This window comes from Sulfobacillus sp. hq2 (assembly GCF_002903155.1).
Lineage (GTDB): Bacteria > Bacillota > Sulfobacillia > Sulfobacillales > Sulfobacillaceae > Sulfobacillus > Sulfobacillus thermotolerans.
Map to the genome: position 1 here is coordinate 1 of NZ_NWUL01000029.1, position 115,343 is coordinate 115,343.

The 115,343-nt window shown below is 52.2% G+C and carries 107 protein-coding genes (1 of these 107 running past the window's edge); 29 read left to right on the forward strand and 78 right to left on the reverse strand.

What is annotated here, in order from left to right:
- Positions 1 to 176: 176 nt before the first annotated feature.
- The 3 genes from CO251_RS04980 to CO251_RS17600 all read right to left on the reverse strand — a co-directional run bounded on the left by CO251_RS04980 (position 177) and on the right by CO251_RS17600 (position 2,672).
- Positions 177 to 1,580: an APC family permease gene (locus tag CO251_RS04980; protein WP_158246186.1), complete on the reverse strand. Its 1,404-nt coding sequence runs from the start codon at positions 1,578 to 1,580 to the stop codon at positions 177 to 179.
- 76 nt (positions 1,581 to 1,656) lie between these two features.
- Positions 1,657 to 2,085 (reverse strand): Fur family transcriptional regulator, encoded by a 429-nt coding sequence (locus tag CO251_RS04985; protein ID WP_158246187.1) that lies wholly within the window; start codon positions 2,083 to 2,085, stop codon positions 1,657 to 1,659.
- Positions 2,086 to 2,231: 146 nt separating this feature from the next.
- Positions 2,232 to 2,672 carry a hypothetical protein gene (locus CO251_RS17600; protein ID WP_207654618.1) on the reverse strand — a complete coding sequence of 147 codons (441 nt, stop codon included), beginning with the start codon at positions 2,670 to 2,672 and terminating at the stop codon, positions 2,232 to 2,234.
- Positions 2,673 to 2,858: 186 nt separating this feature from the next.
- Between CO251_RS17600 and gpmA the strand changes: the two genes are divergently transcribed.
- Complete coding sequence (gene gpmA / locus CO251_RS04995; RefSeq protein ID WP_103374710.1) at positions 2,859 to 3,548, forward strand: 2,3-diphosphoglycerate-dependent phosphoglycerate mutase; 690 nt, start codon at positions 2,859 to 2,861, stop codon at positions 3,546 to 3,548.
- A 157-nt stretch (positions 3,549 to 3,705) separates the two neighbouring features.
- On the opposite strand, the gene hydA is transcribed toward gpmA, so the two are convergent.
- The 7 genes from hydA to CO251_RS05030 form a co-directional block, all read right to left on the reverse strand.
- Positions 3,706 to 5,097: a dihydropyrimidinase gene (hydA, locus tag CO251_RS05000; RefSeq protein ID WP_103374711.1), complete on the reverse strand. Its 1,392-nt coding sequence runs from the start codon at positions 5,095 to 5,097 to the stop codon at positions 3,706 to 3,708.
- 38 nt (positions 5,098 to 5,135) lie between these two features.
- A complete protein-coding gene (preA, locus tag CO251_RS05005; protein WP_103374712.1) occupies positions 5,136 to 6,386 on the reverse strand; it encodes an NAD-dependent dihydropyrimidine dehydrogenase subunit PreA in 1,251 nt (416 codons plus the stop codon).
- 2 nt (positions 6,387 to 6,388) lie between these two features.
- Positions 6,389 to 7,735, reverse strand: coding sequence for an FAD-dependent oxidoreductase (locus tag CO251_RS05010; protein ID WP_242968324.1), 1,347 nt, complete (start codon positions 7,733 to 7,735; stop codon positions 6,389 to 6,391).
- 33 nt (positions 7,736 to 7,768) lie between these two features.
- Positions 7,769 to 8,656, reverse strand: a complete 888-nt coding sequence (locus tag CO251_RS05015; protein ID WP_103374713.1) for a nitrilase-related carbon-nitrogen hydrolase — start codon at positions 8,654 to 8,656, stop codon at positions 7,769 to 7,771.
- Positions 8,657 to 8,701: 45 nt separating this feature from the next.
- Positions 8,702 to 10,168 (reverse strand): NCS1 family nucleobase:cation symporter-1, encoded by a 1,467-nt coding sequence (locus CO251_RS05020; RefSeq protein WP_103374714.1) that lies wholly within the window; start codon positions 10,166 to 10,168, stop codon positions 8,702 to 8,704.
- 382 nt (positions 10,169 to 10,550) lie between these two features.
- Positions 10,551 to 11,876 (reverse strand): aspartate aminotransferase family protein, encoded by a 1,326-nt coding sequence (locus tag CO251_RS05025; protein WP_103374715.1) that lies wholly within the window; start codon positions 11,874 to 11,876, stop codon positions 10,551 to 10,553.
- 54 nt (positions 11,877 to 11,930) lie between these two features.
- Positions 11,931 to 13,388 (reverse strand): CoA-acylating methylmalonate-semialdehyde dehydrogenase, encoded by a 1,458-nt coding sequence (locus CO251_RS05030; RefSeq protein WP_103374716.1) that lies wholly within the window; start codon positions 13,386 to 13,388, stop codon positions 11,931 to 11,933.
- A 158-nt stretch (positions 13,389 to 13,546) separates the two neighbouring features.
- Between CO251_RS05030 and CO251_RS05035 the strand changes: the two genes are divergently transcribed.
- Positions 13,547 to 15,097: a PucR family transcriptional regulator ligand-binding domain-containing protein gene (locus CO251_RS05035; protein ID WP_158246188.1), complete on the forward strand. Its 1,551-nt coding sequence runs from the start codon at positions 13,547 to 13,549 to the stop codon at positions 15,095 to 15,097.
- 44 nt (positions 15,098 to 15,141) lie between these two features.
- On the opposite strand, the gene CO251_RS05040 is transcribed toward CO251_RS05035, so the two are convergent.
- Both CO251_RS05040 and CO251_RS05045 read right to left on the reverse strand, forming a co-directional pair.
- Positions 15,142 to 16,311, reverse strand: coding sequence for an MFS transporter (locus tag CO251_RS05040; protein ID WP_242968325.1), 1,170 nt, complete (start codon positions 16,309 to 16,311; stop codon positions 15,142 to 15,144).
- A gap of 371 nt (positions 16,312 to 16,682) precedes the next feature.
- A complete protein-coding gene (locus tag CO251_RS05045; RefSeq protein ID WP_103374719.1) occupies positions 16,683 to 17,531 on the reverse strand; it encodes a hypothetical protein in 849 nt (282 codons plus the stop codon).
- Between the two features lie 384 nt (positions 17,532 to 17,915).
- Here CO251_RS05045 and CO251_RS05050 point away from each other — a divergent pair, with 384 nt between their 5' ends.
- From CO251_RS05050 to CO251_RS05060, 3 genes are all read left to right on the forward strand, one after another.
- Positions 17,916 to 19,094 (forward strand): MFS transporter, encoded by a 1,179-nt coding sequence (locus tag CO251_RS05050; protein ID WP_103374720.1) that lies wholly within the window; start codon positions 17,916 to 17,918, stop codon positions 19,092 to 19,094.
- 112 nt (positions 19,095 to 19,206) lie between these two features.
- Entirely contained in the window at positions 19,207 to 20,802 is a 1,596-nt protein-coding gene (locus tag CO251_RS05055) for an acyl-CoA synthetase (RefSeq protein WP_103374721.1), read from the forward strand.
- Between the two features lie 52 nt (positions 20,803 to 20,854).
- Positions 20,855 to 21,844 carry an oxidoreductase gene (locus tag CO251_RS05060; protein ID WP_103374722.1) on the forward strand — a complete coding sequence of 330 codons (990 nt, stop codon included), beginning with the start codon at positions 20,855 to 20,857 and terminating at the stop codon, positions 21,842 to 21,844.
- Positions 21,845 to 21,899: 55 nt separating this feature from the next.
- Here CO251_RS05060 and CO251_RS05065 read toward each other — a convergent pair whose 3' ends face one another.
- The 5 genes from CO251_RS05065 to CO251_RS05090 form a co-directional block, all read right to left on the reverse strand.
- Entirely contained in the window at positions 21,900 to 22,319 is a 420-nt protein-coding gene (locus tag CO251_RS05065) for a universal stress protein (protein ID WP_103374723.1), read from the reverse strand.
- A gap of 150 nt (positions 22,320 to 22,469) precedes the next feature.
- Entirely contained in the window at positions 22,470 to 23,204 is a 735-nt protein-coding gene (locus CO251_RS05070; RefSeq protein ID WP_158246189.1) for an SDR family NAD(P)-dependent oxidoreductase, read from the reverse strand.
- Between the two features lie 38 nt (positions 23,205 to 23,242).
- A complete protein-coding gene (pgk, locus tag CO251_RS05075; RefSeq protein ID WP_103374725.1) occupies positions 23,243 to 24,433 on the reverse strand; it encodes a phosphoglycerate kinase in 1,191 nt (396 codons plus the stop codon).
- Positions 24,430 to 25,443 (reverse strand): type I glyceraldehyde-3-phosphate dehydrogenase, encoded by a 1,014-nt coding sequence (gene gap / locus CO251_RS05080; protein WP_103374726.1) that lies wholly within the window; start codon positions 25,441 to 25,443, stop codon positions 24,430 to 24,432. The genes pgk and gap overlap by 4 nt, the downstream gene beginning before the upstream one ends.
- A gap of 214 nt (positions 25,444 to 25,657) precedes the next feature.
- Positions 25,658 to 28,063: a glucan 1,4-alpha-glucosidase gene (locus CO251_RS05090; protein ID WP_158246190.1), complete on the reverse strand. Its 2,406-nt coding sequence runs from the start codon at positions 28,061 to 28,063 to the stop codon at positions 25,658 to 25,660.
- 498 nt (positions 28,064 to 28,561) lie between these two features.
- Here CO251_RS05090 and CO251_RS05095 point away from each other — a divergent pair, with 498 nt between their 5' ends.
- Entirely contained in the window at positions 28,562 to 29,113 is a 552-nt protein-coding gene (locus tag CO251_RS05095) for a DUF1269 domain-containing protein (RefSeq protein ID WP_242968327.1), read from the forward strand.
- Between the two features lie 52 nt (positions 29,114 to 29,165).
- Here CO251_RS05095 and CO251_RS05100 read toward each other — a convergent pair whose 3' ends face one another.
- Entirely contained in the window at positions 29,166 to 29,891 is a 726-nt protein-coding gene (locus CO251_RS05100) for a uracil-DNA glycosylase (RefSeq protein WP_304465934.1), read from the reverse strand.
- A gap of 86 nt (positions 29,892 to 29,977) precedes the next feature.
- On the opposite strand from CO251_RS05100, the gene CO251_RS05105 reads away from it, so the two are divergent.
- Together CO251_RS05105 and CO251_RS05110 are read left to right on the forward strand one after the other, a co-directional pair.
- Entirely contained in the window at positions 29,978 to 30,742 is a 765-nt protein-coding gene (locus CO251_RS05105) for a TatD family hydrolase (RefSeq protein ID WP_158246191.1), read from the forward strand.
- A gap of 21 nt (positions 30,743 to 30,763) precedes the next feature.
- Positions 30,764 to 31,354, forward strand: a complete 591-nt coding sequence (locus CO251_RS05110) for a DNA-3-methyladenine glycosylase I (protein ID WP_103374730.1) — start codon at positions 30,764 to 30,766, stop codon at positions 31,352 to 31,354.
- Here the strand turns inward: CO251_RS05110 and CO251_RS05115 are convergent.
- Complete coding sequence (locus tag CO251_RS05115; RefSeq protein WP_103374731.1) at positions 31,344 to 32,789, reverse strand: NAD-dependent succinate-semialdehyde dehydrogenase; 1,446 nt, start codon at positions 32,787 to 32,789, stop codon at positions 31,344 to 31,346. The genes CO251_RS05110 and CO251_RS05115 overlap by 11 nt on opposite strands.
- 143 nt (positions 32,790 to 32,932) lie before the next feature.
- On the opposite strand from CO251_RS05115, the gene CO251_RS18025 reads away from it, so the two are divergent.
- On the forward strand, positions 32,933 to 33,172 hold the full coding sequence (locus CO251_RS18025) for a hypothetical protein (RefSeq protein WP_207654619.1): 240 nt from the start codon (positions 32,933 to 32,935) through the stop codon (positions 33,170 to 33,172).
- A 631-nt stretch (positions 33,173 to 33,803) separates the two neighbouring features.
- Here CO251_RS18025 and CO251_RS17355 read toward each other — a convergent pair.
- Positions 33,804 to 33,962 carry a hypothetical protein gene (locus tag CO251_RS17355; protein WP_158246192.1) on the reverse strand — a complete coding sequence of 53 codons (159 nt, stop codon included), beginning with the start codon at positions 33,960 to 33,962 and terminating at the stop codon, positions 33,804 to 33,806.
- A 489-nt stretch (positions 33,963 to 34,451) separates the two neighbouring features.
- On the opposite strand from CO251_RS17355, the gene CO251_RS05125 reads away from it, so the two are divergent.
- Together CO251_RS05125 and CO251_RS05130 are read left to right on the forward strand one after the other, a co-directional pair.
- On the forward strand, positions 34,452 to 34,901 hold the full coding sequence (locus CO251_RS05125) for an amidase domain-containing protein (RefSeq protein ID WP_146038989.1): 450 nt from the start codon (positions 34,452 to 34,454) through the stop codon (positions 34,899 to 34,901).
- A gap of 35 nt (positions 34,902 to 34,936) precedes the next feature.
- Positions 34,937 to 35,536 carry a hypothetical protein gene (locus CO251_RS05130; protein WP_146038990.1) on the forward strand — a complete coding sequence of 200 codons (600 nt, stop codon included), beginning with the start codon at positions 34,937 to 34,939 and terminating at the stop codon, positions 35,534 to 35,536.
- A 546-nt stretch (positions 35,537 to 36,082) separates the two neighbouring features.
- On the opposite strand, the gene CO251_RS17705 is transcribed toward CO251_RS05130, so the two are convergent.
- Positions 36,083 to 36,316, reverse strand: coding sequence for a hypothetical protein (locus CO251_RS17705; RefSeq protein WP_242968328.1), 234 nt, complete (start codon positions 36,314 to 36,316; stop codon positions 36,083 to 36,085).
- A 749-nt stretch (positions 36,317 to 37,065) separates the two neighbouring features.
- Between CO251_RS17705 and CO251_RS05140 the strand changes: the two genes are divergently transcribed.
- Positions 37,066 to 38,043 carry a hypothetical protein gene (locus CO251_RS05140; protein WP_103374735.1) on the forward strand — a complete coding sequence of 326 codons (978 nt, stop codon included), beginning with the start codon at positions 37,066 to 37,068 and terminating at the stop codon, positions 38,041 to 38,043.
- Here CO251_RS05140 and CO251_RS05145 read toward each other — a convergent pair.
- The 8 genes from CO251_RS05145 to CO251_RS05180 all read right to left on the reverse strand — a co-directional run bounded on the left by CO251_RS05145 (position 38,040) and on the right by CO251_RS05180 (position 45,851).
- Positions 38,040 to 38,744 (reverse strand): ABC transporter ATP-binding protein, encoded by a 705-nt coding sequence (locus tag CO251_RS05145; protein WP_103374736.1) that lies wholly within the window; start codon positions 38,742 to 38,744, stop codon positions 38,040 to 38,042. The two genes, CO251_RS05140 and CO251_RS05145, sit on opposite strands and share 4 nt — an antisense overlap.
- A 26-nt stretch (positions 38,745 to 38,770) precedes the next feature.
- Positions 38,771 to 39,505 (reverse strand): ABC transporter ATP-binding protein, encoded by a 735-nt coding sequence (locus CO251_RS05150; protein WP_103374737.1) that lies wholly within the window; start codon positions 39,503 to 39,505, stop codon positions 38,771 to 38,773.
- A complete protein-coding gene (locus CO251_RS05155) occupies positions 39,495 to 40,439 on the reverse strand; it encodes a branched-chain amino acid ABC transporter permease (RefSeq protein ID WP_207654620.1) in 945 nt (314 codons plus the stop codon). The genes CO251_RS05150 and CO251_RS05155 overlap by 11 nt, the downstream gene beginning before the upstream one ends.
- Positions 40,432 to 41,307 carry a branched-chain amino acid ABC transporter permease gene (locus tag CO251_RS05160; protein WP_103374738.1) on the reverse strand — a complete coding sequence of 292 codons (876 nt, stop codon included), beginning with the start codon at positions 41,305 to 41,307 and terminating at the stop codon, positions 40,432 to 40,434. Before CO251_RS05160 ends, CO251_RS05155 begins: the two co-directional genes overlap by 8 nt.
- Positions 41,308 to 41,359: 52 nt before the next feature.
- The gene (locus CO251_RS05165; protein WP_103374739.1) at positions 41,360 to 42,592 is read right to left on the reverse strand and encodes an ABC transporter substrate-binding protein; all 1,233 of its coding nucleotides are present in this window, start codon (positions 42,590 to 42,592) and stop codon (positions 41,360 to 41,362) included.
- A 192-nt stretch (positions 42,593 to 42,784) separates the two neighbouring features.
- Positions 42,785 to 44,245: an NADP-dependent glyceraldehyde-3-phosphate dehydrogenase gene (locus CO251_RS05170; RefSeq protein ID WP_103374740.1), complete on the reverse strand. Its 1,461-nt coding sequence runs from the start codon at positions 44,243 to 44,245 to the stop codon at positions 42,785 to 42,787.
- A gap of 395 nt (positions 44,246 to 44,640) precedes the next feature.
- Complete coding sequence (locus tag CO251_RS05175) at positions 44,641 to 45,117, reverse strand: universal stress protein (protein ID WP_158246193.1); 477 nt, start codon at positions 45,115 to 45,117, stop codon at positions 44,641 to 44,643.
- Positions 45,118 to 45,209: 92 nt separating this feature from the next.
- On the reverse strand, positions 45,210 to 45,851 hold the full coding sequence (locus tag CO251_RS05180; protein WP_103374742.1) for a pyridoxamine 5'-phosphate oxidase family protein: 642 nt from the start codon (positions 45,849 to 45,851) through the stop codon (positions 45,210 to 45,212).
- A gap of 382 nt (positions 45,852 to 46,233) precedes the next feature.
- On the opposite strand from CO251_RS05180, the gene CO251_RS05185 reads away from it, so the two are divergent.
- Positions 46,234 to 48,288, forward strand: a complete 2,055-nt coding sequence (locus CO251_RS05185; RefSeq protein WP_103374743.1) for a S9 family peptidase — start codon at positions 46,234 to 46,236, stop codon at positions 48,286 to 48,288.
- 54 nt (positions 48,289 to 48,342) lie between these two features.
- Here CO251_RS05185 and CO251_RS05190 read toward each other — a convergent pair whose 3' ends face one another.
- The gene (locus tag CO251_RS05190; RefSeq protein ID WP_103374744.1) at positions 48,343 to 49,365 is read right to left on the reverse strand and encodes an ADP-ribosylglycohydrolase family protein; all 1,023 of its coding nucleotides are present in this window, start codon (positions 49,363 to 49,365) and stop codon (positions 48,343 to 48,345) included.
- 241 nt (positions 49,366 to 49,606) lie between these two features.
- Here CO251_RS05190 and CO251_RS05195 point away from each other — a divergent pair, with 241 nt between their 5' ends.
- Both CO251_RS05195 and sat read left to right on the forward strand, forming a co-directional pair.
- On the forward strand, positions 49,607 to 50,290 hold the full coding sequence (locus CO251_RS05195) for a phosphoadenylyl-sulfate reductase (protein WP_242968330.1): 684 nt from the start codon (positions 49,607 to 49,609) through the stop codon (positions 50,288 to 50,290).
- The gene (gene sat, locus CO251_RS05200; protein ID WP_158246194.1) at positions 50,287 to 51,366 is read left to right on the forward strand and encodes a sulfate adenylyltransferase; all 1,080 of its coding nucleotides are present in this window, start codon (positions 50,287 to 50,289) and stop codon (positions 51,364 to 51,366) included. Before CO251_RS05195 ends, sat begins: the two co-directional genes overlap by 4 nt.
- A 138-nt stretch (positions 51,367 to 51,504) precedes the next feature.
- Here the strand turns inward: sat and CO251_RS05205 are convergent, their stop codons facing one another.
- The 6 genes from CO251_RS05205 to CO251_RS05230 form a co-directional block, all read right to left on the reverse strand.
- On the reverse strand, positions 51,505 to 52,584 hold the full coding sequence (locus CO251_RS05205; protein WP_103374746.1) for a class II aldolase/adducin family protein: 1,080 nt from the start codon (positions 52,582 to 52,584) through the stop codon (positions 51,505 to 51,507).
- A 117-nt stretch (positions 52,585 to 52,701) separates the two neighbouring features.
- Positions 52,702 to 53,805, reverse strand: coding sequence for a prolipoprotein diacylglyceryl transferase (locus CO251_RS05210; protein WP_242968332.1), 1,104 nt, complete (start codon positions 53,803 to 53,805; stop codon positions 52,702 to 52,704).
- Positions 53,806 to 53,979: 174 nt separating this feature from the next.
- Positions 53,980 to 54,561: an LUD domain-containing protein gene (locus tag CO251_RS05215; protein WP_158246195.1), complete on the reverse strand. Its 582-nt coding sequence runs from the start codon at positions 54,559 to 54,561 to the stop codon at positions 53,980 to 53,982.
- Positions 54,554 to 55,975 carry a lactate utilization protein B gene (locus CO251_RS05220; RefSeq protein ID WP_103374748.1) on the reverse strand — a complete coding sequence of 474 codons (1,422 nt, stop codon included), beginning with the start codon at positions 55,973 to 55,975 and terminating at the stop codon, positions 54,554 to 54,556. Before CO251_RS05220 ends, CO251_RS05215 begins: the two co-directional genes overlap by 8 nt.
- A 4-nt stretch (positions 55,976 to 55,979) precedes the next feature.
- On the reverse strand, positions 55,980 to 56,774 hold the full coding sequence (locus tag CO251_RS05225; protein ID WP_103374749.1) for a (Fe-S)-binding protein: 795 nt from the start codon (positions 56,772 to 56,774) through the stop codon (positions 55,980 to 55,982).
- A 54-nt stretch (positions 56,775 to 56,828) separates the two neighbouring features.
- Positions 56,829 to 57,683, reverse strand: coding sequence for a fumarylacetoacetate hydrolase family protein (locus tag CO251_RS05230; RefSeq protein ID WP_103374750.1), 855 nt, complete (start codon positions 57,681 to 57,683; stop codon positions 56,829 to 56,831).
- 265 nt (positions 57,684 to 57,948) lie between these two features.
- Between CO251_RS05230 and CO251_RS05235 the strand changes: the two genes are divergently transcribed.
- Positions 57,949 to 59,025: a tartrate dehydrogenase gene (locus CO251_RS05235; RefSeq protein WP_103374751.1), complete on the forward strand. Its 1,077-nt coding sequence runs from the start codon at positions 57,949 to 57,951 to the stop codon at positions 59,023 to 59,025.
- Here CO251_RS05235 and CO251_RS05240 read toward each other — a convergent pair.
- The 6 genes from CO251_RS05240 to CO251_RS05265 form a co-directional block, all read right to left on the reverse strand.
- The gene (locus CO251_RS05240) at positions 59,020 to 60,303 is read right to left on the reverse strand and encodes an MFS transporter (protein WP_103374752.1); all 1,284 of its coding nucleotides are present in this window, start codon (positions 60,301 to 60,303) and stop codon (positions 59,020 to 59,022) included. The two genes, CO251_RS05235 and CO251_RS05240, sit on opposite strands and share 6 nt — an antisense overlap.
- 89 nt (positions 60,304 to 60,392) lie before the next feature.
- Positions 60,393 to 61,295, reverse strand: a complete 903-nt coding sequence (locus CO251_RS05245) for a nucleoside hydrolase (protein ID WP_158246196.1) — start codon at positions 61,293 to 61,295, stop codon at positions 60,393 to 60,395.
- Positions 61,296 to 61,379: 84 nt separating this feature from the next.
- A complete protein-coding gene (locus CO251_RS05250; RefSeq protein WP_103374754.1) occupies positions 61,380 to 61,814 on the reverse strand; it encodes a CBS domain-containing protein in 435 nt (144 codons plus the stop codon).
- Positions 61,815 to 61,891: 77 nt separating this feature from the next.
- A complete protein-coding gene (locus CO251_RS05255) occupies positions 61,892 to 63,430 on the reverse strand; it encodes a hypothetical protein (RefSeq protein WP_103374755.1) in 1,539 nt (512 codons plus the stop codon).
- A 181-nt stretch (positions 63,431 to 63,611) separates the two neighbouring features.
- Complete coding sequence (locus CO251_RS05260; protein WP_103374756.1) at positions 63,612 to 64,286, reverse strand: hypothetical protein; 675 nt, start codon at positions 64,284 to 64,286, stop codon at positions 63,612 to 63,614.
- Between the two features lie 193 nt (positions 64,287 to 64,479).
- Entirely contained in the window at positions 64,480 to 65,046 is a 567-nt protein-coding gene (locus CO251_RS05265) for an NADPH-dependent FMN reductase (RefSeq protein WP_242968341.1), read from the reverse strand.
- A 393-nt stretch (positions 65,047 to 65,439) separates the two neighbouring features.
- Between CO251_RS05265 and CO251_RS05270 the strand changes: the two genes are divergently transcribed.
- Entirely contained in the window at positions 65,440 to 66,861 is a 1,422-nt protein-coding gene (locus CO251_RS05270) for an APC family permease (RefSeq protein WP_103374758.1), read from the forward strand.
- On the opposite strand, the gene CO251_RS05275 is transcribed toward CO251_RS05270, so the two are convergent.
- From CO251_RS05275 to CO251_RS05305, 7 genes are read right to left on the reverse strand one after another with little or no spacing between them, the layout of a single operon-like run.
- On the reverse strand, positions 66,748 to 67,281 hold the full coding sequence (locus CO251_RS05275) for an NADH-quinone oxidoreductase subunit B family protein (protein ID WP_103374759.1): 534 nt from the start codon (positions 67,279 to 67,281) through the stop codon (positions 66,748 to 66,750). The genes CO251_RS05270 and CO251_RS05275 overlap by 114 nt on opposite strands.
- Positions 67,282 to 67,304: 23 nt before the next feature.
- Positions 67,305 to 68,774, reverse strand: coding sequence for an NADH-quinone oxidoreductase subunit C (locus CO251_RS05280; protein ID WP_103374760.1), 1,470 nt, complete (start codon positions 68,772 to 68,774; stop codon positions 67,305 to 67,307).
- The gene (locus CO251_RS05285) at positions 68,749 to 70,086 is read right to left on the reverse strand and encodes a proton-conducting transporter membrane subunit (RefSeq protein WP_103374761.1); all 1,338 of its coding nucleotides are present in this window, start codon (positions 70,084 to 70,086) and stop codon (positions 68,749 to 68,751) included. The genes CO251_RS05280 and CO251_RS05285 overlap by 26 nt, the downstream gene beginning before the upstream one ends.
- Before the next feature lie 4 nt (positions 70,087 to 70,090).
- A complete protein-coding gene (locus CO251_RS05290) occupies positions 70,091 to 70,714 on the reverse strand; it encodes a hypothetical protein (RefSeq protein ID WP_103374762.1) in 624 nt (207 codons plus the stop codon).
- Position 70,715: 1 nt separating this feature from the next.
- Positions 70,716 to 71,630, reverse strand: a complete 915-nt coding sequence (locus CO251_RS05295) for a respiratory chain complex I subunit 1 family protein (RefSeq protein WP_103374763.1) — start codon at positions 71,628 to 71,630, stop codon at positions 70,716 to 70,718.
- 15 nt (positions 71,631 to 71,645) lie between these two features.
- Complete coding sequence (locus CO251_RS05300; RefSeq protein WP_103374764.1) at positions 71,646 to 73,532, reverse strand: proton-conducting transporter membrane subunit; 1,887 nt, start codon at positions 73,530 to 73,532, stop codon at positions 71,646 to 71,648.
- Between the two features lie 52 nt (positions 73,533 to 73,584).
- Entirely contained in the window at positions 73,585 to 73,893 is a 309-nt protein-coding gene (locus CO251_RS05305) for a helix-turn-helix transcriptional regulator (protein ID WP_173677071.1), read from the reverse strand.
- A 150-nt stretch (positions 73,894 to 74,043) separates the two neighbouring features.
- Between CO251_RS05305 and CO251_RS05310 the strand changes: the two genes are divergently transcribed.
- Positions 74,044 to 75,387, forward strand: coding sequence for an MFS transporter (locus CO251_RS05310; protein ID WP_103374766.1), 1,344 nt, complete (start codon positions 74,044 to 74,046; stop codon positions 75,385 to 75,387).
- Between the two features lie 287 nt (positions 75,388 to 75,674).
- Here CO251_RS05310 and CO251_RS05315 read toward each other — a convergent pair whose 3' ends face one another.
- The 5 genes from CO251_RS05315 to CO251_RS05335 all read right to left on the reverse strand — a co-directional run bounded on the left by CO251_RS05315 (position 75,675) and on the right by CO251_RS05335 (position 80,458).
- Positions 75,675 to 75,998, reverse strand: a complete 324-nt coding sequence (locus CO251_RS05315) for a hypothetical protein (RefSeq protein WP_146038991.1) — start codon at positions 75,996 to 75,998, stop codon at positions 75,675 to 75,677.
- 59 nt (positions 75,999 to 76,057) lie between these two features.
- Positions 76,058 to 77,119 (reverse strand): glycoside hydrolase family 76 protein, encoded by a 1,062-nt coding sequence (locus tag CO251_RS05320; RefSeq protein WP_103374768.1) that lies wholly within the window; start codon positions 77,117 to 77,119, stop codon positions 76,058 to 76,060.
- 167 nt (positions 77,120 to 77,286) lie between these two features.
- Positions 77,287 to 78,108: a carbohydrate ABC transporter permease gene (locus tag CO251_RS05325; RefSeq protein ID WP_173677069.1), complete on the reverse strand. Its 822-nt coding sequence runs from the start codon at positions 78,106 to 78,108 to the stop codon at positions 77,287 to 77,289.
- Entirely contained in the window at positions 78,108 to 79,103 is a 996-nt protein-coding gene (locus CO251_RS05330) for a carbohydrate ABC transporter permease (RefSeq protein WP_173677070.1), read from the reverse strand. Before CO251_RS05330 ends, CO251_RS05325 begins: the two co-directional genes overlap by 1 nt.
- A 62-nt stretch (positions 79,104 to 79,165) precedes the next feature.
- A complete protein-coding gene (locus CO251_RS05335; RefSeq protein WP_103374770.1) occupies positions 79,166 to 80,458 on the reverse strand; it encodes an ABC transporter substrate-binding protein in 1,293 nt (430 codons plus the stop codon).
- A gap of 226 nt (positions 80,459 to 80,684) precedes the next feature.
- Here CO251_RS05335 and CO251_RS05340 point away from each other — a divergent pair, with 226 nt between their 5' ends.
- The 3 genes from CO251_RS05340 (at position 80,685) to CO251_RS05350 (ending at position 83,170) form a co-directional block, all read left to right on the forward strand.
- The gene (locus CO251_RS05340) at positions 80,685 to 81,932 is read left to right on the forward strand and encodes an ROK family transcriptional regulator (RefSeq protein ID WP_103374771.1); all 1,248 of its coding nucleotides are present in this window, start codon (positions 80,685 to 80,687) and stop codon (positions 81,930 to 81,932) included.
- A 108-nt stretch (positions 81,933 to 82,040) separates the two neighbouring features.
- The gene (locus tag CO251_RS05345) at positions 82,041 to 82,256 is read left to right on the forward strand and encodes a hypothetical protein (RefSeq protein ID WP_103374772.1); all 216 of its coding nucleotides are present in this window, start codon (positions 82,041 to 82,043) and stop codon (positions 82,254 to 82,256) included.
- A gap of 374 nt (positions 82,257 to 82,630) precedes the next feature.
- Positions 82,631 to 83,170 carry a sigma factor-like helix-turn-helix DNA-binding protein gene (locus CO251_RS05350; protein ID WP_103374773.1) on the forward strand — a complete coding sequence of 180 codons (540 nt, stop codon included), beginning with the start codon at positions 82,631 to 82,633 and terminating at the stop codon, positions 83,168 to 83,170.
- Between the two features lie 9 nt (positions 83,171 to 83,179).
- Here CO251_RS05350 and CO251_RS05355 read toward each other — a convergent pair whose 3' ends face one another.
- The 14 genes from CO251_RS05355 to CO251_RS05420 form a co-directional block, all read right to left on the reverse strand.
- Positions 83,180 to 83,704: a response regulator transcription factor gene (locus CO251_RS05355; RefSeq protein ID WP_103374774.1), complete on the reverse strand. Its 525-nt coding sequence runs from the start codon at positions 83,702 to 83,704 to the stop codon at positions 83,180 to 83,182.
- A 15-nt stretch (positions 83,705 to 83,719) separates the two neighbouring features.
- Complete coding sequence (locus tag CO251_RS05360) at positions 83,720 to 85,075, reverse strand: homing endonuclease associated repeat-containing protein (RefSeq protein WP_158246197.1); 1,356 nt, start codon at positions 85,073 to 85,075, stop codon at positions 83,720 to 83,722.
- A gap of 81 nt (positions 85,076 to 85,156) precedes the next feature.
- Positions 85,157 to 85,348, reverse strand: a complete 192-nt coding sequence (locus CO251_RS05365) for a hypothetical protein (RefSeq protein WP_103374776.1) — start codon at positions 85,346 to 85,348, stop codon at positions 85,157 to 85,159.
- Positions 85,349 to 85,372: 24 nt separating this feature from the next.
- Positions 85,373 to 85,942 carry a hypothetical protein gene (locus tag CO251_RS05370; protein WP_103374777.1) on the reverse strand — a complete coding sequence of 190 codons (570 nt, stop codon included), beginning with the start codon at positions 85,940 to 85,942 and terminating at the stop codon, positions 85,373 to 85,375.
- Positions 85,939 to 87,855, reverse strand: a complete 1,917-nt coding sequence (locus CO251_RS05375; RefSeq protein ID WP_103374778.1) for a cbb3-type cytochrome c oxidase subunit I — start codon at positions 87,853 to 87,855, stop codon at positions 85,939 to 85,941. Before CO251_RS05375 ends, CO251_RS05370 begins: the two co-directional genes overlap by 4 nt.
- Positions 87,856 to 87,907: 52 nt before the next feature.
- Positions 87,908 to 88,735: a cytochrome c oxidase subunit II gene (locus CO251_RS05380; protein ID WP_242968334.1), complete on the reverse strand. Its 828-nt coding sequence runs from the start codon at positions 88,733 to 88,735 to the stop codon at positions 87,908 to 87,910.
- A 24-nt stretch (positions 88,736 to 88,759) separates the two neighbouring features.
- The gene (locus CO251_RS05385; protein ID WP_103374780.1) at positions 88,760 to 89,398 is read right to left on the reverse strand and encodes a hypothetical protein; all 639 of its coding nucleotides are present in this window, start codon (positions 89,396 to 89,398) and stop codon (positions 88,760 to 88,762) included.
- A 390-nt stretch (positions 89,399 to 89,788) separates the two neighbouring features.
- On the reverse strand, positions 89,789 to 90,742 hold the full coding sequence (locus tag CO251_RS05390; RefSeq protein WP_103374781.1) for a radical SAM protein: 954 nt from the start codon (positions 90,740 to 90,742) through the stop codon (positions 89,789 to 89,791).
- Complete coding sequence (locus tag CO251_RS05395) at positions 90,726 to 91,862, reverse strand: radical SAM protein (protein ID WP_103374782.1); 1,137 nt, start codon at positions 91,860 to 91,862, stop codon at positions 90,726 to 90,728. Before CO251_RS05395 ends, CO251_RS05390 begins: the two co-directional genes overlap by 17 nt.
- Complete coding sequence (locus CO251_RS05400) at positions 91,859 to 92,941, reverse strand: lipoate--protein ligase family protein (protein WP_103374783.1); 1,083 nt, start codon at positions 92,939 to 92,941, stop codon at positions 91,859 to 91,861. Before CO251_RS05400 ends, CO251_RS05395 begins: the two co-directional genes overlap by 4 nt.
- Positions 92,941 to 93,351: a glycine cleavage system protein H gene (locus CO251_RS05405; protein ID WP_103374784.1), complete on the reverse strand. Its 411-nt coding sequence runs from the start codon at positions 93,349 to 93,351 to the stop codon at positions 92,941 to 92,943. Before CO251_RS05405 ends, CO251_RS05400 begins: the two co-directional genes overlap by 1 nt.
- 61 nt (positions 93,352 to 93,412) lie before the next feature.
- Complete coding sequence (locus CO251_RS05410; protein WP_103374785.1) at positions 93,413 to 94,390, reverse strand: lipoate--protein ligase family protein; 978 nt, start codon at positions 94,388 to 94,390, stop codon at positions 93,413 to 93,415.
- A gap of 165 nt (positions 94,391 to 94,555) precedes the next feature.
- On the reverse strand, positions 94,556 to 95,035 hold the full coding sequence (locus CO251_RS05415) for a hypothetical protein (RefSeq protein ID WP_103374786.1): 480 nt from the start codon (positions 95,033 to 95,035) through the stop codon (positions 94,556 to 94,558).
- Positions 95,036 to 95,228: 193 nt separating this feature from the next.
- Positions 95,229 to 95,480, reverse strand: a complete 252-nt coding sequence (locus tag CO251_RS05420; RefSeq protein ID WP_103374787.1) for a hypothetical protein — start codon at positions 95,478 to 95,480, stop codon at positions 95,229 to 95,231.
- 269 nt (positions 95,481 to 95,749) lie between these two features.
- Between CO251_RS05420 and CO251_RS05425 the strand changes: the two genes are divergently transcribed.
- The 4 genes from CO251_RS05425 to CO251_RS05440 all read left to right on the forward strand — a co-directional run bounded on the left by CO251_RS05425 (position 95,750) and on the right by CO251_RS05440 (position 99,202).
- Positions 95,750 to 96,931, forward strand: coding sequence for an NAD(P)/FAD-dependent oxidoreductase (locus tag CO251_RS05425; protein WP_103374788.1), 1,182 nt, complete (start codon positions 95,750 to 95,752; stop codon positions 96,929 to 96,931).
- Positions 96,932 to 97,372: 441 nt separating this feature from the next.
- Positions 97,373 to 98,011: a cytochrome b N-terminal domain-containing protein gene (locus tag CO251_RS05430; RefSeq protein WP_103374789.1), complete on the forward strand. Its 639-nt coding sequence runs from the start codon at positions 97,373 to 97,375 to the stop codon at positions 98,009 to 98,011.
- Positions 98,008 to 98,967 (forward strand): cytochrome B6, encoded by a 960-nt coding sequence (locus CO251_RS05435; protein ID WP_103374790.1) that lies wholly within the window; start codon positions 98,008 to 98,010, stop codon positions 98,965 to 98,967. Before CO251_RS05430 ends, CO251_RS05435 begins: the two co-directional genes overlap by 4 nt.
- Complete coding sequence (locus CO251_RS05440; protein WP_103374791.1) at positions 98,954 to 99,202, forward strand: hypothetical protein; 249 nt, start codon at positions 98,954 to 98,956, stop codon at positions 99,200 to 99,202. The genes CO251_RS05435 and CO251_RS05440 overlap by 14 nt, the downstream gene beginning before the upstream one ends.
- A gap of 144 nt (positions 99,203 to 99,346) precedes the next feature.
- Here the strand turns inward: CO251_RS05440 and CO251_RS05445 are convergent, their stop codons facing one another.
- Positions 99,347 to 102,868, reverse strand: coding sequence for an AAA family ATPase (locus tag CO251_RS05445; protein ID WP_103374792.1), 3,522 nt, complete (start codon positions 102,866 to 102,868; stop codon positions 99,347 to 99,349).
- Positions 102,865 to 104,112 (reverse strand): DNA repair exonuclease, encoded by a 1,248-nt coding sequence (locus CO251_RS05450; RefSeq protein WP_103374793.1) that lies wholly within the window; start codon positions 104,110 to 104,112, stop codon positions 102,865 to 102,867. The genes CO251_RS05445 and CO251_RS05450 overlap by 4 nt, the downstream gene beginning before the upstream one ends.
- A 139-nt stretch (positions 104,113 to 104,251) precedes the next feature.
- Between CO251_RS05450 and CO251_RS05455 the strand changes: the two genes are divergently transcribed.
- Positions 104,252 to 104,821 carry a TetR/AcrR family transcriptional regulator gene (locus CO251_RS05455; protein ID WP_103374794.1) on the forward strand — a complete coding sequence of 190 codons (570 nt, stop codon included), beginning with the start codon at positions 104,252 to 104,254 and terminating at the stop codon, positions 104,819 to 104,821.
- A 31-nt stretch (positions 104,822 to 104,852) separates the two neighbouring features.
- Here CO251_RS05455 and CO251_RS05460 read toward each other — a convergent pair whose 3' ends face one another.
- The 6 genes from CO251_RS05460 to paaA form a co-directional block, all read right to left on the reverse strand.
- Positions 104,853 to 106,055 carry a thiolase family protein gene (locus CO251_RS05460; RefSeq protein ID WP_103374795.1) on the reverse strand — a complete coding sequence of 401 codons (1,203 nt, stop codon included), beginning with the start codon at positions 106,053 to 106,055 and terminating at the stop codon, positions 104,853 to 104,855.
- A gap of 30 nt (positions 106,056 to 106,085) precedes the next feature.
- Entirely contained in the window at positions 106,086 to 107,576 is a 1,491-nt protein-coding gene (locus CO251_RS05465; RefSeq protein ID WP_304465935.1) for an aldehyde dehydrogenase family protein, read from the reverse strand.
- A gap of 45 nt (positions 107,577 to 107,621) precedes the next feature.
- On the reverse strand, positions 107,622 to 108,947 hold the full coding sequence (locus CO251_RS05470; RefSeq protein ID WP_103374796.1) for a phenylacetate--CoA ligase family protein: 1,326 nt from the start codon (positions 108,945 to 108,947) through the stop codon (positions 107,622 to 107,624).
- A gap of 311 nt (positions 108,948 to 109,258) precedes the next feature.
- Positions 109,259 to 110,008, reverse strand: a complete 750-nt coding sequence (gene paaC, locus CO251_RS05475; RefSeq protein ID WP_242968335.1) for a 1,2-phenylacetyl-CoA epoxidase subunit PaaC — start codon at positions 110,006 to 110,008, stop codon at positions 109,259 to 109,261.
- Between the two features lie 23 nt (positions 110,009 to 110,031).
- A complete protein-coding gene (locus CO251_RS05480) occupies positions 110,032 to 110,388 on the reverse strand; it encodes a phenylacetic acid degradation protein (protein ID WP_103374798.1) in 357 nt (118 codons plus the stop codon).
- 36 nt (positions 110,389 to 110,424) lie between these two features.
- Positions 110,425 to 111,363, reverse strand: a complete 939-nt coding sequence (gene paaA / locus CO251_RS05485; protein WP_242968337.1) for a 1,2-phenylacetyl-CoA epoxidase subunit PaaA — start codon at positions 111,361 to 111,363, stop codon at positions 110,425 to 110,427.
- Between the two features lie 335 nt (positions 111,364 to 111,698).
- On the opposite strand from paaA, the gene CO251_RS05490 reads away from it, so the two are divergent.
- From CO251_RS05490 to fabG, 3 genes are read left to right on the forward strand one after another with little or no spacing between them, the layout of a single operon-like run.
- Positions 111,699 to 112,103, forward strand: coding sequence for a hotdog fold thioesterase (locus CO251_RS05490; RefSeq protein WP_103374799.1), 405 nt, complete (start codon positions 111,699 to 111,701; stop codon positions 112,101 to 112,103).
- Positions 112,104 to 112,565, forward strand: a complete 462-nt coding sequence (locus tag CO251_RS05495; RefSeq protein WP_103374800.1) for a MaoC/PaaZ C-terminal domain-containing protein — start codon at positions 112,104 to 112,106, stop codon at positions 112,563 to 112,565. It begins immediately after the preceding gene.
- Entirely contained in the window at positions 112,562 to 113,326 is a 765-nt protein-coding gene (gene fabG, locus CO251_RS05500) for a 3-oxoacyl-ACP reductase FabG (protein ID WP_103374801.1), read from the forward strand. The genes CO251_RS05495 and fabG overlap by 4 nt, the downstream gene beginning before the upstream one ends.
- A 41-nt stretch (positions 113,327 to 113,367) precedes the next feature.
- Here the strand turns inward: fabG and CO251_RS05505 are convergent, their stop codons facing one another.
- Together CO251_RS05505 and CO251_RS05510 are read right to left on the reverse strand one after the other, a co-directional pair.
- Positions 113,368 to 114,666, reverse strand: a complete 1,299-nt coding sequence (locus CO251_RS05505) for an MFS transporter (RefSeq protein WP_103374802.1) — start codon at positions 114,664 to 114,666, stop codon at positions 113,368 to 113,370.
- 79 nt (positions 114,667 to 114,745) lie between these two features.
- A protein-coding gene (locus CO251_RS05510) for a GntR family transcriptional regulator (RefSeq protein ID WP_103374803.1) crosses the window boundary here: on the reverse strand, positions 114,746 to 115,343 show its 3' portion. 122 nt of this gene lie beyond the right edge of the window; only the last 598 of its 720 coding nucleotides appear in the window; the start codon falls outside the window, past its right edge; its stop codon occupies positions 114,746 to 114,748.

Consider the following 115,343-nt stretch of genomic DNA (forward strand, 5'->3'; position numbering starts at 1 on the left):
CATTCATGACGATATAGTTTTCAAGGACCGACGCCGCCCGCTGAAGCGGGGGGCTCACTGTCCTCGCGGACAGCTTTGATATAATAACACCTGAGGTGAGTTCTGTCTAGCCATATTAGAAAACTTTTTGTTTAACCATTGTACCCCACGGATTTCGACATTATACGGTGCCGCCGTTAGAGATCCTCGCCGTCTTCTATGGTTAATTCACGTGTTTCGGGATTAAATACGTGATATCCGCGCCAACGGCCTTCAAAGCGCCAAAATGTAAAAATTATGCCTCCCGCCAGCATAATGGCAACCAATGCATCGATAGAGCGACCAATAGCGGCGGGGCCGTAAATCAAGAAAATGCTAATGACCACCGCAAACCACGTCGTCGTCACATAAGAAATGATCTGAAGGCCTCTGTGTTGGTGCGTAATGCCATGTAGACCATGGTGATGAATACGCGTTAAAAACACCGCCGCACTAAGACTGTCAAAGAGAAACTCCAAAATCAGAAAGAAACCCGCCGTACTGAGCACTAAATTGAACACAGACGCAAGCGATGCCACCAGTAACTGCAATGACACAATCGTCCATCCCAACACGAGAGGGACCACAATCGTCCACGTCGGCGACTGTGCAGAGTTTTTCGTCACAAAAAATCGGGGGAGTATTCGGTCCCGAGCCATTGCATACAACGCCTTACTCAAAATAAACGTTGTAAGCCATAAAGAGCCGGCGGTTGAAGCCACAATGGGCACAATGGCCCAACGGAATTGATGAGGCGATAACGCTTGCGCCCATGCAATCAACACATCGGGATTCTTAACCAGCTGGGCTAGTGACACGGAATGTAGCATTAAAGGGAAAATCGTTAAATAAAAAGCTAACACCATGAAAGCTCCTACCACGCCGCCCATTCCCGGGGTTTTCTGCGGGTAATCAGCTTCTTCCGCCGCATAGCTATCAATTTCCCAACCATCCACTATAGTCGCGCCTACAACCATCGCAATAACAAAACCGTGCCATGATGGCGTCACATGATTTCCCGGAAGCGCACGCCAATGAAGTACTCCCGCTATGGCAAATATGATGATAGCGATGAATTCTAAAACCATAAATATTTTGGTCAATTGCGCAACGGTTTTACTCCCCCTCAATAACAACCCAGCGGACAATCCGATCCACGCCCCGCTCACGATAATCACCAACCACGACGGAGGGGCTGTGACTCCAACTAAGGCGAGAGACTCCTCTGCTGCTGGAATAATAATGGGAGGAATGGACCAAAAATAGGCCATCATCAGAATCCATGATTGATATCGCGAGATACCAAAACCTAAAATCCTACGAGACCAATGATAGGAAGCTCCGGTATTAGGATAGTGTTGATTCAACATCCGAAACAGCCATGAACTTAGAATAAAAGGTGTGGCAATCGCCAAGACAGCCCAAATAATATCAGCGCCAGCCAGGCTAAGCATAATGGAGCCGGCAGCCGCCACACTAAATAAGGGTGCGACACTCGCAACGGATAGTCCCGAAAGATCCGACAGGCTTAACAAAACCGGTTTTTTACCTAATGGTTGCACACTGATCCTGGCCTTCCCGATAAGTTATCAAGAAAGGTTCCTTGATAACTCCGTTTTTATTTGCAAGGGATGCTTTTTATTTTGTGGCCGATTGGCATGATTGGCATAAGCCCCATGCGGTAATTTGAACACCTTGAATATCGCGGCTGGTAACGGAGGCTTTTAGCATGCGATGAACTCCGTGCATTACGTCATCCGTAATGTGTTCAATCGCATGGCAACGCTGACACACCCAATGCGCGTGCGCTTTTACCGTGGCCTCGATTACGCGAGATCCGTCGGGCAAGTGCATTTCACTGGCCAGGCCCACTTCTACAAAGGCCTGAACCACCCGGTAAACCGTCGAGAGTTCAATAGAAGGCACTGTTGCTTTGACAGTACGCCAGAGGGATTCAATAGTATAGTGACCCACCGATTGGGATAAGGTGTCCATAACGATGGTACGAGGTAACGTTGCGCGCAATCCGTGTTGATGAAGGCGATTTTCTATAGTATTTTGTTCCATGTTGCAAATCATAGGCAATAATAAAGGGTGTGTCAACCATGATTATCCAACACACCCCTCCATTTCCCATTTGAAATGCTCTTTTCCTCGAACAGACAAGCCACGCGGACGGATTTGAACGAAGGACAATAGAATGCGATCCGATATTAATGCCGCAACGAAGCGGATTGCCGCGGGTGATGATGGTGGTGATGCGAACGCCCTTTCTTCTCAGAAACGGCAGGAACGGCCTTGCGACTAACCTCTTTAGAGGACTCTAACGCCTTCACTCGCCATTCTCCTTCTGCTCGTTGCAAAACCTGCTTGCACCAGTTAAGCAAGCGCCAGCCATTTGCATTCTGATTGGTGCGAGGCGGGATACCCCAACCAATATGAGTACGCCCACCATGTCCATGAATCCGTTCCACATGCTCGATGGTCTGAAATATCGTGACGGTGGGCCAGCGTGATTGCCATTCCATGACGGCATGCCCGGAGGGAAGAACCACTCCAATGGCCACAATTCCTGTACCACTCACGCCACTGACATCTTCGTGCCGGTAGAGATAGAAAGGTTGCACCAAAGGACGCTGCCGGGATACACGCATAGCTTCCACTGCCTTTCTCGCAACTTTTTGTTACCAGTATATGGGCGGCGCTGTCAATGGTGCAAAAATCACGGGGCGTAGAGGTTTGCCTAGAAAAAGTATACACTGTTGGCGGAGACTCTCTTAGCAAACGCAACACCGTCCCGACACCGCCGTACGGGACATCGAGAAAGGACGATGCACAATATGGCAACCCTGGTGGTCATTCGGCATGGCCAAAGTCAATGGAATTTAGAAAATCGCTTCACCGGATGGACCGATGTCGACCTCTCTACTCAGGGAATCGAAGAGGCGCGCCGCGCCGGACAACTCCTCAAAGCGAAAGGAATCCACATCGACGCAACCTATACGTCACTGCTTAAACGCGCCATCAAAACATTGAATATTGTCTTGGAAGAAATGGACCTGCTATGGCTCGATGTGGTCAAATCATGGACGTTGAATGAACGGCACTACGGCGCATTACAAGGGCTAAACAAAGCCGAAACCGCTGCCAAATATGGAGACCAACAAGTGGCCGAGTGGCGCCGCAGTTACAATACCGTCCCGCCTTTATTACCTGAAGGCGATCCCAGGTTACCCATCAACGATCCTAAGTACCAATCCCTCGATCCCGCCCTATTGCCGCGTGCAGAAAGCCTCGCCATGACCGTGCAACGTGTTCTACCTTTTTGGAATGCGCAAATTCTACCGGTTTTAACGCGGGGTAAAAACCCTTTAATTGTGGCGCATGGCAATAGCTTGCGAGCGCTCGTCAAATCTCTTGATAACCTCTCTGATCAGGAGATTGTTTCCCTAGATATTCCGACTGGGATTCCCTTAGTCTATGAGTTTGATGAGGACGTCCGCCCTGTTCGCCATTATTACTTGGAATAGGGGTTACTACATAGCAGGACAGCTGTTTGACTCCAAATAGGTCACCATTAAGATTTTTATACGCATAGCAAGCGGGGCGTCGTCATTGCCATGAATGACACGCCCCACGTTTAAATCTATAGATCATCGTTAAGCCACCTAATTCTCCATCGCGCCTTTAGGGTGCGGCAAAGGTCTTTCGCTTGAGGAATTTTCCACGCCCCGCACGGCCCAAATACTGTCCGTTCGCTATAATCTTTTCTCCACGCGAGAAGACCATATGAACTTTGCCCTGGGCATTATAGCCTTCAAAAGGATTATAATCCACTTGCATGTGCGCCGTATTCACGCCCCATGTCGTAGTTGCCTGGGGGTCAAATAAAACCAAGTCCGCATCCGAACCCACCGCAATCGTGCCTTTTTGAGGAAACATACCAAAGAGCTTCGCGGGCATTGTGGCCATAATTTCCACAAAGCGATTGAGAGAGAGTCGATTTAAGCGAATCGCGGCATCATAAAGAAGGCTCACGCGAGTCTCAATACCTGGAGCACCATTGGGAATCTTGGCAAAATTGTTGATCCCTAATACCTTTTGGTCTTGCATGCAAAACGGACAATGGTCTGTTGCGACAACCTGCAGATCGTCTCCGGCCAGCCCCCGCCACAGATGAGTCGCATGGTCTGGGGATCGCAACGGTGGCGACATAACGTATTTAGCGCCGCCAAAATCGGATTCCTCATAACGGCTATCATCCAAAAACAAATATTGGGGACACGTTTCGGCAAACACCGCTTGTCCTTTGTCGCGGGCAATAGTCACTTCCTCAAGCGCGTCTTGAGCCGACAAATGAACAATATAGACTGGGCTGTGGGCCATTTTCGCTAACGCAATCACGCGGTGAGTCGCTTCCGCCTCCGCTTCAGGCGGTCTAGTAATAGCATGATATTTCGGTTCCGTATGCCCTTGAGCCAAGGCTTGTTGCACGAGCACATCAATAACGCTGCCGTTCTCCGCATGCATTGCTACCAATGCGCCAATCTCACCGGCCTTTTGTAATGCTTGAAAGATTTCACCGTCACTTGACATAAAAACTCCAGGATACGCGGTAAACAGCTTGAAACTCGTAATGCCTTGATCTACCAGACGCCCCATGCCAGCTAATGTTTCGCCATTAACTTCACTTAAAATCATGTGAAACCCATAATCAATGTTGGCCTTGCCCTCCGCTTTGGCCCACCACGTATCAAGGGCTTCTTCGACGCTATGCCCGCGTTGTTGAATGGCAAAATCAATTATAGTAGTCGTACCCCCAAATGCTGCAGCTCGCGTGCCGGTGAAAAAATCATCGGAGGACGTCGTGCCACCAAATGGCATGTCGAGGTGCGTATGCACATCGACACCGCCGGGCAATACCAACAAACCGCTCGCATCAATGACCTCATCGGCCGCAGGGACAAGAAATTGCAAATCCTGGCCAATATACACAATGATTCCTCTGTCGATGAACAAATCGGCATGATAGTCATCGGTGGCTGTGACGATATGACCATTTCGTATCAATGTCTTCATCCTAAAGTCTCCTCCCGCGTCCCCATATTGGCAAGCTTTTAGAATCCCACACGACTTTGGCGTTGTCGCCACGTCTCCACCAAGCCCAAGTCAATGTCTTGCATTTCAATACATCCTGGTACTGGACAGACCAGACTGCATAAATTGCACCCGACACAATCGTCTTTTCTGACCACCGGGGCTCTTTGTCCTGGGAGTCGATCAATACATTGGTGGCCCCCGTCATCGCAGGCAACAAAGCACAAATTGCAGCCAATGCATTGATCTGCATGGATTTCTGCGACGGTTTTGTACGAGTAGGACAGCCGAAGGTCATTCCAATCGCCCACGCGATGTTTGGCTTTCCCCACAAGGTCCTGGACGGAGGCTAGACCCTTGCGGTCTAGGTAATCATTTAATCCTTCGGTGAGATCATCAATAATACGAAATCCGTAATGCATCGCCGCCGTACACACTTGAACGGCTCCCGCTCCAAGAAGAAGATATTCGACGGCATCTCGCCATGTCTCGATGCCGCCAATACCACATAGGGGCACGGGCACTCTTCGGTCATTAGCTAGTGCCGATACCATGTATAGGCCAATAGGCTTGACGGCCGGTCCACAATATCCTCCGTGGGATCCCCGGTCCGCAACATGGGGGTCAGGCAGCCATGTCTCAACATCTACGCCCATAACACTGTTGATCGTATTAATCAACGACAAGGCATCAGCACCTCCAGCCACGGCAGCCCTGGCCGGCATTCGCACATCAGTCACATTGGGTGTTAACTTTACGATAACCGGTAACGATGAGCCGGATTTGGCATACGCGGTAATTTGCTGCGAGTACTCGGGTACCTGCCCCACGACCGACCCCATGCCGCGCTCGCTCATACCGTGGGGACAGCCAAAATTGAGCTCTACCCCATCAGCTCCCGTATCTTCTACGCGACGCATCATGTCTGACCACAGTGTAGGATCGGACGCCAACATCAGAGATATGATAACCGCATGGTGAGGGAAACGGCGTTTGACTTCTGCAATTTCTCGCAAGTTATCGTCAATAGGCCGATCGGAGATAAGCTCAATATTGTTCAAGCCCATCATACGGCGACCCCCATAGTCAATCGCCGCCAAACGAGAGCTGACATTAATCACAGGCTCTCCCACTGTCTTCCAGACAGCTCCGCCCCATCCCATATCAAACGCCTTCATGACTTGATAGCCTGTATTGGTTAAGGGGCCTGAGGCCAACCAAAAAGGGTTAGGAGAAGAAATCCCTGCAAAGTTTACCGACAAGTCTGCCATTTTTAGCCCTCCTGTTTTGTGATACTATGGCCCTCCAACCGCGCAATAATGGCACGAGCTGCCTGTTTACCTTGAGCGGCCGCAGTGACCACGGTCGCCTCAGCGGATGGAGCTAGACAATCGCCCACGGCGTATAAACCGTGACAGGAAGTTTCATAGGTATGGGGGTCAACCACAGGTACAGCGCCCTGATGCTGAAAGTCCAGTAAACGCCATAACGCATCGGATTTCGTCTGACCAATGGCGCGAATAATGATATCCGCCGGCATCAACCAGCTAGGGGTATCATTCATGACAACGGCCTTGGATGGGCCTTCGACGGGTCTCGTGCGCTGGCACCGCACAGCTTCCACGTGAGTTGTCCCGACAATTTCCACCGGCTGTGTCCACCACTCGAAGACAATGCCTTCTTGCTTGGCAAACGAATATTCATAATCATATGCGGGCATGTCTTGCTCACCCCGGCGATATAGAATGCGAACGTTTTCAGCACCGAGCCGCTTTGCGCAGGTCGCCGCATCAATGGCTGTATTCCCCGCCCCTATCACGACCACACGAGACGAGGCAGCAATCTGGGGGTAGGAATCAGTTTTGCTCTGCCGGATAAAGTCCAGCGCATCCCAGACACCTAGAAGGTCTTCTCCTGCAATGCCGATCATCGGAACTTTTCCCAAGCCAACAGCGGTGACTACTGCATCGTATTGATCTTTTAACGTCTGCCAGGCGACATCTGTCCCCACATGCGTATTCAAATACACCGTCGCCCCTAACGAATGGATAAGTTCTCCCTCCCACAAGCTGACTGCCAGAGGTTCGCGAAATGACACAATACCGTAGGTATCTAATCCTCCTAAGGCAGCTTGTGCTTCATAGATGTCGACATGACAACCATGGCGCAAGAGCTCTGCAGCAGCAGCCAGTCCCGCGGGTCCTCCGCCTACAATTGCCACCTTCCCCGTGACTTGCGTTTGGCGCCTAGGCAACCGCGGAGCGCCCGTGACATGCTGCATTGCATAATCCATCGCCGCACGTTGCAATCGGCCAATAGCAACGGGATGACTGTCCCGGGTGCGCACACAGGCCCCCTCACATAAGGTCGCGGTTGGGCAAATACGCGCGCACGTGGCGCCGACGATATTCGCGTCCAAAATCGTTCGACTTGCGGCCGCCAGATCGCCTTGTGCGATCTGGCGAATAAAACGGGGAATATCGATACCCGTGGGGCACCCTTGGATACATGGCGCATCATCACAATAATAGCAACGTAAGGCCTCCTCGTGGACTTCTCGATCCGTGAGAGGCGGTACCACTTCCTCAAATGCGCGCAACGTGGAATCAGTCGGCATCATCGCTGTCCTCCTTTGGCACCATCCGGGTTAGAGTTACAAGTCCGTTAAACGTTGGTAGGTCTCTGGACGCCGGTCCCGGTAAAACTGCCAGGTATTGCGGACTTCGCGCACAACATTCAGATCGGCATCGCCAATCACGACCTCCGACTGGTCAGGACTCCCCATAGCAACAAATTGTCCTCGGGGATCAACAAGATAGCTTTCTCCATAGAACTCCCCCATGTTCCACGGCGCCTCGACGCCCACGCGGTTAATAGCACCTAAATAATACCCATTGGCCACCGCATGAGCCGGTTGTTCTAACTTCCACAAATACTTGGATAGGCCGGCCACGGTCGCAGAGGGATTAAAGACGATTTCTGCCCCATTCAATCCCAGCGCCCGGGCACCTTCCGGAAAGTGGCGATCATAGCAAATGTATACCCCAATCTTGCCCACGGCAGTTTCAAATACGGGATACCCCAAATTACCCGGGCGAAAGTAAAACTTCTCCCAAAATCCCGTCGCCTCCGTCGGACCAGCTTGGACATGAGGGAGATGACTTTTTCGGTATTTCCCCAAAAATTTCCCATCGGCATCGATCACGGCCGCAGTGTTATAGTAAACTCCCGTTATCTCCTCCTCATACAGGGGAACGACCATAACCATCCCGGTTTCTTTTGCGACGGACTGCATCATTTGTGTCGTCGGACCGTCTGGTACCCGCTCCGTTAACCCATACCACCGCGTATTTTGTTCGGCACAGAAATACGGTCCATAAAACAGTTCTTGGAGACATACTACCTGCGCCCCCTTGGCGTGGGCTTCATAAATCATCCCTAAATGTTTATCGATCGCGGACTGCTTATGCTCGTCTAGAGGCCGTTCGCCTGAAACGTCGTGCTGGGATTGAATTAATCCAACGCGGACTATATGGCTCATAAATATCCTCCTCTATCAATCGCAGTGGTGTTCACAATCTGTTCGTTAGTGGGATAGATGCGATGACGGCATTTCCCGAGATGGTGTAGGATTGTGGTATTTGGCATTCATCAACACTAAATAAACTCCAAACGACACGGCAAAACCCACAAACCATGAATAATTGAAGAGCCAGACTAAAGGCGGTACGACTTTACCAATGAGCGACACCAAAATTCCAGCCGCCAACGCCCAAATCGCTAACGGATTGTAGCCATTCTTGTAGTAGTACTGTCCCGAGGCCTCGTACAATTGAATAACCTCAAGAGTTCTGCGCCGAAATACCCAGTAATCGGCAATCAGAATAGCCGCAATGGGACCTAAGAAGCCCGAATAGACATCAAGCCATGTAAAAATATAGATGTGCGGGTTGGAAATCAAAAGCCACGGCACCATGACAATACCAAGAATGCCCGTGATAAGACCCCCGCGTGCAAAGTTCAAGTGTTTGGGGAACAGCTGTATTAAGTCATATGCAGGCGACACAATGTTGGCGGCCACATTGACTGATAATGTCGCCACAACGACAGCACCTAAAGCTATAATCAAAATCACCACGTTGTGAAAGTGACCTAACAAGGTAATGGGATCCGAAATCGCGTGATGAAACACGACAATCGTTGCTGATGTCACGAGAACCCCGATGCCGGAAAAGATGGTCATGGTCAAGGGCAATCCAATCGCTTGCCCCCATTCTTGCGCTTGTTGACTCTTAGCAAATCGCGTGAAGTCGGGGATGTTCAACGACAATGTCGCCCAAAAACCCACGACGCTTGTCAAGGCCGGAATCTCGACGGCCCAAAAGGCCGTACCATGGACCGTCGCAGGTCGCTGTAGTAGGGGTCCAAATCCATGGGCCGCATTCAATGCCCAAATTAATAGCCCAATGCCTAACAGCAATACCAACGGTCCGGCCCACGCCTCAAACCGGCGCACGGCTTGAATGCCATGGTAGATGATCCACACGTTCATGAGCCAAAATAACAAAAAGCTAATCCATCCGCCCAAGTTCATTCCCACAAACGTGAAGACGTCGGAAAAATGCGCCCATCCTGGAATAATCATGAGAAGGAAGGTTTGAATGGCCTGTCCGCCTATGGCGGTTTCAATGCCAAACCAGCCTGCCCCGACTAAGGCACGCAAAAAAGCTGGAATCCCCGCCCCCACCACGCCAAATGAGGCACGCGCCAAAACAGGAAAAGGAATCCCATATTTTGTGCCCGGATGGGCATTGAGCAAGATAGGGACAAGCACAATCATGTTCCCCACAAAAACTGTTAAGATCGCTTCCCACCAATTGAGACCAAGAACGATAAAGCCGCCAGCCATCAAATAGGTGGGAATATTGTGAGCCATGCCAATCCACAAGCTCAGGTAGTTGTATAAGGACCATTGCCGCTGCTCTTGGGTCGTGGGGGCAATGTCCTGGTTATAGCGAGCTAAATCCTCGTTGTTTTCCACATTCACAGCCATCTGATGTTGTCTCCCTTGCTGACGGGATCTTGGTCAGTCGTATCATGCCTCCGTACTCATCCACGTGATATCCATGTATCTCTTGTTGCTAAATGCTGGACAACAAGGATGATTCCATGATATCGAGTGTTCGGCACAGATAGGACGGACAGATCCGTGATTTTTAACGGAATTTTCTATACATAATGTAAAAGGCCGATTTTGCCTAGAGAGTGGCGCACAAAAATCCGGTCGCACTCCCCACCTAACAGGGCCTTTCCCTATCATAACGGTAGTGTCAAGACGGATGGAGCTCCTAAGAGCCCTTTAAGATGATGTGCACTACTGCAAAAAAGGCCACGCGTCAAAGCGCGTGGCCTAACCCGCCTGCATGTTATTGATGTTATTGATAGATGATGCGAGTGGATTCCACGGCCACTAGGCCGGGATGGGCTTGATATAAGGCCGACATCACATCTCGCAACACTGTCAGCGCTTCGTTGACTTCCTCATCGCTAACCGTCAACGGCGGCGCAATTCGCAAGACGTTATGGTACAGCCCACCAAGTCCCAACAAAAGCCCCCGGTCTTTCGCCAATTCTAAAATTTCCTCCGCTAATTCCGCTGCTGGCGCCTTATCCTTTTCAACAATTTCAATCCCTTGCATGAGGCCCATCCCGCGCACATCGCCCATGACCGGATATTCATCCGCCAATTGTTCAAGTCCACTACGCAAAATGCGACCGAGCGTGGCAGCGCGCTCGGTTAGCTGCTCTTGTTCCATGACCTGCAGCGTAGCTAACGCAGCCTGCATTACAACAGGGTTACCTCCAAAAGTTGAAATAGTGGGTCCTTGGTAATGACGAGCCACATCCGGCGTGGCAATAGTCGCCCCAACGGGCATACCATTGGCCATGCCCTTGGCAAACGTCATAATGTCTGGTTCCACCCCGTAATGGTTAATGCCGAAGGGCTTACCCGTTCGCCCAAATCCCGTTTGCACCTCATCATCAATAAATAGGGCTCCATACTTGCGAGCAATGCCGACAGCTTCTTGAAAGAAAGCTGGAGGAGGGGTAATAAACCCACCCACCCCCTGGATAGGCTCGGCAATAAAAGCCGCTAATCGCCCAGATGTGCTGGTTTTAATGAAGTCATCCATGTCCCGAGCACATTCCAACCCACATCGATCAGGCGTCTTGCCAAAGGGGCACCGATAACAATACGGATTATGCGTGTGACGGATCGGTAAACCCATCCCACTGCCTCCGAGTTTCCACGCACCTTGACCAGTTAGCCCCATGGTCACTTGGGACCGTCCAGAATAGCTATGTCGCAGTGCTACGACTTCATTGCGGCCTGTGGCCAACTGCGCCATCACCAGCGCGGTTTCGTTGGCTTCGGTTCCGCTCGTGGTAAAAAAGCTTTGGGAAAGAGCACCTGGCGTAATCTTAGCCAGATATTCCGCCAAATCAATCATTGGCTCGGACAAATACAGAGTTGAGGTATGAACCAACGTCGCAGCCTGTTGGGTGATGGCCTGGGTTACCACCGGGTGACAATGCCCCACCGATACCGTGAGAATGCCGCCAAAAAAATCTAAATAAGATTTCCCTTGATCGTCTTGGACATGGCACCCTTGACCAGACACCAATGTCAAAGGCTGCTTATAATAAACCCCAATCCCAGGCACTAAATATCGCCGTTGCCGCTCTAATGCTTCACGCATAACATTCCATCCTCTCTTGGCGTGGCTTCTACCGTTTGCAACCTGCACGGCACGTTAAGGTTGCTCAGTACCCCAAAATCGGCTGATCACGACCTTCTCTTCCGTGTAGAACCGAAAAGCGTCCATGCCTGTGGCATGCAAATCCCCATAAAATGAATGTTTCCAACCCGCAAAGGGGAAAATGGCCACGGGTGCCGGCACGCCAATATTGACCCCGACCATCCCCGCTTCAATATGGTCGCGAAAGTAACGAGCCGCAGCGCCTGATTCGGTATAAATGGTCGCGGTATTGCCAAATTGCGACTGGTTGGCCATGTCCACTGCTGTTTTCAGATCGGGCGCCCGCATTAGACTTAAGACGGGTCCAAAAATTTCTTCGCGGGCAATCGTCATGGTACTCGTAACCTCATCAAATAGCGTCGGCCTTAAGAAGAATCCTTCAGCCGCTACAGGATTTTCTCGGCCATCCTCCAATAATGCAGCACCCTCTTCTACGCCTGTTCGAATAAAGTGGCTAATGCGTTCACGACTTTGTTCGCGAATGACGGGGCCCATATCATTGGTTTCATCCAGTCCCGAGCCCACTTTCCAGTCGCGAATGGCTTGTCGAAGCGCGGGAATCAGACGCTCCGCCGCAGAGCCCACTGCAATCGCTACAGACCCGGCAAGACACCGCTCGCCAGCGGACCCAAATGCGGATCCCATTAGAGCCTCTACCGTACGCGGGAGATGCGCATCCGGCATGACAATATGATAGTTTTTCGCACCGCCCAGCGCTTGCACGCGCTTTCCCGCCGCGGCCGCGGTACGGTAAATATACTCCGCCACGGGTTGTGAACCAACGAACGAAACGGCTTTAATGGTCGGGTGGGTCAAAATCTGATCCACGGTAGACCGCCCGCCTAATACCACATTGAGCACGCCTGGCGGCAATCCGGCCTCCTCCCACAATTCCATCATAAGTAAAGAGGTTAAGGGAGTTTTTTCAGAGGGTTTCAACACAAAGGTGTTGCCGCTAACCAAGGCAGGAGGAATCATCCACAAAGGAACCATAGCGGGAAAGTTAAAGGGGGTAATCCCTGCGACAACGCCTAAAGGTGTCCGGACCATCATCGTATCCACACCGCGTGACACATCGGGCAACACTTCACCCTTGAGTAAAGACGGGGCTGAGGCGGCCAGTTCCACCACTTCAATGGCTCGCGCCACCTCGAGACTGGCATCGGGTAATGTCTTTCCATGTTCTATCGTGACCGACCGCGCGATATCCGCCTGATTGCGCGTCATGAGATCATGAAACTTAAACATAATCCGCGCACGCTGTAAGATAGGGGTGGTAGCCCAAGCCTCAAAAGCCTCCGCGGCCCTTTGCACCGCACGATCTAGCGCCTGGGTGTCATCCAGAGGAACGCTTCCAAGCATTTCTCCCGTAGCGGGATTGATGACATCCTCCCATTGATTGGCTGTTGGCGTAATGCGTTCACCACCAATGACATGCTTCAGTGTAGCCATCGATATCTCTCCTTCATAACGGCGCTTATACGATAGTAACAGCTTGGGCGCGGCGCCGATTTTTGTTGATCGTAGCAAAATCAGAGGCGGCAAGGCTCCGACAGTTTGTATAATTATTGCAACGAGAACCTGACATATTGATGAGAGGAGAAGCGCTTATGGTGGTTTTGCGTGATGTACTCAAAAGACAACCTTTTGCGGATGCGACGGTAATCGCGGGCCACACCGGCGTGAATCGTCCCGTGAAGTGGGTCCATATCGGGGAAATTCCGAATATAGGAGAATTTCTTCGTGGAGGCGAGCTAGTACTGAGTACAGGGGTCGGTCTGAGTACAGAGGAACAGCGTCGGACCTTTGTTCTAGGCCTGGTCAAAGCCCAAGCGTCAGGCGTTGTCATTGAGCTAGGAGCCTATTTCACCCAAATTCCTCAAGACCTCATCGACTTGGCCAACGCTCACGATCTTCCGGTAATCGTGTTCTCCCACCTGGTCCGGTTCTTAGATTTATCCCAGGAAGTCAATAGCCTCTTGATTAGCCAGCATCACCGCATTTTAGAAGACTTGGATGCTTTATCGGGACGCTTGCGCAAAGTATTGCTCTCAACGGAAGGATTAACGGCTCTTTTTGAAGCCTCGTTTGACGTATTGAAACGCCCCCTCGCCTATCTGTCACGCGCAACGGATGACAAAGTCCAACTAGGAGATTGGCCCTTTGCTCTGGTCCCAGTGCGTCAGAACGCTTTACATCCCCTCGTGGAATCCTCTCCCGCACCCTACCTGCGGCAGACAATCTCAGTATTTGGACAACCTGTCGGAGATGTCGCCATCTTGCTCTCTACAAATTACGTTGATGAATATCTCTACTTAGCGTTAGACCGCATCACCACGGCTGCCGCGCAAGAAATTATTCGCATGGACACCTTAGAAAAGCGCAAAAGGCAAGAGGAGGCGGTGTTATTAGAACAGCTGTTTTTTGCAGAACATCCCTCCGAAACCCTCCTCCAGCGTTGTCGCTCGCGTTACAATTTAACTAGCACGCGGCGCTACCGTGTCTGCGTGGTGCCGAATGATAGCGCAGCTCCTAAAGCGCATGCGGCCATCCAGCGCCTTTCTGCGTTATTAGCTACAGCGCTCTTGTCGCAAACGGACCGGGATATCTGGCTCATTACCGGGCGCGAGGGCGATATCACCAATCTTCCCCAGTTGCTCGGCACCTATTTGGGGGAACGCCCAAATCATATTGGCTTGTCCGCGCCCTACCGCGATCCCGCTCAAATGCATCAAGCCTTTTCCGAAGCATATGATGCTGCACAAGTGGCCTCTCATCTTGATAGCACACGCCCTCAGTGCTATGAAAAGTTAGGAGCTTATCGCTGGATTTTAGCAACGCCGCCTGACGTACTGCGGCGCCTGGTCATTCATCCCGAACTTGGTCCCTTGTTGCAGCCTGAACACGGCAAAGAAACAGAAGGACTCCTACAAACCTTAGAGGCTTTATTAACCTTCAATGGCTCCAAACAAGAAGTCTCGCAATGGCTAGGGATTCATCGCCAAACTCTTTATGCGCGAATTCGTGCCTTGAAATCCTTATTAGGCCACGACTTCCTCGTGTTTGAAAGGCGTGTCGCCATAGAAAACGCCCTTTTAGCCTACCGTTTTCTGTGTAGTCAAGGCGAGATGCCATCCAGGGCCGCGCCGCCTAGTTCCTGAGCTCCGCCGCCGCTTCAGCTTGGAAATGACAATCGGTCGCGACATTATGCCGTTCGCTGCTGGTTATTACTGGCATCATAGGCTTTAACCGCAAACGGCACAATGGCGGCCCCCACGCCCATCACAAGAATAACAGCCATCCAAACAGCCGCGTGCGTTATCACCAGGGGCCCCACGATGACCGGGATAAGCGCGACGCCAATATTGGAGGCCATGCTAAAACCGGCTGTCGCAATGCCGGCATTGTGCCGCGTCCGCGCCTTTTCCGCCGCTGCTTCCAACGCTAAAGTGTACCAGCCATTACTAAATAGCCCGAAGAGAAAAAACGATGCATCAAGACCCGCTGTTGACGCGGAAAGCCCGCCTGTTAACAAGAGTCCGGAAAGAAACAAAAACACCAACGTCAACACGCCTAGTAAACGCGGCAGACGCCGCACACTCGCGGGATTTTCGCCCAACCAGCCAAATAAGATCGCGCCTATCGCCGACCCTAAAAACGTCAGGCCAGACAGCATTCCTCCCAACGCCGCCGCGTCCGGCACATGCAAATGAAGCAAGGCACTGGTACTGACAGAACCAAACATCACACTTATGGAAGCGACCACAAAACCTATCACCCACCACCAAGAGACGATAAGACGCGTCTTTCCCACGGATACCCCCGGGGACTTCCTCGTTGCCCGCAATTGGCTAAGCAACCATAACCCGGTGACGACATTGAGGACAACCGCCATCCAAAGATCCACAACCGGAGACATATCTGGTCCAATAAAAGATCCCGCTGCCATTCCTAAAAAAAGCATGCCAATAACCAAGCCCGTCCCCATTTTGAGCTGCCGCACGCCTCCTAATCGCAACACCGAACCAATGGGCGCAATCAGCAACGGATAGGCCAAAGCCGCCACCACTTGCCCCATTAGGGCGAGGGTAAAACTTGAAGCCCCTGCACGTAGCGCCAAGCCCACAATCGTCAGCACAATACTCCCATAGAGGGGCGCTTGTGGCCCAGACTTCGCAACCCAATACCCGGCAGGAAGTGCTCCCACAATCATGGCGTACCCATATAACGAGATAAGAAGCAAAATCATAGCTAAGGAGACGTGGAAGGTTCCTATCAAATAAGGAACCAAAGGCGCCAATACAAACCAGCCCCACCCTAACGTAAACGCAAAGAATGCATAAGGCCATAAAAGACGCCCATTGTCACTGGACAATAATATCATTCCTTTCCATTTTTCCCATTGATTGTACGTGAATCCCGAATTTTATGGCAAGGCCTCAAATACAGTTAGTCCGCAATTCCGCATAGAGTTCCTTGGCCGGTTGCTTTCCCATCCTAAGCTTCATTTAGGACAAAGAGGACGGCGGTCAAGGCCATGAAAACCACGTTGTCTTGGCATAGGTTTCGTCGATCGACGAATGCCCTTACGAACTGAGAGTAGATAACACAAGATGGCACGTATGGATGACCAGCGCCCACTAATCCCTTGGCGCCATACAAACACAGGGATTAACAGCGGCCGGAGAAGTTACGCTGAAAGAATTTCCCCTAATCCAGGGGAGGCTAGACAATTATCTCGCGCCGTTAGAACAGTTGATTTATCATGTGCAGAATATCTCCAAGTGGTATGAACTCATAGGCCCAACTCGCACACGACAAGACCTTATTAGAATGGCTTGAATAATCGGGACCTGCCACGGCAATATACTGTCCATGAATGCGCGAGACAGTAACCCACGCCCAATTCTGAGCCCATGTTGGTGAGGGCGCTGCTGAATCCGTGGCTGTCATCCATATCGCGATATGCTTTGCACGAAGACGCGGTAACATGGTGAGATTCTCTTGGCTTGAGCTAGGATTGACGACGCGTCCTTGATCGATGACCCAATTTTCCGCCAGCCAACCATCGTTCCGGCGCAGTCCCGCGACCAAGGCCGTTTGGGGATTCCAGCTATTTAACAAGACCTTCAGATCTTGATCGTGAGCCAATCCGACGGCGGTTCGCAACCGCGATTGTGACACCCCATAGCTAGCACCCGCACAATCAAGCAGCACCCCCTGCACGCCCAATTTCTTCCACGCGCGAAGGTCTCGTCCAATCACCGTTAACGTGTGATCGGGTTGGTGGTCGGTTACGCCAATGTCTACGTATCCATAAAAAGTCGTGTGAGGCAATGCTTTAATGACGTGCGCGCAAGCGACCTTGTCGCCTGACGCGCTCCACTCATCGCCACCTCCTAAAACGATTATGCGGTAGCCAGAGACTTTCCTAATCCATTGGTCTTCGTGAGAACGGGTTTGCGGAATCCACCCATAATAAATGAGAAAAGGCGTCACAGCAGGATGCGCTAAGAGCCGTATCCCCGAAATCGCCAAACTTGTGAGAAGAAGCCCCGTTATCCATGTTTGCCAACGTTTCCGACTTGTTACCACTCAAACCGCTCCTTGAATTGATGAAGCGACTGTACAGTCTGTGCTTTACGGTGAAAACGCCAAAGATGACTGGCGGGTGATCATGACCCCATTACGAATGCCCAAATGGCTCACGGCTTGAGGTCCCTTGCTCCAACTCAAGACTACACCATTACCGCGCATCGGGACTAATTTTTAATATCTTAAATACTGGTTCAGTAACGTTTCTGTTTTTTGTAATGGTTCATCAATAAGGACAGAAGCCATGGGACTTCGCGTGGCTGAAGGATGCCTCCCGGGGACAATGGCCGTGTTCCATGCGGATCATCGCCCCTGATTCCCTCTGGCATCTTCCGATTAGGTATGGGATGATGGAGTTGGTTGTTGCATACAGAGGAGGCCCGCGTGAAACCGGTTACACGTTTGTTTCTCATTGCCACGGGCTGGACCTTGGCATCTTATATGGCGTCCAATTTTGTAGGTGCTTGGTTTTGGGACATCGGCACAGGGCTGCGGGCGATCATTCTCTTTTACGCGCTGTTATTTGCGGTCATGATTGTCGCGTTTGCGGGCGCCACACGCATTTCACACCGTGTTAGTGCCCGCCGACTGATGACCTGGGGCATTTGGCTCAACGTCTTATACCTTGCACTGCTTTTGGTATTAAAAACTCACGCCCGAACCTATTACATCCCTCTAGCCTTGCTCGAAGGATTATCCGCTAGTTTCTACTGGCTAGCCCTTTTTGTTTTGGCGGCCTCATGGGTTCCCTCTGAGCAGTCGCGTTGGTATAATGCCTGGACCGGGACGCTTGAAGCGATTCTAGGTCTCGTGGTTCCTCCACTAAGTGGGTGGATTATTGCTAGTGTGCCAGGTATAACGGGATATCGAATCGTCTTTGCGATGGCGCTTTTGAGCCTGATGGGCGCTCTTATTCTCATTATAGGAAGTAGCCCCTCGACAAGCGCGCACCTTGCTTCCGGCAACCATCCTCCGCTTCCGAAGATTCCCTATTGGCAACGTCTATTATGGAGTTTTGGCGCTTTGGGCTTACGCGATGGACTCTATTTCTTTCTGCCGAACCTCGTTTTATACATCCTAACCCGCAGTACTCTCTGGCTCGGGCTTTTTATTGCCGGTCAGTCCGTATTAGAAGGAGGTGTGTTTTGGGCACTAGCTCGGTGGCCCCAAAGCCGTTCGTGGAGCCTCCCCCTTGCTACAGCCCTCTCAGCCCTTGTTTTGTTCATCGTGCAACACCCCTTATCAGGTACCTCCGTATTCGTGTTGGGCATGGTTATAGGACTCTCCTACCCGCCTTATAAAGTCGCCTTGGAAGCCAGTGCGCTGACAATGATAAATGAGTATAGCCGCGACGAAGGAGAACGAATTCAACTCACAGGTATAAAGGAAGTGTGGATTAATGTCGGACGATTTATCGCTTTATTGCTAGTATTGGCCGTACTATGGATCTGGCCCCTTGATCCATTACAAGATATCCGTTGGGTCTTTGGCATTTGGATTATCTGGCCCATTATGATTTGGCGGCTTTACCCCAATAAACAGCTACTGCGTGTCAAGTTTTAAGTGGTGTCCGACGCCTCCGTTCTCCATTGTATTATCCGATGACGCCAGCATATTTTGTATACTAAAAAGAGGACGAAGCGCCAGAATAGTTGGAGTCAGGAGGACCACACCCATGCCTACCCTCTATTGGGATGCCTATACCCATTTTCAATGGGACATTCCCCAACAATTCAACATAGCGGCGGCCTGTTTGAATCATCCCCCAAATCAAGAGGCGCTTATCCCCTATGGCACGGCTCCCATTACCTTTGGGATGTTAAACGACAAGTCCGCACGTTTAGCCAATGGACTCCGTGCCCTGGGTATCACCCGCGGCGACCGCGTGGCGGTATTGCTCAGCCAGAGCGTAGAACTCGCGGTATCGCACCTCGCGATCTACCGCATGGGGGCGGTTGCCGTTCCTCTCTTCTCTTTATTTGGCCCAGACGCCCTGACATATCGTTTAAACGATTCTGCGGCCAAGGTCATTATTACCGACCCCAGTCATCAAGAGATGGTCGCCGACATTGCACCCGCTCTGCCATCTCTTGTCCAAGAACACATTGTCGTTACCGGTGAGGCCGTGCTCCCAGGACTCGCCGGCTATGAAAACCTCTTACAGGGTTCTCATCCTACGCATGAATACGTCGTAACACAGAGCAACGACCCCGCGGTCATTATTTATACCTCCGGCACGACGGGAGCACCCAAAGGGGCGCTACATGCTCACCGCGTGCTCCTAGGACACTTGCCTGGCGTAAGCTTGTCGCATAATCTCATGCCGCAGCCGCACGACCGCATCTGGACTCCTGCCGACTGGGCCTGGATTGGGGGTCTATTTGACGTCCTCTTTCCTGCCTTATATTGGGGCGTGCCCGTCGTGGCCCACCGCATGGAGAAGTTCGACCCCGAAGAAGCCTTTCACCTTCTGGACACTGCATCCATCCGGAATACATTCTTACCCCCAACCGCACTAAAAATGATGCGGCAAGTCAAAAATCCCCAAGATCGCTTCGCCCTTCATCTCCGCAGTGTGGCGAGCGGAGGCGAGCCGCTGGGGCAAGAAATGATTCAGTGGGGCCGATCGGTGTTGGGTTTGACTATTAATGAGTTTTATGGGCAAACCGAATGTAATATGGTGTTGTCGAATTGCGATGCCTTAGAGGCCACCGCCGAGGGAGCTGCAGGGCTGCCTGTGTTTGGCCATACCGTCGCCATTGTTAACGAGGCCGGAGTGCCTTTGGCAAACGGGCAGACTGGCACCATCGCCGTCAAAAGCCCTGACCCTGTAATGTTTTTGGAATACTGGAACAACCCTGCGGCCACCGCGGCCAAAATGCAAAAGGATTGGCTGATGACGGGCGACCTGGGCTACCAGGATGATGCCGGGTACATCCACTTCGTGGCGCGCGCCGATGATCTGATTTCGTCCGGTGGTTACCGCATCGGGCCAGGAGAAATCGAAGAATGTCTTCTTCAGCATCCTAGCGTGCTGATGGCCGCCGTCGTTGGCAAGGACGATGCGTTACGAGGCCAAATTGTCACGGCTTTTGTGGTTCTTAAGAACCCCAACGACGCCTCCGCGGCGCTGAAAGACACTTTGCAGCAATGGGTCAAAACCCGCTTGGCCTATCATGAATATCCGCGGGAAATTACCTTTGTAGACACGTTGCCCCTCACAGCGTCTGGAAAGGTCCGGCGTAACGTGTTGCGTCAGCAATTTAAGTAACGTGTCGTGACCCTTGACCACGACCCATTCTATTTAGAAAAGAGGCCTGCCCATGAGTGAAGGATTTCGCGCATTAATGGTCAGTAAAGAACCAGAGTTTCGCGCCGAGATGCACGACATGACCTTAAACGATTTGCCTGCTGGGGATGTAACCATTCGCGTGCATTATTCCTCCATAAATTTTAAGGATGGTCTGGCATTGATCCCCCACGGCAAAGTCATTTTTCGCTACCCCATGGTTCCCGGTGTAGACCTTGCGGGTGTGGTTCGGCACTCCAGCGACAAGAGATTCCATGAAGGCGACCAAGTCCTGGTCACCAGCTACGGATTAGGTGTCCAACACTTTGGCGGTTTTAGCGAATACGCGCGAGTCCCGGCTGATTGGGTCATTCCCAAACCCCCAGGGCTCAGCTTACGCGAAGCCATGATTATTGGAACAGCTGGACTCACCGCCGGTATTTCGATCACGCAACTAGAACGCAATGGGCTTCGACCCGATCAAGGCCCTGTCTTGGTAACGGGCGCTAGCGGCGGTGTCGGCAGCTTTGCGGTCGATATCTTAGCGCGCCTAGGCTATCACGTCGTTGCCAGCACGGGTAAAGCCTCAGCGCATGCCTATTTGCAACGCTTAGGCGCCGATGTGATTCTCTCCCGAGAGGATGTCAGCATAGCCTCGCCCAAAGCGCTCGAGGCTGAACGCTGGGCCGGTGCTGTAGACCCGGTCGGGGGTGAGACGCTAGCCTACGTGCTTAAGACCACCCAATACGGCGGGTCCGTTGCCGTGTGTGGCCTAACGGGCGGCAGTACCTTGAGTACGACAGTATTCCCTTTCATCTTGCGTGGGGTCAACCTTCTGGGTATTGACTCGGTGTCCTATCCATATCTTGCGCGGCGGCATTTATGGGAACGGCTGGGCTCTGATTTAAAACCACGTCATCTTGAAGACATTCTGGCTGAAGAAATCTCCTTAGAGGAGATTCCGGCGGTTGGCGAAAAAATTTTACGCGGAGAGGTATTAGGCCGGGTCATTGTCCGCGTTTAACGCGAGGTACAGTGGCGTGGCGCTTACGTGCCGCGCCACGCCGGTGCCTAGGGTATTAACGCACGACTAACACGGGATAGGTGGTGTGATCCAGCAAATGGCGACTCGCGCTGCCTAACACAAACCGGTCCCATGCCGTATATCCGTGACTGCCAATTACAATTAAATCGGCATGAATCTTTTCCGCGATTTTATTGATCTGGGCCGATGGCTGGCCTTCGGCCACCATAAATTCGATGTCAGGCGTCCTTTCAAACAAACTGAAGACCTGCTGTTCGACAAAACTCTGAGCGTTTAAGGCATCAGTCGCGTCTTCTGGCACTAATGTTTCAGGCGGATAGATAAGCTGGTCTTGAACGTATAAGGCAACCACCTTCGCCTGCGGAAATCCCTCTTTCAACTGCTTGACCATCGCTCCCGCTTTCTGTGCACTCTCTGATCCATCCGTGGCCCACAAAATCGTTTTTATTGCCATATGACACAGCTCCTTTCAAAGGCATTATGGCGGAACTCCTCTTTCCATCCTAACTGTATCAAAGTCTGCCGTTCTGGCTAATGGACAAATGGTCCATCCATGGAACGCAAGAGACCATAATTCGCTCCTGCCATTTGGCGCGACAGGCCTTTAATCCATGACCATACCACCCGTGACATTGATGGCTTGGCCCGTCATATACCCAGCCGCAGGCGAAGCGAGAAACGCGACCACTTCTGCGACGTCATCAGGTGTGCCCAGCCGTTTCAATGCCGATCGTTCCTTCCAATCCTTGCGTGCGCTGAGCTGCACCATATTACGGTGGCCCACATCGGTAAACAAGATGCCAGGACACACGCTATTGACGCGAATGTGATAAACACCCAGTTCCAATGCCAACACCTTCGTCAAATGAATCACGGCCGCTTTAGCCGCTCCATAAGCGGATTGACCGGGTATGGCCATTTTTCCCGACATAGATGCAATATTCACAATCGTTCCTTGCTCCCGCGCTATCATGTCTCGCGCGACGCGTTGAGTGACCGTAAAAAGCCCTTTCACGTTGACGTCAAACATCCTCTGCCATTCATCGTCGGTCATTTGCATAAATTCGGCAACATGTAAAGCCCCGACATTGTTGACCAAGACATCGATCGGTCCCATCGTCTCCGTAATGTGTTGAATCGCCACCTCCACAGCGAGGCGATCGCGCACATCACAAGGCAGATATTGTCCTTGGTGCCCCTCCAGCATTTGCTGCGTCTCGTCATCCGGGGTTGGCGCAATGTCGAGCACAGCCACGTGGTCTCCTTGCAAACTAAATTTTGTCACCAGGGCTTGGCCCAACCCCCGATTTCCTCCGGTAATCACGACAATGCGAGCCATCTTCACATCTCCTGTCGGATTATGTTTTGGTGTAGACATTACGCATAAAGGACGCGCAAACCCGGCAATTCTTCACCTTCCACCCACTGCAGCAATGCCCCACCTCCCGTGGATATATGGGTCATGCGTGAAGACACTCCTGCCTTTGCAATGGCCGCAACGGTATCGCCTCCCCCCACAACCACCGCACAACGCATATCCGCTACTTTGTTCGCCACCATCAGCGTCCCATAGGCAAACGCATCGTATTCAAAAACTCCCATCGGCCCATTCCAAAGAACCGTGCGCGATGCTTCAATGGCCTCTGCCATTCGCTGAACCGTCATGGGGCCGATATCGACAATGTGCTCATCGTCATGAACATCGTCCAACGCACACAAACGGCTCGGAACATTGGGGCCAATAGCCGGAGCCACCATCACGTCTTCAGGCAGAATTACGGGCACATGCCGCGCTTGGGCCTTGGATAAAATGTCCAGCGCCTGAGTTTCCAAGCCTTGACCGTACAAGGAACGTCCGATGGGGTAGCCTTTCGCTGCTAAAAAGGTGGTGGCCATAGCGCCCCCTAGAACCAGTCCGTCCAACTTATCTACGAGTCGCAAAAGCATGGCTAGTTTGTCCGGCACTTTCGCACCGCCGACAATGGCCCAATATGGCCTGGCAGGACGGCCCAGGATATGCTCAAGTGTCATCACCTCTGTTTCCATCAGATGTCCTGCATAAGCGGGGAGATACTGAGGAATTCCGACAATAGACGCATCACTGCGGTGGGCGGTGGAAAACGCATCATCAACATAGGCATCGCCCAACGCCGCCAACGCTTTCGCAAATTCCGGATCATTTGCTTGTTCTCGGGGATCAAAACGCAAATTCTGCAGAATCAACATCTCCCCCGGTTTCAGGGCGTTGACGGCCTCAGTGGTTTCATCGGACACAATGCTATCAATAAAGCGCACGGGGTAATCTAAAAGTGATTGCACATAACGCACGACCGGGGCCAAACTTTGGGTCTCATCCCAGCCATGGGGTCGACCTTTATGACTCATCACCACGACACGCGCACCCGCGCGCAATAACTGATTGAGTGTCGGCAAGACCGCTTGGATACGTGTTTCATCCCCCACATACCCGGTTTGTGGATCGATTGGCACATTAAAATCAACGCGCACCAAAATTCTCTTGTTATAGACCGAATCCATATCTTTCATCCGCCGTAACGTCAATGTCATTGCCATCCATCCCTTTCTGCAACCATCACTGTCAAATCGACCAAGCGCTGCGCATACGCCCACTCATTGTCATACCATGCCATCGTTTTGACCAAATGTTCACCGACGACGAGGGTTTGCGTCCCATCGACAATAGCCGAATGAGGATTGCCCTTGAAATCCATGGACACCAGCGGAAGCTCGCTATATTGCATAATGCCTTTAAGCAGTCCCGACGACGCCAGGCGAAAGGCTTCATTCACCGAAGACACAGAAGCGGGATATCGCGTATGAATCGTCAAATCCACGACCGAGACGGCGGAAATGGGGACGCGCATGGCCACACCATTCAGACGCCCCTTTAACCTCGGTAAGATGCTATCGAATGACTGAGCCGCACCTGTACCGGCAGGAATAATGTTCTGGGCTGCGGCCCGAGCCAAACGCCAATCTGGATAAGGCGAATCCATTAATTTTTGATCATTCGTGTAGGCATGAATCGTTGTCATGAGGCCTGTTTCCAGCCCGAACGTTTCATCCAGCACCTTGGCTACTGGTGCCGCACAATTTGTCGTGCACGAGGACATGGACAGTACCTGATGCTTCCATGGTCGATACTCTTCTTCATTGACACCCAAGACGACCGTCAGATCTTCATGCACGGCGGGTGCCGTAATGATCACTTTTTGAGCTCCTGCCCGCTCAATATGAGCCCGGGCCAAATCCCCATCGGTATAGCGCCCGCTGGCCTCAATCACGATGTCGACTCCTAACGGTCCCCATGGAATGGCCCCAGCATTGTGTTCGGAGAAAACGTGGACGTCATGACCATCTACGCGGAGAGATCGGCCCGCAGCCACGACATCCGCGTGAAATCGCCCATAGTTGGAATCGTAGGTCAATAAGTGCGCCAGCGTCGCCGCATCAGTTTGATCATTGATGGCCACAATATCAAACAGGCGTTGCTGATGAGCCAAGCGAAAAAATTGGCGACCAATACTTCCAAATCCATTAATACCGACTTTAACCATGACTATTCGCCTCGCTTTACCTGCTGAGTCACAGCGTGTCTTTGTCTCTTGCCATGTCCGCCCTTCTGCATTTCCAGTATGAGGGCAGCCAACGGACAGTACATACGCCCATATGGCCCTGATTTCTCCCCCCAATGGACAACAACGATGAGCCGTGGAGCCCATCGTTGTTGTCCATTGCGTGCGTCTATCTCGTCTCTAGCTTCAGCATGGGTTATTGACATCCTGACCGTGCAGGGGCGACACCCTCACTCCGCTCCATTCGGTAATTCATCCCTTCCCAGCGTTGTTCCGTAGACCAGTAAAAAGTGAATTCCACCGCCGTAAGGCCATGCAAGGCAATGTCGTGATAATACATACCAACATGGGCATCGTGCAGCTCCGCGTTTAAAACATGGGCCCACTCGTCTGTGGTATAGACGAGCACCCCAGGTCGTGGTACGGCAATACGTAAAAGCTGATCCCCCGCATGCCAGTGTAGGCGTTTATGATTGAATTGCCAAAACAGCATGCCCGAATGGCGAGCGTCATGCGGACGTTGAATATAGCGGGTATGCACTAACTCAGGCAGTTCAAAGACATGCCCATCCATGGCCGAGCGGACGAGTTTGATATATTCGGCATGGGCCCAGACCAGCGGCATCGCCGAACCCGAGGGCCGTCCCAAAAAAAGTTCTCGCTCAGGAATGTCCGCGCTATCCCACACCTGTTCCGGCAAAAGGCCCCCGATACTGGCCGACCCTTCCATGGCTGCCAAGTAAGGCTCGGGAGACTGTCCCAGCGCTATGGCGTAATGCCCTCGCTCCCCAGCTAATAAAGGCCACAGCCGTCCGCGTCCATGCCCTTGAAAAGGTGAGCCGTCTTCTTGTTCTCCATAGCCGTCATGATTATAACGATGCCAAAGCGGACCATATGGCAACTCTTGCTTTAAAATCGCATCATACGCAGCAACAGATTGTGTGATGTGGGGATCATCGGCGGCTTTCAATCCATAACGGACTAATTCGAGAAAACCGCCATCAATCACCGCCTCTTCTGGGTAAAGATTAGGGGCTCCGGGCGGCATATTTTTAATGGGCACAAAACCATGGTCGATGCGCCCATCAGGACTTCGAGGCGCTTGCGTATGAATGCGGATGTAGTGACAGGGAAAGCGGGGATCCACTTGTCCATGTTCCGTGAAAGTCCACTTGTCAATGCGTCCTTGCCAATAATCCGCCAGCATTTCGCAATAAGCCGCGACATCATTGTCACCGCGACGCCGCGCAAGTTCGGCGCCGACGATCAACGCGCTTATCGTAATGGCTAAGGTCGAGGGAGAATATCCGCTATCTTCTTCCCAACGATCTTGCTCTGTCACGGGCCCTGTTTGGCAGATATAGGCCAAAGCGCGACGAACCATCGGATAAAGGTCCTCGCCGGTACGCATGGCATCCATTTGTTCCAAACGATAGGCCAGCAAAATGGGAAAGGCCGTTTCATCCAACTGCGACCCTTTCCAATAGGGCTGACCATCCAACCAAAAATTTTGCGGCCAAGATCCATTGGCTTGTTGTGTGGCCATTAAGAAAAAGAGCGATTGCCGCGCCGACGTGATATCACCCAATGCTAAGAACGCTTGCGCGGCTTCGACCATATCACGGGGCCATACCAAATGGTAGCCCCCCATATTGCCATCGCCTGCCGCGTTACCCCATGGAATAGATAAGGAGGCAATAATCCCGCCCGGAAACAACTTCCCGTGATGGGTTTTCAGAACAAAGGCTGAGACGCGTTGCAAGTGCGCGTGCGGATGGTCATGCGGCACCAAGCCCGGCAGACTATCCATATAAGCCGACCATCCGGCAATATAATCTTGTTCGATATGATAATAATTGTGGAGCAAGGCGAGTTCCGCCGTAAACTGCGCCTCTTCACGAGTTCCCCCAAAGGCTACGGCCAATGTTTGTTCATCCGATGTCAAGTCGAGCTCTGCGGTCAGGGCGACATTACCGTCTAGCGCCTCCGTATATTCAATGAGTTCACGCGTACCATGCAGTTGGGTCCATCCATCTGAGTAGCCCACAAACCCCACGCTACGGCGCACAAAGGGCACCGTACTACCAATGCACAGCGCTGCATCTCCACGCCAAGCCATAACCGCCTGCCTACCTCGCAAGTCGATTAGCGCGGCGTTATTGTGGCCACCTTGATTTTTAATGTGAGGTGCCAGGAGAAAAAAGACCCGGTAATCGCTCCGTGCCCCTTGCAGTACTTCAAAACGGACGTGCGTGAGCAACGCATCCCCTTCCGGCCAGGTCACAATGCGTTTCGTGATCCGAAACCGTCCTTGCGGGTCCGTATTGATCAGCTTATACGCCGGAGCATCGGGATGAATGTACTGCACCTCATGAATTAAGTCTCGTTTTTCTTCCCAAAACTGTCCGTCGCGCGACACAATTAACAATTGCGCATCCCGGGTATTGGCCACATCCATCCGGGGGAAATAGATTTCATTCAAAATCCCATGCGATAGCGTAAACCAAACACGCGACGTATCTGCCATCGCCGTACCGACCCCGTGCTTGGCGCTACTAGTCCATGTCGCGTCTAATCCGGGATGGCCTGGTGCTGCTGACATAAAAACCCCTCCCTTATCGGGCGATCTCCTCATCTCACGCACAAAGGTTCTCTTCCCGTGCGTGTTCTTCGCTCTTCATCATCTCACAAAAGGCTCGGGGTGAGGCCGTTTAATCCAAAAACGCTTCAGCCCAAGACAGGTTCAATGCCTACCGCGGTGCTATGCTCGTTGTACCGTTTAGCCAGGCGTGGGACATCACGCACGGTGGCTCATAGAAAGAGGACCATCATCCAGTCGCCCCCACGCCCCATGGCTATTGCCCGCGCCGTGAGGGGAACAGGGGCCTTCCTCGTGAGATCACATTGGTTAAGCCACACCATCTTGTTCAGACGACAATCCATGATATAAAGACAAAAAAGGATTGCAACCATCTAAGAGCCTGCAGGCAAAGAGTGTGCCATGATATAGTGGTAGGGGTAGACGTAGCTCTACATGGTATGAGCCCCCACGACATCGCCCATACTGGATCCGAGGCACACCGACAAGGAGGATGATTCCATGGCAGACGATGATGTAAAAGACATGGGTGGGTCCGCCGCAATAGCGATTTACGACACCCACGAGTTAGCCGATAACGCGGTCAAAGAACTGCAAAAGGCTGGCTTTGACATGAAGAAGCTGTCTATTATTGGTAAGGGCTACCATTCTGAAGAACATCCCATCGGCTATTACACCACAGAAAAAAAGATGAAGGTCTGGGGAGGAATCGGCGCCACATGGGGCGCTATCTGGGGAGGCTTCTGGGGACTGCTCTTTGGCGCAGGATTCTTTTTAGTCCCCGGCGTCGGACCGATTTTAGCTGCCGGCCCCTTAGTGGCAGTCTTAGTCGGCGCTTTGGAAGGCGGCGTCGTGGTTGGAGGGCTGAGTGCCTTGGGGGCCGCCTTAGTCAATATCGGGGTGCCCAAACATAGCGTCATTCGTTATGAAGAAGCGATTAAAGCGGACAAATATGTCCTTATTGTCCACGGTTCACCCGAAGATGTGCAGCGGGCCAAAGCCCTTATTGATCAGGCCAAAGCCACAGAAAGCACCATCTACTCAGCCAGTTAAAACGCTCTATGGGCCGCCATAAGGCCAGCCCCTCACGTAAACGGGCTGGCCTTTAAGGCGATTCAAGAATTGCCCTGGCGCTTTGAAAGATGTCATTAAACATCGTGACCGTCAATTTTCCCGTTTGGGTATTTTGCCGACTGGGGTGATAGGAGGCAATCAGGGTAAGGCTATGACTTGGTAGCTCGAGATCAAACTGTGCCCCATGCTTGAAGATTAAGGAACGCTGGTCGGATCCGCTAATTTTTAAATAATGCCGGACCGCTTGAAACGCCACCCGCCCCAGTGCCACAATCACCCGAGGGGCCAAAATTCTGAGCTCAGCTTCCAGATAGGGGCGGCAGGCTTGCACTTCTTCGGCCGTCGGTTTGTTTTGCGGCGGCGCACACCGGACCGCGGCTGTCACATAGGCGTTACGCAGCGCGAGTCCATCGTTTGATGCGACGCTATGGGGCTGATTAGCAAATCCATTCACATAAAGCGCATGGACGAGCCAATCGGCGGACGAATCCCCTGTAAACATCCTTCCCGTGCGATTGCCCCCATGAGCGGCGGGCGCAAGCCCTACTATCACTAATTGAGCATGCGCGTCGCCAAAGCCCGAAAGCGGTTTTCCCCAATACGTCTCCTGCGCAAAACGGCGCACTTTCTCCTCTGCCACGCGTTCGCGCCATGCCACCAACCGTGGACAACGCCCACATGACACAATATCCTCTGATAAGCGTTCCAATGCATGCATAAGACTCGAAGCTCCTTCAATGTCATCGGTCACTGGCACCCAGGCCCTCACCTCGCCTTGGATCTAAGGCCATTGCCTGCTATCATCATAGCATGGATGAACGGCGCTTAAGGCAGACCCCACCGTTGTGGGACACCCACGTGCATCTCGACCAATTGCCCCACCCGCGGTCTGCTGTCCAGCGGGCCATAGACGCTGGGGTGACCACGTGGGTCTTAGTGGCGACCTCGCCCTATAGTTACAAGGCGCAGTCTCGCCTGTTAAAAACAGGTGCATTCTCAGGAATCCAGCATATCCGCGCGATCGGGCTTCATCCGGAAGTCGACCACGCAGCTGATGCGCTTCACAGCGTATGGTCCATTATCCACAACGAACCCATCGCGGCCATCGGAGAAATCGGTTTGCCGGTCTATCGCCAGCTGTCTCGCGCTGCATTCAATCGCAACTGGGAGTGGCTCCATATTCAACTCAGCTGGGCTGAACAAAGACAACTCCCGGTGATTATTCATGCCGTCCATCAATCGTGTGAGCCCATGCTGCGCATTTTGGAAGACTTTCCGCACATTCCGCGCGTCGTCTTCCACTGGTTGAAGGCCCCTCTTGATTTAGTGCAAGAAATGATCGCACGCCACTACTTTGTAGGCATCACCCCCGATGTCATCTGGCGTGAGCGGGATCAGAACCTCTTGTCTTTGTGGCCCCCACACCAAATTTTGCTGGAAACCGATGCCCCGTGGCCCCATCGTCAAGATCGCCAAGACGGTGAACCCGCAGAAATCCGGGCCTTGACAGATTTTCTTGACACATGGTCGCCGCAACCGAGCAGTTGGCGAAAAATTGCCATTCATAATGCGCTCGCCTTCTTTGTTCCCTCGGACTCACGAATATGACATGGAAAAGGAGACCTTCACGTGGCTGGCTGTGGATGGGAAGGAACAGATCCGTTATATCGGCAATACCACGACACCGAATGGGGTGTCCCCGTATTAGACGACACGCGCCTGTTTGAATTTATCGTATTGGAAAGCGCCCAAGCAGGGCTTAGTTGGCTCACCATCTTGCGTAAACGCAGCGGCTATCGCCAAGCGTTTGATTATTTCGATCCCAAAGTGGTGGCCACATGGAGCGCTCAAGATATTGTAAAACGTGTCGCTAACCCAGCCATTATTCGCAATCAGGCCAAAATTACAGCCGCCGTGACCAATGCGCAGGCGTTTTTGCGCATTCAGCAGGAATGGGGCAGCTTTGCGCGCTACCTCTGGCATTTTGCGGGAAACCGACCCGAGATCCATCACTACACAACCCGGTCAGAAGTACCTAGCACCTCTTCGTTGTCGAATCGCCTTGCCGGGGACCTCAAACAGCGAGGCTTTCGCTTTTTCGGCCCCACGATTTGTTATGCCTTTTGCCAAGCTACTGGTGTGGTCATGGACCACCTGGTGACCTGTGACCGATATTCCGCCTTGAGTACCCCACCACCACGACTCTTTTTTAGCAATTAATGCCGCCCAACGACACATATTTGATGTCCAAGTATTCGTCTATCCCATAATGGCTGCCTTCTCGGCCTAAGCCCGACTCTTTCATACCGCCAAAGGGCGCTTGGGCCGTCGACGGCAAACCATCGTTAGCACCCAATATCCCATATTCAAGATGTTCGGCTAAACGCATGACGCGCCCAACATCCCGTGTAAAATAATATGCGGCCAGTCCCGCACGCGTATTATTCGCACGTGCAATGACTTCATCCTCGGTATCAAACGCCAAGATCGCCGCAACAGGCCCAAAGGTTTCTTCCTGGGCAATAAGCATCGAGTCCGTAACGCCTGCTAACACCGTCGGTGGATAAAAATAGCCAGGGCCTTGTGGGCGCGTACCCCCTAACAGCAGTCGCGCTCCCTGTTTTTGGGCATCAGCCACATGCCGTTCAACCTTCGCCACCGCTCGCCCGTCAATCAGCGGGCCCACTGTCACATCATTTTGCAACCCGTCGCCCATCCGCATCGTAGCTAAAGCATCCGTCAATTTACGGCTAAAGGCCTCAAGCACCGGACGTTGGACATACATTCGATTCGCAGCCACGCAACTTTCGCCAACACTCCGCATTTTGGCAATGACGGCATTTTCTACTGCCGCGTCAAGATCGGCATCAGCAAACACAATGAACGGCGCTTGCCCACCTAGTTCCAACGAGACCCGCTTCATGGTCTCAGCGGCTTGCACCATCAACCGCTTGCCGACCGCAGTCGACCCAGTGAACGAAATTTTTCGCACCGAAAACTCATCCATGGCCACTTGCACCAACGGTCCGGGTTGCGTTCCGGTGAGTACCGACAACACCCCTAGTGGCAAGCCCGCGTCTTCTAAAATCTTCGCAATAGCGAAAGCGGATAATGGTGTTAGTTCCGAGGGTTTGACAATCACGGGACACCCGGCGGCTAAAGCGGGCCCTACTTTGCGAGTAATCATCGCCGCAGGAAAATTCCACGGAGTAATCGCCAAAGACAAACCAACCGGTCGTTTAATGACAAGAATTCGTTTATTTGCGGAATTGGCGGGAATTATTTCCCCATACACACGTTTTGCCTCTTCCGCAAACCATTCGAAGAACGAAGCGGCATAAGCGATCTCGCCGCGCGATTCACTCAGCGGCTTCCCTTCCTCTTCGGTCATGAGCCGCGCTAAGTCTTCCAATTGCGCCCGCATAGATTGCGCAGCTCGCAACAAGATTTGCGCCCTCTCAGCGGCCGGTGCATCCGCCCAAGAAGCTTGAACCGCTAGGGCCGCATCAATGGCCCGGCGCATATCCTGGGGCCCAGCATCCGGGACGCGGGCGATGACTTGCTCAGTCGCAGGATTGACGACATCAAAATACGTTCCCGCGGCCGCTTCGGTCCATTCGCCCCCGATATACAAGCGAGCTTTATCAATTTCCATCGTTTATTCTCCTTCTCCTTGAGAGTTGGCATATCCTCTCAACCTCACTCATCCAAATTTTATCACGCCACCGTATCCCGCGGTTTATCAATATGGATAAGGCCTGATTTTCATTACCCGAGTGGTCTCCTGGCCGATCAGTGGTGGACGCGGCGGCGTATCGCGTCGGTGCCGCCCTCACCGATGCCCGGTCGGGCCTTACGCCTGACTACTCCCGCAGCGGAGATGTGCGCGAGACCGTCATCCTGGCGCCTGCGGACGCCATCGGCAGGCCTTGTGAACGGCGATCGATGCAGCCGAGTAGAAGAACTGGCTCTCCCGCACATTTGCTGATCATGAGGAATCGGTTTATGGTCGAAGAAGAGGACATGCGTCCAACGTAAGCGTCAACGGGGTGGGCGTCGTGGGACCATCCCATGGCATCGCACCCCGTATTCCCCAGTTCACGGGGGGGACGCGATGCGGGAGTGAGGTTGCCGATCGCAGTCTTTATCCTGGCATGCCGCCAGTCGCTCCGGACATCTCTGCCTAGCGACGCGCTCTCAAAGAACTGATGCATGTGAATCGGTTCGTGTTCGTCAACCGTCTCTCTCTTAGCCTAGGGACTCATCTTGGCTTAATGGCTTCGCCGCAAACCTCGTTTCCTGTAGACTACGTCACCGTGCGTATGTCCCGCTCGCCACCGCCACTTCGGCTCACTCGCCCGCGTCGTCGGACGAGGGCCGGTTCCAGCGCGTTCGCGCTGGTCCTAGGGTTCGACCGGATCGGCTTTGTAGGCCGCGACCCAGGCATACAAGGTTTTGCTGGGAATGCCCAAGCCCACGGGCGGCGGATGAACTCGACGAAGTCATGCAAGCGGCGGAGGCCAAGCAAACCGTCGATACAGGAAAAGAGAATGAGTACCCTGCGGCCAATCCAATGGGGTAAGCAGCGTTCGGCTCTTTTGGTGTCAAACACTGATCAACTGCTCGGACACTTGGGCATATCAGACCACGTTCTCGATATTTAACCCTCTCACTTAATGCCGCGTAAGAATCGTTCGATAGCATTCTTGGGAGGACGAGCGCGCTGAGCGTTGACCGCCGTCCGTTGTTGTTGCAGTTTAAGTAAAGTGCGGGAATCCCATAACTCAAATCCATTGTCTCGCGCCAACGAAATGGCCGCTGGTGTCATGCCCCACCCACCAGCAGGAGAATAAGCAACGGCTCACTACCGGCTGAACTCTTTCGTGAATACCGTCGATAGAAGCGATAAGACCGATGACGTGGCATGAGGGCCCCCCTTTCTTGATTATTGGATTATTTTGAGTGCCCGGGGGTTTTAGGTCATTTAAATGGTCACTCATAATCCTACCTCCTGTGCTATGATGACGCGTTCGGAGACGCCCACTTGCGCTGCCGAGGAGCGAGTCCTGACTGTAAATCGTGCGTACCCGCCTAACGCTTTACCGCCCGTAATGCCCCTTCAGTTTCTCGCTGACGGCCGCCGCAGCGTCTGGCCCATACGCCTGTCGGTACTCATTCATCAGCATGCTCAGCACATGTTTTCCAGCAGGAACTCTTGATTGTGCTTGCCTTTCGATTCTACGGTAAACCGGACGAAGTCCGTTTCTAAGTTCACGTTGGCCAAGATACATCCCTCCTGCGTTATTGGACCACCGCCGTGCGGTGGTACTTGTCGCCAACTTCGTATCTCAAAGTCTTTATGCAGGGGAATTGTCAGAAACAATTTATTACGATACTCACACCGGAGAACCAGAAACAACGTCTAATAATTCAATATGCCTATTCATGGACTGTAGCTGATGACCTTTATCAAAGATTAACCCAATATGGCTACGGTAATCTTTATGGCACGGCACCAGGAACCGATGTCAATTCATCAAGCGGTATCTATAAGGGCGATGTGCTGTTTTTTAATTGGGGCCAGGGATTAGGTATTAGTCACGCAGCAATTCAGACCGGCTATGGTACCGATCCTGACAGTGGCTTTGTTGGAAATTACGTTGATGAAAATACAAATAATCGATACCATGCATTTTGGTCTCTATATCCGTATAATAGTCAGGCTAGTACCACAACTATTTTTTTGGTCACTATCGATGCCTCTTAATATACAGAAATAAGGAAAAGAATGAAGGAGGTGCTATGATGATTATTCATCCATGGAAATTGGTAAAAAATCATAAATGGTCATTTCTAGCCGCCGCTGTTCTCATGAGTATCATGAGTACGATTATCTTGAACAAACTACGGGCTGATTCGACTAATAGCAATAGCAACCAAATTGCAGAAAAAATTGCTGAAGCGATTAGTGCTCCCGGAGGAGTAATCCCTCTAACATCCGTACCACTCGGAACAGCGCTTTCGCTGTCTCAAAAAAATAGTCTTTTACAAAATCAAGAGACGGTATTATCCAATGTCTTTAGGCCACAAAGTCCCTTGTTTGATACCGACTTAGCGGGGTATCAAACAGCTTTGACCAATGTTGCTACTGAACGGCGGACACAGGATATTGTCACATCTCTCGACTTAACGTCCCTTACCATAAAAAACGGATTAGCGACAGCAACATGGCAAGCCCAACTTTCTTTTACCAGTCAATGGCGAAATTCCACGACCGCCTCATGGTCACAACCTTATAAGGCGATAAATGGATTATATGGAACAACTACTTTGGAAGAAATTAATGGACAATGGTTGATATCCAATCAAGTGAGCAACTTTCTTCCAGGAGAGGGCCCTTAAGGTCCCTATTATCCCGAACATTGCTTCAAAAGGATGTTCGAGTTATAGTGACCAAAATTTACTGACTAGCACTAGATCGGGGGTATTCTCGGCTTTGACACTTCGGCACTGCCTCTCAGGTAGCTCGGAGGCACTTGTCCTTAAGCAAGTTTTACTAGAGTTTTGACCCAGTCATCCATGGAACTAAATCTCTACGAATCTCTGATGTTCCTAAGCGTGGCAGACTCAACTTGGGTAAGTTTGACTAAAACCCCGAGGCGTCAATAATGGTGTTTACGACGCGATTTCTGGCACTGGCTGTTTTCTTACTCAGTGAGTCGTTGGTGCGGGCTAATCGGATCACGGGGTGACATAGCGTGCACAGTATATCCTATTGAAGAGTTTTTTCCGCTGTCGCCAATTTCAGTCCATGCGTGGCGAGTCCACAGCTGTTTGTAACGCAGATCCCAGAGAGTCAATGGGCCTCAATTATGGCGGAACAGGAGGAATCGACGCCAAAACAGCGGCCCGACGGGCCGTTCAGGAATTTCGATGATTGGGTGGGGTTCACGACCCCACCAGGCGGCGCGCCCGCTGAGATCGCCGCTGCCGTATCCGTCCGAGCGCCATCGCCAACATGACGACGAGGGCTAAACCACAGCGGAGGTGCATTTTCTTGAATCCCCGAATGGTATACCATTCGAACCCAAACGCAAACGATACATCCAACCGACTGTTCACCTGTTCCACCGCCGTGCGATGGGCATACTCATGCTTCCATTGATAACTGGCCCGGTCCATGGGCGTAAAAATCCGCCGATCAGTCTGTAAGGGAATGCGCAGGCCCTGAGCGACGGGACAGTGGTCTTGACCCTCGCAGGACGCGCCCGCAAAGCGGGCGGGACACCGTTTTTGAGACGTTGGCGCCCGGCTTCGAATCCGCCGTTACTCATGGTGTGCACCTGACCCGAGACCGGATCGTGACAAAACACCTCTTGAGAAGGGTCATAGAATCCTGACGAACACTTTCTGAGTCCGCCCCTGTGTCAGGTGTACCCATCTGACAGTCTCATTTGGGTACACCCAGTTGAGACGGATTTCCAGAGACGGATTGTCGTCGTTTCCAACGTATCGTATGCTTGACTCATTAATCATATTGAAAACCGGAGCGAAAACCCCATCATTTACGGGTATGCTCGGGTGAGTTCGCCTACGCAAAGTCTGGGCACGCAGGTCCGTCAATTGCGACGCCTGCCAGAAGAGCGATCCCTCACACCGCGCACGCAGTTTGCGGGGCTTCTAGACTCCTGCCCCCCTAAAGCTGTCGTAGTCCCGCCCAGCGGTGACCCGCTCTATTTTCCCAGTTTACTCTCTGGCAGCAGCGACCTCCAACCAACGCATTCCCAAGCCTTTACCATCCCCATATCTGCGCGGCAGCCCCACGTAGCCAAGAAATCCGTGAAAACATAAATGGCTTCGTTAGGGACAGACCCGTCGCGGGCATAATAACTAGGAGGAACGGGATACGGATATCGGGGAAGGGATAGCGATTGAGGCCATCATGGCAATCCTTAGAGACCATTATTCATGAAGCCGTCGCAGACTTGGGCGAACGCATCATCATTCATCGTCATCAAGCGTTTTCGACAATGACGTGGGTCGTAGTCTGGACGCGGGATGACAATCCCTATAGCCACCAGCATGAAGTATGGCCCCCTTTATGGCGGATCCGTGCAGGTACCTCATGGGCGCTGTGGGAAGCCCAAACCGCTTCGACGCCGGTCCACTGGACCTTAAAATATGACAAGGATACATGGACGGAAGTAGGACAGAACGAGGGCAATATCATGCATAAAGCTCAGCAAGCGTTCCTGGGCTTTCTAGGCCGTATTCCCCCGCCGACGGCTCGGTCTGTAAGGCATTCTCCATGTGCTCTTAAGATCCGTGAATGGATCTGGCAAGGCCTGTTATGGACAACGCCCTTCTTGTTCTGGAGAACGACACGACTGATAGCCTTAGGTATGGTCATCGCAACCACTGCGGTGGTTAGTCTTTCTTATGTGCTTGATATTCGGCAGCAGTTTCGCTCTCGCATCCATGTGCCGCCTGTGCCGCGTGCCTATAGTCCCGTGGCATGCCTAACCAAACCGTCGTGCGCGATTGCACACTGGGAGATCACCGATCCCGATGCGCCCTCGCATCGCCTCTTTCAGCATTTACAAAATTGGCTCGTAGAGGAAGAGCTGCCCTTTGAACTTCACGCACGGCGCACGGATTTATGGCGCCTAAGCGCGCAAGCGGGAGCGTCTCCGTCGGTCCCTAGCTTCTTATCCATCACCCTCGTCAGCTCAGGGTATGCCATTCATTGGTATTACGATGTCTATGATTGGGATGGCAACTATGTCCCCTTAGTCCAAGATGCGCTGATCTGGTCGGGTTCTTGCTGGCTATATCACGACGTGCCCCTAGAAGACAGTTTTTTGCCTCTACTACGAAAAAAACTGGCGCCTCACGCGCCAGTTCCTTAAGTCAATCCAAAATACGCGGCTTTAATATGAGTGTCCGCATCAAGCTCTTCCGGCGATCCATCAAAGTGCACACGACCATTGTCCAAGACGTAAACATGGTCAGCACCCTGTAAAAACTTAATATTTTGTTCGGCAATAAGAAAAGCGGGTCCCGTACGGCGGTAGGTTTCTAACAACCCCAACAGTTCATTCACCATCACAGGAGCCAATCCGGATGACGGCTCGTCCATCAATATTAACCGGGGTTGACCCATCAACGCTTTAGCAAATCCTAAAATTTTTCGTTGACCGCCACTGAGGCTTCCTGCCGCTTGCTTGCGGCGCGCCTTCAGCAAGGGCAATTGTTGATAAATCCGATCCAATTGTTGCCGTGATTGGGAGCCGGAAAGATAATACGCACCCAGTTTAAGATTTTCTTCAATACTCAATGTCGCAATGACACCAATTTCGGATAAGAAGGCCATGCCAGCGCGAACACGCCGACTCGTGGGCCAATGCACCACATCATCACCGCCGAACTTAACATGCCCCTGCCAAGCGGGTAATAAGCCGACAACCGTTTTAAGCAATGTGGTTTTGCCCGCTCCATTGGCACCCAGCAGAACCACTTGTTGACCCTGATCCACCACAAACGTAATGTCGGATAGCACTTGCAAGGTCCCGTAGCCACCGCTTAACGCTGCCACCTCGAGTATGGCCATGTATGCTTCCCCCTTCTCGCCATCACCTATTGCACGGAGCTAACGTCCACCGCGTCGTTACCGAGGTAAACCGCCGACACAATAGGGTCTTGTGCGGCTAAGGCCAACGACCCTTCAAAAATTTCCTTGCCTGCATTCATCACAATCACCCGGTCCGTCAATTGATTGACAAACCCTAAATGATGCTCGACAACGATGAGCGCCATTGCCCGATCCGCCAAATGCCGCAAGCTGTCCGCCATTTGGTGTAGTTCGTGGGGGCCAAGACCCGCCGCCAATTCGTCCACGAGCACCAACTCGGGCCCTGTCGTTAAGGCCCGGGCTAAATCCAACAGCTTCTGTTGACTGCTATTGAGGCTCTGCGCTAACCGATCCGCAGCATCCGCTAAGCCGGTAAACTCCAGAACTTCCCGCGGAGTCATCGCTCCGGGCCGGGCAAAATGATGCGCGAGTTCAACATTTTCCGCCACCGTCAAGGTTTTAAATGGCTTAGGAATTTGAAACGTCCGATTAATCCCGTGCCGTGCACGCCGATGCATAGGCCAGTTCGTGATGGTGCGGCCCTGATATTGCACAAGCCCGCCATCCGGACGATAGAGTCCTGAAATGACGTTGATAAGGGTTGTTTTACCGGAGCCATTGGGCCCCACCAACCCTAGAATTTCCCCTGGCGCAACTTGAAGGCTCACGCCATCTAAGGCCTTAAATCCGCCAAAGGTCTTCACAATTTTATCGACGAGTAATAGGGGTTCACGGGACATAGTTTCCCCTCCGTTGCAAGAGTGAGACCACTCCGCCAGGCAAAAACAATACCAACAGCACAATGAGCAGTCCATAAATCAATTCGAAATATTGGGGGTCGGAGATCCCAATCGCGTTATAGAGCCCGTACAAGACGACCGACCCCAAAATAGGGCCAATCGCGGTGCCGCCTCCCCCGAATAACGTAAACACAATGGCTAGGATGCTGATGCTGAGATCAAACACGGTACTGGGGTAAAACACAGACAAATGCCAGCCAAAAATTGCGCCCGTCAACCCGGCGATGACTGCGCTGACAATCCAAATTATGGTGCGCGTGCGCACGACTGCAATGCCCGCCATCTCAGCGCTCACGGGATCTTCACGGATGGCCATGAGGGCACGGCCAAACGCGGTATTTTTGATGACGATGACAATGATCGTGGTCACAATCAACAACACGACCATGGCAATGTAACTCGTTTCAGGATGATAGCTTTGCACTAATGATTCCCCATACGGCCCATTCGTGAGATGCACGAGGGCCGGATTGGCGACCACATTATACAAAACCTCAGACGCGGCAAGACTGCTAATAGCAAAATAGGCCCCCGATAGACGCAATAGCGGAGACAGAATCAATGCCACAATGACGGAAAACAAGGCACCCACAATGAGTGCCACCAGGCCCGGAAGATGAAAGATCTCAATGCCCATGGCCATGCCATACGCCCCAATGCCGAAAAAACCGACATAACCAAACGGCAAATAGCCTGTAAACCCATATAATAAGTTCACACCTTGGGCCAAAACCATAAAGGCCATCATTTGAAAAATCACCGCTTGATTAGCGTAAACCATGGGGGCCACAGAAAATGCTGCCAGTAAGACAACCGGGATGGCGACATTCGTGCCCATATGAGACCGCCGACTCACGAGCTTCGGACTAAGCATTGCGCACCCCCCTGCCTAACAGCCCCGAGGGTTTGACCAACACAATAATCAACAGCAGAAGATACGGCACAAGATTAGACCACGATGAAAAATACGTTTGCATCAGCATGACCGAAATGCCGTAGACTAAGCCCCCAAGAACCGAACCCAAGGGATTACCTAGAGAACCAATCACCACAATGGCAAACGCAATGGTGGTCAGCCCCAATCCCGTAGACGGGTCGATGCTGCCAATCATAAAGGGACTCATCACCCCCGCCATCGCAGCCAAACCAATCCCCACTGCAAAAATAATGGCAGAAGTTTGCGCTACCGGCAATCCGCTCGCCATCGCTTCGTCGCGGTTGCCCATAACGGCTCGCGCCGCATACCCAATGCGGGTATAGTATAAAAACCCATACGTGACGCCAATCATAATCAAACTCACAAGTGCGGTGATTACCCATGCCATTTGATAATTCTGGCCCAAAAAATGAAGGGGGGCGGATCCCATAATGGCTAACGGCAACGAACGCGGATTGTTGCCAAATCCAATCACATCAAGCGCCTCAATAATTTGTGATAACCCAAAGAATAGAATCAACGAGAGCATTTCCGGATCCTTCGACTTGGTTAGTCGGGGAATTAAAGGAAAGTACAACACGTACGCCACCACAACAAATAGAACCAACGCTAAGATTAGACTCATCAATGGATTGACATGGGCAGATGCGTACGCCACGACGGCTAGGTACCCACCAAGAACCACAAAATCGCCATGCGCTAAGTTCACCACCTGCATCACACCAAAGATCAAATTGAGCCCCAGGGCCATAAATCCAAAAAAGACGCCAAATAAGATACCGGCAATAAGACTGTATTCGAGCATTCGCCCCTCCTATGAATGGCCCCTGGCACGTAAACCAGGGGCATAAAATGCGTTATGAAAGCGGGGTCATCAATTGGACGGATACTTGACCTTGGGCGTTGGCAGAAATTTTTCCAACGGGCAAGGTTTCTCCGGTTTGGGCACCCTCGGAGTTAATTTGGAACTTGCCATCTAATGTTTCAATCGTGCCCGAAAAACGGGACACGGCGTGACGCAACGACAACTGACTCAGACTATTAGCGGTTTGCAGCGTTTTCTGGATGATAAGACCCGTGTTGTAACCAGCAATGTTCAAGAAGTTGGCATTGTCCCCCGTCGCCTTCTTGAACGCGGCAATAAATTGGCTGGAATCCATCCCGTAGTTGACGTGTGCATGAGAAATCAACGGCGGAGCGGGATACGTGTATGTTCCATTAATCGCTGAAGGCCCAACACTACTCGTAAATAGCGACGGCAGTTGTCCGGGGAAGACCGTAAATACCATCTTATACTGGCTTCCGCTGGCCTTGAGCGCTTGAAGGAATGAGACATCATTATTCGGATATCCGAACTCGATGACGGCCTGAGGTTTGGTCTGCGCGATGTTATTCAGCAACACCGAGTAACTTGAGGTGCTTGTCGGAACCCCCGAGTTATAGACGGGCGTGATCCCCGCCGCCTTCAATTTGGTCACCAGGGTCTGATCCTGAGACTGGTCAAAGTCATTGGTATCATACAAAATCGCAATCCGCGAATAATGCTTACCAATCAAATATTGCGCTAAGGAATCGGGCCATAACCCTGAGTTAGGCAAGGATGTCAAAACAATATAGGGGTTATTGGGCGTAAAAAAGGTGGTACCTGTCCCACTTTGGTCGAACAGCACCATTTTGTTTTCTTCAGCCACAGGCACCGCCACAGATGTCAGCACCGAACCAAAGTCCGCCACCAATATGTTGACGTGGTTAACCGAGATTAATTGCGAATACAAACTCGTAGCCGTTGTCGCTGAACTTTGATCATTATAGGCCACAATTTTAATGGGCACTTTCTTATTCAGGGCTTTGACAAACACCCCGCCCGCCTTGTTCACCTGATTGGCCCAAAACTTCAATCCATCATATTCTGGGAGCGATGACGTTGCAAACGATCCACTCCCCGCATATAAGGTCCCGATCGTGATTTGGGAAACATTTTTCGCCGGAGGTACCGACGTCGTAGATGACGTGCCACAGCCCGCCAATGTGGCGCCAAGCAAAGCTGCTGATAAGCTAAATAACGCCATCGTTTGCTTGCGTTTACGCATAGAAGAATCCTCCCAAAAGGATTTATTTGTGTGAATACTGCATACTACTGAATAATACCCTAAAATAAGTCGATACGGTACAACCTTTATTTGCGTGAATATTCATTGCGATATTTGAGACAATTGCACAAAAACCTCTCCCGTTATCGGGAGAGGTTTTTCTGGCTGGTACAAATCTCCTTCGAAAGGCTCTTAGAGATTCAACACGGTTGACTTCAGTCGCGTCATAGCGAGTAAGGAGTAGCGCACGCCTTGGGCACCCATTCCCGAGGCTTTAGTGCCCACAAATGGAAAATGGTCCGGACCTCGCGAGGTTTTGCCGTTAATTTGAACGGTTCCCACGTCCAACTCTTCGGCCAATAAGAACGCTTGGGACACGTCTTGTGTAAAGATGGCGCCTTGCAGCCCGTACTCACTGGCGTTGGCTAACTCCACGCCTTCTTCCGCGTCATGAATTCGGATAATCGGCAACACCGGTCCAAAGGGTTCTTCCCAAGCTACCCGCATATCGCGCGTTACAAAATCCAGCACGACAGGATAAATCAAATTCCCCTCCCGCCGAAGTGGAGTCAATGCCACCGCCCCTTGCGCCACCGCTTCATGTATCATATCCCAAACAAAATCGGCGGCTTCATTTGAAATCAAAGGCGTCACCACACTATCCGCCTCTGGTGCCCCCACCGATAAAGTCATCACCTTTTGGGCCACGGCCGTAGCCAATTGATCCGCGATCTCCTCGACCACCAAAACCCGTTTGACTGCCGTACAGCGTTGGCCTGAATAAGAAAAGGCCCCGCTCACAATATTGTCTCGAGCCCGTTCAATATTGGCATCGGCGAGCACAATGGCGGCATCTTTCCCGCCCAGCTCGAGGAGCAAGGGGACCATAATGGCTTTGGACGCAATATGTTGGCCCGTCTGCGTCGAACCCGTGAAGTTAATCATATTGACGCGGGGATGGCTAATCAGATAATCGCCAATCACCCGTCCGGAACCTGTAATGGCGATGATGACGTTGTCTGGAATCCCCGCTTCGTAGGCCAATCGTGTGATATTCAGCCCCGCAATAGCGCCTTGTGTCGGCGGTTTCAAGACGACGACATTGCCCCCCATTAAAGCAGGCGCAATCTTCGTGACAGCCAGGTTGATGGGATAATTAAACGGAGGAATGGCCAAAACCACCCCTAGTGGTACGCGGCCAACAATACTGACTTTCTGTCGCGTTTGACCCGGAAACGCGTCTCCAAACAACGTTTCGCCTGCCAGTCGCAATCCTTCCTCGGCGGTGTAGTGGATGAAATCCGCCGAGCGCTGCACTTCGTCGAGAGAATCACGGTGGTTCTTGGCGATTTCTAACATCAGTAGTTCCGCTAGCTCCGCCCTGTTCGCTTCTAGCTTATCTGCCCATTGATGAAGCAGGTGAGCACGTTCGGTGAGAAGCATACGCTTCCAACTTTGAAAACCTTCTTGTAATCGTCCAATCGCCTGGTCAACTTCTTCTCGCGAAAAGGCATGCACCTTGCCAATAATTTGACCGTGAACAGGACCATAGACGGCCACATGTTCTCCGCTCTGACACGATGTCCACCCCTGTGGTCCTAACTGTACACAATCATCGGCACTGTTAGGAATAAATACTGATGTATTTGCCATACTGCCTCCTCCATAAAACGCATCTGCTGTGGGATTTTATGCTTGTGACTTCAGAGGCTGCCTGTCCTCAGCGGGTTTCATCACGAGAGGAAAAACGAGGAAATTTGCTATCAGTCCTCAGACACCTTGCAGTCGATAAGGTTATGCTACCATAAAACCTTCCCTAAAACTTCAATAATCTGTAGCAATTGTCTGTTTAATATTAGAACCTTATAACCTTCCCAATCCTGCAAATCGTGCCGTAGATGGGCCCAAGGCGATATATTCTCATACATCGTGAATTCGCACCGCGTACTACCTGAGGGGCTCGACTCGCCCACCTGCCGAAAGAGACCGCACGGTTTCGCCACCAAAGCATGACTCGCGCTATGTCGTATGAGGACATGCGGCCTCCTTTAACGCGCTGTAGGGCTAGGCACTATCAGGACAGGTAACGTGCTGTGAGTGGTTAACCAGTGCGGTACACTGCCCAGGAAATTTTCCTTAACGGGAGACCCCTGATGACGCCCAACACAAATGGCCTCCGCGTGGTGCTCACGTGCCCACGCCTCAAGCATGGCAGCAATGCTCCCATGTTGTCCTGGCATCAGGCTTAAAACGTGATGGCGTACAACAATCCCGGGCGCATGCGGCATCTGCACCAACTGGGTAAACGCCGCGTGAGCTGCGCTATCCCACTGCTTTTCAAAAAAATCAGGGTCATGAGGCAAAGCCCCCCCTAAATCAGCACGGGCTTCGTCCCGGTAGAAGGTCTTCACCGTCTTGATGTCAATAGCCCATAATGTCCCGCTTGCATCCAATATGCGGTAAGCAGCAGCTGCCGCCGCAAAACTCCCATCCGACCCATCGAATCCGACAACCACTGAGTGCATCAACATGCCCCCCGTCTTAGTCACACGCTGAATTTAGTCGCAACATTCCGGCATTCTCAAAGAACCACCAGCGCCATGGGCTCAGGAGCGCATCATTTGGCGGGCAAATACGGCGGGGCCGTGATGTCTGGCGACTGTTGAGGGTCTTGTACACACTCTACAGCCAATTGCTTCATATTTACCACGCCTGCCCAAAATGGCAAGCTCAAGTCGGACACATCATCAAGAGGCGGGCCTGAGCGAATTTTTGCTGAAGCTTCCGTTAACGGCATTCCAAAGACGCGCGTGGTTTTGATTTCCACGTCCGTTGGTCTACGGCAATCATTCCATCGCCCCGGCATGACATGCTCGACCATGGCCTCCAACACCGAGGTTTTGTGCCGAACATCGGTGACTTCATACGGCGTGCCCATAACCACCACCGACCGGTAGTTAAGCGAATGATTATACGCAGAGCGCGCGAGGACGAGCCCATCTAAGAGGGTGACTGATAAGGTCGCATGGGCCTCTTCCTTTAGATCTTTAAAAATCCCCGCAGCGACAGCTCCGTGGAAATATACTTGGTCTTCGATACGCACGTGCAACGTCGGCAAGACCACCGGCACACCGTCCCGAATTACGGCGATATGACAATACAGGGCTTCATCCATAATACTGTAGATGGTGTTAAAATCGTAATGCCCGCGCTCCGAGTGCCTATGTACGCGGATGCGTGACGAAATGTTTGGGTCCATGTGTGCTCTCCTTAATATCAGTGATGGTCTGTGATGAGCTACAAGCGGTTTGGTGCTTTCTTTTTATGCCACCTCACCCCCAAAACACCTTATTTCGCACAAGGCAAACAACCAGCGAAGAGGCATTACGTCTCCATAATACAAGATCCAAAGAGCTCTCAGATAGCTTACGTGTCCCTTTCTGGCGTGCATCCGTGGGGCATTATGACCGCTTATACCACAAGAGGTACGACACGGGCGTCTTCCGGCGTCTTCGTGGCAAGAAATTTTGCCAAACACCTGGGTCGGGGAGGAATGAGAAGGCATTAGCGCGAACTACAAAGATGTCACATCATAACTACATACGCTAACAACACGACGTTCTATGGCTTAGGAGGCAACGATGATTCCACGCGCTGAAAAAATTCCCTATCTCCACATCCTTCACGGTGATGTGCGTGAAGACAATTATTATTGGTTGAAAGACCGCAATAATCCCGAGGTCATTCGTTATCTAGACGATGAAAATCGGTATTTCGAAGAAACCATGCAGCCGCTTCGAAGTCTTACAGACGCTCTCTATCAAGAGATGCTAGCCTATGTGCCCGAAGACGACGAGGAAGTCGCCGCCGCGCAACCACCCTACTACTATTATCGGCGCACGGCCAAGGGCCAGCAATATCCCATCTATGCGCGCAAGGCCGCACACCACCGGAAAGATCTCAGCACAGCCCACGAGCAAGTGCTGTTAGACATCAACGTACACGCCGCAGGTCAGACCTTTTACCACGTTAGCCTCATCCGGCTGAGTCCCGACCAACAATGGTTAGCCTATCTCGAAAATCGCGACGGTACAGACCGTTATACCTTACGCATTAAACATATCGACACCGAAACGTATTTGCCTGAAACCATTCCCAATGTTTTTCTCAGTCAAAGCGTGGAATGGGACGCGACGAATACGTACTTGTTTTATACGCTAGTTGATGCTTCGCAACGTCCTTACCGTCTCATGCGCCATCAGCGGGGCACAGACCCGGCCATGGATAGCTTAATTTACGAAGAACAGGACACCACTTTTTCGCTGGCATTGAAAAAAACGCGAGATGGCCGCTTTCTTCTTTTAACGTCACAAAATAAAGAGACCAGCGAGGTGCGGTGGCTCGATGCTAACCACCCGCTAGAACCATGGACCGTGTTCACACCGCGGCGCACGGGCCTCTTATACTCTATGGAACATTGGCACCATCAATTTGTCGTCCTCACTAATGACGGCGCCCCTAACTTCGCGGTCAAGGTCTGTGAAGACGAGTCTGCTGGATGGGACTCCTTGCGTGATCTCGTACCCGTGGATCCGACCGTCTACCTACAAGATGTTGTTCCGTTCGCGCATGCATTGATTCTGGAAGGACGTCAAGAGGGCCTGAGCCAAATCTGGATCTATTACCAAGACCAACGTCTCGAAAAACTGAAATGGCCGGAGAACCTCTATCATGTCGCATTAGGCCCTAACCGCAGCTATGAGACGGATGAAGTCTTGATAGACTATGAATCTTTTCTCACCCCGAAAACCACCTTGGGATTCAACCTGACGACTCAAACACGTACCGTGCTCCACAAACAGGTGGGAGGGCGCCCGTTTGAGTCCCATCACTATGAACAAAAACGGCTTTGGGCCCCCGCCATAGACGGTACGTCCATTCCTTTGTCCGTGGTATACCGCGTAGACGCGTTGTCACAAGGCCCGGCTCCCCTAATACTCTATGGCTACGGATCTTACGGAGTCAGTGTCGACCCGCATTTTGACCCTGCCCAAATCCCTTTGTTAGATCGCGGCATTGTGCTCGTCACGGCCCACGTCCGTGGAGGCGCCGAACTTGGACGCGCGTGGTATGAACAAGGGAAGCTCCAACATAAACGCAATACCTTTACCGACTTTATCGATGCCGCTCGGTATTTAATCAAGGAAGGCTACACGACGCCCCAAAAGCTTGCGGCACGCGGCCGCAGTGCGGGCGGTTTGCTGATGGGCGCAGTCGCCAATATGGCCCCCGATCTGTTTCAGGTCATCGTCCCCGGCGTGCCTTTCGTGGATGTCCTCACGACGATGCTTGATGCCAGTATCCCACTGACGACATTAGAATGGGACGAATGGGGCAATCCGGCCCATGTAGAAGACTACTGGTATATGAAATCTTACAGTCCTTATGATAACATCACCGCACAGGACTATCCCCATATGATGCTATTCACGGGACTAAATGATCCACGCGTCGGCTATTGGGAACCGGCCAAGTTTGTTGCCAAGCTGCGCGAGGTGAAAACCGATACCCACACTCTTGTGCTGCGCACGGCGATGGGAGCGGGCCACGCGGGGGCTTCGGGCCGCTACCAGCGCTTCGCTGAGCTTGCGCAGGAATTTGCGTTTATCTTGGATAAGATAGCCCCTAACCAATAAGCGGCTCCAAGGAGTGGATGCGACGGGGTCGCTTTGCTCCTTGGAACTTATACGCTAAACCGGAGGAAGAATGCCCAGCTGTTTCAAAAACTCTTGAGCATTAGCAGGCCAATAGATGGGGGCGCGAGGCCGAAAACAACCAGGTTCTGGCGCAGGCCGGCAGTGGTCTAAAACTTGCACCCATGGCTCGGGCATTTGGGAAAACCCGTACACGGCTCCCAACAAAGCGCCTGCAATAGCCGCATTGGTATCGGTATCGTGGCCCAGCATGATCGTCGCGACAATGCCCTCCTCCAACGATGGGGCGTGCAGGAGTTGATAAAACGCATTATGCAACGCCACCAACACCCATCCGTGGTGAACCGTTGACCACGGGGGAGCCTTGGTGGCCGCCTCCTCCATCACCGTTTGCACATCCGCATGGAGTGACTGCTGCTTTGCAAACGCTTGCGCAAAAGCATATGCCCCTTGCGCATTGAGCCCTTCTCGGACCACGGTCGCTATCGTCGCCACATAAACGGCTGAAGCATCTTGGCACACGATGTGCGGATGCGTTAAAAGACTGTCTTGCCGGGCAACGGTTGCGACGTCCTCGGGACTTTGATTGTACCCCCAGATGCCCAGAATGCTATGCCGCATTAACGCTCCATTCGCCTGGCTCTTCTTATCGGCATGACGCTGTGCCGCCCGGGCTAAACCTTCCGTGCCTGCCTCCTCGTCCCAGCGCGGAATACCGCTAAGAGCTCGCCCGATGGTGCGTCCCAAGTCAAACGGGCCGCTATCCAACCATAAGCGATAGTGCTTAGCTGCCAAATCCGCATGATAGCGTCCATCAGGACTCTCAATGAGGGCGTGCCCCAACGCAATCGCTAATTCGGTATCATCAGTAATCTGCCCAGCCAGTGTCCCAAAAACAGGACTCGGTTCCATGCTGCGCACACCACCAGGATAGTGTTCGTGGAGAAATTCCGCACTCTTGAATTCGACTTGACTGCCCAGCGTGTCACCCGCCATTTGTCCATACCACGCGCCTAAGATGCGCTCCCTGAGACTGGCCACTTGTATCCCACCTTCCATTTCATTGCTCCCCTTTTACTATAGCGGATTTCAAAACGACTTGACCACGGTCCGCACGCGTTGAAACACGACGCAGATAGGGTGCCATACAGGAAGACCGGTTCGCTTTCCCAACCGAATGCATGACCCCATTAATATAATAGTAACCCGATCGTCTTTTTAGCCATATTAGTGTAAAGCCGCTCTCAAGTTGGCAGACACCACCGCGTTTAGAAACTTTTCAAGAAAGGATGAACAGATCGTGACCCCTGACTTGCGCATCAATCAGTGGCAACACACTTTACGCCACGCCCCCCTCCAAGACATTCTGATTTGGGCCAAAGAGACCTTTGGCGACACGATTGTCATCGCCTCCAGTTTGGGACCGGAAGATATGGTCATTCTTGATGCCGCCCATGCTACCGGATGGACCCCTCACGTCATTTGTCTTGATACTGGCGTCCTCTTCCCCCAAACCCTCGCCCTATTGGACCAAGCATGCCATCTCTACGACATTCACATTGAGCTCATCACCCCCAAGCAAAGCCTTGCCGACCAAGCCGAACAGTATGGTCCCCGTCTTTGGGAAACGCACCCTGATGTTTGCTGCCGACTACGCAAAGTCGAACCGCTGCGCGAAAGATTGGCCGCCGCTTCCGCGTGGATAACAGGTATTCGCCGCAGTCAAAGTCCGACGCGCCAAACAGCTGAAGTCGTCGAATGGGATCCCATTTTTTCGCGCATCAAAGTCAATCCTCTAGCGTTTTGGACGCATGATGCCGTGTGGGAATACATTCATCAGCGGCAGGTTCCTTACAATCCGTTACACGACCAAGGCTATCCCAGTATTGGCTGTATGCCCTGTACCCAGCCGAGCGATGGAACCAGTGAACGTAGTGGACGGTGGTCGGGATTTACCAAGACAGAATGTGGGTTACACCGATGACATACGCCAAAGTCATTGCGGTTACGGCGGACGTCGCGTGGGATGTCACCCTTCTCACCTGGGGGGCCTATGCTCCCCTGCAGCACCTCATGACGGGTGAAGAGTATCACAGCGTCTGCGAAACGATGCGCTTGCCCAACGGGACGATTTTCCCTCTTCCTATGGTCTTGCCCGTGCCAGCGTCCGTGGCCGAAGCTGTTCATCCGGGCGAAGACCTAGAGATGGTTGGGCGATATGGGTTTGCAGGGCAGATCAAAGTCACCGAAATTTTTAAGCGAGACCTACTCGATGAAGCGGCAACGGTCTATTTGACGACCGATATCCGACACCCCGGCGTTGCGCACCTTCTATCGCAAAGCCCATGGTGTCTCGCCGGAGACATCAAAGTCCTACATCCACCTGATTTACCATTTCATGAACCGGTCCATCCAGGCCAGGTCAAAGCGCTTATCCGCAAGTACCAGTGGCGAACCATCGCCGCCTTTCAGACCCGCAATCCGATCCACCGTGCTCACGAATATCTCCATAAGGTCGCGTTAGAAGTCTGCGACGGTCTGTTGCTTCATCCGCTCATCGGGTCAACCAAAAGGGATGATATCCCAGCGGCTATCCGCATGGCCAGTTATCACATCCTGCTCGATGCCTATTATCCCAAGCATCGCGTCATTTTGGCCACGTTTCCTGCGGCAATGCGGTACGCCGGCCCCCGCGAGGCGCTCTTTCATGCAATTGTGCGCAAGAACTATGGAGCAACCCATTTCATTATCGGACGTGATGCCGCAGGGGTAGGCGACTTTTATGGCCCCTATGACGCCATCCATCTCCTAGAGCAGCATGCGCAGGAGATAGGGCTCACTCCTTTGGCATTTCCTGCTGTGGGATTTTGCCCGCGTTGCCAACAAACGGTCTCCGAACGCACGTGTCCCCACCGTAGCGAGTGGTTTACGCTGTCAGGCACACAAGTACGAGAAACCTTACGGGCTGGCCAAAACCTTCCTGCCGAATTTAGCCGCCCCGAGGTCTCTTACTATCTTCAAAGGGCCCTTAGTACCATCGCGCAAGAAGCCGAAGGCTAGCGGCGGTGCCCAAACTGGCCCATTAGCGAACGGATGCCGTTCACAAAACGTAAACGACCGATTCTCGAAAACCTACCGGAGCAAGAAAAATCCTCGCCCCCCTATGTATGGGGAGCGAGGGTCCGCCTGTCCCGGTTCTTAACTCATAGGCACTTGCGTGCGAACATGTCCTTCCAACCGGGACAGAATATCCAAGAAATCCGGCCCGGTCGCGGTAATCCCATGATTACGCAGGCCGATAATGGTGCGTTCGGGATGAGGATCTTGATCTAATAAGGTCGCCATGGCATTACCCATTTCGACGGTCCCGCACGGATAATTTACCGATGTTTGGGGGATGCCATCCACCCATGCATGTATGTGAATCATCGCTCCAATTTCGGGGTGCGCTTCATAGATCCCCCAATGTTCTACCGCATCCACAGACACACGTAAGGGGGATGAGCCCGGGGAAACGGACAGACGCATCGCGTTGGCTTCGGCGTCATAGCCCTTAACCAGAAGAATATCCCGGCTCACCGTGCCAATTTTACCTTTATCGACCCCACTCGCTGACATCCAAAAGCGGTGTCGATCATGACGGGCGCTGAGATTGCCGTAGCTAATGCCCCCGATGCTAAAAACATATTGCAAGTGCCGGTAGTCTGCGGGCGATAACATCTCCGACAACGGATACGGGGTAGGAAACAAATTCCAAGCGGCCAGCGTGCGACTGGCGTGCCGCATCTGCTCCGTCACCGTCGTCCCTTCGGCCAATTCCGGGGGTAAATCTTCATCAAAAATATTGTCAATCACCAGACGCGAGGTGGCCAACGGAGCGATTCGGTCATAAATCGTGTGAAACCACTGGTCGCGGTCTCGGGTCGGCTCAGCCGGATAACACCCTAATTCAGGAGTCACTAGATATACCCAAGGTTCGGGATCCGGTCCGCCATAAATGAGCAGATTGGACAACGACCGCAATAATAACGGGTAGGCGTGATTCAAAGGCGATCCCTCTACGGGTGGTACCTCGGTGATTCCGACCACAAACACAGCCTTCGATTGACGCCGAAATGGTCGCGGCCTATGGGCGTCGACCAGGTGAAACACAAGCTCGCCGTCATCCGGATGCCCGACGTGTTCATGACCGTAAGCATCCATCACATATTCCAGTCCGCCTCGCATCATTTTCAGCCAAGAAGACGCTTGGAAATCGCCGTCAAATGCGTATTTCATAACCACACTCCTTGCTAAACCCCTCTGTTTCTACTCTAAAGAAGGCAATTAAGCCTCGCGTAGGACCTATCGGCCCGATTTTCTTTGCCCATTTGTCCCTAATTTTACCGGAGTGCGTCACACCTTCTCGACATAGACCCGGTGAATGCCGTGTTGCCACACAGCCACAGGATGTTCCGCACCTGGATTGGCGTAAATCTCTCCTGTAGGCTCATATTCAGGGGGTGGCGCCTCCAGAACATGTTGATAGCGTTGGTGCCAACCCAACGTAGCTATTTCAAAAATAATGCCTGCTCCTAACAAATAGATAGCAATACTCGGCACTGCGATGGCGTAAAAAATAGCAGCCCCCACGATGCTAATCCCACCAACCACCCGTATGAGGCGTCGACCCGGTAACAATCGCGAACTTTGGTCGACCGGGGGCTGGGGTTGTTCCTTTAAAAGGTCAGGAAGCTTTTTCGCCGATACGCGCCATGTGCGCCACATCATCCATCCCGTGAAAATCATAATAGGCGGGGTAAATAATTGCATCAGGGTCGTAAATCCAATGCCCCAATAGGGATTGATGTAATGCCAAATATACAACGGATTATCGCGCGTAGTTTCCCCAATAAAGCCACGCAAGATCGCATAATAGAACATCGCCGACCAAAATTGATAGCCCGGAGGCACAGCCTTGCGGCGTTCGACCCAAAAGTAACGCAAAATCAAAAATACCCCGATGAACGATCCCCACAACTGCTCGGGCCATCGACCAAAGCCTAACTCGGTCATGCGACCTAATACCTGATGGTCAAAGATATTGCCAATCCGTACCATGAAAATGCCGAGCGCAATACCAGGAACCGCCCAGTCCACAATATGATTAAATATGAGAGGTTTGCGACGGAGTTGATACCAAAAGGCTAAGACGCCAAACCCGAGGGCCCCGTCAATGGCCAATCCCCCATCCCATATCCGCAAGATCTGCACGGGATCGGTCCAAATCCATTGGGGTTCGTTAGCAAGAACAAAGACGACGCGAGCGCCCACAACCCCCCACAAGACTGTCCAGAGCAGAATATTCGAAAGAGCATCAGGGTCTTCGCCTAATTGCCTCCCCCGCTCAATTAGGTAGTACGAACCGCCTAAGATGGCCATCACCATAAAAATCCCATACCAATGCACGCCCACCGGACCAATGTGAAAGGCATAAGGATTCAGCTTAGCAATATACACACAATTCCTCCTCAACCACGCTACAGTTCGGCCCCCATCTGAGTCGTGAAGCTTATTCGGATACCTCCACCGTCCGTAGATGGGCCACTGGGTGACTACCAGCCTCCTGCCAACCCTTTTCTCAGTCTATCGATTGTCTCTTCTATCCGCAATGACTGGCCGGCAACACGACTATCACCAATCGCCAATAACGGTGACGACGCGTCTGGGACCATGCACCCCAACTACAAGCTGTCCTTCAATGTCCGCCGTCATGCTCGGCCCACTAATCAATTTCACCAAGTGTGGAACCGCTCCTTGCGCATGCACTGCCCGCAATCCCTCGGCTAGGGTTGCATAAATGCGCCGTTTCGGCAGCAATACCACATGCGTCGGTGGCAACAAGCTCGCCGACAAACTCGTTTGGGCCGAAGCATAAAGCGCTACGGTTCCAGTATCTGCCGCTGCCCATGCCGCGCCCGTCACTCCGACGCTCGCATGAGCGACGATATCCTGCAAAGCCTCTTGACGGCTGAGAACGTCTAGATCGTGTCTATCATAAAAACGTGCTCCGATTGTCTCACATAACGCTGACCAAGGCACGTCTTTCGGCCAATCCCCAGTGTCAAATCCCACAACTGTTGGGAAAGCCGGGTCAATGACGCCGGCTAAGACGTCCTCTATCGTGTGTGACCAGCCCACCGCGGCGTCAGCCAGCACGACTTCGCCGCCTAATAATCGCCATTGTGTGGCGAAGAGATCTACTGGCTCATGCACGGCGCCGCCTCCTTTGTTCGTGTGCCCACCCTTCGAGAAACGTGCGCGCTGCCACAGGGGGCATCTTACGGGTTTTCAGCCAACCCGCTGCCAATCCTACGTGCCTAAGCGCCAGACGCTGGGCGATGCGGGCGGCTTGCACCGAACGGCGATAGCCATGAACGGTCGACCAAGCCTGTCCCCACAACCGATATTGCGTTCGAACAGCAGCGGGCTCGCGGTCTTCAGCTACAGCTTGGGCACGCAATCCGATAATCTGCTCCGGCAACGGAATGTCCATGGGACAGGCTTCTTGACAGGCATAACAGACGGTACACAAATAACGTGGCAGCTCGCCGAACGTCTGCATGCCGCCGATTAGAGGACTAATGACGGTGCCGATGGGCCCTGAATACACGGATCCATATCCGTGCCCTCCAACTTGTTGGAAGACCGGGCAGACATTCAAGCAGGCACCACAGCGGATACATGCTAAAACATCTTGGTATGGGCCATCATGAATGGCCTGACGGCCATTATCCAGCAAAACAACATGCCATTCATCAGGCCCCTCCCAACTCTCTGGACCGCGGGGACCAGAAATCATTGTCGTATACGAAGAAAGCCGTTGGCCCACGCCACTTAACGCGGGTTGTTGAATAATATCGATAAGAGCATCCCAGTCTTGGACAATTTTTTCCAACCCGACAATCGAAATTAAAATACGAGGCAGGGTTGTCACCATATCGGCATTGCCTTCATTGGTAATGACCACTACCGTGCCTGTTTCCGCGACCAGAAAATTTCCCCCGGTAATGCCCATATCTGCCGACAAAAAGTCTTGGCGTAACTTCTGCCGTGCAAACTGCGTCAGACCGGGAATGTCATCAGAGACAACATCGTGTGCATCCGCAACGGTCTCACGAAAAAGAGCCTGAATTTGTTGGCGATTTTTATGAGCCGCCGGGGCCAAAATGTGGGACGGTTTTTCATGCGCTAGTTGAATAATATACTCGCCCAAGTCTGTCTCCCTTACTGCAAATCCAGCGGCTTCCAATTGGGCGTTGAGTTGCACTTCCTCCGTGGCCATCGACTTCGACTTAATAATGCGTTGCACGCCGTGCTCTTGCGCCACTTTTTTGATGTAGGCTCCTACGTCACCGGGCGTGGCGGCACGAAACACTTGCCCACCGTGTGCGGTAATTTGCTGTTCGGCTTGGACCAATAATGGCTCCCACTCGCGAATCGCTTGACGCTTGCGGTGTTTAGCACGCTCCCTCGCCTCTGCGCCGGCCGGGTAATTTTGGTAGGCTTTGATGCGCGCGGTGTTCAAACGGTGCGTTACGCGCCTTAATGTGGCTTGTAAAACCGGATCATGCAAGGCTTCGTCACGTCTTGCTGGCCATGGTCTGGGATCATGCGGCAATCGTTCCATGCCATCACTCTCCTTTTTTCTGTGCTGACATTTTTTCTCGCTGGTTAATCCATTCCGCCACATGCAACACCGGCCAACGATCCCCTTCGTATTCCATCCGCCCGCTCAAATGCAAAAGACATCCCCAGTCCCCACTAATCAGACTGGTGGCACCTGCGGCTTGCGCTTGGCTCAACGCCTCCCGCTTCGCATCAGCAAGTTGGGTCGATATCGTGGGTTCAATCATGCTGTAGGTACCACCAAAACCACAACACTGGGTCTCATCAGGATACTCGACCAATTCCGCTCCATAGGCCCGCAACGCCTCATCGGTCGGTTGCATGGCTTTTAACACACGGCGCATATGACACCCATGATGCACCGCCACCTTTTCTGGCTTGACCGCCGGTAACGCCAGAGCCTCTTGCCCATGCACCCACTCTCCAAATTCCATGAGTCGTTCCGCCATCACCGTAGCACGCTGCACCCATTGGGCGACCTCTTCGGGCGCTAGTCCCATATTGGCTCCTTCACGCTGGAAAAGTTCCGGGTATTCATGCGCTACCATAGCGGTACATGAAGCCGATAAGCCCACAATGGTGGCCGCATTAGCGCTCTCAAAGACCTCAATAAAATGTTGAGCCAGTTTGATGGCTTCGGCAAAATGACCTGCATTATACGCAAACTGTCCGCAACACGTCTGCGATAAAGGCACTTCAACCTCCCACCCATGGCGCTCCATGACTTCGGCCGCTGCATAGCCTGTTTGCGGTTTAAAGAGGTCCACCAGACAAGTGACAAATATGGCTGCTTGGGGCATGACAATCCCCTCCTTTCTCACGCGTCTTCCGCGACAAGTGTGGTGGCAGCTCGCTTAAACAAAGTGTGACAGTTGTTCGCCAAGACCCTCAATCCGCAACCGAACCACATCGCCCGCCTTCAGCCAGTCTCTTTGTCCTTCCGGCCGACCTAAGATGACGCCTTGGGGCGTGCCCGTACAAATGACATCCCCAGGCTTCAGCGTCCATACTTTCGACAAGTATGACACAATTTCCGCACACGAAAAAATCATATCGCGGGTATTCGAATGCTGGCGGTTTTCGCCATTAAGCCAAAGATCAATAGCCAAGTGATTGGGATCGGGAATAGCATCAGCCGAAGTGACTACAGGTCCTAACGGCAAAAACTTATCGCATGACTTGCCTAGCAACCATTGGCTTGTTTTCGTTTGCAAGTCACGGGCAGAGATATCATTGGCAATCGTATAGCCCCAAACGCTTTGCAGCGCTTCGTCAACCGACACATTGTGTGTCACACGGCCAATAACCATCGCCAATTCCGCTTCATAATCCACTTGCGATGAGGCTTCCGGAATGGGAACCCCTTCCTCATGCGCCGCAAGAGTATTCGAAAATTTACTAAACACCACCGGAGAAGTAGGCAGAGGCATACCACTTTCTAACGCATGTTGCTTATAATTGAGTCCAATGCAAAAAATTTTTTCGGGGCGCGTCAGTGCAGGCCGCCACGTCCATTCACCAGACTTTACCGGAACCGCTGCCTCTAGCAAGTCCGGCACAGAAAATGATGACGTCGATTGATGCAAAAGAAAATCGTCGGTGGTGCTCATGGTTAACCCGTGCCACGTCTTCGGCACGATCATCCATGACTCGGCGTGGTATACCGCAATCCGCTCTTCCCCACCATAGAAAACATTCGCAATTTGCATATCAGGGCCCTCCTCCTTTGATGTTTGCCGTCCATGCTTATGGCCTTGTTGCACCTCCACAGAGTCACGGAATTAACGCGTGATATGCAAAGGCCAACCAGAACCAGTCCGAGAGGCCTTAAGACAACGCCCATGATTCTCGATACAAAAACTACTCGTTTACCCTCTAATTGGCAAGTCAATTCACAAACTATGCTATTGTGAGGATTCCCTGTATTATGCATTATAACGTGTCTATTCCCATGCCAAAGGAGTCAACGACTGCATGAAAACATTCAATATTGCTGTCATCCCCGGGGACGGAGTTGGACAAGAAACCGTTCCGGCAGCTTGGCGGGTTTTGGAGTTAGCTGGGCAGTTATCCAACGCATTCGCCGTACGTTCCCACGTCTTTGACTGGAGTTGCGCCTATTATCAACGCCATGGGCATATGATGCCGGATAATGGCCTCGATTTACTGAAGCCCTTTGACGCGATCTTCTTAGGAGCCGTCGGCTTTCCGCCCGTTCCCGACCACGTGTCACTATGGGGTCTGTTATTGCCGATTCGGCGCGGATTTGACCAATATATCAACTTGCGGCCCATCAAACTCTTACGCGGGATTACAAGCCCTTTGTGCGGGTATCATCCCGGCGACATTGATTTTGTCGTCATTCGGGAAAATACAGAAGGCGAATATTCCAACAGTGGCGGACGCCTTCGCGTTGGTACGCCACAAGAAGTGGTGGTGCAAAATAGCGTGTTTACCCGTTTCGGCACCGAACGCGTTATCCGCTATGCGTTTAACCTAGCCCGTGCCTCTCGCCAGTCCCTTACCTCTGCTACCAAATCCAATGGGATTAACTTTTCCATGCCGTTTTGGGATGAAGTATTTCAGGAAGTCGGAGAAGAATATCCCGATGTAAAACAAGTGCTCTACCACATCGACGCGCTGGCCGCGTATTTTGTAACACGGCCCCAGACGTTTGATGTGGTCGTCGGATCTAATTTGTTTGGCGATATACTAACCGATTTGGGAGCCGCCATTCAAGGCAGCATTGGCATTGCCGCGTCCGCGAACATCAACCCCGAAGGCCAGTATCCCTCGATGTTTGAACCCGTGCATGGATCGGCCCCGGACATCGCGGGCAAGGGTCTTGCCAATCCCATCGGCCAAATTTGGACGGCCAAACTGATGGTCGACCATCTCGGCTTTCCCGACGTCGGAGCAACCATCTTAGAAGCCATTGAACGAGCCTTGGAAAAGGGCCATAAAACGCCTGATTTAGGAGGAACGGACTCAACGCAATCGGTAACCGAAGCGGTAATGACGGAACTTCGCCACCTATATCCGCCTCTATAACTCCATAGGCATACCCGGAGCGCGCAACGCCCATTTACGGGTCGTGGTGGCCCAAACTAAGAGTGCAACGCCCAAAAGCCGCATGGCAGCAGCAATGCCCGCTGCCAGCGGCACCCCCCAAAAGTTTAACGCGCCAATCGCAACGACCGCCCCAAGTCCTCCAGTTAAGTTTGTCAAGATGCCGTACGCGCTTATCGCCATGAGCCGCGTCGACTCCGGAACCACGTCCAACAAGCGTACAAACATAAGGAGATTCATCCCCGCTCCGGCTATTCCGCCAACGATATTCAAGCCTAAGACTCCCATCATGCTTGGATGCCATATGTAACCGACCGGAACCAAGACCAGCAGCAATGCCGCAATAGGCACCAGCCGAGCTGTGGAAATCGGTTTTTGTAAGCGTTTCCAGACCGGTAAAGCGAACATCGTCGCGGCCCCGTTGGTGGCCGCCCAAATTGCCATCCACGCATTGGTAGCATGTAATCCCGACACTTGGTAGCGGAGGGAAACGGGCCACAGAAAAATCCAACCAAAGTAAAAGACCGCAGCGCCCAAGGCAAAACGCCGAAAAGGAATATCCCGCCACAAACCAGGCGCTTCGCGGTGCCATGTTGTGACCTGAGGCGTTGGATACTCGCCGACACGAAACCGTTGATAAATTAGGACTTCTCCAATGCCCACAGCAGCCGCAATAACGTCCATGACCCCATAGGCATGAACGCCAGGAGCCGTACCTATGGCCCACCCCCCCACGAGGAGAGTGACCAAGCCAATGGCATTCATCCCCCATTGCCGCCACATCACCGCTTGCGCACGCCCCGAGGGCGGTAGGACCTGGCCGAGCAGCGTTTGCCAGCCAATGACCGCTAAAGCGCCTGGCAGATTCAGCACGATGACGGCCAACAAAAACCACAGCGCCGCGTGGGGTTTATTGCCCCAGAAGTCCACGGCCGCTAAAAGCAAAAATCCCAACCGTGCCGCAAGAAATAATTGAGCCGTAAAGCGCTTGGGACGACGCGCACGCAGTAGCCAACCCGTCCCGATCGCTGCAGCCAACGCTTGCGCAAGATATGGCACAGCAATCATGACCCCTAAAAATAAATTAGGGGCGCCCAAACGCACCATATTAATGCCCAAATAGGGGTTTACGAGGCGTAACTCGACGGCTTTAAGCAGCCCATTCCAGACATTGACGGCTTGATTGTGCCGCACATCCACGTCCTCTTCTTGCAATGGCTCGACTTGCGCGCCCCGCTTCTTGCGGTAGTATGGCCACATCGCCCAACGCTCCATCCCTGATACCCTTAGATGCGGTTATTCTACTCTATTCCGCGCCCATAGGCGATCATAGGAAATGGAGTATTCTGTTATGCGAAACTCTGCCACAACCAGTTTAAAAAGGCGTCGACATCAATAGAAGACGCAATTTTGCAAAGAGGGCGATCCGCAGGCCCTTGCGCCACCACCACCGTGCCCCGCAAGGGACCTTCGCGCACCACGGCCAGTGGCAATTCCACCCATTGAAACAAGTCAGGCGCATCCACCGCCGCAATTGTTAAGACATCATCAATCGGAAAGGCCTCCGGATCACCGCCTTCCCCCTGAGATTTCGTCCCATAGAACGTCATTAATTCGAACAGCAATTGACCAATTCGTCCATATTGGCGAAAACGCTGGACATCTTTTAGGGGCAGTAACGCGCGGTGCGCCACATTGATGCCAATTAATTGCACATTTTCCCCATAACGTAACACCACATCTGCTGCGTGGGGATCTAAATACACATTGAATTCTTCAAAGCGGTCAACGTGCGTCCCGGGTAGAGCTCCAAACATACAGGTAATGCTCGTCCAGCGCGTGGCGAGATCGGGATGGGCTAAGAAGAGAAGCGCTAAATTTGTTAAGGGCCCCGTCGAAATCAAATGCATGGGCCCAACGTCTTGATGAGCAAGAGCGGCCAACTCCGTCCATGCCCGGTCTTCCGGTAACCTCTGCTTGGGAATATCCGTCAACAATCCGAGACCATGGCCGCCATGAATGGCGGCGGCCTTGATAAGGGGATAGAACAACGGACGCGAAGCACCTGCCCACACGGTAATATCAGACCGTCCAGCCTGCTCTAAGAGAAATCGCGCGTTTTGATATGTATCCTCGAGCTTCACGTTCCCTCCTACTGTACAAACACGAAGGACATCAAAGCGGTTAAGCGCGATTATTAAAGCCAGTGCATCGTCAATCCCGGGGTCCATATCTAAAATGACACGTTTCATAGGGGCATTCATATCTCCTTTAGCCAGCACACGGCAAAAGCCGCCAACCGGCGGCTTTGTTGTCATGTCAGGCGCGTTTTGGACTTATTGCACCGCGTTAGGCCGTTGGCTTGGCTCTGAAATATCGCTTAAGGCATGACCTGATTCGTGGGTAAAAATGTCAACCCGGGCTAAATCACCAATGGCGACAATCCCCACGAGCTTGCCTTGGTCTATAACAGGTAACCGCCGAATTTGCTTGTCGGCCATGATGTCCGCTGCTTGCCGGGCATCCGTTTCTGGTGTGCACGTCACCACCTGCGTAAACATAATATCCTTGACTGCCGTATTGGGCCCCTTGCCTTCGGCTACCGCCTTGATGCTAATGTCCCGGTCGGTTATTATTCCCACCACTTTGCCGCCTTCAACCACGGGCGTGCTGCCGCAATGCAATTGCTTCATGATTTTTGCCGCATGCTCGATCGAATCGCTCGGCGCGACCGTCGACACCTTATGCGTCATAATGTCTTTGACTTTCATTTGACCCCTCCTTATTACCATGATGGCCCTAGTATGAGTCGAGCCTCATCGTCCTATGCGCCGAAGGAGCAGCCCCACTAGAAATCGCCCGCCTCGAGGCTCACCCCATCGCCGGGCGCGTGCTCTGCCGTCAGATGCCACGTCAACCCCACCAATGCCGCACTGATGCCTAAAAGCAAAATGCCGCGCAAAGCCCCCGCACTCCACGCACTGCAGGCCACGTCCACCATCATCAGTAACGCCCCGGCTAACCACGCGATACCGTATCTAAGCTGCCTGATTGCGCTCCACCGTCCCGCCGCCAGTATTAAAAATGAGACAGTTTGAGCAGCCCACATCGGATTCACCCCATCAACGAAATGCACCGGTGAGAATCCAGTGAGGGCGTTCAACACAAAGCCAACCCCCACTGCGCTCACCATGGCCCACGTTATCACCGTACTCGGCATGTCGTCCCCCCATAAAAGCAAGCCTACCGTCGGGCCGACCACACCCGCATTACGCAGGGTAAGCCCAAAAACTCTCCACCACGCCATCTCCCCGGGTCTCCATAAAGCGTAAGCAATCATCAAGGCCCCCTCCACCCCAAGCGCCCACTTGGTCGCCATCATACTAGCCTTCCGGGGCATGACATCGGCGCCCAAGCTAATGGCCCCGGAAAACAGCAGCGGACTGCACCAACTAAGCGCCATCGCCCAAATGCCTAACCCAATGACCAGCATCTGCCACGGCTGTGCGTGGCGCGTCAACAAGACCGCCAGGTGAACAAGAGCTCCGGGTCCAGGCCTGGGCGCCAACATGCGCAGGCGCAGGCCTATCCAAGTGGAAATCCCAACAACGCCGAGAAGGACGGCCGAAGAACACCCTACAATCATCCGAGCCTTGCCAGGATAACGAGAGGCTGCTAACATTTGAAATTCGGCCTGCGCCGCAAAAACATTGAGCCAGTTCATCCCAAACCATACCAGAATGGTGGGAAGTCCTACACTTTCCCACCCCATCAATCGGTTCGCCAACAGAATAGGAACCGGATGGGTCAGAGGTTGTTGATGCATAATCCACGCGATCATCACCAAAGAGCCCATCATCAAGACTAAATTTGATCCTTGAGTGGCTGCTAAAGACCTCATTCCCGCAAACTGAATACTCGCGATTAAGACGGCTGTGGTGATCGCAAGACTCCATGCCATGGGCCATGCCCATAGCACATGAAAGAAAACGGCAGAAAACACCGCATTAGACATCGCAAAAATCGGAAACGTAATGCCAATAATTAATCCCGAAAGGCGACGCACAGCCGGTCCATAGACGGCACCTAACAAACCGCTATTAGAGATATAGCTTCGGGATTGAAAAAAAGGCAGTAAAAGAGCTACCAAAACCGATAAGGTGAAGATAGAAACGCCATACCACGCCGCCGACCACCCGACCGCATACGCCGTATCGATCTCCACGACGATGCACGACGAAGCCCATAGGGCTGTCACCAAGATAAACGTCGTGATTGTGGATATTTGGTGGCCACCATCCCAAAACCCTCCTGGTCTCCGACGCTTAGCATGGTAGCCGGAGGCTAATAAAATCCCTGTGTATAAAACGATACCGACCAACGTCATGGCCATACCCCCTATTCCCTATAATGTTACTAATGTTTTAACTCAGACGTCAACGCCTATTTAACGTAAGGCTCGTTGAAATGGGTTCGCGCAATAAGGACTGGTCATCTAGGCTAAGACAGCAATGCCCGTCTTCTGCATACACAGAAGACGGGCATCTAAAACAGTTGTATCATCTCGCTTAAGACATCACGGTCTCTTGCACGCGAAAGAGGTTGCTGAGCAATAAAGCCCACCCCACATAAGCACGCACCTTATGGCGCAATCCTACTGCGATAGACGTAGACCCTGGAGCTAAAACGAGAGCCTCATCAGCCTCCGCCTTCTGCTTAGAAGGCGACCACATAGGCAAAGCGTGAGGACCGGATTCTAAGGGTCCCAGTGGCAACGAGCTCTGGAAACTTCCACCGATGAATGCGGAAATCCAATCCCGCACCCACGCTTTGACGACCGGATAGCGCCGCAGAATATCGCGCACACGTTGTTGGTGGAAATCCCGGACAGACGCGGGTTCTTGGTCTTGGGTGTGCAACAAAAAGGCATTCATCATGATCGCCGTTCCTGCTTGCGCGGCGCGGAGGCGAATTTGATGACCATCATCGGCATCGGCAAAACGCACCGCATTCCATGCCTTTTGAGGCACAGCGGTCATTAAGCAGCCAGGATGGCTGCTTGCTACCCATTCTTGGCAGAGTATGGCTCGCCCCGATTCCTCTAATGAGGCCACAGCCCAAAAAGCTGCACTCTTATATCGCCGCGCTCGAAAGTGCGTTTCTGCTTCTAATGAAAAGCGCATTGCCGCCCGCGCCGCATCTTGTCGGCATCGACTGAGCGTCGAGATCGCAATTTCAGCCATTTCGTCATTCCTCCGCTTCCCCGCAGTCGTGTCCCAAGAGGCACCATTGTTTCACGCGCCCTACTGGTGCTGTCTCAGGTCATCGTACGATAGGGACGAGAGAATCACAATAGGGCATCAGGACGCAGATAAAGGACAAACGGCCCATAGGTCATAGGCCGATCGTTGCGAACAGCATGCCCGCGTTTATTTTTTAGGGGGTCACGTGATGGTGCGTGCTCCTCATAGACTGCAGAGAATGACTCCAGCGACGCAACTCTTGGAGCATATCCTGGGCCGCTTGTTCTGTGGCTTCACTGGGATGAAACTGGTGGTGGTCATCAAAATACTGCTGAATGAATGGGATATTTACGGCTTCAGTAACCGGCACCATTTTCAAGGTCGTGACGACTTGTTTCAGCATCTGAACCGCTCGCACCCCACCTGAAACGCCCCCATAACTGACAAATCCCACGGGCTTATAGTGCCACTCGCTAAAAAGATAGTCGATCGCGTTTTTTAGGGGAGCGCTAAATCCATAGTTATATTCCGGGGTCACGAAGACCACCGCATCAGCCGATTCGACCTGCGCACTCCATTTTTTCGTATGATCATGGACATATTGATGAAAACGGGGGTGTTTGGGCTCATCCATAAACGGCAGATTGATTTCTGCTAAGTCCGCGATAGCGACATCCCATCCCCCCATGGCTTCAGCCCGCTGGGCAATCCATTGCCCAACAGGCAATGCGACGCGCCCGGGTCGGGTACTTCCAATCACAACCAATAACTTAGCCGTCGATATTCCCTCCTAAACTTAGTGCTTGAAGACACCTCTCCTTTAGGATACTGGTGGGGGTCATCCGTGTCAAAATTCTTAGGCTCGTGATACCAACACACGGCATGGCCCCCCGAAACCGCTGCCGCTTTTCTTATTTTGTGCTATGGTTAGGATACAGAGTTGACGAAGGAGATTAGCATGCCATGCGTTCACCTAGACGTCAAAAACACGAAGAAAGAGCACCGCAGCCCATGCCCATGTGGCAAAAACTCTTTGCCGTTTTCATTGCCTTAATCTTTTTATCCTTGAGCATGGGCAGTTTCCTTGTGTTATTCACCCACTAATCTGTTTACGGATCGAGGGAGTTCCCAAAACGAAACGCGAGGTGCATGGATGGGGAACGCCGAATCAAGACAGACTCTTAGAGCAGGTACGCTAAATTTTTGGGGAGCGTTTGCCATATCCTTTGGGAACATGGCACCGGCCGCAAGCGTCTTGTTCTTGCCCCAGGCTATGGCACAATTTACTGGAACAGCCGTTCCCTTAGCATTTGTATTCGCCATGATCGCCTCGTTTCTCACCGCCGCCTCCATTTTGCACTTTGTGAAACGCTTCGCATCCGCCGGAGCGGCCTATACCTTTAATAGTTTAGCATTCAATAAAGTCATGGGATTTGTATCCGGCTGGATGCTGTTTTTAGCATATGGACTCTCCTTGCCTTCCAACTTGTTGGTGTTTGGCTACTTTTCACAGGCATTTGCCATGCAGATTTGGGGCATTCACCTGTCCTGGTTTCTCTTCACGGTGGCGGCGCTTTTAGCTATCACGCTCTTGGTTATGCGAGGTGTTCGCATGTCCTCGCGCGTGGATCTCGTGTTGGTCATTCTCGAAACTAGTATCATTGTGGCATTGGCTGCCGCCATTATTGGGCAAGGAGGCGCCAACGGCAATACCTGGGCTGTCTTCTCCCCGTTCCGCGCCCGAACCCACTGGGTAGGTATTATCTTCGGCATGCTCTATGGCGTTGGGGCTTTTGCAGGCTTTGAAGCGTCCGCCACCGTGGCCGAGGAAACCCAGCAACGCTTTCGTACCATCCCCTTAGCCATATTTGCCACAATCATCGTAGGCGGCTTTCTTTATATCCTGGTGGCTTATGCCATTGCTATCGGCTACGGTGTCGGCCATGGTCACGCATTGGCCACCGCTACCTTGCCTTTAAGTGTCCTAGCCACGCGCTATGTGGGGCCGTGGATGGCGCTGGCCGTCGAACTGGCCGGGATGGCATCGGCACTGGGCATTGCCTTGGCGAGTGCAACAGCCAGCGCACGCGTCATCTATACCATGGGGCGGGACGGCGTGATTCCCCGCTGGTTTGCCACAGTTCATCACCGTTTTGGCACGCCCTTTCATGCTATGGCCGGTTTAGCTCTTTTTTCAGGGTTTTTGCTGACCATCATGGCCGTGTCTGTCAAGCCCTATCCCCAAGGCTTCAGCGATTTAGTCGCCGCAGCAGACGTGCTGGGTCTCACTCTTTACATTTTAGTCAACCTAGCGTGGGTGACTATGTGGTTCAAGCAACCCGAGCACTATCACATGTCCTGGCTAGTGGGAATCGTGCCCTCACTGCTGGGCGCCCTGGTGATGGCTATTCCATTAGTCTCCACCATTGTGCCTATCCCCCCGTGGCCCCTTAATTTGTTTTTATATCTCACGTTCGCCTACATCGGCTGGGGTTTGGTCACCGCGTGGTTGCTCAAGCGGCGGAATCCGGCGCGCCTCGACCAAGTCGGCCGAGGGCTGACTATCAATGAATGAAGACGGTTCCAATAATGTATCCATAACAGCCGTAAGCCCTTGCAGAATCTCGGCGGGGGTTGGCGGGCATCCCCGAATGACAACATCGGGTGGACGCATGCTGCCTTCGACTCCCCCCCGCGTCGCATAGGCTCCTTGAAACACCCCGTAGCCTGCAGCACAATCGCCCAATGCCACCAACCGTTTGGGACGCGGCAACGCGGCCCATACTGCTCTGAGCGGCGTCATCATCGTATCAGAGACGGGCCCTGTTACAATCAAGGCATCGGCGTGGCGTGGAGAGGCGACGATGTCCAGTCCCACATGCTGCATATCGTAAAAGGACCCCGTCAAAGCGTTTAGTTCTTGCTCGCAACCATTGCAGCTCCCCGCATCAACATGGCGGCATTGCAACGACCGTGAATGTGAATGGTGGCCCATATGCCTTTACTCCTTCCAGCTATCTATCGATCTGTACAGCTATAACACAACTCGAAACTCTTGTTGATCAAGGGAAAGTCACCCACCGCGCCGCCTGACACCGCCTTGACCATAAGCGGCCAATTGCGAAAAGTGCCTGAGCGCACATGATAACGGCGCACACGCCCATGGTCTAAGGAGATCACATGGGCATTCAACCCATGGGGAGACTCGGTATACGTCGTGATATCGCCACTTAAGTCAGGCAATATGGCCCCCACCCCAGACGACTCTGGATCCGGGGCGCCTATGAGATTACGCGCTACCTGTTCGAGAATACGCCACGATTCCTCAACTTCATGAAGTCTGACCCGAAACCGCGCTGCGACATCACCTCGGGATTCGCACGCAGGGGTCCAGTCTAAATCGCCATATCCAGGAGTCAGCAAACGGGCATCAAAGCCCAAGCCCGATGCTCTGGCCACCACTCCTTGGGCTCCAAGCCGCCACGCTTCTTCCTGCGTCACCACGCCTGTCCCTGCCATTCGGTCTTGAAATCCATGGTGGCCTTCCACCCATTTGCGCCACGGGGCCCAGACCTGCCTCATTTCAGCAATCAGGGTCAAAAGCAAAGACGGTTCGATGCGAACGGTTCTGTGCGGCGACACGGTGTCAAAGAGTAAGCGGTGACCCGTTAATTGGTGCATAGCACGCTGCCACATTTCTTTCATGGCCATAGCCCGCTGGTTGGCTACAGCAAAGCCCACCCCAGCAGGAATTTGCGCTAAATCATTGAGATGGTTGAGGACGCGTTCAGATTCTAACAGCAAAAGACGTTGCTGTACGACCTCGGGACGAGGTTCTTGGCCTGCGAGGTGTTCCACGGCCATAGTCCAATTAACTTGATGAGACACGGTATCGGCTCCACAAATACGGCTCACAACAGCTGCCACGGAGGTTACCGGCAAGCCCTGAAGCCAAGACTCCACCCCCCGGTGATTCTGAAACAAATGCAAGTCTAAATGCAAAACATTTTCGCCCATGATACTAAACACAAAATGCCCCGATTCAATAATGCCTGCATGCGTGGGTCCGACCGTCATGATGGTAACGCCATCGCCGTCGACAACGCGTGGTGGATTGCCTACGTCACACTCGTCATCGGGCACAAACTGGGGTGCTTCCATCATCATAGGGAAAAATTTACGGGGCCACCGCGGGGTTCGTATCAACGGGCGCATATCCGGATGCCCTTGTGGGATATACCCAAATAGATCATGAATTTCTCGCTCATCCCATGACACTTCGGGCAGACTTGGGGTTAAGGAGGGAAAGGTCCCGTCTGCCACGTCCACCTCGTAGGTGAGCATATCGCCGTCTTCCTTCAGCCAATCACTACGAAGACGCCTGTCCGAATAGGCTGTTAACGCTAACAGATGGCTCTTCGCCTGCTTTGCGTGTTCATTGGCCTGAATCCACTGGGCCGGTTCACATCTCCGCTGAGGTTTCTGCAAGCGTCTTACCTCCTGGGGTGTTGGCTTTAAGTTGTGGCCATGATTCCAAGCCTCCCCACAGCCCTTTCAACAGATGGTACAGCAATGCCGTAAAAGTCAAGACAAGCGCGGTACTCATCGTCCCTAAGGCCCAAAGTGCGTGGGATTGCCACAAGGCCCAAAGTATCATCCATTCACTATACGCCAGCCCTAAGGGCGGCAGGCCTGCTAAGGCCAAGATACCCACCGCCCAAAGCCCGGCCATTTTTGGATGCTGACGCGCAAGATCCGTGATATGACCAAGGTTCTTGGAATGATACCGCTCCGTTAAATGGCCACTGGTGAAAAATAGCGTGGACTTAATCACGGCATGAAACGCGTATTGCCACAGCGCTGCCGTCTCGGCAAGCGGCGTGCCCAAGCCAAATCCAATCGCCATAATGCCCATTTGTTCAATGCTTGAATACGCCAACAAGCGTTTGATGTCGTGCTGGACAAACAGCGCAAGTGCCCCCATGGCCACTGAGGCCATGCCAAAGCCCAAAAGCAGATGGGGACCTGACAACACACTTTCTGAGGGTACGGGAACCGCCTGAATAAAACGTACAAGAGTGATAAGGCAGAGCCCTAGAAGCACGCCCGACAGCAATCCACTGACCGGCGATGGGGCTTCTGAGTGAGCATCCGGCAACCACGTGTGAAAGGGCACTAAGCCGACCTTGGTGCCGATCCCCCCCACAACCAACAACGTCGCAACCGCCCGTATTATCCCTGCGATATGGGCATGATGCCGCCATAAATTGACATATGACAGCGTCTGCCAGCCCAGTCCTTGCGATCTCAAACTTCCATAGATGAAAATAATCCCCATGAGTCCCAAGGCTAAGCCGACCGATGCAATAACAATATACTTCCATGCTGCTTCCAGCGCTTGCGGCGTATTGCCCAGTACGATTAAAGCCCCCGACGCTAAGGTGGAAAATTCAATCGCCAACCACGACACAGCGAGATTTGGCGACCACGCAATGACGTTCAGCGATAGCCAAAACAACGACCACCACCAATAATAAGCGCGCAAGGAGATCGCCTGGTGCTCACGCCGCCATATCACACTATCCCAGGCACTGCTGACGGCGATTAGATTCACTATTCCCTCTAAAATAGCCGTATCCTGTCCCCGCCATATGGCCGGAAACGAAAGTCCTGCCGTCGCAAGGCATATCATTGTCGCCCACCAAGCGACCTGCTGGGGCAGTTTATGCACGTTTGGTCCCTTCGCCGCCAGCACGAAAACCATTACGCCCACGGGGCCTAGCCCGTCCCATATGACCATGTTGTTACCCCCTCAGCTGCTTCAAGGTCGCCACATCGGTGGATTGAAGGTGATGATGAATGCGCCAGCTCATCCAAACCAATAACCCCGCCGCAACAAGTAAGTCTCCTAACATACCTAGCTCCATAAAGGTGGGCAATGCCCCCGCCACAGAGGCAGCCAAGATAACCAACCCGTTTTCGACACTAACCAAGGCGGCGACTTGCGAGAGGACGTGCCTGCGACTCACAACCATTAATAGACCCCAATGGATCGTGGCCAATCCATAGAAAAAGAGCGCCTGATGTAACATAATTCCAGTAGACGCTAATAGATGCATCGCATGCGTAACCGCTAATACCAACAGGGCCGCCATGCCATAGGCCCAAAGAGGCAAAGAAGAATCTTGGCGAAATTCTTGGGGCCACCTATGCATCACGCGATGCATGACATAAGGAATCAGACCTGCCTTCACTATCATAGTGACCGCCCCAATCACCGCGACCGCTAGGGTCAATGGGCCGGATGTCCAAACCATGACCCCAAGTGCTCCTCCCTCGAAAACCAAAAACCAAATCCCACGAGCAATATTGCGAGACCACAACAAACCACCCGCCGCCAAAAAGACCAATAGCCCCGCGGTTGCCACCTTAGCTCACGCTCCCCGACGCCACAAGATAAAATGCCAATAGTCCCACCCCGGTCGCCATGGCAAAATACGTTGGCAATTGAAAATACCGTAATTTCACAAAACGGCTCTCTGCCCATCCTAACGCCATACTCGTAACGGCTAATTCCCCAACACGCATGAAAAGGTTCGCCCACACAGAGGACATCACCGGGCCTAAATAAATCCATCCTAATCCGATAAGGGCGGTGAATTTGAGCGCACCAGCCATTTGCTGCTCCGCAAGAAATCGCCCATTATATTCCAATACGGTCGCTTCGTGCATCATCGTTAGCTCTAAATGGGTATCGGGATTATCCACCGGCAAGCGTCCTGTTTCAGCTAGCAATACCAGCACATAGCTCGATGCGGCCAATATCCAAGGCAGAATACCTAAGGCTTGGTGTCGTAGCCAAGGGGCTAACGGCGCGATGGCCGTATGACCGCTCACGACCCAGAGCACGCCAAATGCCGCTAACAGGGCAGGCTCAATGCCACTTCCCACCGTTGACACCCGGCTAGCTCCCAACCCGCCAAAGGCTCCCGCACTATCCATGCCGGCCAAGGCGCTCCAAAATCGTTCCACTGCCAGCAAAAAGAATAGAACAAGCGCATTATGCGGCCAGGAAGATGGCAATTTTCCCGTCCACGGCAGCATAGTAACGATGACGAGCATAGTAGCCACATTAACGCTCGGAGCCAAACGAAATATCCAGGAACTGTCTTGGGGTACGGTCGTTTCTTTATGCCAAGTCTTCCACAAAATGCGGTACGCTTGGAACACAGACGGGCCCATGCGCCCTTGAATTCGCGCCTTCGTCGTCTGACTGAGGCCTACCAACAACGGCGCTAGGGCGATCGATGCGACCATGCTGATTGCTTGTCCCCACCACTCCATGATTTGTCCCCTTCCTTAGCGCAGCGTCAGCAACAGGACCCCGATAGTCACCAGCAAATACGTCAAGTACAGTCGGACAGGCCCCGCTTGTACCCGGGTACTATATTGGGCGATGCGCCAAATAGCTTGAGACACAGGTCGATATAGATACCGTTCCCACGTTGGCGTTGTTCCCCCTTGATAGACAATGCGTTCAGGAAAATCCTCACGATAGGGCCCCAACCGGGCGAGATGGCGATGGGGCCGGTAAATCACCGCAAAAGTGGTTCGAATCGCCTTGGTAAAAGAGGCCGCAGAAAATTGCATAGCCGGATTCGTTTGGCGCCCCCCTCCCCAGCGCGGCACTTCCGGTGCATCCCAAACGCGTGAGGTAATCGCTGCGATACCAATCCCCAGAAGGAGCATACTCGCAACCACTATGACGTGAACCGGTACCAATAGGGCGCCCGAGCTAGCCCGCGTTGCCAAGAGACGTCGAGCGATGAATGCAATGACAGGTCCGGGAAAGATGCCTAACAACAATGAAATGACGCCCAGCACAAGAACAGGCGCCCCCATGGTTCGTGGAAGAGATGTATAAGGTAATGGCTGGCGCGCCTGTCCAAGAAACATAACGCCCACCGCCTTCACAAAGGCCATGCCCGCCAGAGCTGCGATCAACCCCAATATTAAGGCCAAAGTCAACGCTGTCACGCGAACAAGCACAGGAGATTGCAAGGTCATCAACAACATCCCCCGCAACACGAGCCATTCGCTGACAAAACCATTGAACGGCGGCAAGCCGCTGATTGCCATGGCTCCCATCACGAAAGACAGCCCAATGCCGGGCAAGGTGTGAATCAAGCCCCCTAATTGGTCCATAGTCAAACGGCCTGTGTGCTGCTCTACCCCACCCGCTATCAAAAACAACTGACTCTTAAACAAGGCATGATTCAATGCATGAAGCAGGGCACCCACGCCGCCAATCACCTCTAAACTCGGGCGATGCCAGTCGAGTCCCGCCGCCATGATGCCTAGAGCCATAAAAATAATCCCCATGTTTTCCATGCTGCTGTAGGCTAAAAATTTCTTGAACTCTCTTTCCATTAGGGCATATAACACCCCGAGGAGGCTTGAAAGAGCCCCAATGACGAATAAGACCATAGGCCAAGCGCCGTTCGCGGGGCCCAAATCCATAATGGCAAACTGTATAATGCCAAAAACGGCCACTTTAATCATGACGCCCGACATTAAACTTGATACCGGTGCCGGCGCTGCCGGATGCGCCCGCGGAAGCCATATATGAAAAGGAGCCACACCGCTTTTGATGGCGAATCCTGCGGTTAAGAGGCCAAAGATCACATTTTTTTCAGGCCCAGAGAGTTCATGGGCTTTTATCGCCCACATTGCAAACTCACCCGACTGTACCTGATAGGCCATCAGCAACAATCCTAAAACAATGAGCATGGCGCTCACTTGCGACATGACCAAATAAACGTATCCGGCCTTGACGACACCGGGTCGTTCAGGGTGCGATATGACTAAGAAAAAAGAGGACAACGCCATGATTTCCCATGCCGTCATGAACCCCCAAAGATTTTGGGCTGTTAACACCCCGACCATGCTGACCAAAAATAACGGAGTCCAAAAGGCGCTCCATAATGGATGATGCAAACGGTAACCTAAGGTGTAAATAGAAGCGGCCAACGCTACCACCCCTAATAGGAAAAGAAACCACGATCGCAAAGGGGTTAGGGCCCATTGAGACCCCTGAAGCCACGATAACGTCGGATCGCACAGCCCCAAAAGGGCCACGACAACTAAGGCGACACTCCAGGCGATGTACGCGATTCGGGCCCCTTGTTCATACCAGGCAAGAACCATTATCATGAGTCCACTCAGTAAAAGCCCCATTACTAACATAACCTGACATTCTCCATTCGTTCGGTCGAGACCACACGGCCAGTGCCATCCTCTAGGGTTGAGAACGTAATACCGAATTCATGCTGTCGACTTGATGTTGAAATATCGAACGCGCGATGTCCAACAACTCAAAGATCAACACGTCTGGAACACTGTAAAACACATTCGTGCCGCTTTTGCGCGATTCGACCAGATGATGCGAACGTAGTACTGCCAACTGCTGAGAAACGGACGACGGCTCAATGTTCAAAGCCTGTTGCAGCTCAGACACACTTCGCTCCCCATCTCGCAAGAGATCTAAAATCCGCAATCTGATAGGATGGCCCAAGGTTTTATATAGTTCGGCCTTAAACGCATACATAGCATCCACAGCCACTGGCCTCCTTTCCCAACTTTATTATACCATAAAGTTATTATCTGTGAATATTAATAGGTTTTCATATATGCATATTGCTGTTGAAGAAATTTTTCACCGTGTTTGGTACACTAAGAGCTGTGCAAGGAGGCCCAGATGGATAGCAGTCGTGAAACAGCGAGACCTGTACGGTGGGGATTTACTCCTTCCATCTTAATGGCCGTGGTCTTAAATCCGTTAAATTCCGCAACCATCTCCGTCGGTTTAACCATTCTCCTGCGGGCCTTTCACAGCAGTTCGGAAGGCATTACTTGGATCGTGTCAGGATACTATTTGGGAAGCGCTGTGGCGCAACCGATTATGGGGCGCTTGGGCGATCGGTTTGGTTATCGTCGTTTCTTTTATTGGGGGTTGACGCTCGTGCTGATTACGGCGATCTTGGCCCCGCTCTCGCATCAATTGTGGGTTTTTGTCGGATGGCGCGTAGTGCAAGCGATCGGAACATCCATGGTCTATCCCAATGCCATTGGATTAGTACGCCAATGGCAAACGAAACGCCTGCCCACAATCTTAGGATGGATTGGAATGGCAGCCGGCATCGCTTTGGCAGTCGGTCCCCCCGTAGGAGGGCTGCTCATCGCGCACTTCGGATGGCAAGCAATTTTTTGGCTCAATATCCCCATCGCGATCGCCACAGGTCTCTTACTGGCCATCAGTATTCCTCACACAACCCGGCCATCATCGTCGGTCAAACCCCACGAAGACGTTCTCGGAAGCGTTCTCTTTGTGTTGCTCATGCTCGCGTTTCTGCAAGCAACAAATAAGGCAAGTGTGGTGGCGAGCTTAGGTGGACTAATGATTCTCGTGGTGTTAATCGTGGCCGAAAAGCGTCATGACTATCCCACAATCCCCGTTCGGTGGTTTCTGCGCCGCGCATTTACCTTGGCTGCCCTGATTACCCTATTAACCAACCTGGTTATGTATCTCGCGTTGTATGGGATTCCCATTTTTTTAGAAACCGATAGGCATTTATCCGTGAGTATGAGTGGTTTCATGCTTTTACTTTTTGCCGCCACGCTAGCGGTAGCTTCTCCCCTCGGTGGATATTTGGCGCGTTCCCAAAGCCGTCGATCGCCTATTCTCCTATCAAGCATTCTGCTGGTTGCTGCAAGTCTTATACTGTGGAGCCAGTCTTGGGCCTCCTTAATCTGGATTGGCCTCTCCTTAGTGCTTTTGGGTCTAAGCTTCGCCGTAACCAATGTCGTTCTCCAACAAATGTTCTTGGAACTCGCTCCCGCGCATCAGTCTGGCACCGCTTCGGGGCTCTATAGCTTATTGCGCTATGTGGGCACTATAGCCTCTTCGGTTGTTCTCGCCCAAGCCTTTGAGGCCACTCACACCCTAGTTGTGCTGTTTGTCGCCCTCACAATGGCCAGTGCACTAAGCGGCATCTTAAGCGTAGGACTGCCCGTCAAGACAAAGCGGACAGAAACTTTGTAACCTAGTATCGACGCGGGGGTATCTTGTTGCACGGTAGGCAAAAAGTAACACAGAGAAACGTCTGACGACAAAAATGGCACATTGACGGAACGGAAAGACCCCCACGCACACGCGGCGGAATAATATGGTCTTCTCGTGCTTACACACCAGATCACCTGATGCGGTGGAAATCCCCACAGACCTGAACAGAAGCCAACCCATCCTCCCAATGAGGACTTCTGTTCAAATCTCTGAGGATTGCGAAGAGCCACCCGCCACCTCTTTGACCTGCTTGCCGGGGTGCCTTGTCATGAGACCTTTAGAGACTGGAGACTGACCGTTTTGTGTTCCCCTAGCCATGGTGGCGCAGGTGTCTTCGTGCTCACGCGCCATCCCGTACGCGTTTCTTCATAGACCATCCAGGGAATGCCTTGACGCGTTAACTCCTGCTGATAGTGCCGCCACCGCCTCGGGCTCCAATGAAAACGGCTCTCCCATTCTGTATGACTCATTAAATATTGTTGCAGCACCCGAAAGCTTTCATTCGTCTGCACGCGATAAAACACCACAGGGTCCCCCCATTGGCGTCCCGTCCACAATACTCCATACGTAACGGATTTCTTGGCTGCCATCGTCATCACCCACTCCTTTTGTGATTTCATTCACAATGTATTCCGGTTTCCTGTATTTGTCAAGCGTATGCGTAGTGATGCAGTAGCACGAGCGTTTCTAAAGCGGCAGCCTTGTCACGTAATAAACGCGTGATCGGTTCGTCACGAAGACACGCTAGGCTCAAACATTCCCGCGTATGGAGAAATGCGTCCCACGATTCTTCTATCGCAAGCATAAATGGCTGAACGAATGCAGACACATCGAAAGCAGTTGCCGCTTGAAGAAGCGCGCGCAAGAGAACCACATTAAACCAAGGCGTACAGGGATATCTGCCCGTCTCGTGAAAAAATAGCGGCAGGCCCCGCAAAACCGACATGGCACGGTCCTTCCATAAGGGTGCACGTAAAACGTCCACTGCCGCAAGATGCATATACGCTTCTAAAGGCGTGCCAGCATTATACGTAAACACCCGTGTATCAACGCGCCCTGAAACCAAATCTACATGATCGTTAAACAACCCATCCGCGCGCTGCATGGAACGAACCCACTGCTCCATGGCCAACATTTTCGGATCAATTCCTCGACCGTCACCCTGAGCCAGCCGCCATAAACGCAGTCCTAACAATAAGGTGGGGCCAGTCGAACACACATGAACTGTCCGAGGGGGGATTTGACGCCACAATATCCCTCCACTGCCCACATCAAGGCCGCGGGACACAATGCCTTGATAGAGACCTTGCGCTATCTCAAGCCACGGCTTATGCCGTAATCCTTCATATAAGTCAAGGGCAGCTAAACCAATCCAGGCATTATCGTCGAAGTAGATGCCACCCGGAAACTCGTCAGATTGATGAGGAATACTGTCCATAAGGCCATCCCCAGACTCATAGGTCCGCACCGAAGCAAGAAGGTCCCCTTCGACCTCTTCAACCAATGTTCGGCCATCTGGCAACCACGTAAGTTTACCACAGGCCGACAACAATGCACCAAAACTCCAGTTATAGGCCCAAAAGGGATGGTGACCCACCTCTGTTGATTCTTTGAACCCCGACCATCGACCCACCTTATATTCGGCCCACAGCCGTTCCCATGCACACACCACCGCATCAAAATCCCTCCACTCTGGGCTTGCTGGCGCCATCACCTTCCTCCTTCAACGAGGTATCCTTTGCATTCTTAGTATTCCACAGTTTGATCTTAGCGTCTGATCGTCGCCGAAAGTCAGCAGATCAAAGAGGATAGGGGCGCACGCCCCTATCCTCTTTGATCCCCATAACTCGCCTATCATCATGCACTGTATCGCAGCATCTAACCCTTCACGGACCCGGCTAAAAGACCCCGAACAAAATACTTGCCCAAAAAGATATACACGACCAAGGTCGGAATGGATGCCATCAGCGCACTAGCCATCTGGACATTCCACTGAATGGTTTGGCTTCCGGCAATATTCACCACCGCAACCGTCACCGGTTGGTGCGGAGGTACGGTGATCGCGACCGCAAATAAGAAGTTGTTCCAGATTTGCGTAAATTGCCAAATACCGGCCACCACAAACCCTGCAGCGGATAATGGCAGGATAATACGGCGGAAAATACCCCAATATCCGGCGCCGTCAATTTGGGCGGCTTCAATCATTTCGGCCGGAATCGCTGCATAGAAGTTTCGAAAAATAAGAGTCGTAATGGGAATTCCATAGACCACGTTCACCAGAATAAGACCGGGAATCGTGCCGTATAATCCAATCGCATCTAAAACCCGCAATACCGGAATGAGCACGGCCTGATAGGGAATGAACATCCCCATAAGAATAATGAAAAACACCACATTGGCGCCGCGAAATTTCCACTTCGCCAAAGAATATCCGTTCACCGCTCCAATGAGCGACGAAATCACGGTCGCGGGCACAGCAAGATAGACACTATTAAGGAAGTTTGGGCCTAATTTTTGCCATGCAGAAACTAAACTTGATGTACTCCAGTGCGTCGGTAGATCCCACATCTGCGACAAATGCAGAGCTGCACCCGCTTTTAAGCTAGTCGTCACAACGAGATAGACCGGCATGAGATAGAGAATGGCAAACACGGTAAGCACGAGATAAAGGATAGACCGATTCAGACGTCTTAGTGCCATCACATCTCCTCCTCTCGATTTTCGCGCCGCAACACCGAGATTAGATAGGGGACACTAAAGGCCGCCATCAGTAAAAACAAGATAGTGGCAATGGCTGCGCCTTGGGCAAACTGACTCCCTTGGAACGTCGTATCAAACATGTTTAAGGTCGGCATATCCGTACTAAAATCTTGACCCGGTCCTGTCATGGCATAGACCAGCCCAAACACTTTCAACGACGCCGCCGTCAGAATGATGACAGCGGTGACCGTTGAACTGGCCAACTGCGGATAAATGACGGACCAGAACAAACGCCACGAACCCGCTCCATCAATGCGGGCTGCTTCCTTGATTTCTTCAGGTACTGCCCGCAAGCCCGCCAAATAAATGGCCATAGCGAATCCCGACATTTGCCACACTGCGGCGATGGCGACGGCCACTAAGGCTAAGGGAACGCCGACTTTAATTTGGCCCCAACCCAGCGACGGAATAATGAGAGGGCTGAGAAACCATGTCGGAGGATGTTTATCGCCCAAGGCGCGCAAGATCAGATTGACCCCAGCGTTAGGCTGCGGATTTAATACCCACGCCCAGATTACCCCTGTAGCCACAAATGAAATCGCCATAGGAAAAATAAAGATGCTGCGAAAGAGGCTTTCGAAGCGAATCTTCTGGTCAATCAGCACCGCGAGAAAAAGTCCGAGGCTGAGACAGCCCAAAATAAACAAGGTTGTGAAGACAATGATATTGCGAATGTCGGACTGAAATCGAAAGGTCCGAAATACCGCGAGATAGTTTGCCAGACCCGCATAAGAAAAATTCGGAATGTAACTGTTCCAGTTCGTCAAAGAAATATAGCCATTCCAAAAAATAAAACCATAGACAAAAATCCCTAAGGCGACCAACGACGGTGCCAACACTAAAATCGCCGACGCTTTATCCCAGGACCAACGCCGACGCGGTTGAGGCAATGTCGGAATGGAGCTCGGAGTGTCTTTTATAGCATGTTTAATCAACCTGAACCCTCCTGCCACAAGCAATACCGGTCGTCCGTGCACGCACGGACGACCCAAGCGCCTTATGATAATGGATTGGACTGGGCAGCGTTTTCCAACGCGGTCACGAACTGCGAAACATTGTGATTGCTCAGGAGGATATCCATCGCATTGTTGACCGCAGTCGTAAAGCCAGGATTGACAGCCCCCTGACCGATGACTAATACCAGTTTGTCCTTCTTGTACGATTGCATCGCAGCACGCGAATAGGCGTCATAGTCTGCCGGATTCGCATCAAGTCGCGGCGAAAAGGTCCCTTTTAAGGGGTTGAAGATATCTTGCCCGGTCTTGGATCCCAAAACTTTGAGGTAATCTAACGTCGCTGTCTTGTTCTTTAAATGCGATGGCAGTCCGAAGACGTCAGACACCACGGCAAATGTGCCAGCAGTTCCTGGTGTAGGTGCCCAGCCAAATCCTTTGCCAGGCGTTAGATGTAAGTCCGTCGTAAAGTAGCCTTGCGCCCAATCCCCCATGACATTCATCGCGGCTGATCCCTGAGCAACTAATTGATCGGCCTGCTGCCAATGCAATGCGGTGTAGTCACTGTTGGTATACTGCAGCATCTTCACAAAGGTTTGGGTCGCCGTGGTTACCCCAGGACTACTCCACGAGGCTTTCCCGCTTAATAACGCATCATATTCCTGAGGTCCCACTGTGCCTAATAAAACATCACTCCACAAAAGCGTGGCTTCCCAGTCCCCATGATTCGCTAACGCCAACGGCGTAATATGATGTGCCTCGAGAACCTGGGCATCGTTAAAGAATTGCGTAAATGTTGTCGGCGGGGTTAAGTTATATTTTTGAAAAATGGCAGGATTGTACCATAGTACGTTGCCTCGTTGCATATCGACCGGCACCGCATAGATTTTGCCATTGAAGGTCAGTAAGTTCAACAATGATGCGGGATAATCATGATACCAACCTTCTTGCTTGTACAAGGAATTTAATGGGGCCATATCGCCCGCTTGAACCCAAGAATATAACGATCCATGTCCGGCATGGACTTGAAATGTACCCGGAGGATTGTTGGCCTCCATGCGGCTCGCAAGCACGGCCTTGGCGTTCGATCCAGCTCCTCCTGCCACCGCTTCGTTAATCACTTTGATCTGGGGATATTCTTTGTTGAACTGAGCGTTAAGGGCCGCCAACGCCTTACTACTGGCCACACCTGTCCACCAGCTAAAAATTTGAAGCTGTTTTGGGGAATTGTTGACGGTCGCTGGCGCCTGCGCGCTTTGTGAACCACAACCTGCTAACCCGACCGTACTGGCCGCAAGTAAAGCCGCAAAACCTATCCCTATACGACGTGTTCCCATTAATGCATCCTCCTCAAACTTATTGGCAATTTCCACAGTTCTAGCAACCGAGACAACATTTAGTGCGGATATAATGTAACAAATAAACAAAGCGAAGACAATATCCAATTTAAATTCGTTAATTTCTCTGCAAATAGGCCAAAATCACCAAAGTTCGAACGTTGTTTTCGATAACTTAATTGATATGGTATATTAACTATAAAACTTTTTTCATGGAGCGACGTCCGTGCGAACAAATATCGATGCGCAAACCATGCGACAACTTAATAAGTACACGGTATTGCAGTGGATTTATTCCCACGAAAATGTCTCACGCGCCGACATTGCCAAACTGACCGGCCTTAATCGCGCCACGGTTTCGTCGTTAGTTGATGAATTATTATTCGAACAATATATTTCGGAAATCGGGCAAGGCAATTCCTCGGGTGGACGCAGGCCCATCATTCTTCAATTCAATGCCCGCACGGGGTTCAGCATTGGCGTCGATGTCCAAATTTCATCGGTTAAAACCGTACTGACGGACGCGCGCGGCCACGTATTGGATCGGCGCTTTTCGTCATTGCGTCCAGCGAGCCACGGGGCGTTTCGCGAAGTCATGCTGCAGGTGATTACGGAGCATGTCCGCGACATTACCGCTCAATGTCCCCCAAGCGCCCACGGGGTGTTTGGGGTGGGGATCGCCTTACCCGGCATGGTGAACTATCAAACCGGCCACGTTCATTATTTGCCCAATGTTGATGTACAAAATTGGAATTTTACGAACGCCCTGGCCAGCCGTGTGCAGCTGCCCGTAGCGATCGACAACGATGCCAATTGCGGAGCCTGGGCAGAGTTTTTGCGTCGCCCTGTGGAGAGCCTCGTCTTTATCAATGCGGGAATCGGTGTTGGCGCCGGTCTCATTTTAGGGGGGCAATTGGTTCGCGGGCACCATGGTATTGCTGGTGAATGGGGACACACTACCATCGACGCGATGGGCTTGCTTTGCGCGTGCGGCAGCTACGGGTGCTGGGAGTTATACGCGTCCGAACGCGCTTTAGCGCGCTATTTAAAAGAAGAGGGCGTTCCTGATGGAGACCCGTTTGCGCCCTCTTTTATGGATTCTGCCCTGATTAACGCCCCCGACGATCCACGCTTTCAGGAGGCCTTCAGACAAGTGGGCCACTACTTGGGCATCGGCATTGCCAATATCCTCAACGCCTTAAATCCTCGCTACATTATCGTCGGCGGCACCATCGCCCGCGCGTCGCGATGGATTCTACCCGAAATCACCTCCGTTCTGCGCAAACGGGCCATTGGCGTCAACAAAAACGTAGAGATATTTGCCGCCGACCCAGACATGGTCGCTATTGGAGCCGCCGGATTAGCGCTATCACGCGCGCTTCCCCTTACGCCTCTTCCGGTCTTAAGCCAACTCGATGTCGGCCGCGCGCCCATTCGTTCCATCGGATCAGGAACCATACTGAACGACCGATAAAAATAATAACCTGGGAATTATGATTTTTCTGCCATTAGCGGAATCGTTGATGCGCAATTATCCCCCTCTCATACTAGTAAGTAATCACGAGATAAGGAGGGATTAACCATGACGCGTCGTCGTTGTGCCAACTGTGGCCAATGGATTAATGAGCCGGAATGGACCAAAGCCGGACAAGAATCACGCCCTACGGTCTATTGGTGCCTCCCTTGCCGGCTGCAAGTGCAACGCGAATGCCAATTGCAATTGTGGGATCAACTAGGAACCAAATCCGCGACCGATTCGTTATTGCAACAGGTGGTGCGGGAATGGTTGAGCCCTTGACACGACAATGCGACTCCCATGACCATCCTTTGCTCACCGCGCGAAGCTCGCGCGGTGTTTTTTGTTGCCGAGCTTGTTGTCTGGATTATAAGGCCAAGCCCGCAAAACATGACCGATATCCGTGCCGCTTTCGCCTTTAAACCCCCTCGAATGACTTCCGGCCATCAGGTTATGGAGTTATATCGCATCGCCATTCTCTCCCAGGCTTTACCCCCTCTCAGTAGATTAATTAGACAGAGAGAAAGCCGTTGTGATATAATAATTTCATACTAGTTGAATCCGACTATACTTCCGTGTAATGATTTCAGCCACAACTTCAAGCCTCGTCTACGAGATAATGCAAAAGAGTCTTACCCTGTGAGGTGCACGCAAACATGTGGAGCAATGGAGCCTGCTTTATTGTTAATAACGATTTAGCCATTGAGCATTGGAACCCTGCGATCAGTCAAATGACGGGCCTCTCGGAAGAAGCCGTCTTGGGTCGACGCTGCTATGACGTGATACGAGGCGCCAATCTCGATGGCAGTGTGTTTTGCCAGGCCTCTTGTACCTTGCTGACAACGGGCACCGTCCCGTCGAACATCTTAGTTCCCACTCGGTACACAGGTCACCGAATTGCAGAATTGCGTGTCACTATGTTGGATACTCCGCCGGTTATTGTACACTGGCTCACACTCTCCGACCAGGTCGTCTCCCCGACATGGCACCTAACTCCTCGTCAACAGGCCATTTTTGCCCTGCGTTCCCAAGGATATTCACGGGCTGCCATCGCCAAGGAACTTCATATCCAGCTCAGCACGGTGAATACGCACATCAAACGTGTGCGGGAAATTCTTGGTGTCCGCACCGAACAAGAAGCACTCGCCCAAATAGCAGCCAGTGCATCCTCTTCTCCAACAGCTCGCAACGAATAACCTTCACACCTAATGATGTTCCCGATACCACGCAATTAATTCACGATCCGAGTGGCAACTCAACATCGACCGCATTCGCTTCAAATGCGTTTCAATTGTACTAGGTGCCACATGGCATTGTTGTGCGATCTCCCCATGGGACAATCCACGCGCAAGTTTCTCAATAATATCATATTGACGGCGAGTCAAAACACTGTGAAATGAGCCCTCTGATTCTAGCGGCACAACGCTATGCAAGATCCGGAGCGGATCATCGAAAATGGCATAGTGTACCCCTACCCGCAAATCCTTTCGCGATTGAGGCCCCAGACGTACCACAGCATCAACGGCTCTGTGTTCCTTAAATGCCGTCAATAAAGGACACTCTGGACGACAAAAAGGCGAGCCGTCCAAGTTTTGTGCATCAATAGCTTCATAGCAAAATTGCCCAATCGTGGCATGCGCGGGCTTGCCAATCCATTCGGCCACTTGAGGATCCATATCCATAATGCGCCAATCACTCCCGACGAGAAACGTCGGAACATTGCTCCACATATGACGTCCTCCCACCTATCCCCTAATATCTTGATAGCGCGTGGGTTCCACCCAATGCGTAATCGCGCCAGAATGTCCATCGATAGCCATATGGAACCGCACAGGCGCCTTAGTCTCTGGCCCGGACATGACCAGCACCGGAGCGGACGTCCCCAACCCCTCTTTACGCACGGGGCAAGGACTTCCACAATACGGTGTGCCATCTATGCGCGACGTTCGCACAATGTCGGCACATAATTGACCCTCGACACGTTCTCGCGATAACCCAGTTAATTGACTAAGCGACTCGCTCCAAAATTGAATATGGCCGTTTTGGCCTACAACAAAACACGGCGAGTTACTGGCGGTAGTTACATCCTTCTTGACAGCCTTGGATGCCGATAACCGCCGACGAAAAGACAATCCTAAGCCACGTTTAGCCCACCGAATGGCTTCACTGCGGTGCGAGGTTGCCTTTGCCCACGCCCATACCGCCGCCCACGGCACGGGAACCAGTCCGCTCTCATAAGATTCTACTAGAAACAACGGCCAGCGAATAGCCTCGGCTAAATCCGCCTGCGACCACCCTCTAGCTTCACGGAATCGGCGCAACCTCACGCTCACCTGATTATGGTCCCAGTCGGGCGTGGGACCAAATTCCCTAGCAACATTTTCCCAATCGCCAAAGGTATCAGCAATCGCTTGAGACAAACGTGGATGATACGCTAACGTTTCTTTCACCGTAAACCCATGACTCAAATAGTTGCGAAGCAACGCCAACACCCGTTCTTTCGTCCACCGCTCTGCCCGCACCGCTTGAGATCCCGTTGCCAGTTCCACAGCACGACTCCATGATCCAAAATGGTCACACGCGGCACGGTAAAGCGCACGGTTCCAAAACCTCGCCGAACTATCACGGAGGTCGGCGCCCGACGCATACGCATCCTGAAGCAAGGTCTGAACACGTTCCGCCGACCACGGTATGGACGCCCGGACGGCCTCGGCGTTGAATCCGGCTGCCTCGAGGGCCCGGCTCCACGATCCAAAATAATAGGTCGCGGCAGAAACCAGTTTGTTGTTTTGAGATCGCATGTGATGAGCATAGAGCGGTTCCCCACGTTCGGCATAGGATTGGATTTCAGCGATGATGCGTTCACGGGACCACCGCTCCTCCTTAGGCCCTTTGTGGCCTAATTCCTCCGCAATGCCACTAGCCTCAAGCGCTTTCGCCCAACTTTTATAATAGCGGCGAGCGGCTGCCCATAAGGCGCTGTCTTCAATACGCACCCGCTCTGATGCCATCGACAACCCTTTGGCCTGCCGTTCGTGGAGGGCGCTTGTGACACGGTGTGCGTCCCAGCGCTGTTTTGGCATCTTCCGTTCTTCGTCCACCGTCTCGTCTCCCATTTCGGTATCGTGTTGGTAATTTAAGAACAGTGGCACAGCGAATGCCACTGTTCTTGTCACTCAAAGCTAACGGTTGGCGTTAGACGAACGTTTTTCTGCGCGTTCCCGGTCGATGTCCATCGCGACCTTGCGCAAGGTAATCAATAATACCGTCATCACCACAATTTGAAAGATCCACCACATCGGATCCCACCAGTGGGCCATCCCAATGCTGTAGGGAATCCGCAAGGGCAAGTGGGGCCAAAAGTTGTTACCCATGACTTCGTCCTCCCTTCTCTTTCGTTACAGCAGATAGAGCACAATGTATACCACAAGCCAAATCACTGAAATTCCTGCCCACAATAATGACACAGCCTCCATATGCCAATACCCATCATCGGCGGACGCCACAAACCGCACCCGCGAGATATATGAAAGCAATGCGATAAGGCCCACAACGAGATAAAACACGGCAAATCCCGTCATGGTGAAGAACACCTCGCCATAACGTGTACCAGGCGACAGATACCGCACAGACCATTGGTACAGCACGCCCAGTAACGCCCCAGCCCCCAACAGCACCATCCATTTCACCCGGGCGACTTGGTCCACCCCGCGAATCGCCGATCCCCGAACGGTCCACGCCATAATCCCACTTACGGCCATGAGAACCGCCACTAAAAGGGCAACCGGTTGGTCTGCGGAGGAGGAGACGTAGCTTCCCACAAAGAGGTAGCGTACATCGATTAACACGATAATGGGCACCAATTGACTGGCAATGAACATGAACATTCCAAAGCGCCCCATCCGACGACTCGAATCCGGCCGCCCTTTGCGCGGCGCAGAACCCATGCTCACAGGTTGGTTCGTCATTCGTGAGGCCCTCCTTCATCTTGAGGATCTTTAGTCGCAGCCAACTCCTGCTCTGCGGGGAATTGCACCGACACTGGCTGCTTGGACCCATAAATGTATAGACTCGACACGATTTCCGGCTCGACGGGGAAGTTGTAACGAGGCGGCGGCGACGTCGTAAACCATTCCGGGGTCCGCGCATTCCATGGGTTTTCCGTGGCTTTAGCGCCTTTAGCCCATGCCCAGAAGATGTGAATGAAGTGACCGAGGAACGAAGCGCCAAGGAAGAACGCGAAAATCGAGACTTCAAAATTCATCGGTTGCAAATACTGAGGATAAGCAGGCACCCACCGGTTCATCCCATGCAGTCCCAACAGGAAGAACTGGCTAAAGGTCAGGTTGAAGGTGAGGAACAACACAATCGACAAGAACTTACCCCAAAACTCGTTGTACATCCGCCCCGACATTTTAGGCAGCCAATAGTACACACCGGCTAAGCCTGTAAAGACTAAACTGCCAATCACGGTGTAATGGAAGTGTCCTACAACATAAAACGTATCATGCAACTGCAAGTTGACCATGGGGTCAGCCAACAAAACCCCTGTCAATCCGCCGATAAGGAAGTTGAACATACTCATCAAAATCAAGAGCATGGGCGTCGTCAGGCGAATTTTTCCCTTCCACATGGTCCCAATCGCCGCCATGTAGGCAAACCCCGTGGGAATCGATATCATTTCCGTGAAGAAGGAGAAGGGCAAAAGTTCACTGTTGCGGATATTCGTAAACATGTGGTGCGCCCAGACCAAGCCACTCAGCATCATTACGAAAACCAATCCGATAACAGCCCAGTCGCGGGCAAACAGCGACTTCTGCGACATCACGGGAATAATTTCATTCCACAACGCGAACGCCGGCACCGCAATCATATAGACCTCAGGATGACCAAACAGCCAAAACAACTCGAGATAACTCATTACACTGCCCGTAGCAGCAAAGAAATTAAACGGCACCAGTTTTTCCAGCAACGCGAGGACGAACGTCGTCTGAATTTCCGGAATCCATATGAGCACGAGCAATCCCACGGTGAGCTGTCCCCACGCAAATAAGGGCAATCGACTCCATGTCATTCCCTGGGCCCGGCGGAACATCACGGTGGTCACCATGTTGAGTCCGACGATGAATGTAGACATTGTCAGCGCTGCGACACCAAGGTAGTAGTATAGAATCCCATTAGCATCCTGACTGGCCAACGGCTCATACCCACGCCACCCTGTCGTCCAAGCCCCTAACAATGGACTGAATAGTACCGTAAGAATTCCCGCCGGTACTAACCAGACGCTAATGCCGGACAATTTGGGGAAGGCAGTGCTCCGAGACCCAATCATCATGGGCACCATGTAATTGCCGAACCCACCGAGAAGAGCCACGTTGGCCACGGAAAACATCATAATCGTTCCGTGAATACCAACCGCGGTAAGGTAATTGCTCGGATAGTGGAAAATTGTCAGGTGGTCGCTCATAAGCTGAATCCTCATCAACATAGCCACAGCGCCGGCGATGAGGAATCCCCCCATAGCTGATCCAAGATATTGCAACCCAATAACCTTATGGTCGGTACTATATTCGAAATAGCGCCGCCATCCCGTAGACTTTTCGTGCCAACGGTCCTTATATCCAAATAAGGGCAACGCCACCGATTCCCAGACTCCTACGCCCAATAGCCATCCAATCACCGCTGCAACCCATCCAAATGTTGCTGACGGGCCCGTCACAAACGGATGGCCGCGGAACGGGTCGACAATGTCAACAAACGTGTTAACGACCACAAAGCCAATAGCGGCCCACAAAAAGCCCCTTAAGACGGGCGGCATGACATTGCGTTTCCCCGCCTTGGGTGCACGAGTGGCGGCCGGCACCATAGTGGTTTGTGCCATTAAAATTCCCTCCTTGCTTCAGCCATCGCTTTACGCTTAGCCTCCGTTATCATTAACCCAGACCACTTTGCAGCTTTTTCTCGTACTGAATCCATTTAGCAAACTGGCTCGACGATACAACATTTAACGGCGCTTCCATCCATGGGTGTCCGGGGCCGCAGACTTCGGCGCACTGTACGCGAGACATCGGGTTTTGCGCGAACGAGGTGATCTTGGTGGGCGTAATATAAATGGAACGCGCCTCACCTGGAATGACGTCCTCTTTAATACCCCAAGACGGCACCCAAAAACTATGAATCACATCCACATATTGGTCGTAGGTGTGATACGGGTCATACGAGCGCAACACAAATTTCACCGACCGTCCCACCGGCAATTCCAATTGATCTTGACCATTGGCATCCAAGGTCTGCGTCAGCCCGTACTGCGGGTAGCTAAAAATCCATTCCCACTGGCGCGCGGTGACGTCTACGATAATGGCTTGTTTGTTGGCGGCCGCTTGCGGATTTTCCATCGCAAAGAATTGTTCGGTCGCGGACGCCGTAGGATGCAGGAAGAACAATAAATTGATGCCTATACTGCCAATGACCCAGCTTCCTACAAACCATTTGTTACTGCGGGCAAATTTTTCCGGTAACGTTGGGGTTTCTCCGCGTTTCACCGTAAATCGAATCATCGACCACACGAGCGTGAGCCCAACGAAAATGAAAATCGGAACGAGCACCACAATCAGAAAATCCATTGCACTTTCGACCATGAGTCCAATATTGGAAGCGGTATAGTACATCGGGTCATTGTGAATAATGACCCGCACGCCCATTTCTCCGAGAATGGAGAGAACGACCCACACAATGCCAAACCCTAAAACATCCACAGACACCCTTCTCCCTTCCGCCATCACCCCTTAGGCTGGCAAAATCATCAGTTTGCCGCGCATACCGGTCCGGTAGTGAATGTACTGCTGAACAAAGCATCCAAAATCCCACAAGCCCGGTTTATTGGGAACCTGAAACGATAATGTCAAACTTCCTCCCGGCTTCAATGTGGGACTAAAGTCCCCGCCGCTCGCAATGTTATAGAGATATTTGGGACCCTCGTAAGTGACAATGGCTTTGTTGGGGACGAAGTTGTCAATGTTATATGGGTTACTCAAGGTGACAGGGACACCATCCCAAAAATCCGTCTGCCACGCATCCGCATCCATTTCCCCAAAGGCTTGGAAATATGCTTCATTAAGATGGCGACCAATGGTCCATTCGTGCCAGTGCGTATGACTTTGATTTTGGAACGTCACGCGCATATAATCCCCAACACGCCACGTCATATAATTGGGAATGTAATAATAGTCATAGGCGTAAAAGTTAAGATTGCCAGAGTCCACCGGAGACCCAAAGACCCCTCGAGCCGCGCTAACAAGCGCCTGCCGACCAAACAATGTGACGGCTCCCGCCGCCGCAACGCCTCCCATACCCCACAGAAATTGGCGCCGACTCCACGTAGATTCTTCAGGCAATTCTGTCTCTAATGGACTTTTGTTATCCACCGTGCCACCTCCTCACAGACATTGCGACAAACGCCAGACATAAAGCGTTTGCCCGAAAAACGCGATCCCATAGAACTAGTTCTTTAAAAGTGGGTGCATTTGTATTGCCAATGCTTAAATTAATAAAAAAGGCTATCTGCGACAATCCTAAAAACAGGGTGACTTTGTCCCCTGACTACGTACCCCTCGAAGGCACGAGTTCATTTGAATGAGGTGTTCGAGAGCGCAAGCCGATGGATATCAAATGCAAGATCCTTCCTTTGGATTATCGGCGACCCTTGGGATTTACAGGCATCCCTCCCTACCGTCCCAAGAAAAATCCCGGTCTCTCGCGTAGCGACGCGTCAGAAACCGGGGAGTCGTTAAGGACGTTTATAATGGACCAATGTATTAAGCGAGCAGCGAACAACATTTCTCGTTGTAGTGAATGGTATACCCTTTAGCTTCCGCATAGCGAATGGTCCCGGCCAAGGGGTAGGCAATACTTTGCACGCCGCAGTCAATCGCGTATGCTTCCATAGCCAATTTGTCTGGACCAGGCGGCCTTGCACACCCCAACGAAATAGGCGTGGACGGCATCATAATCCGAGCCGCCGCAATTACACGCGCGACATCCTCGGCTGAAACCCGTGCAGCCCCTGCCATGGGAGTCCCCGGCAACGGCATTAACGCCACAATGACCAGTTGTTGGCAGCGTTCATCACGGATCATTTCCAACGCATTAAATTCTCCCAGCAACGCACCAAAGTGCAATCCAACCACGACATGCGGCACTGCATTTAAACCCTCTTCTCGCAAGATCGCCAGTGACTCACGGTAATCTCGGGTCGTCTTGTCGAGATGATACACCCGGTGAATGGTTTCGTCGGCACCAATAATGTCTAAAAGAATTTGGTCCACACCCGCCATCTTCAAAGCGTGAGCGACCGAACGTTTTACCAATCCGGTGTGAACTAAAACGGTAAGCCCTCGGTCTTTAAGACGCGCAATATCCTCTACAAACCGTTCTAAAGGCACCGACCCGTCTTCTAAACATCCTCCGCTAATCAAAACCCCATCCGTCCCGTTGGCAACTAAGGTATCCGCCGCGTCACGAAAGCGCTTAAGACTATTCGCAACCGTCATCCCTTCGAGGACTTTTGTGCCACAGTGGTCACATTGCAGTGCACAATGATTGCCCGTGACGCTCATGGACGCAAAAGCAGTACGGTGATTTTGATAGATCCCCGTATCATAGTGTTTCTGACTCGGCGCCGAAACGGTCAACGACCGGGCAAAGTAATTCTGCGATAGCATCCCCGCCCTGGTGATAAGCTCCTCTAGCGGTCTATCGCTCCAGTTCATGCCCCACCTCCTGATATATGTCCTCCCCGGCCCAATCCGTCCATAATTGCGCGCGAATGTCTTGGATATCTTGCGGTCCCGGCTGAAAGGCGAAGTTGCGAATTTTTTCACTGGGGCGGCCGTTACCATAAGGCCGATTGCATGCGGTTTCTCCTTGTTCATCGGGACATCCCGACGTCATAAACGGTTGCCCTGATTCAATAATTCGCGCAAGCACATCAAGGTCTACGCCAAAGTCGATAACCTGCCCTTGCGCATTGAAACGAAACTGATGGACAGATACTCCCAACTCATTGACAAGGTAACGTCCAAGTTGGCATCGACGATAATGACCCATTGACGGTTGCGGATAATCCCCTAACAGTGTTGACGGTTCCGGATTAAACGAGAATAAATGCGTGACAACATTCATATCTTGAGCTTTTTGACAGGCCTCCAGCAGTTCTTGTTCTGTTTCTCCTAACCCCGCCACTAAATGAATTCCCACAGTGCCCGGTTCGAATACTTTCGTGGCCTCCTCTGTTACCCACCAAAAATGCTCCCATCGATGAGGCCCTTTGACAGGTCGGCCCCGATGCTTCTCAAAGAGCGCAGGGGTCGCGGCATCAATAGCAATATCGACTCGATCAGCCCCCGCGTCGCGGATTTTTTGCAAATCATCGCGCTTCTTGATTAAGGACGCCGTGATAAGCCCAGAAATCAACAACGGGGTACGCTCATGAAATTGCCGGATAATCTGCAACGAATGGTCAAACGACTGATGATTTGCCAACATACCGACGCACAATCGGCGCATTTGATGGGGCACTTGAACACTGCGCTCTATGAGATCGTCAACTGCCACAATGGGCCACTTGACCCGGATAAAGGTGGCGTCTTCACGCGGCACCCTGCGCTCCCGAGACATCCCACAATAAGAGCAGTTCGCGACACAATTTTCTTGATAGGTCATTAAAATATTAAGACCCCTTAACACCGTTTCTGGCCGAGCGAACTTTCCCTTTTCGAAACCTAATGTAATGGCCCCAGCCAACGACGTCATCACATGAGTCGGACTCTCATGGGCAACGTGTGGTTGGGGACGCAGCTCAATTTGGTGGCGATATGCGTCATCGTTCATAGCGATCCCTCCCGGCGATTGAGGCAAAGAGGAGACAATGCGGCAATCCAGTCTTCCTCTTTGACTCCTAGATATTGATAGCCTGTGCGGTAATGTTGCTTCACGATGCTTTGCAAGGCATGGATCTCTAATGGGGCATCTTTCAAGGCCGCTTCTAAATCCAAGACAGCGCGTTCGGGATAGACAAAAAAATCTCCCGTAATAAAAATGGTTTTAATGTGAGTCATCGCCATGTTGGTTTGCACGGTTAAACGGAGAAGACCACCAGAGGCTTTATACGTCAGATTTTCAAGCGGATAGTTGGCATCCGGTTGAGGCGGCTTGCGACGGTCAATCCACTGCGGCATACGGTAGGTTTCGGCCGATTGCTGCCATGCATCCGCTTCAAAGTCTGTTAACGAGGAGGGAACTAAACGGACTCCTAGGACATGCATCAAAGCCGCTTGCACTCGCTCTTTGACCTCATCCATTGGAGGCGACTGCCCAAGCAACTCGCGCATCGTTACTAATCGCTGCGCAAAAGATGTGACACTTTTGTCTGAAAGTTTTTCAACAGGAAGCCGCAAAACCTCCAGCATGGTCTTGACATCAAAGTCCAGTAATAGTGTCCCTTGGTAGATCACGGTGCCATAATAATCAACCCCACCGGTTCCGGAAATTTTACGCCCATCGACTTCCACATCATTGACAGGACGAAAGTGCGCCTTAATGCCCCATGAACCCAACGCCTCCACGACCACTTGCGCGAGCTGTGGATAGAGCGATTCTGGACGAATGCGCTGAGACGCACCTACCTTCATACATATCTCCCATCCGAGTTGTTGGGCATCCATATAAATTGCTCCGCCGCCCGTAATGCGTCGATTGATTTCCACCCCCAATCGCTCGGCTTGACTTCTATTTATTTCCAAATCCACACTCTGGTGATATCCAATTAACGCTGTAGGTGGATAAAATTCCATAAACCGCAAGGTGTTGGGCACGCTATCGCGCGCACGCGCTTCAATAACCACTTTATCCAATGCCATCTGCTTCCATGCAGGCAACGGCCCTAAATCCAACATCCGCCACGTGTCCATCACAACACATCCTGCTGGGATAGCCACGCGCTGTACGCGTCCGCTGATAACAAGTTCTCCAAGGACGTCGTCGCCTTAGCCTTAATTAACCATCCTTGTCCATACGGATCACGATTCAGTATTTGCGGATCGTCTTGCACTAAAGCATTGGCAACAATCACAACCCCGTCAAAAGGTGCATATAACTGCCCCACCCACTTGCCCGACTCGATACTACCAAAAGGCATGCCTTCGACGAGAACGGTTCCGGGCTCCGGCAGTGCCGCATAAAGAATATCGCCCGCAGTATCTTGGGTATAATCCGTGACTCCCACCGTAATAAGTACATCCTCTTGAAGCACCCACTGATGATGCCTATCGTACAACCTACCCGGCACCACTTTCCACCGATGAATCGGTTCGATGGCCATACTTACCCACCCCTCACAAAGATTTTTCAGATCATATCGACACACCGCAAGGGAGAGACCTTTACGGTAATAAGGACGAAGACGTCGAACGGTCCATAAGACTTAGCAATACTTCTTGTAAATGAGGATCCCCTATGTAATCGCCAATTTGCGCGTACGGCAACGGCAGGGGCACCTCAAACGGCAGGTTCCAAATCTGCAAACATAGTTGCCGCTCCGTATCCACTTCCGCCACAATATCAGGAAACCAGGCATCTTCACGGGGTTGCCGCAAATACACCCCTTCCCGCACTTTGATTTGATGGTAACGTGGCCGCATTCCCGGTGCGTAAAGCCACCGCGGTTGAAGTAGACTGCGTCCCACTTGCGCAACCACCGGGTTCCAGCGGTCCCAAGGAACCTCGCGCAGCACGGTGTCCCAATGCCGATGGAAAGAGGTTGCCAAATCCCTCATCACGGTCTCCGGTTGCCACTCGCGCCCGCTGAGCTCTTCCAGGGTGGTAAGATGCCGGGCCAGCGCATCCGCAAAGGAGTGTTTGAAGATAGAGGAGCCCGCTCGCACTTTGACCATCATTTCGGGGTCAAAGCGCAACAAAATATTCCCTACAATAACGACACTATCTTCAATTTGACCCCCTGCATTCCCAGAAATTTTTCGGTTATTGATGAGAATATCGGCAGGGCTCTTGAACATCGCAGCAAATCCCATGGTCTGCAAATACGACACAACAGGCGCTAAGGCATATTGGTACCATTGCTGCGGGGACTTTTTTGCAACGTGGTGGGATGCATTGACAATAACTTGAAAAAAAATTTGGTGCTGATCTAAATAAACTAGCGTACCTCCTACATGCCGCCTTACCACAGGAAGCCCAGCACGGGCGTCAAATTCTTGCCAATCCTGATGACAACCGATGGATACATAAGGATCGCGCGGCCAGCATAGAACGATTCCTTCTTCATGCATCGTCGGCAACGCATGATATAAGGCTTGGGTGGTGAGCCAATCAACCTCGCCCACCATATATAGCGGCAACACGGCCTCACCCCATAATTGTCTTAAACTTTATTTAACTACGGTACAAATGTTACCACGAATATTTCCTCAATTCAATGGAAATGGTCAATTCTGATCTCTTAATGCAAAAAAAGTCCACGAAATCCCCTGCGCAGGACGTCGTGGACCTCATTGGGAGTCCAATCATTAAAGACCTTTAGGAGGTAAAGCGGGATAATGATGCTGGCTATTGTGCCGATGGATTAACTGCCATAAACTGCTTTGACTGCCTGTCTTGAGTATTCCTTGAGGATTTCCATAGGGAATGCGCAAAGAGACAGCACTGGTAAATAGCACAAACGTCACAATGGTCAAAGACACATGAAGAGTTAAATAACGCAGCGGTAATCGCCGACCGCGCATGTCAAATGCCATGAAGAAAATAATGCCCAACAGGAACGTGAGAATATACACGAATACCGTCCAGCCTAGAATATGGTAAACGGACGACCCATTGTGGCGAAAGGCGAACAAGAGCAAAACCATCGTAATAGTTGCTAAAATGAGGTGACCCACCAGCGCAATTAATGGAAACCTGCGCCCTGGCAATACGTACGCAAAGAAAAGAACCCCGCCTCCCGTAGAAGTGGCTAGAAACAATAAATAAGCCCATGTCATTAGAGTCATTGTGCATCCTCCATCGGTCAGGCCGAATCAATCCATAGCGCTTTTGCATTAGTTCTTTTTAAACATAAATTGTTCACACCCCACTATAGAATAAGATAGCCGGTTGAAACCATCCTTTAATGTAGGGGTATTTGTCCCTTCCTGTCGTCCCCCATCAAGAGCCGTGAGACAAAGGGAATGCATAGAGAGGCTGCTAAAACTTCACGCGCCCTCCTAACATGACACCTAATAAGGAAAACAGTAGCCAAAAGATATAGGTGACCCACGTCGGTACACTGCGTTGACTCAATTCAATGGCCCGGTCAAGCTTTTGATCTAAGGCGGCAATGAGCAGTTGGGTTTCTTTAATATCCGCCTGCAAGACCTGTATCCACTTCTCAAGATTCTCCGTCCGCTCCTCAAGCCGAGCTACACGCACTTCTACAGATTCTGATCCATCTCCCATGACGAGTCCTCCGTTCCATCCCTGTTGTTATAGGAATAATATGGGAGCACGTCGAAAAGGTGACTAGCATGTCGCCCATTTCCGCCCACTCTGAGATAATCGCCAGGATCGGCCCCAAGACCGCATCATGGTGTCGCCCCTGAAAGTGGACCCTTGCAGCCAAAGTGTTGTGTTTTATTGATAGAGGCCTAAGTAACGGCAATCCGCATAGAGTATCGCCTAGAGACACACAATACGCCCATGAACCCAACAGCAAGGATGATGGATTCGTGGGCCGCACCGAACAGGCAGTGATTTTGGGATCCCGATTTGGAGGATTGGCCGTGAGCACTTGGCTGCGGCGACTCTATCGTCCCGGACAATTGGCCATCGTGGTCATTGACCAATGGCGCGATACGGTCTATCGACCTGGACTCGTGCACGCTGTCAACAATCCTCCTAACAAAGTGATGTCGTCAGTCCAGATTCCCCTCACGGCCTACCGAAAACGTCATGCGATCACGTTTGTCCATGATGTCGTCACAGGCATAGATCCTGTCAGACATCTGATTCATACCGCGAACCACCCACCAGTCCCTTACACCGTTCTTTTCATCGCAACGGGAAGCCGACCAGGTTGGGATACTATCAAAGGACTTGAGCCCAGTTGCGGCGGAATATGTGAAGACTACTTGGCACGCCAATTGGCATCAACGTTAACGCACCAGATTCCCCGTCGCATCGTATTTGCCGCGGGCGGCATTGACAGCAATCCCGCTTGGACACCTCCCATCACGGTGGGATGCGAGTGTCCGCTCCTCGAAGCTGCCTTCTTGTGGGATACCCATCTTCGCCAACAAAACCAGAGAGGCAATTCGACAATAACAGTCCTTACCCCGGCCAAGACCATTGCCGAAAACGCTGGCCCCAAAGCCCAACATTGGCTTCAACAAGAATTGGCTCGGCGTCACATTGGTGTCGTGACCGAAGCCCAATATCATCAAGTGACCGCTAGCGAAATCATTTTAAGAACCCAGCGCATTCGTTATGACGCGACCGTCTGGATTCCGCCCTATATCGGATCAGAGTACTTGCGGGGGACGGACCTTGACGATGGGTTCGGATGGGTTCCCACCAATGCGTACCTCAATCATCCCCACTACCCAGAGATCTACGCCGTTGGGGATATTGTCAGCCATTCCTGGCCCAAGATGGGACATAGCGCCATGGTCCAGGCACACATTGCTGTTAAACACTGGCACGCCGTGCAAAATCATCGTCCCTTGCCACAGCCCTACCGCCCCCAGCTTTTATGGGCTCTTGAAACCGGCGGAGGGCGCGGCTTATTTGTGCAAAGCGATGTGTATTACGGAGGATCGCGAGAAATCGTGCATGCAGGACATTGGCCATGGGCGGCGAAGTCTCTCTTTCAAAAAGCCTATATGGTGTTACGGGGCAATCTACCGGTGTAATAGCCGCATCTTAGTCGTGAGACCAGTTATCTTACGTCTGATTCACGTTCTAAGGCCCCCCGCGCAACCGCACAATGAAAGGCGCATTCCAGTTTCAGTGGATGTGTTTGAAACATTACACAATATTTTCGTTCGGAGCTATTGTATAGTATGGTTATAAAGTAGGGTTTCGATAGGATGCTATGGAAAATAATCGATGAGACCTTCACTCTAGAAAAGAGGTGCGATGGAACCTCAAATTCAGGCAAGAATAGTGGTCAGTACACAACACTCGAACGCAAGCCGTCACGGTCATCGACCCATTGCCCGTCACGTACATTCACAGCAGGTGCGCGGTGGTGTCTCGCACGGCTTGACTCAAATGTACATAAACTGGCTGGCCCTTTATAAGGACGGCCACTTTCCTCATTCCCTTCGCCGAATATTCATGATCCAAAGGAGTTGACTGTCATCGCCAACTGGACCACTGCCTCGCGTAATATGCTCAAAGACATCCTTTCCCTAGACACTTGGCTCCCTGAGACAATGCCCGAATATGCCCAAGGCTTTATGTATATGCTGGGCTCTTTAACCGCGTCGAGCTTTGTCGTCCTCGTCATTTCAGGGATTGTTCTTGCCGCAAATGGTCCGGCAAGCTGGTCGTATAATCCGGCCGACCGTTTTGTAGCAGCTATTCACTTTTGGGGCGTGCAAGCGTTTTTCTTTTTTATGATGCTCCATCTCTGGCGTGTCTTTTTTACAGGTGCGTGGCGCGGGGGGCGGCGGGAGACCTGGTTGCTTGGTGCTTTAGCCTTTTTAATCGCTATTCCCACCGCCTTTACCGGCTATTTGATTAATGGCGATTTCTACTCGCAATGGAATGCCGTGCAAGCTAAAGACGGCCTCAATGCCTTGGGGCTAGCATGGGTCAATCTTCCCAATGCGGGCCAGATGTTTGGCATGCATGTCGTGGTCCTACCACTCACCCTAGGAGCCCTTATCTTTGGTCATATTGCGCGCGTGCGCTTAAAAGGTGTCGTGCCGCCGTATCCCCTCTCTTCTCCTCACTCCGCGCCGAAAAAGGAGGTCCCAGAACCATGAAGTATCCCCATCCTTCAGATATGGTCACTGAGTACACATACGTCCCCGAAGATTTTATGAAACATCTTATAACAACATTAGCCATTGTTACGGGTCTCGTTCTTCTTCTCGCGATCCTCTTTGGCGTACCGGAAAAAGCGCCCTTGACCATACAACAAGACGCGCGAGAACATCCCGTCGCGTTTGAGGCGATGACGACAAGGGACCTCAATGGGCAAGGACGCATAGCAAGTTATGGTCCTCCATACAACCATGGCACCGGTAATCTCGAGTCCGCCGTACAAAAATGGGTTGGGATCTTGCACCCGCTCAATGCCAAGCAAGATTTTATTCTTAAACCGCTAAACATGGCAGCAACCGTCAATCCCTCCTTCATCCCCGCGTTACATCGATTCGATCGCGCCTCAAGTGCGCAACAGATCGCCTGGGCTAATCGCTACGAGGCCGCCTTAAACCACGCCACGGTGCAAGCCGGGCGAGTCATTGTTCCGCCAGGTCACTATGGGCCGGTCCAGACATTAATGAATGATATGTTGCATCTTGGCGAAAGTGGATTGTTGTCCGGCGCGCTCATCCGAAATCCCAAAGTTGTCACCCGGTTTGATAACCAAAATTATGTGTTGTTTCTTGAAGGTCAGCCCCTTCACAATGCGGCCGCGCCCTTGCAATTAAAAGGAACCCAATGGGGTATTATTCACTCTGCGGTGCCAGGGTATCCAGGGGCTTGGTGGATGACCATCCCCACCTGGATTTATCAATGGCCGTTTGTCGCCAATTCTCCCGCTAACGATGCAATAGCGTTGAGCCTCGGATTTGTGGTCTGGTGCTTGCTGGCCGCAATGCCATGGATTCCCGGATTAAATCGCCTCCCGTGGTTTTTAGGCGTGTACAAACTTGTATGGAAAGACTTTTACCGCCACCATGCATCCATGGAGGATTCCCATGAAAAGTCCTAAGAATTGCCGACGTTCATTAGAGATGATACGTTTTGCCCTAGGCAGCGTGTTGGGAATCCTAGGATTTGGCACCATTAGCCTCGCCCTCTTCCCGTTTCGAGCGGGCACTTTCTTTTTGGGCATCGGCGAATTGGGAATCGGCACGGTCTTAGCGCTCGCAGTGATGGCTCCGGTCCGGCGCAAGCGACAAAATAGCGAAGAGTCTTTGCCCCCCTCGCTTCCTCATGATGAATGAAACAGCCCTCTCATCTCCAACACCTTGATTAGAACCATCCCTTAAGACTCTACATCGCCTTGGACCCCCTAAAGTCTCCTGCCCCCTTGTAGGCGGGAGACTTTAGCCCACCTCTTCATCGCACCTGCTCACCCCAGACACGCCTTATGATGTTTGGCCAATGCAGGCCTTGAGATCATAAACAGCAATCCCGTCTGGGTGTGGCAGTGTTCTGATCTGCTCAATCACGGATTGATGGTGCGTAAAATAAAGAATTTGGGTCTTTTGCGAGAGTTCTTGTAATACCGCTAAGGTTGCCCACGTCCTTTCATCGTCAAAGTGGACTAAAATATCATCCATCACCAGCGGCAACGGTTCGGATGCCTCGAGGTGCTGTTCCACGAAGGCGAGGCGCAGGGACAAAAACAATTGGTCTCGTGTCCCATCGCTCAGTTGATGAATATCACGGCGTTGACCACTTGCATGCACCGCCAATAAATATGGGGTCTGTTCAGCGTATTCGATTAACAGTCCCTCATATTGTCCCAGCGTCATGCGCGTAAAGAAGTGTTCTGCGCGCCGTAAGATGCTTGACTCATTACGTTCTCGGAATTGCTCGACCGCCCGCGCTAAAAGGCGTCTCGCCAATTCTACTCGCAAATACTCAGACCATGCCTTATCGACCTCCGCCCAATACCTTTGCGCGTCTTGAGCGGCTGTTGCCGCAGCATCCTGGGTAGCGCTCAGCGAGGCCAACTGCCCTTTCACCTCTTGCAATCGCTCTTTGACACGCTCTATATCCCCTTGTAGCTGCTCGCTCCTATCCTTGAGCTGTAGCTGTTGGGCAAAGAGCTTATCGGCATCACCCATTTCCTTTAAGGCTCCTAGCAAGTGTTCGACAGGCACTCCATCGGCCGTTTGCCGAATCGTCTGTTCCAGCTTATGGCCTTTGGTATCCAGTTCGCGAAATTGTTGGGCGGCTACAACATAAGCCCTCAAGGCCGTGAGGTCTGCCACATCGCATAAGGATACGTATTGCGTCAAGTCATTCACGACCCGTGAGACAGCATCCTGCGCTTTCTCAATCTCCTCACGCAAAATGCCCGCATCATGAGCACTCACTTGCCACAATTGCTCTTGTTCGCGAGCTATCTGGAGTCGATGCCTGACGCTTCTTACCCACGATTCCACTGAAATCGTCGACGCTAAAGACTCCCCTAACATCTGCGCCACAGCATTCGCTTCTTGGCTGAAGCCCTGACATTGCTCCTCATCATAGCGAATCTGCGTATCGATTCCTTCTAACGTGGTTAACTGCCGCAATAGCTCACGCAAATGTTCCGTATAATGCGCTGCATCTTCAGGGCGCGGCGGTAATGAAGGAAAGCGTGATACGATCTCCTGCCATTGGTCTTTAAGTATCTGACCTTCCCGCTCCCAGCGGGCCATGGTTTCGCGCCGTTGCACAATTTTGTCAGCTAATTTATGCTCTTGGTCCTCCAGCGTCAAGCGCTCGGCCGCCATTTTGTTCATCCGCTCAACATAACGCTCCGCCTGCGTTAATAAAGCATTCAACGGTTGATTCGTGTCGACCTCGCTGTCAGGCAGTTCGTCTAAGGTCTCGACCAGCTCTTTGCGCCACATCTCCATCTCCGTTAGGAGCGCTTGACGTGCCTCCTCCATATGTTGATGCTCTGTGACCATTTGGATCATGGGGCGATAAAAGATACTGAGCCATTCTTTCATAGCCCCAGGATTGCGCGGTACAATCCCAGAGCCTGTCCATTCCAAAGCCCATTGCGTGCGCAGCGCAGAAAACTGCTCTTCCAAATTGGCTTGGTGTTCCCGGCTATCTTGCAGGGCTTTTTGCGTTTGTCTTTGCTGCAGCAATAACATCGCGCGACGTGCCGAACGTTCAGCATCTAAACGCAAGTCGTCAGATACACGGTCGGCATTCTCCACTTGCCGGGCATATGCGTCGGCCAACGCATGCGGATTAGGCACCTCATCCGCCTGGCCTTCGAGCCATACGCGTTTAATCTGCGCCCACGAGATATCGCGCTGTTCACGTGCAACCCACAAATCATGAAGGATCGGCACAGTCCCCTGCAAGGACAACGCCTCCAAATCCCTTTGGATTTCCTGCAATTGAGCACTTAACGTCTGGAGCGTCTTGGCCGTATCCGCGAGTTCTTGTTCTAGGTATGCCCATTGCTGTGCAAAACGGTCCATGGTGTCTTGCAAAGGAATCGGCAAGGTGGCCAGCTGATCGATAGGACCCGTAAATATCGCCTGTTGATGCGCTTTTTGCTCGAGGTCCACGGTTTTTTTTGTGATGTCACGAGAAAGAAGGGCTAATTGTTCACTTAGATTTCCTCGTTCTCGGATTTTTCGAATAAGTTGGCTAAGAACGGCGGTATCGATCACTGGCCCGACGTGACTTAGTTGGTCTCGGACAGATTGGTGTTCGCGTAAAATATCATCATGCTGCGCCTTTTCATGCTCATAGCGAACCCGCACATCGGCGAGGCCTTTGATCAGTTCCGTAACCCGGTCCACTACGGCAATAGGCAGCCGCAACTGTTCGCGTTCAGTCCACGAAAGTCCCGGCGCCAAATTTTTAATCCGCTGTTCACAATCCGTCTGCAGCACCTGTCGATTCCGGCGTGCATCAGGCAACGTGTGGTCCCGCAATTTAAGAAAATGCTGCAAGCCCTCGCCTAACGCATCAATTCGGTCGAACACCGCTAAGACCGCCGGATCTCGGATAATCTCCCCCATCCGTTCTTGTTGGCGCTGATATTCATCATGAAGTTGGGATAAGCGGGATTGGGTCGTATCGAGCACCTCGAATTGCTGACGAATATAATCTTCGACATCAGGAGACGTCTTCGGCACTGCTTTACCCGCCATGGCTTTTATATGCTCTTGCCACTCGATCAGGAAAGGGCGAACCCGAATGAGCCGTTCCACCTTATGCAACTGGGCCTGAGCTTCTTGCCACTGCTGCTGTAAATGCTGTAAATGGCCTTCGTGTTGGGCCACCTCGTCACGGACCCGGTGCCATTCCTCGGCCCGCAGACTATACTGCCTAATCCGCTTTTGCGCTTCGGTAAACGCACGCCATTGTTTATTCAGTTCCTTAGCGGATCTGGCGTTAAACGACGGATCGAGCAGTTGTTCCGAGCGCTGGCTTAATTGTTGGAGAATCTTGGTTAAATACTGGATGCCCCCACCGGCCTCAAACAACGAGATCCCCACATTTCCCTGGGACTCGAGCAAACTTTGTCCGCCCGCGCGAAGGCGATCATGGTCAAACCCAAACAGCATCATATAGCGATCGCGTGGATATCCGCCTATAAATGGCCACAACACATCTTCAGGGAGTTCCGGGTGACTTGGGTCACTTAACACCAGACGGTTATATCGTTTCTTTCGCTCAATGTGATAGATAGCATCGTCACCGCGCTCGACAATCCCTTGCAACCGGGAGCGGCTGTCATAGTGTGCCCGCAGCGCTTCGGGGATCGGCCCCCCAAACAACAAATCCACAATGACACTAAGCAGCGTGGACTTGCCCGTTTCATTCGGGCCATAAAATACATGAAATGAGGCTTCGTTATTGAACTCTAAGGAAAATTCGTCATAATGTAATACCTGACGAACACGGAGGGAACGTAGTCTCATAGGGCTCCTCCTTTCGCAATTAAGGCTTCAAGAAGATCCCGCGCTTGGCTGAGGAGGTCCATCGGACGGACCTCGGAGGCATTTGTATCCTTATTATAGTCTGGCATGCGACGTTGGATTGCTTTCATATCCTTAAGAAATTCATCGAGAAAAGGGTCGCCTATCTGAACTGCTTGCAAAAGACGATCGAGTTCCGACCAAGCATCAAGATACGCTGTAGAGACCTGCTCCACAGCCATGGGCTGAGTGTCAATGAGGACCTTCTCGACCCAGATCCGGTCCACACCACTTTGCTGCGCCGCGTTAAGAATTTCATGATAATAATAGTCCCACTCCGCCAGCAACGCACCGTGCAAAGAGGTCGTCCCGGTCAACCGAATCCGTACCGCCAAAGGATAGCCGGGATGATTCGCCAGTTCTTGCTGAAAAGTCGTCAAGCACCGGTCCACCACATCTTGAGGCTGCGCCGCATTCTCCAAATTCACCGTGCATAACGACCACCGCAAGACATCTAGCGGGCGATGTTCTAGCGACACATGGGACCCATCAACCGTCACCACCGTGCACCCCTTGTCTCCTGTTTCGCGAATATGGCGCCCTTGGATATTTCCCGGATACACGATGGTAGGATTCTCAGACCGAATAACCTGCCTCTTATGCACGTGCCCCAATGCCCAATAGTCATATCCCTTCATCACCAAGTCCTGTACGGTACACGGTGCATACGCCTCGTGCCCCTCATGCCCTTCAAGGGAGGTATGAAGCACACCAATGTTGAAATATCCCCGCACAGGGGTCGGATATTCAGGTACCAGGTTCTCGGTGACGGCACGATTTTTAAATCCTTGACCATGCAATGCGACCTGTAGGTCCTCAATGACAAAGGTCTCGGGGCGGTCATGTGAAAAGCGGTACACGCCGTCAGGAGGCACGAGCTTCCGACTCATTTGACTGGCCGCATCATGATTGCCATTGAGGATATACACGGCAATATTCTGGGCTGTTAATTGCGCCATGCAAGCGTTGAAAAACAAGCCCGTTGAGTAATCTATCCAGTCCCCATCAAAGATGTCGCCCGCAATCACGACAAATCGCACAGCTTCGGCAATACTTAAAGACACCAAATTCTCAAGAGCTCGCCGCGTGGCCGACCGTATCGCATCCGTGGGCGCATCCTCTCGCATGGTCAACCCGCGCATAGGACTGTCTAAATGCAAATCGGAACAATGAATAAATTTATACATTCAAAACCTCCCCTATTTCGTCGTCTTTATTATACCAAGCCCCTGGCACATACGCCTTCGATCCCCATCCAGACTCGCGCCTTCGGACGCGATGTCGTAAGATAAAGGAAAGAGCATTTAGCGAATTGAGGAGTGTATTATGGCACGGCCTAGTAAGAAAAGCGAAATTGTTCAAGCCGCCGCAGAATTATTTAGCACCAAAGGATTTAAGGCGACCACAGTCCGCGACATTGCGGAACGGGCGGGGGTATTGTCTGGTAGTCTATATGCGCACATCGACACTAAGGAAGACTTATTGATCGAAATCGTCCGCCAGGCGGCTAATGAATTCGCCCAGGCTTTAGCCCCGATCGTGCAATCGCAAGAAAGCCCCACCGCCAAGATGCGAGCGGCCGTCCATGCGCATTTAGGGGTCATTGCGTCATCTCGCGCTTGGAGCACTGTATATTTAGATGAGGATATGGCATTTTCCGAGACGGGGCGTGCGACCGTGCGCCAATTGCGCCGCACCTATGAACAATATTGGATTCAGCTTTTAGAAGAAGGACAACAGCAGCACGTGTTCTCTGACATCGATATTGGGCTCACGAAATTGTTTATTCTTTCGGCCTTAAACGGCTTTCATCGGTGGTATGATCCAAAAGGTCGGCTCATGGTCCACGAAATCGCAGACCATTACGCCGACATGATCCTCAAGATGCTGGCTTAAATAGGAAGTGAGTCTCAAAACCACAACGGTTCTAAGGACGTTCCACTAATGTGGTAATACCTTGGCCAACCCCAATGCACATCGTTGCCACTCCCCGGCGTGCGCCTTGGCGACGCATCCCATAAATTAAGGTCGTAAGGATGCGAGCTCCGGATGCACCTAGCGGGTGACCCAAGGCTATGGCCCCTCCTTCCGGATTGACAATATCCCGGTCAAATGGTAAATCGTGTAATACCGCTAAGACTTGAGCTGCAAAGGCCTCATTGAGTTCCACACGCTCAATTTCGTCCAATGTCCACCCATGCCGCTGCAATGCCCGCTGCGTAGCAGGTACGGGACCATATCCCATAATTGCCGGATCGACCCCCGCCACACCGCCCCCGCGAATATAGGCTAAGGGTTCCAAATTGTGCCGCAAGGCCACACTTTCCTCCATCAACATCACGGCTGCCGCTCCATCATTAATGCCTGATGAGTTTCCAGCCGTAACCGTCCCGCCTGGCCGAAAAGCCGGTTTCAATTGAGCCAGTTTTTCCAACGACGTATCCGGTCGGGGATGCTCATCTTGCGTGACCCACTTCACTTCATGGGTTTTAGGATTTTCAATGGGAACGGGGATAAGTTCATCTGCAAATCGCCCCGCAGTTTGCGCTAAAACCGCACGTTGATGAGACCGCAGCGCCCACGCATCTTGCTCCTCGCGCGTTAGGCCAAAGCGCTCCGCTAAATTCTCTGCCGTTTCTCCCATTGAATAGGGATAGTATTGTGCGGCCAAACGCGGATTGACCATGCGCCAGCCAATTGTGGTATCAAAAATTTCTCGGTTTCCCACAGGAAAAGCCGTATCAAATTTTGGCAGGACGAAGGGGGCCCGCGTCATAGATTCAACGCCCCCCGCAATAATGACATCTGCTTCCCCAGAAAAAATGGCTTGATAACCGCGGTTCACTGCTTCGAGCGAACTGCCGCAAAGACGATTAACGGTGGCCCCCGGAACCTCAACAGGAAATCCTGCCAATAACAAAGCCATCCGGGCCACATTGCGATTGTCTTCCCCGGCTTGGTTAGCTGCGCCAAGCAGCACGTCGTCCACCTCGCGCGGATCAAGGCCCGTTTGTTCTAGTAACGCCTTCAGTACGAGGGCCGCTAAGTCATCAGGCCGTACATCTTTCAGCACCCCATGGTGGCGACCAATGGGCGTCCTTTTAGCCGCCACCACTACCACTTCTCGCATAGTCCTGCCTCCTTTGGGAATGCGCCGCCGTTATTGCAAACTGATCCAGACATCTTTGGTTTCAGTGTATAACTCCAGCGCATGATGCCCCATTTCGCGGCCCAAACCCGATTGCTTAAAGCCTCCCCAAGGAGCGGCGGCGTCATAGACATGATAGGCGTTGACCCAAACGGTGCCAGCTTCTAAGTTCTGGGCAAGATAATGCGCCGTGCGCACGTTTTCCGTCCAAACTCCAGCAGCTAAGCCGTAAGCCGAAACATTCGCGCGCTCGATCACTTCGTCCACCGTATCAAAGGGCATCACGGCAGCAACAGGTCCAAAGATTTCCTCTTGGGCAATCGTCATCGTGTCGGTTACTTGCGCAAACACCGTGGGTTCAATAAAGAAACCGGACCCCGCAGCGGGCATTGCACCGCCGCCGGCAATCACCGTAGCGCCTTCTTGACGTCCTTTGGTAATATAACCCAACACGCGTTCATATTGCTCCGCCGACACAACGGGTCCCATTTGCGTTTTGGCATCCAGCGCCATCCCGACTCGCATGTTTTTCGCGTACGTGGCCATTTGTTCCAACGCTTCATCGTAAATTTCACGCGCCACGTAAATGCGCGACCCAGCTGAACACACCTCACCCTGATTCATAAAGATACCCAGCATTGATCCGGATATGGCCCGCTTGAGATTGGCATCGGCGCATATAATGTTAGGCGATTTGCCGCCCAACTCTAGCGATACCCGGGCCATACGGTCGGCAGCAGTCCGCATAATGGATTTGCCCACTTCGGTCGATCCCGTAAATGAGATTTTATTCACACCGGGGTGCGCGACTAACGCAGCCCCAGCCTCGGGGCCATAGCCTGTAACAATATTGATCACCCCGGGCGGAAAGCCCGCTTCGGTAATCAGTTCCGCTAACCGCAAGACGCTTAAGGGCGATTGTTCGGCAGGTTTTAAGACCACCGTACATCCCACCGCCAAGGCTGCACCTAACTTCCAAATCGCCATTAATAAAGGAAAGTTCCAGGGAATAATGGCTCCCACGACCCCAACGGGTTGACGCACAGTATAATTGAAAAAGGGTCCTGCAGAGACCGGAATCGTCTCCCCCTCGATTTTGGTAGCCCAACCGGCCATGTAACGCATGTGATCAATCGCCATCGGTACCGTGCCATACTGAGCTTGACGTAGAGGCATGCCCATATCCAAACTATCAATTTGCGCCAGCTCTTCCAAATGCGCGGCCATCAAATCGGCTAATTTCCACATTAAGACGCCGCGGGCCTGCGGACTCATGTGTCTCCATGCCTTATCCCGAAAAGCCTGTGCGGCGGCGGCCACCTCCCGGTCAACATCGGCGCTATCGCCCCGAGCCACCTGTGTTAACACGCCCCGCGTGGATGGATCAATATCGTCCATCGTTTCTCCGGACGCAGCGGGAACCCACTCACCCCCTATAAAATGACGATGAGTGCGCTGAATAAATTCCTGCACTGACGCCTTCGCGTTAAGAATCTGCTCCACCTTTGTCGTCCCCTTCCGCATACTCTGCAATAGTTGGCCTCGTCCCTAAACGCCCGACCGCACCCGATTGTCGACAATCCGCACCGCCTTGCCTTCGCTGCGCGCAATCGTCCCTGGTTGATGAATCTTTAATCCCACAGAGATCCCCAATTCGCTTTTTAGGGCATGAAGAATTTGGCGGTGCAACTGAATCGAGCGCGGGTCTTCAGGATTAGTCGCCGTGGCTTGATGGAATTCTGGCGTCACTTCGCAATGAACCTCAAGCGTATCCAATGTCCCCACGTGGTCGACGACCACTTGATAGTGCGGTGCAATTTCATCGACTTGTAACAATACGTATTCAATCTCGGTGGGAAATACGTTGACACCTCGAATAATGAGCATGTCATCCAACCGCCCCTTAATTCGAGACATACGCATCACCGTCCGCCCACAAACGCAAGGTTCAGGATTTAGCGAAGCAATATCCCCCGTACGGTAACGAATCACCGGAAACGCCTCTTTGGTTAGCGACGTGAACACGAGTTCTCCCGTTTCCCCATAGGGCACGGGCAGTCCTGTCTCAGGGTCAATAATTTCTGCCAAGAAGTGATCTTCGGCAATATGAAGCCCGTTTTGGGCTTCCCAGCATTCCATGGCGACACCTGGTCCAATGACCTCACTCAGTCCATAAATATCGATAGCTTTAATCCCTAATGTGTTTTGAATCTCTTCCCGGAGTGCTTCACTCCATGGCTCGGCACCCAAAATTCCGTATTCAAGACTTGTCTCATGCGGGTTGAGACCCAATGCCCGCATTTCTTCGGCAATATTTAAAATATAAGACGGAGTGCCGGATATCCCACGCGGCCTAAAGTCTTCAATCAGCCGAACCTGGCGGGGGGTGTTGCCTCCCGATACCGGAATCACGGCCGCTCCTAACTCTTCAATACCATAATGAAGTCCCAAGCCGCCGGTGAATAAACCGTAGCCGTAGGCGTTATGGAAACGATCGCCGGGTCTTGCGCCTGCACACGCCAATTGACGCGCCACGATATGAGCCCAACGCGAGATATCGCCCTTAGTATAGGCCACGACGGTCGGTTTTCCCCGTGTGCCCGACGATGCGTGGAATCGAACCACTTGGTCCATGGGGACAGCAATCAGTCCAAACGGGTATTGATCGCGTAGATGACTTTTCCGCGTAAAAGGCAGTCGAACAATATCCTCCATCGACTGAATATCCTCGGGCCTCACATGCGCTTCGTCCATGGCTTGACGATAAAACGGCACCGATTGATACACACGTTCCAAAGTTGTTTGCAAGCGGCGCAACTGGAGGGCTTGCATTTGATCCCGTGACATCGTCTCAATTTCTGGGTCTAACATCATTGGCTGTTGCCACTCCTTCCCCATTTTCACTCCCGGGTCGGTGTCTCGTGGGTCTTGGCCTTGGTGACAGCGCGACCCCCATTGTCATCAGGCGCTGACTATTTCAACACATTTTCATCTGCTCGAAAGGTTGTGAACAATCAAGACAATAAAAGAGGGCCGGACAGGGACTGTTACCAATAACTGCTCGTACGCTTAGGTCCACATCACCTTACCGACATAGAGCCCGTCGTCACCGATTTGACCCCCACGTCAACAATGCTCTCGTCGCTACTCCACGACGTCGGCAATCGCCTGCCTCCGTATGCGAGTTACCAGTGCGCAGCGGGCTCACTGCGCCGAACCTCCGTCATCACCTGCAAAAGATCATGCATGTCGGGGCTATGCTCGCCAAGACGGCCGTCGAGCACCGGACTCGAAAGCGCTCCTGGCCATGGCAAGTCCATAGACCGCATCTTTTCCGCCACGTGAGTTTCCCACGACCGCTGTAACTCCGAGCCTCGTAGGCTGTCTAACCCAATGGCAGTCAAAAAGTGCTCCGAAGGGCCCCACAAAAACAGACCCCCTAAAAGCGACCAAAGGTCGGCAATAGCCTCACGCAGCCGATGGCGCGACTCCTCGGTTCCGGTCGCCAACATCTCAAACCATGTGGTAAAGTGTTGCAGATGATAGGCTTCTTCGCGCCGAATCTTACGCACGCCATCTTGCAAAGGCTGCCAGGACGCCGTACTCAACCGTTCAAGGCGCAGGGCATCGAAGACTTCGTAAAAATACCGCAAAGCCACAAGTCTGGCCCAATCGCCATGAGCCGTTTCCAGCACGACGGCATGCCGCCACTGCTCCTTGGAGCGTCCGTACACCATGTCCTCGGGAGTTTTCTCGCCTAGTTCTTCCAATAGCGCATAATAGTATTGAGCATGGCCCATTTTGTCCTGATTAATGGAGCTAAAAGCCAAATCCTCTTCCAAATCGGGAGCCAAACCGAGCCATTCTGAGCCCCGGTGTGCAATAATCCACTCATCATCCGCGATCGGCTGTAAAAGCGCTATCCAATGTGGCACGTCTTGAGATTCCACCTAGGTCATCACGCTCCTCCCTGTTTGTGCGTAGCCATTTCTTCCGCTACTTCCTCGATAGTCATTGCTTTGGCTTTGAACCGCTTCCACCGGGGCGCATTGTCATAGCCAGCCGGTAACCGATATTGCTTATCCATGGTGTGAACCGGTAAATAGGCCGAGTCACGAGGACTTGCTACAATGCAGTCTTGGGGCACGACCCATACCTCGCAAGGTTCTTCCCGCCGAAAAAAAGTTTCCCGCGCCATTTGTAAGGCCATTTCGGAGTTGACAGCCCGCAGACTCCCCACATTCACATGAAATTGACTCGCATCGCGTTGCACAAACACCTCATACACGCGGTACTCCGCTGCATTTAATGCCACTTCCGTCCCCCCTCGCTCGTCACCCGTCTGAGCCCTTTATACGGTCGCCAGAGCCGTGGCATGCATCACAGCCTCTCGTACCCAGCGTTGTTCGCTATGCGCTTGCCGACGCAAATGCAGGCGGGCTTGAGACTGCGGCCCCGAATTATTCCGGACCATTTCGGTGTCCCGGACCCAATCGGGCTCCGTATAACCCCATTCGCCGGTGACTGGATCTTTTTTGACAAGAGGGTCTGGAACCCGCATGCCTAAAGCTTGGAGCCTCGGGACATAGCGATTGATAAATTTCTGGCGCAGTTCTTCGTTAGTTTTGGTTCGAATCCGGTAGTGCATCATTTTTTCCGCAGATTGTCCCATTTGCCGCGGCCCAAAAAAGAACATCATCGGTTCCCACCACCGATCAATGGCGCCTTGTAGCATTTCTCGCTGGCGGGTCGTGCCTTCGGCCAACGCCAGAACCACCGATTCACCATACTGCATGTGAAAGCTTTCCTCGGCGACGATGCGCTTGAGCATGCGCGCATACGGGGCATAAGAACTCTCGAGCAAGGCCGCTTGGGTAATAATGGCTCCTCCATCGACCAAAAAACCAATAACCCCTGCATCAGCCCATGTGGGCGCCGGCATATGAAACACATTGTGAAATTTCACGTGCCCGTTCAGCAAGTCCTCCATCAATGCCTCGCGGCCACGGCCATACGGTCGGCTTAAATCTTCTGCGAGTCTCAAAAGCATTTGACCATGCCCGATTTCGTCTTGAACCTTGGCATTGAGCGCCAGCTTGCGCCGTATCGATGGAGCCTTCGGCACCCATTCCTTTTCGGGATAGGCTCCCATGATTTCGCTGACCCCATGCATATGAATTTGTTTGATTAACAGATTACGATATTCCTCGGGCATCCAATCGTTTGCTTCGATTTTCTCACCGTTCTCAATCCGCGCCATAAATTCCGCCGTTTTTTGCGCCTCATCCACCGCTTTTTGCCCCTCCTTTTGGTAGGAACCCGCCACACCCAAAGAGTGAGATCTTTTTAAACAAAGCAATCGCTTGCTTGCACCATGATATAATGTTCGTCAGTATTGGTCAACAATTCTTTGATATTCTATTATTTGAGGATTTGCGGCCGATACAACACGTATTGCCAGAAACCACGGGGCTCAAGGCTTTGCGGATGGACGGTCCATATTCGTAGACATCGCCATTCACTAGCTCAGTGCGGTATTGCCATATTTTGTGCGTCATATCACCCGATCGATGTAGTTATTGCGGAGGATATGCGCCTTGAGAAAGACGGTCAGGAGGGAGCAAGATGGCCGCAAGAGACATATTTAGCGAGACTCTTGGGATTATCATAGATGAGGAAGAAGACGGCTTTGTCAGCGGACGCCTAAGGGTCACCGAACAGCATTTAAATCAACACGGCACCGCTCATGGAGGTGTGATATTTGCCCTCGCGGACGCCGTGTTTGCCCGCGCCAGCAACCGCGACGGCATACCCGCCGTCGCGCTAGATACCTCCATGACCTTTACCCGGGCCGCTAATACAGATGATGTGCTGTACGCCCACTGCGAAGAACTCGTGCGCAAACGAAAAATCGCCGTCTACAGCGTGCGCATTATGAATAGCCGCCGCGACTTAATCGCCGTTTTCCGCGGCACAGTATACCGGATGGACACAGCAGGCGCTGAGCGCCCCAATAAGGAGCGACACTAGATGGGATGGTATTATGAAGATTTTCAAGTCGGAGCCCAGTGGAACACGCCCGCCCGCACCATCACGGAGAGCGATGTGATGCATTTCGCACAGTTATCGGGCGATTTTAACCCCTTACACACCGACTTTGAGTTTGCCAAACATCAGCGTTTTGGAAAACCGGTCGCGCATGGCATGCTGGGGCTCAGCATCGTTTTGGGCCTCATTGCCCGGCTTAATATTTTTGATGGCACTGCTGTCGCGCTGCTGGGCATTGACCAATGGAAGTTCTCAGCCCCCATATTTTTTGGTGACACCGTGCACGCCATGGTAACGATTCGCGACATGCGCGAAACCCGGGACCCCCGCTACGGGATTCTTTTTCGGAGCGTGCAACTGGTCAATCAAACGGGCACCGTAGTGCAATCGGGTGAACTCAATATTATGATGCAACGCAAACAGGAAGGAGTCAGTCAATCATGACAGGATTGCAAGGACGGGTCGGCATTGTTACGGGCGGCGCCCGGGGCATCGGGCAAGCTGATGCTATCCGGCTGGCCGAAGAAGGCGTCAAAGTGGCCGTATTCGACCTCGAGGCCCAAAAGTGCCAGGACTCCGTAGACACCATTATTGCCCAAGGTGGACAGGCTATGGCTGTAAGTTGTGATGTCACAGATCCAAAGAGTGTCGCATCCGCTGTCGAAACCGTTGCAGACACGTGGGGCCCCATTACGATCCTCGTTAATAACGCGGGCATCACCCGCGATAATCTCATTTTTCGAATGACCGACGAGGAATGGTGGTCCGTCGTCAATAGCCATTTGACGGGATCTTTTAACTGCACACGCGCGGTGCAACGTTATATGGTGCAAGAGAAGTGGGGGAAAATTGTTTTTACATCTTCAACCTCAGCGCTTGGCAACCGGGGCCAGGTCAATTACGCGGCTGCCAAGGCGGGACTCATTGGCATGACCCGCACCTTGGCCATTGAACTCGGGCCCTTCAACATTAATGTCAATGCCGTAGCCCCTGGCTTTGTCGATACCGACATGACCAGAGATACCGCCTTTCGGTTGCATAAGGACCCTGAGGAATGGAAGGCCGAGCGCGCCGCTCAAATTCCGTTGCGCCGCGTTGGCACGCCGCGCGATATTGCCAATGTCGTCGCGTTTTTGTGCAGTGATGATGCCAGTTTTGTAACGGGTCAAGTGATTTATATCAGTGGAGCGCCCGGACGCGCCTAAAGCGGCACAGCAGCCCTTTTACGGGCTGCTGTGCCCTTATCTTATTCTTCGCCTGATGCGGTTTCCAAACTGACGCCGCGCCCGGTCTCATTGCCTTTCCAAACCCACAACAGCGCGCCGCTTAAACCAATAGCCCACACCACCAGATTAAACAGCATATACTGGTGCAGGTCATAGTTCTGACTCATGTAGATGGTGACAATATAAAGACCAATGCTAACAAATCGTACAATAGCTGTATACGTCCCACGCTTCTTGGTGGGCCATACTTCGCCTTTTAAAGTGTCTTCGGTTAAGTATCCAATATTGACAAAGAAGTTCAGGACCACCAACAGCAACCAGAATAACGCCGCGGTTTTCGTCCACGCATCCACCGACAAGTAAATAATCAAGGTGACCAGAAATGTGCCTCCATAGCCCCATAGCAACATGGTTTTCCGGCTCCATCGGTCAGCCAACAATCCCAAAAAACCCGAGAAAAAGCCCACGCCGGTCGCCACCAATAAAATCAGAGCGGTATCGTTTTTGAAGTAGCTAGGCCCCAGCACATATGTCATTAATCCGAACCCTGCACTGCCCGCAAACGCCGTGGCCGTCGTCGCATAAAACCGAACACCCATTGACGTTTTCGGTGCCGCGTGTTGATCTTGTTCTCTGCGCAAAAGGTTTTGGCGCACTTGATATTCATCTTCACCGTAATATTTGGCAGCTTCCGCCTTCGCGCGTTCTGTCAAACCACGTTGTTCCAACCACCGAATGGACTCGGGAGTCCGGTTTCGCGCCAAAAACAGCACAAATAAGACCACTAAAATCGTAATCGCAATCATGCCCCGCTGGAAGCTCACCGAGTTATACGCACTCATCAACGCAACCAAGGCCAGTAAAAAGCCGCCCAAGTTGATAAAGTTGAGTTCCATCATCATAGTCTTACCACGATGTTTAGTCGGCATCATTTCGTGCGAAGCCGCCATGATCGTATTCATCTCGCCGCCCGCCGCAAACAGCAGCACCGCTAAAAATAACAAGATCAACACATAGGAATAACTAAAAACAATTCCGATAGCTCCAATCCCATAAAGACTCATCGTCAAATAGAACGTATTCTTACGACCGACCCGGTCCGACAAGGGGCCTGCAACCGCAATTCCGATAATAAGCCATAGCGGTGCCCATGATAACAGCAACGACCGAAGATCTGGGGGCATATGGGTCCAGCCCGTCGCAATCGTCGCCATACCAAAAATATACGCTTCAAGCAACATACCTAATCCAAAGGCCCAAAATGACCACGTATCGGTTCGTGTCCAATGTTCTTCCCCTGTAACTGGCGGCTGCGTCATCGTACTTCCCTCCTTGAACACTTAGTGTGAACCATGACTCCACTTTTTACCCTGATTGTGGCCCTTTACCATAAAACCCCTATTGCCGGTGACGCCGCACATCAAAGCGGAAATGTCCCGGTAAAAAATGGTCTTGAGACCATAACAATACAGTCGAGTGTTGATTATAATGCGCTTGTCGCAAACATAACAACGGCGTAGCACGCGGCACCTTTAAATGATCTGCCATGGGCTTAGACGCCATAACGACGTCAATTTCTGTTTGCGCAAAAATGATGACCTGGCCCCAGCGCTTTTCTAAAAACGTAAGAAGCGACTCGTCGAGCTCAGAACCTTTAGTCGGTGCAAATTCACCCGGAATGACATCGATACAATATAAGACCGGAATTTGACTAGCGGTTCGTACCCGATGGATTTCTGCCACTTCTTCTGTCTTCCACGGAGCGAATAGCTCCCGTTCATGGGCTGTCGGCGGCCTCCGGTCAATTTCAACAAAGGTTGTCCCTGGCTCCCGGCCGCTTTGGCGAATCCACTCAGTAATACTGATGAGCGATTCCAAACCGCCCGAAATGGCGTCCGGCTGGCCAACAAAAGTCCCAACACCGCGCCGCTTAATGAGATATCCCTGCAGCGCCAGCGAAGATACCGCTTCCCTTACGGTCGCACGGCTGACTCCA

Bases quoted from the DNA above. Each gene is read 5' to 3' on its own strand.
- CO251_RS05460 (WP_103374795.1), bottom strand. From the start codon at position 106,055: ATGCGAGAAGTGGTAGTGGTGGCGGCTAAAAGGACGCCCATTGGTCGC.
- pgk (WP_103374725.1), bottom strand. From the start codon at position 24,433: ATGACATTGACGTTACGGCGGATGAAAGATATGGATTCGGTCTATAAC.
- CO251_RS05055 (WP_103374721.1), top strand. From the start codon at position 19,207: ATGCCTACCCTCTATTGGGATGCCTATACCCATTTTCAATGGGACATT.
- CO251_RS05130 (WP_146038990.1), top strand. From the start codon at position 34,937: ATGATGATTATTCATCCATGGAAATTGGTAAAAAATCATAAATGGTCA.
- CO251_RS05175 (WP_158246193.1), bottom strand. From the start codon at position 45,117: ATGCACTCAGTGGTTGTCGGATTCGATGGGTCGGATGGGAGTTTTGCG.
- CO251_RS17600 (WP_207654618.1), bottom strand. From the start codon at position 2,672: ATGCGTGTATCCCGGCAGCGTCCTTTGGTGCAACCTTTCTATCTCTAC.
- CO251_RS05365 (WP_103374776.1), bottom strand. From the start codon at position 85,348: ATGGGTAACAACTTTTGGCCCCACTTGCCCTTGCGGATTCCCTACAGC.
- CO251_RS05010 (WP_242968324.1), bottom strand. From the start codon at position 7,735: ATGATGCCGACTGATTCCACGTTGCGCGCATTTGAGGAAGTGGTACCG.
- hydA (WP_103374711.1), bottom strand. From the start codon at position 5,097: ATGAAGACATTGATACGAAATGGTCATATCGTCACAGCCACCGATGAC.
- CO251_RS05270 (WP_103374758.1), top strand. From the start codon at position 65,440: ATGGGGAACGCCGAATCAAGACAGACTCTTAGAGCAGGTACGCTAAAT.
- CO251_RS05345 (WP_103374772.1), top strand. From the start codon at position 82,041: ATGACGCGTCGTCGTTGTGCCAACTGTGGCCAATGGATTAATGAGCCG.
- CO251_RS05150 (WP_103374737.1), bottom strand. From the start codon at position 39,505: ATGTCCCGTGAACCCCTATTACTCGTCGATAAAATTGTGAAGACCTTT.
- CO251_RS05275 (WP_103374759.1), bottom strand. From the start codon at position 67,281: ATGGGCCACCATTCACATTCACGGTCGTTGCAATGCCGCCATGTTGAT.
- CO251_RS05390 (WP_103374781.1), bottom strand. From the start codon at position 90,742: ATGAACTGGAGCGATAGACCGCTAGAGGAGCTTATCACCAGGGCGGGG.
- CO251_RS05415 (WP_103374786.1), bottom strand. From the start codon at position 95,035: ATGACTCTAATGACATGGGCTTATTTATTGTTTCTAGCCACTTCTACG.
- CO251_RS05170 (WP_103374740.1), bottom strand. From the start codon at position 44,245: ATGGCAAATACATCAGTATTTATTCCTAACAGTGCCGATGATTGTGTA.
- CO251_RS05260 (WP_103374756.1), bottom strand. From the start codon at position 64,286: ATGGCTGAAATTGCGATCTCGACGCTCAGTCGATGCCGACAAGATGCG.
- gap (WP_103374726.1), bottom strand. From the start codon at position 25,443: ATGGTTAAAGTCGGTATTAATGGATTTGGAAGTATTGGTCGCCAATTT.
- CO251_RS05370 (WP_103374777.1), bottom strand. From the start codon at position 85,942: ATGACGAACCAACCTGTGAGCATGGGTTCTGCGCCGCGCAAAGGGCGG.
- CO251_RS05405 (WP_103374784.1), bottom strand. From the start codon at position 93,351: ATGGCCATCGAACCGATTCATCGGTGGAAAGTGGTGCCGGGTAGGTTG.
- CO251_RS05025 (WP_103374715.1), bottom strand. From the start codon at position 11,876: ATGCGTGAAGCATTAGAGCGGCAACGGCGATATTTAGTGCCTGGGATT.
- CO251_RS05065 (WP_103374723.1), bottom strand. From the start codon at position 22,319: ATGGCAATAAAAACGATTTTGTGGGCCACGGATGGATCAGAGAGTGCA.
- CO251_RS05230 (WP_103374750.1), bottom strand. From the start codon at position 57,683: ATGCAAATTGCGAATGTTTTCTATGGTGGGGAAGAGCGGATTGCGGTA.
- CO251_RS05450 (WP_103374793.1), bottom strand. From the start codon at position 104,112: ATGTATAAATTTATTCATTGTTCCGATTTGCATTTAGACAGTCCTATG.
- CO251_RS05350 (WP_103374773.1), top strand. From the start codon at position 82,631: ATGTGGAGCAATGGAGCCTGCTTTATTGTTAATAACGATTTAGCCATT.
- CO251_RS05020 (WP_103374714.1), bottom strand. From the start codon at position 10,168: ATGGCTGTGAATGTGGAAAACAACGAGGATTTAGCTCGCTATAACCAG.
- CO251_RS05090 (WP_158246190.1), bottom strand. From the start codon at position 28,063: ATGTCAGCAGCACCAGGCCATCCCGGATTAGACGCGACATGGACTAGT.
- CO251_RS05505 (WP_103374802.1), bottom strand. From the start codon at position 114,666: ATGACGCAGCCGCCAGTTACAGGGGAAGAACATTGGACACGAACCGAT.
- CO251_RS05165 (WP_103374739.1), bottom strand. From the start codon at position 42,592: ATGCGTAAACGCAAGCAAACGATGGCGTTATTTAGCTTATCAGCAGCT.
- CO251_RS05435 (WP_103374790.1), top strand. From the start codon at position 98,008: ATGAAGTATCCCCATCCTTCAGATATGGTCACTGAGTACACATACGTC.
- CO251_RS05335 (WP_103374770.1), bottom strand. From the start codon at position 80,458: ATGGGAACACGTCGTATAGGGATAGGTTTTGCGGCTTTACTTGCGGCC.
- CO251_RS05155 (WP_207654620.1), bottom strand. From the start codon at position 40,439: ATGCTTAGTCCGAAGCTCGTGAGTCGGCGGTCTCATATGGGCACGAAT.
- CO251_RS05240 (WP_103374752.1), bottom strand. From the start codon at position 60,303: ATGTGGCCATACTACCGCAAGAAGCGGGGCGCGCAAGTCGAGCCATTG.
- CO251_RS05420 (WP_103374787.1), bottom strand. From the start codon at position 95,480: ATGGGAGATGGATCAGAATCTGTAGAAGTGCGTGTAGCTCGGCTTGAG.
- CO251_RS05490 (WP_103374799.1), top strand. From the start codon at position 111,699: ATGGCCGCAAGAGACATATTTAGCGAGACTCTTGGGATTATCATAGAT.
- CO251_RS05445 (WP_103374792.1), bottom strand. From the start codon at position 102,868: ATGAGACTACGTTCCCTCCGTGTTCGTCAGGTATTACATTATGACGAA.
- CO251_RS05015 (WP_103374713.1), bottom strand. From the start codon at position 8,656: ATGAGCCATATAGTCCGCGTTGGATTAATTCAATCCCAGCACGACGTT.
- CO251_RS17355 (WP_158246192.1), bottom strand. From the start codon at position 33,962: ATGACACCAGCGGCCATTTCGTTGGCGCGAGACAATGGATTTGAGTTA.
- CO251_RS05060 (WP_103374722.1), top strand. From the start codon at position 20,855: ATGAGTGAAGGATTTCGCGCATTAATGGTCAGTAAAGAACCAGAGTTT.
- CO251_RS05295 (WP_103374763.1), bottom strand. From the start codon at position 71,630: ATGGAGTGGTGGGGACAAGCAATCAGCATGGTCGCATCGATCGCCCTA.
- CO251_RS05470 (WP_103374796.1), bottom strand. From the start codon at position 108,947: ATGATGTTAGACCCAGAAATTGAGACGATGTCACGGGATCAAATGCAA.
- CO251_RS05245 (WP_158246196.1), bottom strand. From the start codon at position 61,295: ATGAAACGTGTCATTTTAGATATGGACCCCGGGATTGACGATGCACTG.
- CO251_RS17705 (WP_242968328.1), bottom strand. From the start codon at position 36,316: ATGGACCGGGCCAGTTATCAATGGAAGCATGAGTATGCCCATCGCACG.
- CO251_RS05185 (WP_103374743.1), top strand. From the start codon at position 46,234: ATGATTCCACGCGCTGAAAAAATTCCCTATCTCCACATCCTTCACGGT.
- CO251_RS05160 (WP_103374738.1), bottom strand. From the start codon at position 41,307: ATGCTCGAATACAGTCTTATTGCCGGTATCTTATTTGGCGTCTTTTTT.
- CO251_RS05440 (WP_103374791.1), top strand. From the start codon at position 98,954: ATGAAAAGTCCTAAGAATTGCCGACGTTCATTAGAGATGATACGTTTT.
- CO251_RS04985 (WP_158246187.1), bottom strand. From the start codon at position 2,085: ATGGAACAAAATACTATAGAAAATCGCCTTCATCAACACGGATTGCGC.
- CO251_RS05320 (WP_103374768.1), bottom strand. From the start codon at position 77,119: ATGGCGCCAGCAAGCCCAGAGTGGAGGGATTTTGATGCGGTGGTGTGT.
- CO251_RS05095 (WP_242968327.1), top strand. From the start codon at position 28,562: ATGGCAGACGATGATGTAAAAGACATGGGTGGGTCCGCCGCAATAGCG.
- CO251_RS05220 (WP_103374748.1), bottom strand. From the start codon at position 55,975: ATGGAACGATTGCCGCATGATCCCAGACCATGGCCAGCAAGACGTGAC.
- CO251_RS05395 (WP_103374782.1), bottom strand. From the start codon at position 91,862: ATGAACGATGACGCATATCGCCACCAAATTGAGCTGCGTCCCCAACCA.
- CO251_RS05180 (WP_103374742.1), bottom strand. From the start codon at position 45,851: ATGGACCCAAACATTTCGTCACGCATCCGCGTACATAGGCACTCGGAG.
- CO251_RS05070 (WP_158246189.1), bottom strand. From the start codon at position 23,204: ATGGCTCGCATTGTCGTGATTACCGGAGGAAATCGGGGGTTGGGCCAA.
- CO251_RS05115 (WP_103374731.1), bottom strand. From the start codon at position 32,789: ATGGAAATTGATAAAGCTCGCTTGTATATCGGGGGCGAATGGACCGAA.
- CO251_RS05235 (WP_103374751.1), top strand. From the start codon at position 57,949: ATGAAAACATTCAATATTGCTGTCATCCCCGGGGACGGAGTTGGACAA.
- CO251_RS05355 (WP_103374774.1), bottom strand. From the start codon at position 83,704: ATGTGGAGCAATGTTCCGACGTTTCTCGTCGGGAGTGATTGGCGCATT.
- CO251_RS05285 (WP_103374761.1), bottom strand. From the start codon at position 70,086: ATGGTCATATGGGACGGGCTAGGCCCCGTGGGCGTAATGGTTTTCGTG.
- CO251_RS05495 (WP_103374800.1), top strand. From the start codon at position 112,104: ATGGGATGGTATTATGAAGATTTTCAAGTCGGAGCCCAGTGGAACACG.
- preA (WP_103374712.1), bottom strand. From the start codon at position 6,386: ATGGCAGACTTGTCGGTAAACTTTGCAGGGATTTCTTCTCCTAACCCT.
- CO251_RS05145 (WP_103374736.1), bottom strand. From the start codon at position 38,744: ATGGCCATACTCGAGGTGGCAGCGTTAAGCGGTGGCTACGGGACCTTG.
- CO251_RS05255 (WP_103374755.1), bottom strand. From the start codon at position 63,430: ATGACGTTGGTCGGTATCGTTTTATACACAGGGATTTTATTAGCCTCC.
- CO251_RS05250 (WP_103374754.1), bottom strand. From the start codon at position 61,814: ATGAAAGTCAAAGACATTATGACGCATAAGGTGTCGACGGTCGCGCCG.
- fabG (WP_103374801.1), top strand. From the start codon at position 112,562: ATGACAGGATTGCAAGGACGGGTCGGCATTGTTACGGGCGGCGCCCGG.
- CO251_RS05190 (WP_103374744.1), bottom strand. From the start codon at position 49,365: ATGGAAGGTGGGATACAAGTGGCCAGTCTCAGGGAGCGCATCTTAGGC.
- CO251_RS05315 (WP_146038991.1), bottom strand. From the start codon at position 75,998: ATGGCAGCCAAGAAATCCGTTACGTATGGAGTATTGTGGACGGGACGC.
- CO251_RS05035 (WP_158246188.1), top strand. From the start codon at position 13,547: ATGGTGGTTTTGCGTGATGTACTCAAAAGACAACCTTTTGCGGATGCG.
- CO251_RS05310 (WP_103374766.1), top strand. From the start codon at position 74,044: ATGGATAGCAGTCGTGAAACAGCGAGACCTGTACGGTGGGGATTTACT.
- CO251_RS05205 (WP_103374746.1), bottom strand. From the start codon at position 52,584: ATGAAATACGCATTTGACGGCGATTTCCAAGCGTCTTCTTGGCTGAAA.
- CO251_RS05305 (WP_173677071.1), bottom strand. From the start codon at position 73,893: ATGTATGCGTTTAAGGCCGAACTATATAAAACCTTGGGCCATCCTATC.
- gpmA (WP_103374710.1), top strand. From the start codon at position 2,859: ATGGCAACCCTGGTGGTCATTCGGCATGGCCAAAGTCAATGGAATTTA.
- CO251_RS05400 (WP_103374783.1), bottom strand. From the start codon at position 92,941: ATGGACACGTGGCGGATGTTGGATTTAGGGCCGTTGCCTGCATGGAAG.
- CO251_RS05325 (WP_173677069.1), bottom strand. From the start codon at position 78,108: ATGGCACTAAGACGTCTGAATCGGTCTATCCTTTATCTCGTGCTTACC.
- CO251_RS05225 (WP_103374749.1), bottom strand. From the start codon at position 56,774: ATGCCCCAAGCAGCCATATTTGTCACTTGTCTGGTGGACCTCTTTAAA.
- CO251_RS05455 (WP_103374794.1), top strand. From the start codon at position 104,252: ATGGCACGGCCTAGTAAGAAAAGCGAAATTGTTCAAGCCGCCGCAGAA.
- CO251_RS05375 (WP_103374778.1), bottom strand. From the start codon at position 87,855: ATGGCACAAACCACTATGGTGCCGGCCGCCACTCGTGCACCCAAGGCG.
- CO251_RS05030 (WP_103374716.1), bottom strand. From the start codon at position 13,388: ATGGCTACACTGAAGCATGTCATTGGTGGTGAACGCATTACGCCAACA.
- CO251_RS05300 (WP_103374764.1), bottom strand. From the start codon at position 73,532: ATGTTAGTAATGGGGCTTTTACTGAGTGGACTCATGATAATGGTTCTT.
- sat (WP_158246194.1), top strand. From the start codon at position 50,287: ATGACATACGCCAAAGTCATTGCGGTTACGGCGGACGTCGCGTGGGAT.